At 43.6% G+C, this 115,343-nt stretch carries 109 protein-coding genes, 6 tRNA genes and 4 pseudogenes (2 of these 119 running past the window's edge); 55 read left to right on the forward strand and 64 right to left on the reverse strand.

Translation table 11 applies throughout. From position 1 onward, the window contains the following. Positions 1-661 carry the 3' end of an SMC family ATPase gene (locus tag R7M72_RS09160; RefSeq protein WP_315957186.1) on the forward strand. The gene continues 2,396 nt to the left of window position 1, outside the view, so 661 of the gene's 3,057 nt are visible here — the last part of the coding sequence; its start codon lies off the left edge, out of view; its stop codon occupies positions 659-661. A 59-nt stretch (positions 662-720) separates the two neighbouring features. On the opposite strand, the gene R7M72_RS09165 is transcribed toward R7M72_RS09160, so the two are convergent. Beyond that, positions 721-1,101, reverse strand: coding sequence for a cystatin domain-containing protein (locus tag R7M72_RS09165; RefSeq protein WP_005387498.1), 381 nt, complete (start codon positions 1,099-1,101; stop codon positions 721-723). A gap of 307 nt (positions 1,102-1,408) precedes the next feature. Between R7M72_RS09165 and R7M72_RS09170 the strand changes: the two genes are divergently transcribed. Next, positions 1,409-1,942: a lipocalin family protein gene (locus R7M72_RS09170; RefSeq protein ID WP_318056143.1), complete on the forward strand. Its 534-nt coding sequence runs from the start codon at positions 1,409-1,411 to the stop codon at positions 1,940-1,942. Between the two features lie 207 nt (positions 1,943-2,149). Here R7M72_RS09170 and R7M72_RS09175 read toward each other — a convergent pair whose 3' ends face one another. The 5 genes from R7M72_RS09175 to R7M72_RS09195 form a co-directional block, all read right to left on the reverse strand. Beyond that, positions 2,150-3,145 (reverse strand): succinylglutamate desuccinylase/aspartoacylase family protein, encoded by a 996-nt coding sequence (locus R7M72_RS09175; protein WP_042520988.1) that lies wholly within the window; start codon positions 3,143-3,145, stop codon positions 2,150-2,152. 110 nt (positions 3,146-3,255) lie between these two features. Then, the gene (yfcC, locus tag R7M72_RS09180) at positions 3,256-4,788 is read right to left on the reverse strand and encodes a putative basic amino acid antiporter YfcC (RefSeq protein WP_005387492.1); all 1,533 of its coding nucleotides are present in this window, start codon (positions 4,786-4,788) and stop codon (positions 3,256-3,258) included. A gap of 212 nt (positions 4,789-5,000) precedes the next feature. Continuing rightward, positions 5,001-5,321, reverse strand: coding sequence for a c-type cytochrome (locus tag R7M72_RS09185; protein ID WP_132936424.1), 321 nt, complete (start codon positions 5,319-5,321; stop codon positions 5,001-5,003). A 78-nt stretch (positions 5,322-5,399) separates the two neighbouring features. Beyond that, positions 5,400-6,404, reverse strand: a complete 1,005-nt coding sequence (ltaE, locus tag R7M72_RS09190) for a low-specificity L-threonine aldolase (protein WP_132936425.1) — start codon at positions 6,402-6,404, stop codon at positions 5,400-5,402. 22 nt (positions 6,405-6,426) lie between these two features. Next, complete coding sequence (locus R7M72_RS09195) at positions 6,427-6,942, reverse strand: NUDIX hydrolase (protein ID WP_017820203.1); 516 nt, start codon at positions 6,940-6,942, stop codon at positions 6,427-6,429. A gap of 269 nt (positions 6,943-7,211) precedes the next feature. Between R7M72_RS09195 and R7M72_RS09200 the strand changes: the two genes are divergently transcribed. The 6 genes from R7M72_RS09200 (at position 7,212) to dld (ending at position 13,959) form a co-directional block, all read left to right on the forward strand. Further along, positions 7,212-8,873 carry an ATPase RavA domain-containing protein gene (locus tag R7M72_RS09200; RefSeq protein ID WP_213886024.1) on the forward strand — a complete coding sequence of 554 codons (1,662 nt, stop codon included), beginning with the start codon at positions 7,212-7,214 and terminating at the stop codon, positions 8,871-8,873. A 9-nt stretch (positions 8,874-8,882) separates the two neighbouring features. After that, a complete protein-coding gene (gene viaA / locus R7M72_RS09205) occupies positions 8,883-10,337 on the forward strand; it encodes an ATPase RavA stimulator ViaA (protein ID WP_315957184.1) in 1,455 nt (484 codons plus the stop codon). Between the two features lie 204 nt (positions 10,338-10,541). After that, a tRNA-Cys gene (locus R7M72_RS09210) sits at positions 10,542-10,615 on the forward strand. A gap of 37 nt (positions 10,616-10,652) precedes the next feature. Beyond that, positions 10,653-10,728 (forward strand) — tRNA-Gly (locus tag R7M72_RS09215). 239 nt (positions 10,729-10,967) lie between these two features. Next, positions 10,968-11,870 (forward strand): LysR family transcriptional regulator, encoded by a 903-nt coding sequence (locus R7M72_RS09220; RefSeq protein WP_315957183.1) that lies wholly within the window; start codon positions 10,968-10,970, stop codon positions 11,868-11,870. Between the two features lie 382 nt (positions 11,871-12,252). Beyond that, positions 12,253-13,959 (forward strand): D-lactate dehydrogenase, encoded by a 1,707-nt coding sequence (gene dld, locus R7M72_RS09225; RefSeq protein WP_065275338.1) that lies wholly within the window; start codon positions 12,253-12,255, stop codon positions 13,957-13,959. Positions 13,960-14,099: 140 nt separating this feature from the next. On the opposite strand, the gene R7M72_RS09230 is transcribed toward dld, so the two are convergent. The 4 genes from R7M72_RS09230 to R7M72_RS09245 form a co-directional block, all read right to left on the reverse strand. Further along, complete coding sequence (locus R7M72_RS09230; RefSeq protein WP_017820198.1) at positions 14,100-14,408, reverse strand: AzlD family protein; 309 nt, start codon at positions 14,406-14,408, stop codon at positions 14,100-14,102. After that, positions 14,405-15,136, reverse strand: a complete 732-nt coding sequence (locus R7M72_RS09235; RefSeq protein ID WP_017820197.1) for an AzlC family ABC transporter permease — start codon at positions 15,134-15,136, stop codon at positions 14,405-14,407. Before R7M72_RS09235 ends, R7M72_RS09230 begins: the two co-directional genes overlap by 4 nt. 311 nt (positions 15,137-15,447) lie before the next feature. Continuing rightward, positions 15,448-16,677 (reverse strand): alanine racemase, encoded by a 1,230-nt coding sequence (gene alr / locus R7M72_RS09240; protein ID WP_025767730.1) that lies wholly within the window; start codon positions 16,675-16,677, stop codon positions 15,448-15,450. 201 nt (positions 16,678-16,878) lie between these two features. Then, on the reverse strand, positions 16,879-18,510 hold the full coding sequence (locus R7M72_RS09245) for a methyl-accepting chemotaxis protein (protein WP_053303666.1): 1,632 nt from the start codon (positions 18,508-18,510) through the stop codon (positions 16,879-16,881). 550 nt (positions 18,511-19,060) lie between these two features. Between R7M72_RS09245 and R7M72_RS09250 the strand changes: the two genes are divergently transcribed. The 4 genes from R7M72_RS09250 (at position 19,061) to R7M72_RS09265 (ending at position 21,473) form a co-directional block, all read left to right on the forward strand. Further along, positions 19,061-19,147 (forward strand) — tRNA-Leu (locus tag R7M72_RS09250). A 36-nt stretch (positions 19,148-19,183) separates the two neighbouring features. After that, positions 19,184-19,257: transfer RNA gene (locus tag R7M72_RS09255), tRNA-Cys, on the forward strand. 307 nt (positions 19,258-19,564) lie between these two features. After that, a complete protein-coding gene (gene amyS / locus R7M72_RS09260) occupies positions 19,565-21,088 on the forward strand; it encodes an alpha-amylase (RefSeq protein ID WP_315957182.1) in 1,524 nt (507 codons plus the stop codon). A gap of 130 nt (positions 21,089-21,218) precedes the next feature. Further along, complete coding sequence (locus tag R7M72_RS09265; protein WP_005375990.1) at positions 21,219-21,473, forward strand: hypothetical protein; 255 nt, start codon at positions 21,219-21,221, stop codon at positions 21,471-21,473. A gap of 74 nt (positions 21,474-21,547) precedes the next feature. On the opposite strand, the gene R7M72_RS09270 is transcribed toward R7M72_RS09265, so the two are convergent. Both R7M72_RS09270 and R7M72_RS09275 read right to left on the reverse strand, forming a co-directional pair. Then, positions 21,548-22,336, reverse strand: coding sequence for a lipase family protein (locus tag R7M72_RS09270; protein WP_005375991.1), 789 nt, complete (start codon positions 22,334-22,336; stop codon positions 21,548-21,550). Positions 22,337-22,405: 69 nt separating this feature from the next. Further along, positions 22,406-23,335: a CHAD domain-containing protein gene (locus R7M72_RS09275; protein WP_025767733.1), complete on the reverse strand. Its 930-nt coding sequence runs from the start codon at positions 23,333-23,335 to the stop codon at positions 22,406-22,408. A 302-nt stretch (positions 23,336-23,637) separates the two neighbouring features. Here R7M72_RS09275 and R7M72_RS09280 point away from each other — a divergent pair. Continuing rightward, positions 23,638-23,724: transfer RNA gene (locus R7M72_RS09280), tRNA-Leu, on the forward strand. 36 nt (positions 23,725-23,760) lie between these two features. Then, a tRNA-Cys gene (locus tag R7M72_RS09285) sits at positions 23,761-23,834 on the forward strand. Between the two features lie 5 nt (positions 23,835-23,839). Here R7M72_RS09285 and R7M72_RS09290 read toward each other — a convergent pair. The 5 genes from R7M72_RS09290 to rnk all read right to left on the reverse strand — a co-directional run bounded on the left by R7M72_RS09290 (position 23,840) and on the right by rnk (position 29,214). Next, positions 23,840-24,832, reverse strand: a complete 993-nt coding sequence (locus R7M72_RS09290; RefSeq protein WP_005376038.1) for an LLM class flavin-dependent oxidoreductase — start codon at positions 24,830-24,832, stop codon at positions 23,840-23,842. Between the two features lie 222 nt (positions 24,833-25,054). Further along, positions 25,055-26,095 carry a GGDEF domain-containing protein gene (locus tag R7M72_RS09295; protein ID WP_226083032.1) on the reverse strand — a complete coding sequence of 347 codons (1,041 nt, stop codon included), beginning with the start codon at positions 26,093-26,095 and terminating at the stop codon, positions 25,055-25,057. A gap of 298 nt (positions 26,096-26,393) precedes the next feature. Beyond that, a complete protein-coding gene (locus tag R7M72_RS09300; RefSeq protein ID WP_213885559.1) occupies positions 26,394-27,380 on the reverse strand; it encodes an ABC transporter substrate-binding protein in 987 nt (328 codons plus the stop codon). Positions 27,381-27,607: 227 nt separating this feature from the next. After that, positions 27,608-28,567 (reverse strand): diguanylate cyclase domain-containing protein, encoded by a 960-nt coding sequence (locus R7M72_RS09305; protein ID WP_318056151.1) that lies wholly within the window; start codon positions 28,565-28,567, stop codon positions 27,608-27,610. Between the two features lie 239 nt (positions 28,568-28,806). Continuing rightward, positions 28,807-29,214, reverse strand: a complete 408-nt coding sequence (gene rnk / locus R7M72_RS09310) for a nucleoside diphosphate kinase regulator (RefSeq protein ID WP_005376048.1) — start codon at positions 29,212-29,214, stop codon at positions 28,807-28,809. A gap of 527 nt (positions 29,215-29,741) precedes the next feature. Here rnk and nirB point away from each other — a divergent pair. The 4 genes from nirB to cobA all read left to right on the forward strand — a co-directional run bounded on the left by nirB (position 29,742) and on the right by cobA (position 34,622). Further along, complete coding sequence (gene nirB, locus R7M72_RS09315) at positions 29,742-32,306, forward strand: nitrite reductase large subunit NirB (RefSeq protein WP_182016101.1); 2,565 nt, start codon at positions 29,742-29,744, stop codon at positions 32,304-32,306. Positions 32,307-32,319: 13 nt separating this feature from the next. Beyond that, positions 32,320-32,643, forward strand: a complete 324-nt coding sequence (gene nirD / locus R7M72_RS09320; RefSeq protein ID WP_182016100.1) for a nitrite reductase small subunit NirD — start codon at positions 32,320-32,322, stop codon at positions 32,641-32,643. 195 nt (positions 32,644-32,838) lie between these two features. After that, entirely contained in the window at positions 32,839-33,690 is an 852-nt protein-coding gene (locus tag R7M72_RS09325) for a formate/nitrite transporter family protein (protein ID WP_033907034.1), read from the forward strand. 173 nt (positions 33,691-33,863) lie between these two features. Continuing rightward, positions 33,864-34,622: a uroporphyrinogen-III C-methyltransferase gene (gene cobA, locus R7M72_RS09330; protein WP_248525582.1), complete on the forward strand. Its 759-nt coding sequence runs from the start codon at positions 33,864-33,866 to the stop codon at positions 34,620-34,622. A 16-nt stretch (positions 34,623-34,638) separates the two neighbouring features. Here the strand turns inward: cobA and R7M72_RS09335 are convergent, their stop codons facing one another. Further along, positions 34,639-35,079, reverse strand: a complete 441-nt coding sequence (locus tag R7M72_RS09335; RefSeq protein ID WP_017820187.1) for a DUF4174 domain-containing protein — start codon at positions 35,077-35,079, stop codon at positions 34,639-34,641. Between the two features lie 119 nt (positions 35,080-35,198). Between R7M72_RS09335 and R7M72_RS09340 the strand changes: the two genes are divergently transcribed. Next, entirely contained in the window at positions 35,199-35,687 is a 489-nt protein-coding gene (locus tag R7M72_RS09340; protein ID WP_005387978.1) for an NYN domain-containing protein, read from the forward strand. Positions 35,688-35,774: 87 nt separating this feature from the next. Here R7M72_RS09340 and R7M72_RS09345 read toward each other — a convergent pair whose 3' ends face one another. Further along, on the reverse strand, positions 35,775-37,106 hold the full coding sequence (locus tag R7M72_RS09345) for an anaerobic C4-dicarboxylate transporter (RefSeq protein WP_104976072.1): 1,332 nt from the start codon (positions 37,104-37,106) through the stop codon (positions 35,775-35,777). Positions 37,107-37,525: 419 nt separating this feature from the next. Between R7M72_RS09345 and R7M72_RS09350 the strand changes: the two genes are divergently transcribed. Further along, a complete protein-coding gene (locus tag R7M72_RS09350; RefSeq protein WP_042520969.1) occupies positions 37,526-38,263 on the forward strand; it encodes a siderophore ferric iron reductase in 738 nt (245 codons plus the stop codon). An 89-nt stretch (positions 38,264-38,352) separates the two neighbouring features. Then, positions 38,353-40,524 carry a TonB-dependent receptor gene (locus R7M72_RS09355; RefSeq protein ID WP_005376064.1) on the forward strand — a complete coding sequence of 724 codons (2,172 nt, stop codon included), beginning with the start codon at positions 38,353-38,355 and terminating at the stop codon, positions 40,522-40,524. A gap of 49 nt (positions 40,525-40,573) precedes the next feature. Here the strand turns inward: R7M72_RS09355 and R7M72_RS09360 are convergent, their stop codons facing one another. Next, on the reverse strand, positions 40,574-40,765 hold the full coding sequence (locus tag R7M72_RS09360; RefSeq protein WP_005376066.1) for a DUF2986 domain-containing protein: 192 nt from the start codon (positions 40,763-40,765) through the stop codon (positions 40,574-40,576). 136 nt (positions 40,766-40,901) lie between these two features. On the opposite strand from R7M72_RS09360, the gene R7M72_RS09365 reads away from it, so the two are divergent. Continuing rightward, positions 40,902-41,411, forward strand: a complete 510-nt coding sequence (locus tag R7M72_RS09365) for a GNAT family N-acetyltransferase (protein WP_318056144.1) — start codon at positions 40,902-40,904, stop codon at positions 41,409-41,411. 14 nt (positions 41,412-41,425) lie between these two features. Further along, positions 41,426-41,815 carry a nitrous oxide-stimulated promoter family protein gene (locus R7M72_RS09370; RefSeq protein ID WP_005387988.1) on the forward strand — a complete coding sequence of 130 codons (390 nt, stop codon included), beginning with the start codon at positions 41,426-41,428 and terminating at the stop codon, positions 41,813-41,815. A gap of 50 nt (positions 41,816-41,865) precedes the next feature. Here the strand turns inward: R7M72_RS09370 and R7M72_RS09375 are convergent, their stop codons facing one another. Both R7M72_RS09375 and trxC read right to left on the reverse strand, forming a co-directional pair. Then, on the reverse strand, positions 41,866-43,026 hold the full coding sequence (locus tag R7M72_RS09375; protein ID WP_064376963.1) for an MFS transporter: 1,161 nt from the start codon (positions 43,024-43,026) through the stop codon (positions 41,866-41,868). A gap of 176 nt (positions 43,027-43,202) precedes the next feature. Then, entirely contained in the window at positions 43,203-43,637 is a 435-nt protein-coding gene (trxC, locus tag R7M72_RS09380; RefSeq protein ID WP_005376074.1) for a thioredoxin TrxC, read from the reverse strand. A 162-nt stretch (positions 43,638-43,799) separates the two neighbouring features. Here trxC and R7M72_RS09385 point away from each other — a divergent pair, with 162 nt between their 5' ends. Then, on the forward strand, positions 43,800-44,894 hold the full coding sequence (locus tag R7M72_RS09385) for a ketoacyl-ACP synthase III (protein WP_033907040.1): 1,095 nt from the start codon (positions 43,800-43,802) through the stop codon (positions 44,892-44,894). Positions 44,895-44,980: 86 nt separating this feature from the next. Here the strand turns inward: R7M72_RS09385 and R7M72_RS09390 are convergent, their stop codons facing one another. From R7M72_RS09390 to R7M72_RS09435, 10 genes are all read right to left on the reverse strand, one after another. After that, the gene (locus R7M72_RS09390; protein WP_033907041.1) at positions 44,981-46,306 is read right to left on the reverse strand and encodes a DUF1501 domain-containing protein; all 1,326 of its coding nucleotides are present in this window, start codon (positions 46,304-46,306) and stop codon (positions 44,981-44,983) included. A 9-nt stretch (positions 46,307-46,315) separates the two neighbouring features. Then, positions 46,316-47,884, reverse strand: a complete 1,569-nt coding sequence (locus tag R7M72_RS09395; RefSeq protein ID WP_033907043.1) for a DUF1800 family protein — start codon at positions 47,882-47,884, stop codon at positions 46,316-46,318. A gap of 407 nt (positions 47,885-48,291) precedes the next feature. Then, positions 48,292-49,554 carry a hydroxymethylglutaryl-CoA reductase gene (locus tag R7M72_RS09400; RefSeq protein WP_033907044.1) on the reverse strand — a complete coding sequence of 421 codons (1,263 nt, stop codon included), beginning with the start codon at positions 49,552-49,554 and terminating at the stop codon, positions 48,292-48,294. Positions 49,555-49,906: 352 nt separating this feature from the next. Continuing rightward, entirely contained in the window at positions 49,907-51,124 is a 1,218-nt protein-coding gene (gene manA, locus R7M72_RS09405) for a mannose-6-phosphate isomerase, class I (RefSeq protein WP_033907045.1), read from the reverse strand. Between the two features lie 123 nt (positions 51,125-51,247). Then, positions 51,248-52,588 (reverse strand): MFS transporter, encoded by a 1,341-nt coding sequence (locus R7M72_RS09410; protein WP_033907046.1) that lies wholly within the window; start codon positions 52,586-52,588, stop codon positions 51,248-51,250. Between the two features lie 6 nt (positions 52,589-52,594). Further along, entirely contained in the window at positions 52,595-54,097 is a 1,503-nt protein-coding gene (gene uhpB / locus R7M72_RS09415) for a signal transduction histidine-protein kinase/phosphatase UhpB (protein WP_064376966.1), read from the reverse strand. Further along, positions 54,097-54,705, reverse strand: a complete 609-nt coding sequence (uhpA, locus tag R7M72_RS09420; RefSeq protein ID WP_064376967.1) for a transcriptional regulator UhpA — start codon at positions 54,703-54,705, stop codon at positions 54,097-54,099. The genes uhpB and uhpA overlap by 1 nt, the downstream gene beginning before the upstream one ends. Before the next feature lie 138 nt (positions 54,706-54,843). Beyond that, positions 54,844-56,238, reverse strand: coding sequence for a hexose-6-phosphate:phosphate antiporter (uhpT, locus tag R7M72_RS09425; protein WP_021707729.1), 1,395 nt, complete (start codon positions 56,236-56,238; stop codon positions 54,844-54,846). A 405-nt stretch (positions 56,239-56,643) separates the two neighbouring features. Further along, entirely contained in the window at positions 56,644-57,474 is an 831-nt protein-coding gene (fdhD, locus tag R7M72_RS09430; protein WP_318056145.1) for a formate dehydrogenase accessory sulfurtransferase FdhD, read from the reverse strand. A 53-nt stretch (positions 57,475-57,527) separates the two neighbouring features. Next, positions 57,528-58,412 carry a LysR family transcriptional regulator gene (locus R7M72_RS09435; protein WP_005460961.1) on the reverse strand — a complete coding sequence of 295 codons (885 nt, stop codon included), beginning with the start codon at positions 58,410-58,412 and terminating at the stop codon, positions 57,528-57,530. A 666-nt stretch (positions 58,413-59,078) separates the two neighbouring features. Between R7M72_RS09435 and R7M72_RS09440 the strand changes: the two genes are divergently transcribed. Both R7M72_RS09440 and R7M72_RS09445 read left to right on the forward strand, forming a co-directional pair. Continuing rightward, positions 59,079-61,403 carry an FdhF/YdeP family oxidoreductase gene (locus R7M72_RS09440; RefSeq protein ID WP_315957175.1) on the forward strand — a complete coding sequence of 775 codons (2,325 nt, stop codon included), beginning with the start codon at positions 59,079-59,081 and terminating at the stop codon, positions 61,401-61,403. A 195-nt stretch (positions 61,404-61,598) separates the two neighbouring features. After that, on the forward strand, positions 61,599-62,075 hold the full coding sequence (locus R7M72_RS09445; RefSeq protein WP_005376099.1) for a DM13 domain-containing protein: 477 nt from the start codon (positions 61,599-61,601) through the stop codon (positions 62,073-62,075). A gap of 198 nt (positions 62,076-62,273) precedes the next feature. Here R7M72_RS09445 and R7M72_RS09450 read toward each other — a convergent pair whose 3' ends face one another. Further along, positions 62,274-62,723: a YkgB family protein gene (locus R7M72_RS09450; RefSeq protein WP_031781163.1), complete on the reverse strand. Its 450-nt coding sequence runs from the start codon at positions 62,721-62,723 to the stop codon at positions 62,274-62,276. Between the two features lie 148 nt (positions 62,724-62,871). On the opposite strand from R7M72_RS09450, the gene R7M72_RS09455 reads away from it, so the two are divergent. From R7M72_RS09455 to R7M72_RS26325, 4 genes are all read left to right on the forward strand, one after another. Continuing rightward, complete coding sequence (locus tag R7M72_RS09455) at positions 62,872-63,672, forward strand: PhzF family phenazine biosynthesis protein (protein ID WP_031781164.1); 801 nt, start codon at positions 62,872-62,874, stop codon at positions 63,670-63,672. A 231-nt stretch (positions 63,673-63,903) separates the two neighbouring features. Continuing rightward, the gene (locus R7M72_RS09460; RefSeq protein WP_225473094.1) at positions 63,904-64,197 is read left to right on the forward strand and encodes a transposase; all 294 of its coding nucleotides are present in this window, start codon (positions 63,904-63,906) and stop codon (positions 64,195-64,197) included. A gap of 121 nt (positions 64,198-64,318) precedes the next feature. Next, a complete protein-coding gene (locus R7M72_RS26320) occupies positions 64,319-64,471 on the forward strand; it encodes an IS3 family transposase (RefSeq protein WP_225473093.1) in 153 nt (50 codons plus the stop codon). Between the two features lie 58 nt (positions 64,472-64,529). Continuing rightward, positions 64,530-64,682 (forward strand): DDE-type integrase/transposase/recombinase, encoded by a 153-nt coding sequence (locus R7M72_RS26325; RefSeq protein WP_390902713.1) that lies wholly within the window; start codon positions 64,530-64,532, stop codon positions 64,680-64,682. Positions 64,683-64,773: 91 nt separating this feature from the next. On the opposite strand, the gene R7M72_RS09465 is transcribed toward R7M72_RS26325, so the two are convergent. From R7M72_RS09465 to R7M72_RS09550, 18 genes and pseudogenes are all read right to left on the reverse strand, one after another. Further along, entirely contained in the window at positions 64,774-65,058 is a 285-nt protein-coding gene (locus tag R7M72_RS09465; protein WP_213899875.1) for a hypothetical protein, read from the reverse strand. Next, on the reverse strand, positions 65,059-66,717 hold the full coding sequence (locus tag R7M72_RS09470; protein WP_262634093.1) for a hypothetical protein: 1,659 nt from the start codon (positions 66,715-66,717) through the stop codon (positions 65,059-65,061). Beyond that, entirely contained in the window at positions 66,717-67,817 is a 1,101-nt protein-coding gene (locus tag R7M72_RS09475) for a VWA domain-containing protein (protein ID WP_225473091.1), read from the reverse strand. Before R7M72_RS09475 ends, R7M72_RS09470 begins: the two co-directional genes overlap by 1 nt. Then, positions 67,810-70,203, reverse strand: a complete 2,394-nt coding sequence (locus R7M72_RS09480; protein ID WP_225473090.1) for a DUF5682 family protein — start codon at positions 70,201-70,203, stop codon at positions 67,810-67,812. Before R7M72_RS09480 ends, R7M72_RS09475 begins: the two co-directional genes overlap by 8 nt. Continuing rightward, on the reverse strand, positions 70,190-71,284 hold the full coding sequence (locus R7M72_RS09485) for an AAA family ATPase (RefSeq protein WP_315957174.1): 1,095 nt from the start codon (positions 71,282-71,284) through the stop codon (positions 70,190-70,192). Before R7M72_RS09485 ends, R7M72_RS09480 begins: the two co-directional genes overlap by 14 nt. Positions 71,285-71,357: 73 nt before the next feature. Continuing rightward, entirely contained in the window at positions 71,358-75,134 is a 3,777-nt protein-coding gene (locus R7M72_RS09490; RefSeq protein ID WP_315957173.1) for a DUF4132 domain-containing protein, read from the reverse strand. Positions 75,135-75,323: 189 nt separating this feature from the next. Beyond that, positions 75,324-76,655 (reverse strand): glutathionylspermidine synthase family protein, encoded by a 1,332-nt coding sequence (locus R7M72_RS09495; protein ID WP_225473087.1) that lies wholly within the window; start codon positions 76,653-76,655, stop codon positions 75,324-75,326. Between the two features lie 48 nt (positions 76,656-76,703). Further along, positions 76,704-77,411 carry a hypothetical protein gene (locus R7M72_RS09500; RefSeq protein ID WP_225473086.1) on the reverse strand — a complete coding sequence of 236 codons (708 nt, stop codon included), beginning with the start codon at positions 77,409-77,411 and terminating at the stop codon, positions 76,704-76,706. An 18-nt stretch (positions 77,412-77,429) separates the two neighbouring features. After that, complete coding sequence (locus R7M72_RS09505; RefSeq protein WP_225473085.1) at positions 77,430-77,855, reverse strand: DUF350 domain-containing protein; 426 nt, start codon at positions 77,853-77,855, stop codon at positions 77,430-77,432. A 6-nt stretch (positions 77,856-77,861) separates the two neighbouring features. Next, the gene (locus tag R7M72_RS09510; RefSeq protein WP_213899866.1) at positions 77,862-78,548 is read right to left on the reverse strand and encodes a DUF2491 family protein; all 687 of its coding nucleotides are present in this window, start codon (positions 78,546-78,548) and stop codon (positions 77,862-77,864) included. Continuing rightward, positions 78,542-79,129: a hypothetical protein gene (locus tag R7M72_RS09515; RefSeq protein ID WP_225473084.1), complete on the reverse strand. Its 588-nt coding sequence runs from the start codon at positions 79,127-79,129 to the stop codon at positions 78,542-78,544. The genes R7M72_RS09510 and R7M72_RS09515 overlap by 7 nt, the downstream gene beginning before the upstream one ends. Positions 79,130-79,140: 11 nt before the next feature. Beyond that, positions 79,141-79,611: a potassium channel family protein gene (locus R7M72_RS09520; RefSeq protein WP_225473083.1), complete on the reverse strand. Its 471-nt coding sequence runs from the start codon at positions 79,609-79,611 to the stop codon at positions 79,141-79,143. Between the two features lie 4 nt (positions 79,612-79,615). Beyond that, positions 79,616-80,308, reverse strand: a complete 693-nt coding sequence (locus R7M72_RS09525) for a hypothetical protein (protein WP_225473082.1) — start codon at positions 80,306-80,308, stop codon at positions 79,616-79,618. 18 nt (positions 80,309-80,326) lie between these two features. Next, positions 80,327-80,725, reverse strand: a complete 399-nt coding sequence (locus tag R7M72_RS09530) for a DUF2170 family protein (RefSeq protein WP_225473081.1) — start codon at positions 80,723-80,725, stop codon at positions 80,327-80,329. Positions 80,726-81,103: 378 nt separating this feature from the next. Then, positions 81,104-81,317, reverse strand: a pseudogene (locus R7M72_RS09535) (transposase); the annotation flags it as partial. 83 nt (positions 81,318-81,400) lie between these two features. After that, on the reverse strand, positions 81,401-81,709 hold the full coding sequence (locus R7M72_RS09540; protein ID WP_225473080.1) for a hypothetical protein: 309 nt from the start codon (positions 81,707-81,709) through the stop codon (positions 81,401-81,403). 44 nt (positions 81,710-81,753) lie between these two features. After that, positions 81,754-82,204 (reverse strand): annotated as a pseudogene (locus R7M72_RS09545) (DNA polymerase V subunit UmuC); the annotation flags it as partial. 12 nt (positions 82,205-82,216) lie between these two features. Further along, positions 82,217-82,592 (reverse strand): annotated as a pseudogene (locus R7M72_RS09550) (LexA family protein); the annotation flags it as partial. Positions 82,593-83,053: 461 nt separating this feature from the next. On the opposite strand from R7M72_RS09550, the gene R7M72_RS09555 reads away from it, so the two are divergent. Next, entirely contained in the window at positions 83,054-83,242 is a 189-nt protein-coding gene (locus R7M72_RS09555; protein ID WP_213899862.1) for a hypothetical protein, read from the forward strand. A gap of 247 nt (positions 83,243-83,489) precedes the next feature. After that, positions 83,490-84,296, forward strand: a complete 807-nt coding sequence (locus R7M72_RS09560; protein WP_005378537.1) for a hypothetical protein — start codon at positions 83,490-83,492, stop codon at positions 84,294-84,296. A 165-nt stretch (positions 84,297-84,461) separates the two neighbouring features. On the opposite strand, the gene R7M72_RS09565 is transcribed toward R7M72_RS09560, so the two are convergent. After that, positions 84,462-84,758, reverse strand: coding sequence for a hypothetical protein (locus R7M72_RS09565; RefSeq protein ID WP_225473078.1), 297 nt, complete (start codon positions 84,756-84,758; stop codon positions 84,462-84,464). A gap of 298 nt (positions 84,759-85,056) precedes the next feature. On the opposite strand from R7M72_RS09565, the gene R7M72_RS09570 reads away from it, so the two are divergent. The 5 genes and pseudogenes from R7M72_RS09570 to R7M72_RS09590 all read left to right on the forward strand — a co-directional run bounded on the left by R7M72_RS09570 (position 85,057) and on the right by R7M72_RS09590 (position 87,695). Further along, positions 85,057-85,563 carry a DUF6933 domain-containing protein gene (locus R7M72_RS09570; protein WP_318119321.1) on the forward strand — a complete coding sequence of 169 codons (507 nt, stop codon included), beginning with the start codon at positions 85,057-85,059 and terminating at the stop codon, positions 85,561-85,563. 144 nt (positions 85,564-85,707) lie between these two features. Further along, the gene (locus tag R7M72_RS09575) at positions 85,708-86,091 is read left to right on the forward strand and encodes a nuclear transport factor 2 family protein (RefSeq protein WP_225473075.1); all 384 of its coding nucleotides are present in this window, start codon (positions 85,708-85,710) and stop codon (positions 86,089-86,091) included. Between the two features lie 202 nt (positions 86,092-86,293). Then, the gene (locus tag R7M72_RS09580) at positions 86,294-86,587 is read left to right on the forward strand and encodes a hypothetical protein (protein WP_225473073.1); all 294 of its coding nucleotides are present in this window, start codon (positions 86,294-86,296) and stop codon (positions 86,585-86,587) included. A 162-nt stretch (positions 86,588-86,749) separates the two neighbouring features. After that, the gene (locus R7M72_RS09585; RefSeq protein ID WP_225473072.1) at positions 86,750-87,040 is read left to right on the forward strand and encodes a hypothetical protein; all 291 of its coding nucleotides are present in this window, start codon (positions 86,750-86,752) and stop codon (positions 87,038-87,040) included. A 183-nt stretch (positions 87,041-87,223) separates the two neighbouring features. Further along, positions 87,224-87,695 (forward strand): annotated as a pseudogene (locus R7M72_RS09590) (GNAT family N-acetyltransferase). A 228-nt stretch (positions 87,696-87,923) separates the two neighbouring features. Here R7M72_RS09590 and R7M72_RS09595 read toward each other — a convergent pair. The 5 genes from R7M72_RS09595 to R7M72_RS09615 form a co-directional block, all read right to left on the reverse strand. Then, positions 87,924-88,745, reverse strand: a complete 822-nt coding sequence (locus R7M72_RS09595) for a hypothetical protein (protein WP_225473071.1) — start codon at positions 88,743-88,745, stop codon at positions 87,924-87,926. Between the two features lie 452 nt (positions 88,746-89,197). Continuing rightward, the gene (locus tag R7M72_RS09600; RefSeq protein ID WP_225473070.1) at positions 89,198-89,653 is read right to left on the reverse strand and encodes a hypothetical protein; all 456 of its coding nucleotides are present in this window, start codon (positions 89,651-89,653) and stop codon (positions 89,198-89,200) included. Between the two features lie 17 nt (positions 89,654-89,670). Next, entirely contained in the window at positions 89,671-90,240 is a 570-nt protein-coding gene (locus R7M72_RS09605; protein WP_262634092.1) for a relaxase/mobilization nuclease domain-containing protein, read from the reverse strand. A gap of 194 nt (positions 90,241-90,434) precedes the next feature. Next, the gene (locus tag R7M72_RS09610) at positions 90,435-90,629 is read right to left on the reverse strand and encodes a hypothetical protein (protein WP_225473069.1); all 195 of its coding nucleotides are present in this window, start codon (positions 90,627-90,629) and stop codon (positions 90,435-90,437) included. 91 nt (positions 90,630-90,720) lie between these two features. Further along, complete coding sequence (locus R7M72_RS09615; RefSeq protein ID WP_315957170.1) at positions 90,721-91,368, reverse strand: hypothetical protein; 648 nt, start codon at positions 91,366-91,368, stop codon at positions 90,721-90,723. Positions 91,369-92,013: 645 nt separating this feature from the next. Here R7M72_RS09615 and R7M72_RS09620 point away from each other — a divergent pair. Next, positions 92,014-92,154, forward strand: coding sequence for a hypothetical protein (locus tag R7M72_RS09620; RefSeq protein ID WP_213899853.1), 141 nt, complete (start codon positions 92,014-92,016; stop codon positions 92,152-92,154). Positions 92,155-92,272: 118 nt separating this feature from the next. Here R7M72_RS09620 and R7M72_RS09625 read toward each other — a convergent pair whose 3' ends face one another. Next, complete coding sequence (locus tag R7M72_RS09625) at positions 92,273-93,976, reverse strand: FAD-dependent oxidoreductase (RefSeq protein WP_315957169.1); 1,704 nt, start codon at positions 93,974-93,976, stop codon at positions 92,273-92,275. A 151-nt stretch (positions 93,977-94,127) separates the two neighbouring features. On the opposite strand from R7M72_RS09625, the gene R7M72_RS09630 reads away from it, so the two are divergent. Genes R7M72_RS09630 through R7M72_RS09640 form a run of 3 tightly spaced genes read left to right on the forward strand, consistent with a single transcriptional unit; the run spans position 94,128 to position 95,292 of the window. Beyond that, positions 94,128-94,418, forward strand: a complete 291-nt coding sequence (locus R7M72_RS09630) for an ArsR/SmtB family transcription factor (RefSeq protein ID WP_005376206.1) — start codon at positions 94,128-94,130, stop codon at positions 94,416-94,418. A 5-nt stretch (positions 94,419-94,423) separates the two neighbouring features. Next, positions 94,424-94,837, forward strand: a complete 414-nt coding sequence (locus tag R7M72_RS09635) for a YeeE/YedE family protein (RefSeq protein WP_372058356.1) — start codon at positions 94,424-94,426, stop codon at positions 94,835-94,837. A 14-nt stretch (positions 94,838-94,851) separates the two neighbouring features. After that, on the forward strand, positions 94,852-95,292 hold the full coding sequence (locus R7M72_RS09640) for a YeeE/YedE family protein (protein ID WP_053307706.1): 441 nt from the start codon (positions 94,852-94,854) through the stop codon (positions 95,290-95,292). A 36-nt stretch (positions 95,293-95,328) separates the two neighbouring features. Here the strand turns inward: R7M72_RS09640 and R7M72_RS09645 are convergent, their stop codons facing one another. Beyond that, positions 95,329-96,192 carry an endonuclease/exonuclease/phosphatase family protein gene (locus R7M72_RS09645; RefSeq protein ID WP_064376969.1) on the reverse strand — a complete coding sequence of 288 codons (864 nt, stop codon included), beginning with the start codon at positions 96,190-96,192 and terminating at the stop codon, positions 95,329-95,331. Positions 96,193-96,501: 309 nt separating this feature from the next. On the opposite strand from R7M72_RS09645, the gene nrdD reads away from it, so the two are divergent. Together nrdD and nrdG are read left to right on the forward strand one after the other, a co-directional pair. Beyond that, positions 96,502-98,622: an anaerobic ribonucleoside-triphosphate reductase gene (gene nrdD, locus R7M72_RS09650; RefSeq protein WP_318056146.1), complete on the forward strand. Its 2,121-nt coding sequence runs from the start codon at positions 96,502-96,504 to the stop codon at positions 98,620-98,622. Positions 98,623-98,705: 83 nt separating this feature from the next. Next, positions 98,706-99,176, forward strand: a complete 471-nt coding sequence (nrdG, locus tag R7M72_RS09655) for an anaerobic ribonucleoside-triphosphate reductase-activating protein (RefSeq protein ID WP_005376213.1) — start codon at positions 98,706-98,708, stop codon at positions 99,174-99,176. Positions 99,177-99,260: 84 nt separating this feature from the next. Here the strand turns inward: nrdG and R7M72_RS09660 are convergent, their stop codons facing one another. Continuing rightward, positions 99,261-100,646 (reverse strand): MATE family efflux transporter, encoded by a 1,386-nt coding sequence (locus R7M72_RS09660; RefSeq protein WP_318056147.1) that lies wholly within the window; start codon positions 100,644-100,646, stop codon positions 99,261-99,263. 120 nt (positions 100,647-100,766) lie between these two features. On the opposite strand from R7M72_RS09660, the gene R7M72_RS09665 reads away from it, so the two are divergent. The 3 genes from R7M72_RS09665 (at position 100,767) to R7M72_RS09675 (ending at position 103,662) form a co-directional block, all read left to right on the forward strand. Then, complete coding sequence (locus R7M72_RS09665) at positions 100,767-101,624, forward strand: AraC family transcriptional regulator (protein WP_315957168.1); 858 nt, start codon at positions 100,767-100,769, stop codon at positions 101,622-101,624. A 155-nt stretch (positions 101,625-101,779) separates the two neighbouring features. Then, positions 101,780-102,967, forward strand: a complete 1,188-nt coding sequence (locus R7M72_RS09670) for an aromatic amino acid transaminase (RefSeq protein WP_053303643.1) — start codon at positions 101,780-101,782, stop codon at positions 102,965-102,967. 11 nt (positions 102,968-102,978) lie between these two features. After that, positions 102,979-103,662 (forward strand): ATP-dependent zinc protease, encoded by a 684-nt coding sequence (locus R7M72_RS09675; protein ID WP_047101086.1) that lies wholly within the window; start codon positions 102,979-102,981, stop codon positions 103,660-103,662. A 122-nt stretch (positions 103,663-103,784) separates the two neighbouring features. Here the strand turns inward: R7M72_RS09675 and R7M72_RS09680 are convergent, their stop codons facing one another. After that, complete coding sequence (locus R7M72_RS09680; RefSeq protein WP_017634623.1) at positions 103,785-104,321, reverse strand: hypothetical protein; 537 nt, start codon at positions 104,319-104,321, stop codon at positions 103,785-103,787. A 154-nt stretch (positions 104,322-104,475) separates the two neighbouring features. Then, positions 104,476-104,850: a NirD/YgiW/YdeI family stress tolerance protein gene (locus R7M72_RS09685; protein WP_315957167.1), complete on the reverse strand. Its 375-nt coding sequence runs from the start codon at positions 104,848-104,850 to the stop codon at positions 104,476-104,478. Between the two features lie 155 nt (positions 104,851-105,005). On the opposite strand from R7M72_RS09685, the gene R7M72_RS09690 reads away from it, so the two are divergent. The 4 genes from R7M72_RS09690 (at position 105,006) to modC (ending at position 109,102) form a co-directional block, all read left to right on the forward strand. Then, entirely contained in the window at positions 105,006-106,457 is a 1,452-nt protein-coding gene (locus R7M72_RS09690; protein WP_017820165.1) for a cobyric acid synthase, read from the forward strand. A 69-nt stretch (positions 106,458-106,526) separates the two neighbouring features. Further along, positions 106,527-107,282: a molybdate ABC transporter substrate-binding protein gene (modA, locus tag R7M72_RS09695; RefSeq protein ID WP_258475399.1), complete on the forward strand. Its 756-nt coding sequence runs from the start codon at positions 106,527-106,529 to the stop codon at positions 107,280-107,282. A 27-nt stretch (positions 107,283-107,309) separates the two neighbouring features. Further along, complete coding sequence (modB, locus tag R7M72_RS09700; RefSeq protein ID WP_064376841.1) at positions 107,310-107,999, forward strand: molybdate ABC transporter permease subunit; 690 nt, start codon at positions 107,310-107,312, stop codon at positions 107,997-107,999. Next, a complete protein-coding gene (gene modC / locus R7M72_RS09705) occupies positions 107,996-109,102 on the forward strand; it encodes a molybdenum ABC transporter ATP-binding protein ModC (protein WP_238854920.1) in 1,107 nt (368 codons plus the stop codon). The genes modB and modC overlap by 4 nt, the downstream gene beginning before the upstream one ends. Before the next feature lie 76 nt (positions 109,103-109,178). Here the strand turns inward: modC and R7M72_RS09710 are convergent, their stop codons facing one another. Further along, the gene (locus R7M72_RS09710) at positions 109,179-109,616 is read right to left on the reverse strand and encodes a DUF3069 domain-containing protein (RefSeq protein WP_005376232.1); all 438 of its coding nucleotides are present in this window, start codon (positions 109,614-109,616) and stop codon (positions 109,179-109,181) included. Between the two features lie 273 nt (positions 109,617-109,889). Between R7M72_RS09710 and R7M72_RS09715 the strand changes: the two genes are divergently transcribed. Continuing rightward, a complete protein-coding gene (locus tag R7M72_RS09715) occupies positions 109,890-110,849 on the forward strand; it encodes a diguanylate cyclase (RefSeq protein WP_213899942.1) in 960 nt (319 codons plus the stop codon). A gap of 251 nt (positions 110,850-111,100) precedes the next feature. Here the strand turns inward: R7M72_RS09715 and R7M72_RS09720 are convergent, their stop codons facing one another. Continuing rightward, entirely contained in the window at positions 111,101-112,339 is a 1,239-nt protein-coding gene (locus R7M72_RS09720; RefSeq protein WP_064376839.1) for a GGDEF domain-containing protein, read from the reverse strand. A 253-nt stretch (positions 112,340-112,592) separates the two neighbouring features. On the opposite strand from R7M72_RS09720, the gene R7M72_RS09725 reads away from it, so the two are divergent. The 4 genes from R7M72_RS09725 to pntB all read left to right on the forward strand — a co-directional run. Beyond that, complete coding sequence (locus R7M72_RS09725; RefSeq protein WP_005376241.1) at positions 112,593-112,961, forward strand: late competence development ComFB family protein; 369 nt, start codon at positions 112,593-112,595, stop codon at positions 112,959-112,961. Positions 112,962-113,002: 41 nt separating this feature from the next. Next, on the forward strand, positions 113,003-113,284 hold the full coding sequence (locus R7M72_RS09730; protein WP_005376244.1) for an HlyU family transcriptional regulator: 282 nt from the start codon (positions 113,003-113,005) through the stop codon (positions 113,282-113,284). Positions 113,285-113,718: 434 nt separating this feature from the next. Further along, on the forward strand, positions 113,719-115,275 hold the full coding sequence (locus R7M72_RS09735; RefSeq protein WP_053307698.1) for a Re/Si-specific NAD(P)(+) transhydrogenase subunit alpha: 1,557 nt from the start codon (positions 113,719-113,721) through the stop codon (positions 115,273-115,275). A gap of 8 nt (positions 115,276-115,283) precedes the next feature. Further along, positions 115,284-115,343, forward strand: partial view of a Re/Si-specific NAD(P)(+) transhydrogenase subunit beta gene (pntB, locus tag R7M72_RS09740; protein WP_005376248.1) — the start only. It continues 1,317 nt past the right edge of the window; the window shows 60 of its 1,377 coding nt (coding positions 1-60); its start codon is at positions 115,284-115,286; the stop codon falls past the right edge of the window.

Genomic DNA, 115,343 nt, shown 5'->3' on the forward strand with positions numbered 1-115,343 from the left:
AAGGAATCAACTTGATACCACACGCTCAATATTTGAACGTCTTGAAAAGGTTCGTAAAGATATTGCCGTGTTGCATGAGAAAAATAGTAAGTTAGAAGAAGAATACAAAGTCTTTGGTACGTTGTACGACGTTGCTAGCGGTAAAACAGGCAGCAGGGTTAGCCTACATCGCTTTGTTCTTGGTGTACTGTTGGATGATGTGCTGATTCAGGCCTCTCAACGCTTAAGCCTTATGAGTAAAGGGCGCTATATTCTTGCTCGAAAAACAGAGGGCTTCAAAGGCGCAGCGGGTCGCGGCTTAGATTTAATGGTTGAAGATGGCTACACAGGAAAAACGCGTGATGTTGCGACACTTTCCGGCGGTGAATCATTTATGGCAGCGCTTGCTCTGGCACTTGGTTTGTCGGATGTTGTGCAATCCTATAGTGGCGGTATCCGTTTAGACACTTTATTTATTGATGAGGGCTTCGGTAGTTTAGACCCAGAGTCTTTAGATCTTGCTATTCAAACGCTAGTGGACTTGCAACAGACTGGGCGCATGATCGGTGTTATTTCTCACGTTTCTGAGCTGAAAGAGCAAATGGCGCAGAGGATTGATGTTGAACCATCAAGACTTGGTTCAACGGTGTCGATTAAATCTCAATGTCGCTTCGCTGTCTAATTCAGTGATTACTGTTAGATCAAAAAGCCCCTATTGTTAGGGGCTTTCTGACTAAGTCGCTACTGTTCGCAAAAGTGGCCTTCTTTTGGCGATTGGGTAATCGCATATTCGCCATCGAGGTTGCGATAAACAATCGTGTTCCAAACAGAGCCATCATCCAATTCAAACTCAATAGCATAGTTGACGCCGCTAACGATTTGCGCGTGAACATTCAGTATTTGTTTAAACGACGCTATTGTGTCCATTTTCTTTAAAACAAAGGCCATTGCCTTTTGTGCATCAGGGGTCGCGTTAAACTCATTCCACCCACCTGGCATGTTTCCTTGTGCATTACATACATCTGCCGAGGTCGTTAATTGTGTCGTTTCGCTCGGCTTTTCCTGCTGACAACCTGCAAGTAACACCAAAAGTGCACAAACTGACACTGTTTTTAATTTCATAACAATAACCTCTGTCTATAACGCAACGTATTATAGGAGGGTGATATGCCTACGAATGTCTATGTTGTGCAAAGTTTCTATATGCATAGGGTTAAATGCTGACAAAATGTACAAGCATGGTCAGCTTGTAAGTCAAAAATAGAGCAATCTTGTTATCGATTTGCTGAGATGACGAGGTTTCGGTGTTCAGCGCGCTATTGATGATGAAGAATTGTGATGTGTACCTATGAGGGCGATGGTGCGGCTTAGTGATCGATTTGTTATCTTCTAGAGTAAAATCAATCACTAATTAAAATTTAGGTGTTGTATGAAATCGATAAAAATATTTTTACTTTTGTCACTTGCAACTTTATTTGGTTGTACTTCGAAGCCGGATGGGGTGGAACCCGTCAATAATTTCGATTTAGAGCCATATCTAGGTAAGTGGTACGAAATTGCACGCCTAGACCATTCATTTGAGCGAGGCTTATCCAACGTTACCGCTGAGTATCAGGTTCGCGAGGGTGGTGGGGTTAAGGTGATAAACCGTGGATATTTCGAAGAAGAGCGACAGTGGTCAGAAGCTGAAGGCAAAGCTTATTTTGTTGAAGATAAAACGGTTGGACACTTAAAGGTTTCCTTTTTTGGGCCAATATACTCTTCTTACATTGTTTTTGAGCTAGGTGAAAACTATGACTATGCGTTTGTTTCCGGTTACAACCACGACTATTTGTGGCTATTGTCTAGAACGCCTAACGTTGATGAGAAAGTAGTGGAGCGCTTTAAGTACGTAGCTAAAGAGAAAGGTTTCGCTATCGACGAGCTCATTTTTGTTGAACAAGAGAAACAAAGACAGCTTTAAGTTCATCAGCGTGGCTGAAAAAGCGGACAGAGGGGAAGCTTCCTAATTAAGAGCTCAGTTTGTCATTTCGCTTAACAGTAATTTGTTACGGCGTAACTTAATGTGGTCAAAATGGATATAGCCCCATCATTTGTGATTACTCGTGATGGGGCTTATATAAATTTGAGTGAGCGTCGAAAGGTTGCTCTATCAACAAACGGTTATGGTTTACTTAATCAAACGAACGATCAGGGAACCTGGTGCTCGAATAGATTCAACATTGTGGCTAAGTACTGTGCCGCTTGTTGGGGCGGTGTAGCGTTTAATCTCAGCGCCAAAGCTGTCGTATTGAATCGCAAGAAGTTGACCTTGCTCGACAAAATCCATCAAACTGACATGAGGCAGTACAAAGCCGCCGTGTGTCGCTTTCACACTGATGATTTCGTTTCCTTCCAAGCATGACGTAATAGGGTCCATATCACCTTCAACAATGTTATGCTTTTTCAGCACATTAAAAATGCCTGTTACAGTTCGACTGATAAGTTCTTGCTCGGTGTATCGCCCCATACCTACTTCAACAGTAATGCTTGGGACACCATGGTTATTCCAGACCGTTTCAAGGACGCCAGCATCTCCAGGATCATTTAAAATCGCATCAGGATTAATGAGGCGAGCCATTTCTAATGATTGCTCGATTCGGAAATCTGCAAACACGTAAAGTGGATAGGCAGCACCACTGGTTTGAGTGTGAACGTCAATGGCTAAATCAGCATTTGGCTTGAGCAAATCATTCCACAATGCATATAAGTAACGTTGGGCCTCATTGCCGTTTTGGTCACCAGGAAAAAAGCGGTTTAAGTTTGCAGGAGACGCATCAGGGTCTGCGGAATAGAAATCGCGGCTGTGGTTTAGCATACCAGGCATGTTAATGGTTGGAACAATAGTGACAGTACCAGCGACTTCAGTGCCGATGAGCTCTCGAGCAGTTTTCTGCGCTGCTAACACACCATTGTACTCATCACCATGAACCCCTGCGGTAATCATGATCTTCTTGCCAGGTTTTTCACCTTTGAACACTAGCACAGGTAGGTGTTGCCACTGAGAGAGAGCATTCGTTGCGATGCGAAACCAAAACTTATGCTCGCCCGAATTTAGGTCTGCTACATTGAGAGATTGAATCACTTGATGACCTTGAATCACGTCATCGAGAAATTGTGTTGCCATTAAAGTTACCACTCCAAAACCATAAGCTAATCTAAAACCTTAGCGTCGTCATACCATGAATATTAATAAGGCGAGAACATGTCTCGCCTTAATTACCAATTGGCTTCGTTTTACGCAAAACCCATAATATGAGCTGCGATAACGACGATACTTGATAGGGTAAAGAGTAATAGAATAAATCGCCAGCAGAATTTTGCCCAGTCACCCCAGTCGATACGGCAGACACCAAGCGTTGCCATGAGAGATGCCGAAGTAGGGACGATAACGTTAGTAAAGCCATCGCCAAGTTGGAATGACAAAACTGCCACTTGGCGCGTAACTCCTGCAATGTCTGCCAGAGGGGCCAGTAGAGGCATCGTTAGTGCCGCTTGTCCAGAGCCCGAAGTGACGAAGAAGTTGAAGATAGATTGGAATACATACATTAACCATGCCGCAGCCACGTCAGGAAGCCCGCTAATCACGCCGCCAGCACTGTTTAGAATTGAGTTCAGTACACTCGCTTCATCAGTTGTACCACCACCAAGGATCAACAATACACCTTTTGCACAACCCACTAACAGGGCAGGTGCAAGCATAATAGCTGCACCTTCTTTAAATGCATCAGCTGCGCAGTTTAGCGTCATACCGTTCAGGCGGAAAATCGTACCGATGATCGCGACAACAAAGCCCATAGTGAAAAATTGAGACGCGATTTCTGGGATGTACCATGCGTTAGCGACTACGCCCCAAACGACCCACACCGTGGTCGCAATAACCGTAAGGATAACGAGTGTGTCACCTAGGTTCCAACGAGAATCTTGATTGCCAAGCTCTTGCTGACGGAAATACTGGTCTGTGCGATGGCTGTAAGAAAGTTTAGGATTTGACTTCACACGAGCGGCGTAGATCATTGTGAAAGCGATACCGATTAACGTAAAGCCAGCCCATAACCCCATGCGTACTGTCATGCCGGATAAAACAGGTACACCCGCAATGCCTTGCGCAATAGCTACGGAAAAAGGGTTCATCCAAGAAGTAGCGAAGCCAATTTGAGTCGCAACATAGGTAACCATTACCGTAGTGATACCATCATAACCAAGGCGAACCATAAGCGGCGCGATAATAATCGCAAACGCTACGGCTTCTTCACCCATACCAAATACCGCACCGCCTAGCGAGAACAGCAAAAATAGCACTGGAATGAATAGCGCTTCGTTACCTTTGGTCTTATCGATAAGGCGCAGGATACCGTTATCGATTGTGCCTGTGCGCATTACAACGCCGAAAGCACCGCCGATAACCAACATGAACATAATCACGCCGATCGCGCTGCCCCATTTAGAGCCAGAAACTAGCCCTTCGAAAGGGAAGTTCATCAAACCAATGCCACCACCAGAAGCAAACAGGCCAACCTTGTTGTAAACCAATTCACCGTTTTCGTCGGTTGCATAAGAGAAAGAAGAAGGATCGATAACTGTGCGAGTTTTTTCTGCACCGTCGACCATGTAGGTCACCTGTTGGCTATCAAAATGACCAGCAGGAATTAAGTAGGTAAGAATCGCAGCAAGAATACCAACAATGAAGATCAAAATGAGGGTATCTGGCATCTGCCACGACTTAGGGGTAGCAACCGAGTCTGCTGGTTGCGCATGTGTGTGAGACATAACTTACTTCACGTCAAATTCAATAAAGCATGAAATATCGATAAAATAGAATAAAAAGTCAATATTAATGCTTATGTTGAACTATAAATTCATCAAATATTTGAAGTGAAGTTAATTTGATTGTTTTGTGGCCAAATGTTGGGTTAATGTTTCAATATGTGTTGAGTTTGGATGATTCACGAGCTTTCATAGTACATCTACAGGTGATCTAATCACTTGATTTCTGTCTGTTCTGCATAAAAAGCAGCGACATCACGAAGGTCTTCATCATTTAACATTTTTAACTGTGCTGCCATCATTTCTGCAAGTGGCCCTTTACGCTCACCGGCTTGATAAGATTTCATTGCATTGTAAAGGTACTGAGTATTTTGACCAGCAAGGCTTGGATAGGTGTTGTTCGTTGCGATGCCTGTAACACCGTGACAATAGACACAGCTAGGTGATTTGATTTTACCTTTATCAGCATCACCAAACGGCTCGGCATGGATAGCGGAAGAGAAAATAAAAGAGATTAGAAGTACAAATCTGAGCATGGAGGTTATCTATTCGCTAAAAATCATGCCGATACAATAAAGCTTCCCCTTAGGGGAAGCTCAATGATCAAAATCAAATTAAAGTAGAGATTTTATACTTGATAAGAAAGTGTCGATGTCTTTCGCTGAAATATCTTTATGAGTTACAAAACGAATTGGATTTCCAGGGGTTATCGTGATGTTTTGTTCCTTTAGTTTCGCAGCGATACTTACTATGTCCACTTGAGGATCAAGCTTCGCGAACACGATGTTCGTTTGAACAAATTCAGGGTTGACTGAAAAACCAGGCAGTTCTGCTAAACCTTCCGCTAAGGTTTTTGCGTTGATGTGATCTTGTTTTAGCTGTTCCACTTGTTCGGTAAGGGCAAGTTTGCCTGCTGCGGCAAGAATACCCGCTTGACGCATACCACCGCCGACCATCTTTCTTAAGCGACGTGCTTTTGCGATGTAGTCTTTGCTACCAAGCAGTAGCGAGCCAACAGGGGCAGCCAGACCTTTCGACAGACAGATCGTCATTGAATCAAAGTACTGACCGATCTCTTTTACCGGAACATCAAGTGCAACGGCTGCGTTAAAAACGCGAGCGCCATCTAGATGCATCTGCAAGTTATGTTTATTCACGAAGTCACGTGCTTCTGTTAAGTAAGACAGAGGTAGTACTTTACCATTAATTGTGTTTTCTAAGCTGAGAAGCTTAGTGCGAGCAAAGTGACAATCATCTGGTTTAATCGCAGCAGCCAGTTTATCAAATGGTAGCGTGCCATCTGGGTTATTTTCGACTGGTTGAGGTTGAATTGATCCCAAAACCGCCGCGCCACCAGCTTCGTATTTGTAGTTATGTGCTTGTTGCCCACATAGATATTCATCTCCCCGCTCGCAATGCGCCATTAAACCGAGCAGATTGGCTTGAGTGCCTGAAGTGGTAAACAAAGCTGCTTCGAAACCAGCAAGCTGCGCAGCAAATTTTTCAAGCTCATTGACCGTAGGGTCATCACCATAAACATCATCCCCAACGGGGGCCTTAAACATGGCTTCTCGCATGGCTTGGGTGGGCTGTGTAACGGTATCTGATCGAAAATCCATGAATGTCTCCTTGGTCAAAGTCCTAAATATATCCGCAAAGGCGCGCTTTGCTTAAGCAAGCGATCGTTTTGGCATCGGTGATCGTGCCATCGACAATCTTTTCTTCGAGTTGCTTGATTGACAAGGTGACGACCTCAATCACTTCGTCTTCATCGCACTCGTAACGGTTCGTTTTGTTAAGCTTTTCGGCAACAAATAGATACTGTATCTCATCACAAAATCCGGCAAGAGGGGTGACTTGGCCGAGAGACGTGAATTTCTCTGCACTAAACCCAGTTTCTTCCTCTAACTCTCTTTTGGCGCAGCAGAGTGGCTCTTCGTTGCCTTCTCTGGTACCAGCAGGAAGTTCCAATAGCCATTTATTAAGTGAAGGCCGAAATTGGTGGACAAGGACAATCTCACCCTCCGCTGTAATAGGGAGAATCACCGCAGCACCCGGATGATGGATTGTGGTGTGCGTAATTGCCTGTCCTGTAGGAAGCATAACGTCTTCTTCAATCAGAGAAATTTGCTTCCATTTATGAATTATCTTGCTCATGCAGTTATGAACCCTAGCTGTTACCGCATTTTTGACGTTTTTCGACATTAACCACAAATGGTGGGAAACAAAAGCAAAAAATACTGCAACACGACGAAAGCGTTTGCACTTTAAGTGAGCAATGTCTCATAAATGGAAACTTTGATTGCTTCGTCAAGATGGGGAAAAGCATCTGCTATAAGGGGAATTCGACAAAATACATTTGTAACAAAGTGATAACAAGTGTATAAAAATATTAACGCAATACCACTTCAGCAGCCGGAGAACGTATGACACAAACCTTATTTGCCTCAAATGCCGAAAAAGCGCTTCTCTCAGAACGCATCAATAAATTGGCGAAAGCGTTAACGGATGGCGTTTATGAGCGTGAACATACGATCAAGCTCTGCCTTCTTGCTGCACTTGCTGGTGAAAGTGTTTTTCTTTTAGGCCCCCCTGGTATTGCAAAAAGCTTAATTGCCAAACGACTCATCCAAGCGTTCGATAACAGCAGTTACTTCGAATACCTGATGACGCGCTTCTCAACCCCTGAAGAGGTGTTTGGGCCACTGAGTATCCAAGAGCTAAAAGACAACGGCCGTTATGTTCGCTTAACTAAAGGGTATTTGCCAACTGCACAAGTCGTATTTTTGGATGAAATCTGGAAGGCGGGCCCTGCAATTCTTAATACATTGCTGACAGTGGTTAATGAGAAAACATTCAAAAATGGCAGCGATATCGAGCGTGTGCCAATGCGCTTGTTGGTATCGGCTTCCAATGAATTACCCGATGAAGATAGTGGATTGGATGCGCTCTACGACCGCATGTTGGTGCGTGTGTTTGTGAATCGAATTCAGAATAAACAAAACTTTAAGTCGATGTTGACTGTGGGCACATCGCAAGAGGCACAAGTACCAGAAGGCCTAGCGATAACTGATGAAGAATATCATCAATGGCAACAACAGCTCGACAAATTGACGTTAACCGACAATGCATTCGAAAAGCTTTTCCAGCTTAAAACGATGTTAGAAGCCAAAGTTGAAGCTCAGTTTGGTGATGTGGCCAATACCGACATGTATGTCTCTGACCGCCGCTGGAAGAAAGCCGTGAAGTTGTTAAAAGCGAGCGCGTTTTTTAATGGTCGCGATGAAATCAATCCGCTTGACCTTCTACTGCTGCAAGATTGTTTATGGAACAGTCCTGAATCGCGAGATGTGGTACGTGAAGTGGTTCAAGAGTTCGCCTTAAAACATGCATTTGATCAACAAGACGCGGAGCAGGAAATTGAGTACTGCCGAGAGTCTTTGGTTGATGTTCAACATGAACTTGAAGATGCCTACCGCATGACGTTAACGTCTGAAGCGGCAACGGGCATTTTGCGTAAAGAAACCATGCGCTTCGATACCTCTAAAGCCAAGATGTACAAAGTTGGCGCAGCCGTTAACTTAGTTAAATTGGTTGTCTTGCAAAGCAACATGTCGGTTTCAGAATCAGAAAAAGGTGATAGCCGCTGGGTTTATGTACCCAAAGATGAGTTAGATCGAGTCATTAAAGAGGGAAGCGGTGATGTGTATGGCTACGTCAATCAAAACACCAACATGTGCCGTTTACGATTTGACGTTGACGCGGCGAATAACCTAGTTATCCGTGATATCGCGAACCGAGGCATTCTGGTTAGCCTAGTGACTCAAGAGGGCTTGGATGTAGAGCTTTACCAAAAGTGGTTAACGCAGAGCGAAAAAGCCGTAAATCAGCTTAGTGAGGCAGAACACCATATGCGCAAGGTGAAAGCGAACTTTCATGATGCGCTTCCGCATAGCTTTGTTGATCCTGAACTACCCCGCCTTATGGAGTCGAGTCTACAACAGGTCAGTCAGAGACTTGAATCAATCCAAGCAGAAAGTGAAAAAGTTATCCAACGCTTTAAAAACTTAAATCAGTTTTTCTCATAAGGAGACGACATGCTAGGTGCAGACGGACTTAACCTCGCGCTGATGGTGGCCGACTCCGGCATCATCGATAGCGCAGTTAATGATTTGATGGCTCGTTCACAAGTCATGATGATGGCAGAAAACCGAGGTGTTAGATCTTCGGTCAAAGGTCACTTGTTAAAGTGGCGAGGCAGCGTCAAAAAACGGATCACCAAGGTATGTGAGACAGAGCGTTTCCAACAAGAGCTGTCTTTATATCAAGAGGTTATTCATTGGGATGAAGAGGCGTTTTTTGAAAACATCGAAGATGTGATTAAAAAGCTGGAATGGCACTCTGCGTTTTACATGCAAGCTCGCCGAATGATGGAAAAGAACAAAGGGATGAATAACCCTATGTTCCCTCATTACTTTTGTGATCAATGGTACAAAAGCCTCACCGATGCTATAAAACAAGCGCAAGTAAGCGAGCTTGAAGCCAATAAAGAAAAGGTGCTGAATGACCTGTATCAACGTATGGAAACCATGCGTAATATGGATAAAGTCACGGAGTCGGGTGACGCTGAAAGTGTAGGGCGCCTGTGGGATATGGCATCTGCCAAGTTGAGTAAAACAGACTTAACGGTGATGAAACGCCATGCTGAGTTTCTGAAGAAGCACCAAGGCTTGCAAGAAATTGCGGAGCAACTCGGTCGTATGGCGGGGCAAGTAAATGATCCTGAACTAAATCGTGCGCCCACTGAAGAACTTCAATTGGTCGAAGAGAAAAGTGATGAGGCGACGGATGATATTGTCGGTATTCACGAAAGCGATGATCTAAATAAGCTACTTCCCAACGAAACGATGTTTTTGGCGTATCCTGAACTTGAAGTTGTGTTCTATAAACACTTAGTTGATAAACGGCTCATGAACTATCGTACACAAGGCAAATCGCGCACGTTACGTAAAGTTAAAGCTCACCGACCTGACCATAAAGCGGTAGATATCGAAAAAGGCCCCTTCATTGTTTGTGTGGACGCGTCCGGTTCCATGAGTGGCTTTCCTGAGCAATGCGCCAAAGCCATGGCTTATGCTCTGATGCAAATCGCACTAGCGGAGCAACGTGATTGCTATGTCATTATTTTTTCTACGGAACACATTACCTACGAACTAACCAAACAAGATGGTCTGCGCGAGGCGGCGGACTTTCTAACTTATAGCTTCCATGGTGGTACAGACTTAGAGCCAACTTTGATTAAATCTATCGACTTGATGAGCGGTGATAAATATAAAAACGCAGACATGGTAGTCATTTCCGACTTTATCGCGCCAAAACAACAAGACGAGTTACTGGCCAAAGTGGATGCGCTCAAAGCGAAGAAAAACCGTTTTCACGCGATTAGCTTATCGAAATACGGAAATCCTGCATTAATGTCGATGTTTGATCACACTTGGTCTTATCACCCTAATGTTGTGGGAAGATTGCTAAAAAGGGTCAGCAACTATTAAACGCCTTAATGTTTCATGGGACAAAACGAACTGAAAGCGAGATTTATATTGCTTCGTTTTAAGCCAATAAGATCGAACTTTGGTCGAATTGACTTAAAAGAAATCAAACGAACAGAAAATGAAATGTTTTTGTTTGACTATCTTCTCTCAATCCGTAAAGTAGCCACCAACGCAACGGGGTAGAGCCCTGAAGCGTAATAAAAAGGCGCCTTGGCAGAGTGGCTATGCAGCGGATTGCAAATCCGTGGACCTCGGTTCGACTCCGGGAGGCGCCTCCATTATTCTTTTGAGAGTGAATGGCTTTCGAGAATAAATGCGACACTAGCTCAGTTGGTAGAGCGCAACCTTGCCAAGGTTGAGGTCACGAGTTCGAACCTCGTGTGTCGCTCCAAATTATTCAGATATGGCCATGGCGGTATCTCGATGCCAAGTGCATCAACTTAAAACCAGCGAAAGCTGGTTTTTTTGTATCTGAAGACTGATAAATTCACACCATCTCTTTTTCATTACCTGTGAGCTTAGCAACCCCATCTCTGTCACGAGTTTCTGATATTAAGTGTGACCCGATGTTTCGCACCTCAGCCAATTTCAGTTTACAATACGGGCTTCCAAAGGATTTGACGAAGACGCATGAGAAATACCGACGATTACATCATTTTTTATCACTTGATCGAGCAAGGTTCATTCAGTGCTGCCGCGAGACATATGTCACTGACCAAATCGGTCGTCAGTAAACGGATTGCCAAGCTTGAACAAGAGCTTGGTGTACAGCTTCTCTACCGAACAACGCGAACGCTAACGTTGACTGAAGCAGGACGAGCGTTTTTTACTCATGCAAAAGCGGTTTATCAAGCGGTGGCAACGGCGGAAGAATCCATTGTGGGTTTAGGTAAAAACTTATCTGGAAACATTAAAATTTCGGTGCCTACTATCTCTGGTGAATTAATTCTTCCTCAAGTGATTAATGAATTTAATCAGAAATACCCAGACATCAATATCGATATGGATCTAGATAATCGTTTCGTCGATATCGTGAATGAACGTTTTGATTTGGCAATTAGAACGGGTGTGTTGCCAGATTCTAGTCTGATTGCAAGAAAGCTGGTGGATGCAAATTGGATCATTTGCGCGTCACCCCAATACCTAGCTAAACATGGCATACCTAAACAACCTCAAGCCTTGGCTAAACAAAATTGTTTAGTCTATTCCTACCAAGAAACCGGAGCGCATGAGTGGGCGTTTAAAGATGGAGACGAGGTATATCAAATCACCGTCGACGGTAACCTCTGTACTAACAATTCTTCTGTATTGAGAAATGTGGCGCTGTTAGGGCAGGGAATCATCTATGTGCCGCGTGTATTGGTTTATGAAGACTTAAAGCAAGGCAGTCTGATTCAGTTATTTAAAGACGAAACAGCCAAATGTTTGGGTATTTATGCGGTGTACCCTTACACTCGTCAGCAACCAGAAAAAATTAAGATCTTTATCGATCATCTATACACAAGCTTTCAAAGTCAAAACCATCGATTTTAAGCCAATAACTCAACACCGATCGTTATGTTGGTGTTGAGCTTATGTTTCCATCTTCATTTCTAAGAGTCCTCTTAAATTTAGGAGCTTACGCTTCTCCTCGTTTTCTTCACTAATATTGATAACAAGATACCCCGCACAACTGTTAACAAATGGTTTTGCTATTGTTTCTTTTAAGAAACGGTCTGTTTCTTACGTTAAATTTCTCAAATGTGAAAGATAAGTAACAGAAAAATAAAGAATTATTTTGTTTGTTGTTTATTGATTACGTATTGTTCGTCCGCCTGACATAGACGCAGAGAAATGGACTGCTTATAGTGGCTCAAACGCCATGCCTGCCGCTAAGCGGTGTTGTGAGCGAAGTACAATAACTAGAGATACGGATATGAAACAAAAGCAGCTGATTGAAGAATTTAAAACCATCGTGGGGGAAGAAAATGTTCTAACCGACGAGGTTAAAACGAAATATTACCGCTCGGGGTTTCGTTCGGGTAGTGGTAATGCGCTTGCTATCGTGTTTCCTAACACTCTTCTAGAACAATGGAAGATTATTAAACAGTGTGTTGAAGCAAACTGCATCATTATCATGCAGGCGGCTAAAACAGGTTTAACAGAGGGCTCAGCTCCGAGTGGTAATGATTATGATCGCGATGTGGTTGTGATCAATATTACCAAAATCAAGAAGATTCACTTATTAGATGGTGGTAAGCAGGCGGTTTGCTTGCCTGGTGCGAGCTTACACTCTTTGGAGAAAGAGTTGAAGGCAGTGAACCGAGCACCGCATTCTATCATCGGCTCTTCATCGCTAGGTGCCACTGTGGTCGGTGGTATCGCCAATAACTCAGGCGGTGCGCTAGTTAAGCGTGGTCCTGCTTATACGGAACTGGCGATCTACGCGCAGGTCGATAAGCAAGGCCAGTTACATTTGGTGAACCACCTTGGTATTGAAGGATTAGGTGAAACGCCAGAAGAAATTCTAACAAACCTGCAAGAAGGGAACTTTGACCCAGCGAAGATCATTCATGATGAGCGAATGGCATCAGACAGAGAATACGATGAACGTGTTCGAGACGTGACTTCTGACATTCCTTCTCGCTTTAATGCCGATGAACGCCGATTATTTGAAGCCAGTGGCTGTGCTGGCAAGTTGGGTGTTTTTGCCGTTCGGGTTGACAGCTACCCAGTACCCGAAAAAGAGCAGGTTTTTTACCTTGGCACCAATGACCCTGCGAAACTAACGAAGTTGCGAAAAGACTTCTTATCTACGTTTGATAACTTGCCTGAGATGGGAGAATACTTGCATCGAGATATCTTCAACATGGCAGAGAAGTACGGCAAGGATGTGTTCTTATCCATCGACTTGTTAGGCACAGATAAGCTGCCAAAAATGTTCGCACTTAAAGCTAAGGTAGAAAACTTCTTAGAGCGCATCCCGTTTGTCAGTAAATATCTGCCAGACACCATTCTGTACTACGCGAGCAAGTTGTTCCCACAACATTTACCAGAGCGAATGCTGGATTTCCGTGACAAGTATGAGCATCACCTGGTATTGAAAATGAGTGATGGTGGTATTGCTGAAGCACAAAAATACCTCAAAGAAGTTTGGGCTGTTGAAGACGACTGTGATTTCTTCGAGTGTACGCCGGAAGAGGGTAAAAAAGCTTATTTACATCGCTTTGCAGCAGCAGGTGCAGCAATTCGTTACGAGACGATTCACCGAAAAGACGTAGAAGACATCGTTGCACTTGATATCGCTTTGCGACGTAATGATGAAGAGTGGCTAGAAACTTTGCCTGAAGAGGTAAGTAAGAACCTTGTTCAAGCGCTCTATTATGGTCACTTTATGTGTTACGTCTTCCATCAAGATTACATTTTCAAAAAAGGGACTGACACGAAGTTGATGAAAAAGCTGATGCTTGAGCACCTCAATAGCCGTGGTGCCAAATACCCAGCAGAACATAACGTGGGTCACTTGTATGAAGCCGAAAACTCGTTGCAGAAGTTTTACCACGAATTAGACCCAACCAATACCTTTAACCCTGGTATTGGTAAAATGGACAAATATAAGCGCAATTGTAACTGCTGTGCGTAATGTGCTGTCTCACCATGATTAATAATCGTTGTTCATCGTTAAAATGATGAGCATAAGATAAGCCCTGATGACACTTGTGACATCAGGGCTTTGTGTTTTGGGTCTTTTATTGATGACTGGTATCGGCTTTGAAACAACGACTAAAGAGCACGTACTGCAGCGGCGGCGATGATGCCTGCTGCGATTGCGGGTAGAGGCTTTTTCACGATGAACATGACAACGGCAGTAGAAAACAGTGCTGCTCTAGCACCGTTATCACCCTCTACTGCTAGCGGAGCTAAAAGGGCAACCAATACGGAGCCTGACATCGCAGTAATGAAACGTTGAACCCGTTCGCTAATTGGAATGAATGACATAACATACACTCCGCCCCAGCGGGTTATGAGCGTGACTAACGCCATAGCGATAATGATAAGCAGTGTGCCACCTAAGGTTGTTTCGATGTTCATGCTTTCTTCTCCTTCCAACAAGCACCCAAGACTCCGCCAGTAATGGCGCCAACCACTACGTGGCTATTCTCTGGCAAATACCAATACGCCAACATAGAAGAGGCTGCTGCTATGGCCCAAATAGCAAAGATTCTTAAGTCTTTCGGCCCGGCCACCACCATAGACAGCAGGAAGCATCCCATAACCATATCGAGCCCTAGGCCCACCGGATCTTTGATTGCGCTACCAAAATAAATGCCGATCCAGGTGCCCACAATCCAAAAAGACCACATCGCTAAGCCGCCACCAACAAGCAAGCCAAAGCCTGGTTCTTTTCTACCAAATGCATTGAGTGCCATTGCCCAGTTAGCGTCTGATGCTACCAGCATTACACCGTAACGTTTTGTTGGTGGGAGTTGTCGTAACCATGGATAAAGTGTAGCTCCCATCAAGAGGTGACGAGCATTAATAGCAAATACAGTAATAAGAACTGGAATGAGAGGGACTTCTGCTCCCCACATTTCTAACGTGGCAAATTGTGAAGCACCGGCGAAGACCAGTGTGCTCATCAACATAGTGGGAAATACATCTAGTCCAGTCTGTACCGCAGCAACACCGAAAGCGAGGCCAAATATGACCACGAACATAGAGAGGGGTAAAAGTTGGGTGAAGCCGTTCCAGACGTCAAGCCGATTAAATTCGTGCAACTCAGTGGAGGAGCGTTGAAGATGTTGAGTATTTTCTGTCATAGAGATACCTAGCTAGCAGGCAAAGGGGCAGTGCCATACGAGTGTGTTTGTTATTCTTTTGTAAACTTCATGTTTAACATCAATTGGAGGGGCTTTCAAACTCTAAGTGCTATATAAAATTGAGCCATCCAAGCGGCTTTAAGAAACAGAGTGTAGAGAGTCGCGCTTGGTAGTGCTAAAGGAGAATAAAACAACAGAAATAGTAAGCTCTGTTTAATTGATAACATCACGAGCTAGTACAGATTAGTAAATAAGAAAGAAAGCGAGCACGAGGCTCGCTTTTTCGCTCTGTTACGAATAACTGAATAGGTTTATTTTACGTAGACACGAGGGTTCGCGCTTCCCCAAACAGTGTATAGTTCAGGGAAGATGACTTCTGCGTGTTTTTCCATCTCAGCAGCTGAAATCGTTTTGCCTTGTTGGGAGCCAAACAAAACAACTTCAGAACCAGGCTCAACATCTTTGATACCTGTAACATCTACCATAGTAGTGTTCATTGAAGCAACGCCCGCAACTTTTGCACGTTGGCCATTGATCAGAACTTCTGCCGTATTCCCCATTTTTCGTGGATAACCATCAGAGTAACCAACAGGAATGTTCGCCATTAAGCTTTCTTTGCTTGTTGTGTAGCTGCTGTCGTAACCGACTGTGCTATTTTTTGGCAGGTGGTGAACGGATGCCACGCGTGTTTTGAAAGACACGATAGAAGGGTACTCAGGGTTAGTTGGTAAGTCTCCGTATAAAACGCCACCAGGACGAACCATATCAAGCTGCGCCTCAGGAACATTAAGCGCGGTGTAAGAGTTTGCTACGTGCAGTAAAATGTTGTCGCGTTTTAGATTCGCTTCTTTAATCAGCCATGCAGAACTGTCTTTGAATGAAGCTAACTTTTGGCGCACGTCGTCTGCATTGTAGTTAGGGAAATGAGTCATGATACCAACAATATTTACGCCAGCTTGTTGAGCGATTTTTAGCGCTTCTTTCTTGCCTGCTTCTGTCGTCATATCAACACCATTACGTCCCATACCACCGTCGTTCAGAGCAAGGTGAACTTTGATTTCTTTACCAGCTTTCTCGGCTAGTTTAGACAGTGCTTTAGCTTGCTCTGCTGTGCCTATCAACTCTTCGACATTTAGGTTGATTGCGGCTTCAATCTCGCCAATATCCGCTGAGCGTACACGCATAAGTTGGCCTTTAAAGCCACTGTCGCGAACAGTTTGTGCTTCAGCGTTACTTGCAACGGCAACGCAAGGAATTTGTTGCTCGATAATAGTCGGCATCAGGCCTGCGATACCATTGCCGTATGCGTCGGCTTTCATCACGGCACAAATTTTCGTTTTGCCATCCATGTGCGATTTAAACTGCTCAATATTATCGCGGAACTGACCTAAGTTTATTTCTAGCCAAGCGTTAGCACCTTGAACTTGCTCTGCTTTTGCTGCTGTATTGCTAATTTGAAGAGGAGCAGCAGTAGCTTGCATTACAGGAACCGCGATTGCAGCAGCGATAGTCAGTGATAGTAAGGTTTTATTTAAGCGCATAAAGTCTCCGTACGCGTTTTTTGTATTGGTTATGTTATTGAGTACTTGGGGAAAGTACCTGACGAAGTAAAACGCTCCAAGTGGTGCTTTGGAGCGTTTATTAAGATAGTGATTTAATATATACCTAAATATACCTCAGTGATGACATTCAATTTAAGCAAATCGGGATTGATTTGATATCTACTAAGGTACCCACTGAGTTTAACTCAGTTTAAAGCGGCTCATTACATCTTTAAGAGAAATGGATAGCTGGCTTAGTTCGCGGCACGCCTGTGCGGTTTGCTCCGAGCCTTGCGAGACCTCTTGAGATGCTAAATGTATGTTTTCAATGCTGCGGTTAAGCTCTTCCGCAACAGAGTCTTGCTGGTTACAAGCCGTGGCGATTTGGGTACCCATGTCTGAGATGTCCGAAATCGAATGCTCAATGTCGCTCATCAGCTGTTTTGATTGAATGCCTTGTTCTGCACATTCTGAGATACTGGTTCTAGAAAGTTCAGTGGCTGATTTTGCGTCTTTTGCAAGTGATTGTAGCTGCTCAATGATCGAAGTGATTTCACTCGTTGAATCTTGCGTACGGCCAGCAAGAGTTCGAACTTCGTCTGCAACGACGGCAAAGCCACGACCAGACTCACCAGCACGCGCCGCTTCAATGGCTGCATTAAGTGCAAGTAGGTTGGTTTGATCGGCGATGTCGCGGATAACATCCACGATCACGTTAATTTTATTCGATTGCTGTTCAAGCTCTGCTACGGTATCGCCTGCAGCGCCAATTACGTTTGAAACTTCTTGAATCGCGTCAACCATACCTTGGGTTTCACGAACACCGTGTTGTGTGCGGCGGTTTGCTTCGTTAGCTTGGTTCGCTGAGTCTTCAGTGTTACGAGCAACATCGGCTACGGCCGCTTTCATTTCTGTCATTGCTGTTGCGATGTGCGTAATTTGCAGCTGTTGATCTTTCATACCAGACGCAGAAATATCGGAGATTTGGTTCATCTCTTCGACAGCGCTGCTTAACTGAGTAACTGCAGCAATCACATTATCGATAACTTGGCGTAAGTCATCTTGCATCTTAGTGGTCGCGTCTGCCAGTTCACCAAGCTCATCATTGCCGATTGCTTTACGGTCAATGTCACTTGATAGATCACCTGTCGCGATGGCATTTGCTTGCTCAACAACAAGTTTAAGTGGGCCACAAATTAGCCGAGTCAGCACGTATGTCATGCCTACCATGATCAGTAGAATAATCACGTTACTTGCAATTGAAGAATTACTCAATCCATTTACAGAGGACAGGATATGAGTTTTGTTGCTGTCCATAGCTTCTTTAAGGAGACGGATTAGTTCGCCTAACTCTGAGTCAACCGCTTCGAAAGCAGACAAAGAGTTCGCCAAAATAGGGTGGGCCTTGCTTTTGTCGTTAGCTAGCATCGCTTCATTGTACTGGTCCATAGTATCCAAGTACTTTTTCCACTGACGCATAAGACGCTGGTAAGTTTGCTGCTCTTCGCCAGGCCAGATAGTTTCACCGTAAGCGTTGAGCTCTCTAGTGATCTTTTCGCGTTCTCTAATATTGTTAGAAATTTTAGTTTTGACTTGGTCTGCGTCTTCATAAGTGTACGCAGCAAATTGAGCTCGGCGCCAGCGAGACAAGTGGTCTCGAATCGAATCGACCCTTTCCATTGCAGGAAGCGTATCATCGGTATAGTTTAAAAGTTCAGATTTGATGCTTTTGAGCTCTGTAGATAAAAACACGCCAAATGCAATGTTGACGATGGCAATGAGTAAAAACGATAGCGATATCTTTTTCGCTATAGAAAGATTCTTGATAGACATTAGTGATATACCTTGTTTTTCTTATGTTGTGTCGCCAAAGTAAACCACATCCTTATATGTGATATATGTCCATTAAATTACTGCAACTCGTGTAACGTACCATTATTTATTGATATTTTCGATAATGAATTGAGCTTTGTTTGAAAATAAAAAAAGTCAATGATTTTATAAAGGTACGACCACATTCGATATAAAGTTATCGGTAACAAAATATGATGTTCTGTACGCAGTCGTGCCAAGAGTAGGGAATCAAATTGTTACAGATGTTACAGCGGTGAAAAGATCAGCGTTCATAACGTGATAGTCGCGTGTTTACCTCGAAGCAGTTACGGGCACTAGTATGCGTATGACTTAATAGACAATGAAAGGGAACGGGTGCTTATTGGTCTAATTGAATGCCAAATATACTAGGCAGATCGCTTTTTAAGCACTTAAATCAAAAAGATAAAATTTATTGTTGACCAGATAAATTAATCCGTTAAAGTACGCCTCGTTCTGACGGCAAAGGTCGCTGAGACAGATGGTGTCTAACCCATCGCATGATTGCGTTGCCCTGGTGGTGGAATTGGTAGACACAAGGGATTTAAAATCCCTCGGCGTTCGCGCTGTGCCGGTTCAAGTCCGGCCCGGGGCACCATCAAAATCTTTAGTGACAGAGATATAAAATCAGAAAGGCGCCTTGGCAGAGTGGCTATGCAGCGGATTGCAAATCCGTGGACCTCGGTTCGACTCCGGGAGGCGCCTCCACTATTTCCAAAGCCAGTCTTAAATGACTGGCTTTTTTCGTTTTTAGTCCGCCTTTTCGTAACCCTTCGCGCTTTCCTAAAGTCTCCCATGTTTTGATCACCATTCAATATTTTTAACGTGCTAATCATTGATTTTATAAATGTTAGACAACTCAATAATTGTATAGTGTGATTGGTGATAGTTTCTCTTCGATTGTAATCCGAACTTTTTGTATTACAGGCAGCAACCTAGCTAGCGTCATAGTTAGTATCGCTTGGTGCGTATATGCAGAAAGGAGGATTCTAGTCCTTAACGTGAGAGAAAAATAATGAAAACATTCAACCTTAAACCTACACTTTTACCCTTAACTTTGCTGCTCAGTTCGCCTGTAATGGCGGCACAAAATGGCACCATGATGCAGTATTTCCATTGGTATGTGCCAAATGACGGTGCACTCTGGACACAAGTTGAAAACAACGCTTCGGCACTATCTGACAACGGCTTTACTGCGTTATGGTTACCGCCCGCCTATAAAGGTGCTGGTGGTAGCAACGACGTCGGTTATGGCGTTTATGATATGTACGATTTGGGAGAGTTTGATCAAAAAGGTTCGGTGCGCACCAAGTATGGCACCAAAGATCAGTACCTAAGCGCCATCAATACTGCCCATAAAAACAATATCCAGATTTATGGCGATGTGGTGTTCAACCATCGCGGCGGTGCGGATGGTAAATCCTGGGTCGACACCAAGCGAGTCGATTGGAACAACCGAAATATTGAACTTGGTGATAAATGGATTGAAGCGTGGGTAGAGTTTGATTTCCCTGGGCGCAACGATAAGTACTCAAACTTTCATTGGACGTGGTACCACTTTGATGGCGTGGACTGGGACGATGCTGGCGAAGAAAAAGCTATCTTCAAATTCAAAGGTGAGGGTAAGGCATGGGATTGGGAAGTGAGCTCAGAAAAAGGCAACTACGATTACCTTATGTACGCTGATCTAGACATGGATCACCCTGAAGTTAAGAAAGAACTTAAAGACTGGGGTGAGTGGTATATCAACATGACTGGTGTTGATGGGTTTAGAATGGACGCGGTGAAGCACATCAAATATCAATACCTGCAAGAATGGATTGATCACCTACGTTGGAAAACAGGGAAAGAACTATTCACGGTCGGAGAGTACTGGAACTACGATGTGAATCAGCTGCATAACTTTATCACCAAAACCTCTGGCAGCATGTCTTTGTTTGATGCACCGTTACATATGAACTTTTATAATGCGTCTAAATCGGGTGGTAGCTACGATATGCGTCAAATCATGGATGGTACGCTGATGAAGGACAATCCAGTCAAAGCGGTTACCTTAGTAGAAAACCATGACACTCAGCCTTTGCAGGCGTTGGAATCAACCGTTGATTGGTGGTTCAAGCCGCTCGCTTACGCATTTATCTTATTGCGTGAAGAAGGTTATCCATCCGTGTTTTATGCAGATTACTACGGCGCGCAGTACAGTGATAAATGGCATGACATCAATATGGTCAAAGTGCCTTACATTAAAGAGCTAGTAACACTGCGTAAAGATTATGCCTATGGCAAACAACATTCTTATCTCGACCACTGGGACGTAATTGGTTGGACTCGAGAAGGTGATGCAAAGCATCCACATTCAATGGCCGTGATCATGAGTGATGGACCTGGCGGCTCGAAGTGGATGTATACGGGTAAACCAAGTGCTCGCTACGTAGACAAGTTGGGTATCCGAACTGAAGAAGTTTGGACTGATGCGAATGGTTGGGCTGAGTTCCCAGTAAACGGCGGATCTGTCTCGGTTTGGGTTGGCGTTGAATAATCCATTCCTGTGATTTTGATACAGAGTAGGCAATTCTTGATAAAACTCTTCAATGAATCAATGTGTTATTTGATATTCATTCGACAAATGAGTAACTTATAGTTGAGCATAATCTAGAGGAAGATAAAGAATGGAATCTATTGCTGATGTATTGGTTGTGGCTATTGTGTTCGGTGCCATATTTGGGGGCGGGATAATAAAGTTAATCTTGAACCATCGTAAAGAAGTAAGAGCGTTGGAGATATCTGAACGTAATACGATGAGCCGAGAAGAACAAGATAACCTTAACAAGCAAATTGGTGACTTGAAGCGACGTGTTGAAGTGTTAGAGCGAATTGTCACAGATAACAAATATCAACTTGAAAAAGAAATCGCCTCTCTGTAGATCACCACTTAATCGTAAAGCCGGCGAAGTCCGGCTTTTTGGTGTCTGTACGTCATACCTTTCGGATGTTTAACTCAGCGTTCATCAAAAAAGTCTTTGTCGCGAATGTATTTACTCATAAAGTGATAAGAGAACGGTCGCATTAACCAACTAAATAAGGAGCGCCCAAGCCGTATGAGCGTTGGGGTGTTCTCGTATATTCTCCCGTTATATAACCATAGCATTTTGCCTACATGCCAATACAAAAAAGGTACGGGCGGCATAAAGGTCACGATGTCGATGTCGCAACAAATCCTGTATGTTTTGTGCCCCAAACGGTAGCGTTTCTTAAACGTCCAATCTCCGACAGCGGGCTGTCCGAAAGTGACCACGCGTTTAATGCTTTTGGGGTATTTTTTCTCAATATAGTCAGCAAAAACACTGCCAATCGCGCCACCTGAAGAGTGGCCAGTAATAGTGATTCTTTTTCCCCTGAGAATAAGTGGTACAACGATACCTTCGAGGCGTTCGATCACGGTCAACCCTAACCGATCTTCATTCCGGCTCGGTAAACTTTCTTGGAACAACAGATGATAGAAACCCGCGTGAATGCGATAGTTTAGTCCCAACCTTCGACAACTTCTCGTCCACATCGCGAAGTTCAACAACCAATCACTGATACTGTGTGAGCCTTTAATCACTACGACCACTTCACTCTGTTTTTTACTCCAGAGCACGCGAATCATAATCTTACCGTGTTCATTTCTAATGACTCGTTGCCCATTAGGATCGAATCCATATTGAGTTTGTCTGAAGACGCGAGGGTAGGCGAGATTACAAAGCACCGCATAGCGCTCGTATTGGTATCGTTTTAATGGTTTCACGTTATCTTTCTTAGTGGAGCCCAACGATTGACTGTAATTAATGAATATTAAGAATACGTGAACCTTGATTTAGGGTCGGTAGAGATTTTGTGTATTGGAATCGCGAATGAAAGACTCAAACTGGCTTAAATGCGTCAAGATGGTTTGGCGAGAGAGTTCATGATGTTCGCTAAGCACGTTAATTAGCTTTTTCAAAGCCTTACGATCTTGTTTATTGAGATTTGCTGTTTCTTTGAGTTGTGCGAAAAATTCAATTTGACTTGAAGTGTCGTTAAAGTCACCGAGCTTGTCTTGCAATAGTTTGAGTTGTTTCACGTTGTTTTTGTGCTGTTGGGAAGGATAGAGCGTGGAAAATCCTTCTAACAAATAACGAAGCGCTTTGCACTTTATCCGCATCGAATGAATCACGCTGTCACGACTTTTGTCCGAGATTTTGCGTCGTGCTTTATCAACTTTTTTAAATTGAACGGAGATTTTTTGGCTTGCGAAAAGTAACGCAGGTACGTTGCTATCCACTGGTTCGTGTTGCGTACTTCGCAACATACTATTCCTGATCAAAGTGCAGTGCGTTGTGTATTCTTGTGTAGCTAGCCAACGCGTAACTTTTGCTTGTTCGTAAGCACGTTCAGATTCTATAAAGCAAAAAAGTTGCTCAAGAGACGATTTGTGATTTGGGAGCATTTCAATGTATTGGTTTTTGTCCAAGATAAATACGTCCAAATCACGCAGCTTATTTGTTTTCTTCATCATTATTCTTAAATGAGGTTTCAAAATACGCTGTTCAAAAGGAGGGATCAGTTCGCGAAGTAGTGAGCATAGTGAGCGTATGCGCCTCAGTGTGACGCGATATTGGTGTGTATATTCAGGATCCAAGTCGTCGATGACTCCCTGCTCCAGAGAGCGTGCATAATCAAATTCAGTAAGGAAGAAGTGGGGCACTACGAAGTCGAGTTCGGAGTCGGCATGTAAGGGTAAGTGAAATGATGGTTTTCGAAACATGATGAGCGCTATTTTGTTCTCTGAAATACACGTTAAGTTTATACCCATACTGTTAACTTGCGCGATTTGTTGGCTCTTCATTGATATAAAATGAGAAGGTTAAAAGGCACGAAAGCAAAGCGTATTGATGATCAAATAAGCAAAATGATCGCCCTTTGTTCGTTTGAGTTGGCTTTTTAACCATTTGAATAAAAAAGACTAATTTTTTGTTGACCAGATAAATTAATCCGTTAAAGTACGCCTCGTTCTCACGGCAAAGGCCGCTGAGACAGATGGTGTCTAAGCCATCGCATGATTGCGTTGCCCTGGTGGTGGAATTGGTAGACACAAGGGATTTAAAATCCCTCGGCGTTCGCGCTGTGCCGGTTCAAGTCCGGCCCGGGGCACCATCAAAATCTTTAGTGACAGAGATATAAAATCAGAAAGGCGCCTTGGCAGAGTGGCTATGCAGCGGATTGCAAATCCGTGGACCTCGGTTCGACTCCGGGAGGCGCCTCCATTCTTTTACTTGTCCATGAGTTCCGATAGTAACCTGTAGGATCTCAACTTCTCAGATTGTTCAAACACCATCGTGTTTACCATAATTTCATCCGCCCCAGTGCGTTCCAAAAGTTTCTCAATTTTCTGTCTTACATATGTTTGATCACCATGGATAGATTCACGTAATTGAGTTTCAACGTGAAGCTTTTCCTGTGCTGACCATAGTGGTGCCATACTTTTCACTGGTGCGCGAAGTTTTTCGCGATTGCCGCGAATCATTTTTAAGAATTTTTGCTTCTCTGTTGTCGCGAGAAAATCTGCATGTGACTGAGTATCCGCTACGATAACGTTGGCACAAATCATCACATAGGGTTGAGCTAAATGCTCGGATGGGACAAACTCATCTCGATAAAAGTTTAGAGCACGAGACATTGCATCTGGAGCAAAGTGTGCAGCGAATGCGAAAGGTAAGCCTCTCTTAGCTGCTAAACGTGCACTGTATGTACTCGACCCCAGAAGCCAAATCGGCAGAGATGTGTTGTTACCTGGATAAGCCGCGACTGGTTGATTTCGAGATACGGGACCAAGAAAGAAATTAAGTTCCTCCAACAGCTCTTCAAAGTCAGGATCCATATGCTCTGGTTCCCGCCTTAATGCATGCATTGTTTGGTAGTCGGTGCCTGGTGCGCGTCCTAACCCGAGGTCAATGCGACCAGGGTATAATGCCTCTAACGTTCCGAATTGCTCTGCAATTACTAGTGGTGCATGGTTAGGTAACATGATTCCACCTGAACCTAAACGGATCGAGTTCGTGTGCGCTCCAATATGACTGAGTAATACACTGGTTGCGGCACTGGCGATATCGGGCATGTTATGGTGTTCAGCCATCCAAAACCGATGATAGCCCCAGGACTCGATTGATTGAGCTAATTCAACGGAGCGTTCGAACGTTTCGGTGAAGTTTGTTCCGTCGGACACGGGTGCCAAATCCAGAACAGATAAACGAGGAAAAGACATAGGATAGTTATAGCCTGTTAATGAATCTTAACTATCATATGGTGGTGAAAGTTGACGTTTAAAAGGGGAGGATTAACCATTCACAATGGATTATTTTTCTTCAATGCCTGGAGAGCGTTTAGCTTTTGCTATGTGATAAAAGCGGCTTTATTACTGTAAGTGGCCACAGTGGTCGATGTCGTTGAATATTCGCATGTAGAACGTTTCCACAGCTACTTTAGATTAAAACATAGGCCTCTTTAACAGCGAACTGCTGTTGTCGACAATAGTGAACGAGCTAGCTTTAGAACGTTTTGACTGATACATAGACTTGTCTGCCGCTGTTAATAATTCATGTACATTCGACCCATGCTCAGGATAGAGTGCAATACCAATGCTAGCTCCGACGCATAACTCTTTACCTTTAAAATGAATTACTTTTTCTATTTCTTGGATATAACGTAGTGCACATGCAGACAGAGACGTACCTGTTGTGTGTGAACGATGAATAATAATAAATTCATCTCCACCAAAGCGGCCTACCATGTCTGATTCGTCGATAATACTTGATAATCTACTAGCTACAGATTTTAACACTGCATCACCTGCCTCATGGCCATGGCTATCGTTAATATCCTTAAATAAATTTAAATCTATAAAAAACAAACTAAAACTATTCTCACTGCCTCTGAAATTACGCGTAAGCTGGATCAAATGTTTTTCTATTGCTCGACGATTGTAGATATTAGTTAAGGAGTCGTGCTCAGACAAAAATACCAAACTTTCTTTTTGACGATTTAGAACTGAAGTTTGATTCTCTACTTCTTCTTTAAGTTTTGATTTTGATATTGTTGTGTGGTTTAACAATGCCGCCATTTTATTGAAGTAACAAGACAGATTTTCAAATTCCGTGAATTGATTTTCTGAAGGGATTTTATAGTCAAAATTTGACCTGCTTAATTGTTTTATTCCATTTATAAACCTTTGAAAGCTTCTCTTGAACTTTATTTTTATATAAAAACACAATAGCATAACAACCAGAGAGATAAAAATAATACCTGCTTGAGTGTAATAATTTAAATTTTGTAGTTTTGTAGACTTATTATTAAGTATTTTTTTATAAATATATATTATTTCATTATTCATATCCTGGGATACAATATTTATTCTGGATTGTATGGCAGGATTTGATTTATTATCATTTACAACTGAATCATTATGGCGATCTTTTTCTAGTAAATGATTATTTTCATATTGAACTAAAAAATACAGTTCGAGATTCATTTTTTTTAGGTCTTTAGTAAGGTATAAAACATCTTCATTTTGAGATAATAATTCGTTTAATTTGTTATGAGAAATCATGAATTGTGTGAAATTGTTTTTTCCCCTATTTTGAGTGTAAGCCCAAAGATAACTACTTAATGACTCTAATGATATTTGTATGTCCATTATTTGGTTTAATTGTTTCTTGGCTTTATAATCTTCTATTTTTATGAAGCTTATGTATACTATAACGCTGATACATAGTATTACGCTTAGACTGAATAGTGATGCTAAATAGTGGTTTAACGAACGATGCATTTTAATCTAGACCATCAAAATATGAATTGATATAGTTTTCTTTAAATATTTTTCTGTAATTTGGAATCTGTCCTTCTACATAGTTTTGTTTTAATGCCCAATTAGCTTCTGATTGTAATGTAAATAATAAAGAATTCGTTAAATTTAATCGAAAGTTATAATCATCCCAGCTCCAAGATATTTCTTCAACTGTTGTGTTAAGTTTTTGTGATAGTATTTTCATTGTTAAATGAGGGTTTTTATCCATCCAGTTAATTGAGTGATGAAGTGACTTTATTATTTTCATTACTTCTTGATCTGATTTTTCAATGTGTATTTCTTTTGATACAAGCAAAAAGTAAAGTTTATACACGCCAATAATTCCTATGTTCTTTACTTCTTCATTTATTCTATTCTTGGCCATAAATCCGTATGGCTCCCAAGTAGATATTGCATCGACGTTTCCTTGTATTAAATGATTTATAATAACCTGCGTTGTTGATGATATTTTTTCTACTTTTTCTAAATCAATGTCATTTACCTGTAGCAACAAGTCTAAGTAATATTCGCTAGCGCTCTTTTTTATTACACCAACCTTTTTTCCTGGTAATTTATCTATACTTTCTATACCAGACCGATTTTTAGTTAGCAGCTTAATATCATTCGTAGAAGATGCAAAAGAAGTGATTAATGCTAAATCTTTGTATTCAAAGCTTTTAAACATCAGTACGCTTTCAGAAAAAGTGGCGTAATTAACATGGTTTTCTAGAAGTAGGTTTGAACATTCGACCCCTCCAAAGCACATGATAAGTTCGACGTTTAAATCGTTTTCTTCAAACGCGCCTATGTGCTCTGCAATGATAAAAGGGGCTGACAGAGGCGTCTTAGATATACCGATTGTTGTAGGTTTGTGGATAGCATTTGATACCGTTGTTAACTTTAAATAAGCAACTACTAATGCAGAAAGAACTAAAATTATGATAACTGTAGAAATCTGTTTTGTATCCATCAAAAACAACTCCCTTCATAATAGTAGTAATTAATCTATCAGTTAAATGAGTGTAGTTGCTTATTGGGTTGATGCTAGGAGAGGAGGGGATTTATTTGTATCGTGCCAAATTTATGAGTACCTAGGGGTAATTTCGGTAACTGGCTTAGATATAAAGAATTTATCTTTAGTTAGTTCAAGTTGTAGCAAATGACTGATTTCATAACATGATGATTTATGGAGAGATATCAACTTTTTAAGTTGAAAAATTGTACTCCATTTTTGCCATTTTTCTTTATCTCATACATTGCGTGATCGGCTTTTTGATACACTTCATTAAACGGTTGCTTTCCTTTGTTAAAGAGACAAACACCGATACTCATTCCTATCGTTACTTTATGTAAGTCTTGATTTATCGCTGGAATGATTGAATCTAAGAGTTGATTGCAAAGTTGGGATATTTCCTCTCGACTTGAATGCCAGTTTAAGATAACAAATTCATCGCCTCCTATGCGTCCAACTTGAGACTTGCTTGACGCAAGCTCTGTTAAGCTATTGGCGATATTGATGAGGAGGGTGTCGCCAGTATGATGGCCTAGCAGGTCGTTAACTGCTTTAAAATTATCTATATCAACAAACACTAAAGCAGACTGCTGAGACGGTTCGGTTTGAGGTTGATGATTAAAGTTTTCCTCAATTGCTTTTCTATTTAACAATCCGGTCAATGGATCACTCGAAGCTAACTTAGCCAGTTGCTGCTCATATCGCTTTTCTTTTGTAATATCGATATGAGTGCCCATCATACGTAGTGGTTCGCCATCAGAACCATACTCGACGATGCGCCCTCGATCGTAGACCCAACTATCACTGCCGTCTTTATGAATCATGCGATGAACTACCTCATAAAGGTCGGTTTTGCCAGCTAGGTGATCTTCAAATGCACCCACCGCAAGATCATAATCTTCAGGGTGGAGATTGTTTTTCCACGTTTCAACCGTCGCGGTTAACTCATGGGGCTGATAACCTAGCATTTTGCCCCATTGCATATTGAATATCGTCAAAGTACCTGAAGGAATATGCTGCTCCCACAAACACAGTCCATTACTGTCGAGTGCAGCATTCAACTTTTCTTGTAGTCGCGCATTTTTCCGCTTCAGCTCTTCATTTTCTTTTTCTAAGACGGCAATTCGAGTTAGATATTCTTCCATTTTGCGCATAATTTACGTCGTTTTCGGAGCGACAATATACGAAAAATACTTTGCAATTTCTATGATTGAGCTTGGAGATATAAGTATTGAATATGCGGTAAATAATAAAGAATCGGTGATGTTACTTAAGAGCAGCAAAGTAAATGCTTGGAAAAACAAAGAGGGAAATAGGGGATAAGCGAGGGGCTCTCCTGGTGCAAAGTCTTAAATGGAGGCCTTTGCACCGGGACTACTGAGGGTTAGCGGTTTAGTGCACCACAACGCTCAGGCTGGTAGGTGATATCGACAATTTCAATTGTCTTCACTTGATTATTTGGCATTGGCCATTCAAGTTTTTGACCAACAGACAAACCGATCAGTGCGCTGCCTACGGGCGCAAAAATAGAGATATCATCACTGCTTTTCAGTTCAGAAGGGTAAACCAGTGTCTTTGTCATGGTTCTATCTTCACCTGAAAATTTAAACTCTACAGTCGAGTTCATCGTGACCACGTTATCTGGCATTTGTTCTGGCTCAAGAACTGTTGCTCGGTCGAGCTCTGCTTCTAATTCCACAAGCTCCGCTGCGATGTTTGGCATTTTATCCAACAAGGCCGTGATTCGGTTCATATCTAAGCTTGAGATGTAGATAGAATTGTTTTCTGACATTTTATGACTCCCAAATAAAAGGCCGCCTCACAAAAATGGGACGGCACTCTATATGTCAATTACGGTATCAATCATATGGACGCTATTCCATATGAACTAAACCTGATTTTAGTCTTTATAGTGCGACTTAGCTAGTAAAAAATTTTTGTTGTGAAGCTTGATTTTTCTAAATCTTTCAATCACTTCAGATATTGTTCTCTGATCACCTTGAAACGGTGAAGTCAAGTGAGTGCGTCGTTTAGAAGCAAAGCAGGATTTATCGTAGGTGTGCTCGGTTTCGATGGTCAGCCTAACTTCATAAAAGCAAAACGGTATAGTCCGTTGCTAGCATGGCTTCGGTTATCTCAGTTTGTTAAAACTACCAATATCCGTTAATAAATTACTTTTTATTTCGCAATAGTCAGATAAATACGTTCATCTACCCCTTTAGGGTAGTTTGAAATTGTAATTGATTTACATCATGTATTAATTTTCTTTCACAATTAACAATGAGCTCAGTGATAAGAACCTAACCCTTAGGAATTATAATGAGCAAGTTGAAGCTAGTAGTCATCGGTAACGGTATGGTAGGGCACCGTTATATTGAAGACTTAGTCGAGAAAGCTGATATGTCTAATATGGACATTACGGTTTTCTGTGAAGAACCTCGTGTCGCATACGACCGTGTGCACCTTTCCTCTTACTTTTCTCACCATACTGCAGATGAACTTTCTTTAGTAAAAGAAGGCTTCTACGAGAAACACGGTATTAACATGCTGATCGGCGAACGCGCGATCAACATCAACCGTGAAAACCGCATTGTTTACTCAAGCACTGGTCGCGAAGTTCAATACGACAAGCTGATTCTTGCTACTGGCTCATTCCCATTTGTTCCACCTATCAAAGGTCACGAAAGCAAAGACTGTTTTGTTTACCGTACTATCGAAGATCTTAAAGCGATCGAAGCGTGTGCGAAGAAGAGCAAATCAGGCGTTGTTGTCGGTGGTGGTCTGCTAGGTCTTGAAGCAGCAGGTGCATTGAAAGCACTGGGTGTAGAAACGCATGTTGTTGAGTTTGCACCGAAGCTAATGGCTGAGCAACTTGACCTTGCTGGTGGTAACCAACTTCGACAAAAGATCGAGCGTATGGGCGTGAACGTTCACACTAGCAAAAACACGCTTGAGATTGCGCCAGAAGGCACAAACGCACGCAACGTTATGCGTTTTGCTGACGGCTCAGAGCTAGAAACAGACTTCATCGTATTCTCTGCAGGTATTCGTCCACAAGACAAACTAGCACGCCAAATGGAGCTAGAAGTGGCACCTCGTGGCGGTGTTGCTATCAACGATCATTGTCAGACTTCTGATGAGAACATCTACGCGATTGGTGAGTGTGCGTCTTGGAACGAAATGTTCTACGGCCTTGTTGCTCCTGGCTACAAGATGGCGACAGTTGCCGTTGATCACCTACTAGGTAACACAGAAAGCAAATTCGAAGGCGCTGACATGTCTGCGAAGCTGAAACTTCTAGGTGTAAAAGTAGGTTCAATCGGTGACGCGAACGGTCGTACTGAAGGTTGTAAGAGTTACGTTTACCAGAACGAAGAACAAGAAGTCTACAAACGTCTTATCGTTTCTAAAGACAACAAGAAACTGCTTGGCGCGGTTATGGTTGGCGATACGTCTGACTACGGCGACCTGCTTCAACTTATGTTGAACGAAATCGACCTACCAGAACACCCAGATGCGTTGATCCTTCCTGCACACGCAGGCGCTGAGAAACCAGCACTAGGTGCAGATGCTCTACCAGAAAGTGCAGTGATCTGCTCTTGTTTCGACGTAACCAAAGGCAAGATCGCACAAGCGGTTGCTGATGGTCACCACACATTGGGCGACATCAAAGCCGTGACGGGCGCGGGTACAGGCTGTGGTGGTTGTATTCCCCTAGTGACGTCTGTTCTAAATGCTGAGCTTGCTAAATCTGGTATCGAAGTGAAGAACGACGTGTGTGAGCACTTTGCATACTCACGCCAAGAGCTGTTCCACCTAATCCGTATTGAAGAGATCAAAACGTTTGATGAGCTTCTAGAGAAATACGGTAAAGGTTACGGCTGTGAAGTTTGTAAACCACTGGCTGGTTCTATCTTGGCTTCTTGCTGGGGTGAGCACATCCTTAAGCCACAACTGGTTAAGCTGCACGACACGAACGATAACTTCCTAGGTAACATCCAAAAAGACGGTACTTACTCTGTTATCCCACGTATGGCGGGTGGTGAAGTAACACCTCAAGCACTGAGTGCACTAGCGAACGTTGCAGCAGAATACAACCTATACACCAAAGTAACCGGTGCTCAACGTATTGGTCTGTTTGGTGCTCAAAAAGACGATCTTCCAGAGATCTGGCGCAAGCTTATCGACGCTGGTTTCGAAACAGGTCAAGCGTACGCAAAAGCACTTCGTATGGCGAAGACATGTGTGGGCTCAACTTGGTGTCGTTACGGCGTTCAAGACTCTGTTGGTCTGGGTTCTTACATCGAGAACCGTTACAAAGGCATTCGTACACCTCATAAGATGAAGTTCGGTGTTTCTGGTTGTACTCGTGAGTGTGCGGAAGCACAAGGTAAAGACCTTGGCATCATCGCGACTGACGCAGGTTGGAACATGTACGTATGTGGTAACGGCGGCATGAAACCTCGTCACGCAGACCTACTTGCAAGTGACCTAGATAAAGAAACACTAATCAAGTACATCGACCGCTTCATGATGTTCTACATCCGTACTGCTGCGCCACTACAACGCACATCAGTTTGGATGGAAAACATGGAAGGTGGCGTTGACTACCTACGCGAAGTGATTGTTAACGACAAGCTTGGTATCAACTCTCAACTAGAGGCAGACGTAGCGAAGCTTGTAGACGAGTACGAGTGTGAGTGGACTGCGACCATCAACGACGAATCACAACTGACTCGTTTCGCGCACTTCATCAACTCTGACAAGCGCGATGACAACGTTGTGTTTGTACAAGAGCGTGAACAGCACCGCCCAGCAACCTTCACGGAAAAGCACCCTGAAGCGAAAGGCGACATCCTACACGTAGCGATCACTGAAGCATAAGGGAAGGTTGATTATGTCATTTGAAAAGATTTGCCAAATCAGCGACATCGTACCGGGCACAGGTGTTTGTGCACTGGTTGATGCTCAGCAAGTTGCGGTATTCCGCCCAACACAAGCAGAAGAAGTGCTGGCGATCAGCAACACAGACCCGTTCTTCCAATCAAACGTGCTTTCTCGCGGTTTGATCTGTGAGCACCAAGGCGAGCTTTGGGTGGCTAGCCCACTTAAGAAGCAACGCTTTAACCTGACAACAGGTGCGTGCATGGAAGACGAGCGTTTTAGCGTGAAAGCGTACAAAACCCGCGTAACCAACGGCGAAGTAGAAATCTCTGCGTAAGCTTGGTTTTCATTCCCTCCTCTTAGGGGGAGGGAATGAACTGAAACCTAGATTTAATAGACAAAGGCTTTCCAAGCATCAACTCAGGGGAACAGGGAAGCGAGGTGTTGTAGACAGCGTTCAGGTGTCAACGGGAAGCCTTTCTCTATTCAATCTTTAACTTTTTAACTTTCAATTTTGGATAAGGACACATTCATGTCTACTGATTTTAAGCCTGCAGAATTCGTGCAAACCATGATCAATGTTGGTGAAGCGAAAACCAATACAAGCACGCGAGATCTTCTGCTTCGCGGTACGATGGCTGGCGTTATTCTTTCGCTTGCGGTGGTGGTTGCTATTACCGCGATTGTACAAACGGGTATCGGCCTTGTAGGAGCACTTGTTTTCCCCGTTGGTTTCGTAATTCTAAGTGTGATGGGGTATGACCTAGTAACCGGTGTTTTTGGTCTAGCGCCTCTGGCTAAGTTTGCGAACCGTCCGGGCATCACTTGGGGTCGTATCTTCCGTTGTTGGGGTCTTGTAGGCTTGGGTAACCTTATCGGTTCTCTGATCGTTGCTTACCTAGTGGCTATCTCTCTAACAGGTAACTTTTCTCTAGAACTGAACGCAGTAGCGAAGAAATTTGTCGCTGTTTCTACCGCGCGTAGCCTTGGTTTTGAAAACATGGGTATGGACGGATGGATCACGTGTTTCGTACGCGGCATCTTCTGTAACCTAATGGTGTGTCTAGGCGTTATCGGCAACATGACGGCACGTTCGGTGTCTGGTCGCGTAGCAATGATGTGGTTCCCAATCTTCATCTTCTTTGCGCTAGTATTTGAACACACCGTAGTAAACATGTTCCTATTCCCACTAGGTATGATTCTAGGTGCGGATTTTGGTATCGCGACTTGGTTGAACTTCAACCTTATTCCAACCATTCTAGGTAATATTGTCGGTGGTCTCGTAATGACTTGTATTCCACTGTACCTAACTCACGCAAAAACAGCGCCTTCTATCAACGTAGTTGAAGAAGAAGTAAAAACAGAGCCTGCAATCGCAAAATAAACCGCTTTTATCTGGCCCTACCTATGGTAGGTAGGGCTGTTCAACTCATTTAACTTTCGATAAGTATTGTATTGATTTAGCTATAAAAAGTAATAACTCCTTGGGGTGATTTTAACCTTGAGTTAATGACTTGAGTGTTACTTTTTATGTCCAAATTTTCGATAGGCGTTGATATGACAACTGTTAACTCATCTTTAAACAGCGGCTTTGTTTCTCTTGTTGGTGCAGGTCCTGGTGACCCTGATTTACTCACAGTAAAAGGCTTAAAAGCCATTCAAGCGGCTGAAGTTGTTGTGTACGACCGATTGGTATCAAAAGAGATTCTTGAGTTGGCGCATGCATCAGCAGAGATGATTTATGTTGGGAAAAAGCTCGATTTTCACTGCGTGCCTCAAGATCAAATCAACCAAATCTTGGTGCAAAAAGCGCAAGAAGGTAAACGCGTTGTACGTCTAAAAGGCGGCGATTCATTTATCTTTGGTCGTGGCGGTGAAGAGCTAGAAGAGCTAGCAGAATTCGGCATCAAATACGAAGTGGTTCCGGGTATCACAGCTGCTGCGGGTGCAACGGCTTACGCAGGTATTCCATTAACACACCGCGACCATGCACAAAGCGTTCAATTTATCACTGGTCATGTACAAAAAGATGGTCGTGAGATTGAATGGCATTCACTAGCGCAATCCAACAACACACTTGTGTTCTATATGGGTTTGAAGCAAAGCGGCCATATTATGGGTAAGCTGATCACTCATGGGTTAGATCCTGAGATGTCATGCGCCATTATTGAAAACGGTACGCGCCCAGAGCAGCGCGTGTTCCAAGGAAAGTTGAACGAGCTATCGATCATGGCAGAGCAAGCCGTGAGCCCAGCATTGATTGTGGTTGGCAGCGTGACTCAACTTCACAACAAGTTGGATTGGTTCGCAAAGTAATACTGCTCAGAAGTGACTATATTTTACAGGGGCTTTGTTGCCTCTGCATTTCTTGCTTACGCATAGGCATTTGATCAATGAGGTTGTTGATAAACGGCCAGTCTGTTTCTGCGCCCCAGCGGTGCTTTTCTAGACCATCTTTACCAAGCAAAATAGCGGTATGAGAACCTTTTTCGACCGCATAAAGACGAGCTAGCATTTTTAGGTCGAACTCTTCTTTAAGCCAAGCAGGAAAAGTATAACCTTGTTCTGTAATGACCAGCGTGACGACATCTCTGTCTTCCAACTCACACTCATTCATAAGTGTTTCTAGCAAGAATTGTTTGACGTATTCATCATTTTCTGGCGCAAAGTAGAGCACGCTTCTATGTGGCCAGTATTTGGAGTGCGCTGGATAACCAAATGCTGTCGATGACAAGATACAAGAAAGCAGTATCACTAGTAACTTTCCGCCCATGACAGTTCCCCTAGAAACCCAAATAACTTTTTATACGTTAAGTTTAGTGGAATTGGCTCATTGTGCTTTTTCCAAAACTGGCATAGGGTAGGCAGCAAATAAATTGAGCGTAGAAATAGATGAGTTCGGAAAGCAAACAAAAAATCGCCATTTTGGTTGATGTACAGAATGTGTATTACACCTGTCGCGAAGCGTATCGAAGCAATTTTGATTACAACCAGTTTTGGTATGTCGCCACACAAGGGAAAGAGGTGGTAAGTGCTCGTGCTTATGCCATCGCGAGTAACGATCCAAAACAACGTCAGTTTCATCACATTTTACGCGGTGTTGGATTTGAGGTGATGCTTAAACCCTACATCCAGCGTCGTGATGGCAGCTCGAAAGGCGATTGGGATGTGGGTATTACTCTCGATGCAATTGAAATTGCTCCCGAAGTTGAGGAAGTGATTCTAGTTTCGGGAGATGGAGACTTCAGTCTGCTAGTAGAGAGAATTCAGCAGCGCTTCAATAAAACGGTGACCGTTTATGGTGTACCTAAACTTACATCTCAAACTCTGATTGATTGTGCCGACAATTTTGTCGCGATTGATGACGATTTCTTGCTGTAGTTAATAGTGCAATAAAGAAAGGCGAGTCACTCAGGCTATACGAAAACGTACAATGACTCGCCTCTAATTTATCGTTGATTTGGCTAGTTACGAAGGAATGATCATTTGCCCTAGCAAGTAACCCAAGCAACACGCACCAATCACGCCGATTAAGCCCACAGACATGAATGAGTGGTTGAAGTACCACTTACCAATCTTAGTTGTGCCCGAGGTATCGAAGTTCACAGTCGCGATATCTGAAGGGTAGTTTGGAATAAAGAAGTAGCCGTATACCGCTGGCATCAAGCCGATAAGCAGCGCAGGTTCCAAACCTAAGCCGAGACCAACAGGCAGCATCATGCGAGCCGTTGCAGCTTGAGAGTTCACCACAACCGACACAATGAATAACGCAAGCGCGAATGTCCAAGGATAGTTGGTTACCATCTCTACGATGCCAGATTTAAATTGAGGCATAGCGTACTGAAAGTAGGTATCTGACATCCATGCAATACCGAAGATAGCAATCGCCGCCACCATACCAGATTTAAATACCACCCCATTTGGTACGTCACGCGGGTCAGTTTTGGTCGCAAGCAAAATGATACCGCCGAAGCAGAGCATCATCATTTGAATCACAACTGCCATGCTGATTGGCTTCGAGCCATCTACGATGGTACGAATGTCTGGCCACATCGCGATAATGACGATAACCAAGATCGATGCAATGAACAGCAATACAGAGTTACGAGCACTTGTTGGTAGTACTTCATCAAGAGACGTTGCAGTTGTGTTGAGGATTTTTTCTCTCCACACTGGATCTTTCAAACGCTCTTGGTATTCTTCATCGTCGTCTAGCTCTTTACCACGCTTTAGGCTGTAAAGTGACATCAACAACGTACCGAATAGCGTTGCAGGTACAGTAACGAGCAGAATTGAGAGCAGAGTGATCTCGTGTTGAATGTCGGAGAGTTGCGCCAAGTAGTAAACCACTGCTGCTGAAATTGGCGAGGCTGTGATTGCGATTTGAGACGCGACAGAAGCGGCAGCCATAGGACGCTCTGGACGAATGCCATTTTTAAGTGCAACGTCGCCAATGATTGGCATGATAGAGTAAACCGCGTGACCTGTACCAAGTAGGAAGGTCATAAAGTAAGTCACGAACGGAGCAATAAGGGTGACGCGTTTTGGGTTCTTACGAAGCACACGCTCGGCAACTTGCAGCATGTATTTCAAACCGCCAGCGGCTTCAAGAATGGAAGCACATGTTACCACCGCTAAAATGATCAACATAACGGTGACAGGAGGAGAGGTTGGCGGCATCTTAAAGATGAAGACTTCAATCACCAAGCCAATTCCGGATACGACCCCAAGGCCTATACCACCATAACGTGAGCCGATATACAGCATCACGAGCAAAAATAGAAACTCAAGATACAACATGTGGATTTCCTTATTCAAAACAGAGGGCTACATAGCCAAATTACCTCTTTGTATTGTCTCGATATTCAGAAAGAAAATACTTCATGTTGTTCACAATCCGCTGGATAAGAAACAGCAATATTCAATTATTGGCAATAACTCACGCTACACAGGGAAACTGTTAACACAGTTTTATCAGGGTGTTTTTATGCTGTGTATTTTTGCGATCATCTGAGCGTTAAATGCGAAGAGGTTTAAGAGTTTGTTGCTATTCATCGCATACGTAACCAGACCTTACAGCTTCACAGAACTCGGAAATACATTCATAACTAACCCTAAGAGTGCTTCTTTGTTATGAAAACGCAAAGGATAATAGTTTGCATTGCGATTGGTGCTTGGGTATAAAGGTGTCAGAATGACTACACCAACAATAAGCCATCATGTCTGAGCAATTTTTCCCGCAACTGTTTCAAACTTCGAGTGAGATTACACCTTACCTACACGGTGATATCGGCGAGATAGGGCAAGAAGCTATCCATATCGAGAATGATATCAACCCGATCATCCAAGGCCTTTACCAGCAAATCTCGGAGGCTCATCCGGAAGCGGGAAAAGCATATTGGTTGACAAGAACGTGGGATTTACTTTGTTGGCAGCCAGTTTATGTCGCATTCATCTCTATTTACGGTTACCACACGTTGCCAAACATTCGCGAGATAGCGCAGCACCTCAAACCTTGTTTTGTTTCTGGGTACCGATTCGCCGACGAAGCGCATATACATGGCGAGCCAGAAGCGTTGATAAAAGAGGCGGGGCGTCAAATCCGAGAACTGTTCGACTTCTATCAACAAGAGATGAGTCAATGGACACGCATTCGTCCTGGCTTCACCCATCAATTGATGTCGGACGGAATCATGGCTTGTTTAATTCGTCTCCAACAGCGCTTTCCGCAAATGACTAACTCGACACTTCAGGAGCATGCGGTCTTGTGGCTAAGCGCAATGGGTTTGGATGTTGATAATAGCCGCTCACTTCATGAGACGGAATCTGATCAGCCGCTAAAGTTAGTAAGAAAAAGTTGTTGTTTAGTCTATAAGTGTGAAGGCAGAAAGCTTTGTGCAGATTGTCCTCGTTTAGAGGAAAATCGACAGCTTATGAGCAAGAAGGTTCTTAATTAACATTTATTTAACTTGTGTAACAGTGCTCGATTTGAGAGTGAGAATAAGTATCATTGCATGCTCTTGTTGACAACAAAAAGATAAATACAATGATGAAAAGGACGTTTTCTTTCAATCTCATCGTACTTGCGATGAGCAGTGGATACGCAGTTAGCTCAATAGCAGCAGAAGATCTTCAACAAACATCGACTCCGAGCGATGAGCAATTGGTTGTTGTAGGCAGTGTGATGCCGAAATCGATCTCCGATATTCCAGGAACGGTTTGGTTTGTTGGCCAAGAAGAGATTGCTCAGCAATATCGTGCGGGCAAGACACTGGGTGATATTCTTTCTGCAACCATCCCTTCTTTAGACGTCGGCACCGGTGGTCGAACTAATTATGGTCAGAACCTTCGCGGTAGAGCAATGTTGGTAATGATTGATGGTGTCTCTTTACAGTCTTCTCGCCCGATTAGTCGTCAGTTAGACGCAATAGACCCATTCAACATCGAGCGAATTGAAGTACTATCTGGTGCAACCTCCATTTATGGTGCAGGCGCTACTGGTGGTGTTATTAACATTATCACCAAGAAAGCGTACTCGGATGACTTGTCGTTTGAATCCTACGTGAGTGGCACTACAGGCTTTAATAGCAGCGATGACTTTGATTACAAACTCGCTCAGTCTATCTCGGGTGGTAATGAGCGAATTACCGCTAGAGGTTCGGTTGTGTACACCGAGACACAAGGTGCATTTGACGCAAATGGCGACATTGTCACCCCAGACATTTCACAGGGCTCCTTGCAGTATAATTCAACGCTCGATGTTATGGGATCGACCGAGATTCAAATCTCCGATGCCAGCAAGTTAAACCTTGTCGCACAATACTATGACAGCCAGCAAGATTCGCCATACGGTTTGTACATTGTTAACAATAAATTTGTTGATGTACGAGAGGGGTTCGATTCCGACCGTGAACATGGTACAGAGCGAGTTCTCTTAAGTGCGAACTACGCTCACGACAGCGTATTCGGTCATCAACTGATAGGCGAGTTATCTTACCGTAGTGAAGACCAAACCTTTACTCCTTATTACCAAAGTGCCTCTCAACAAAAAACAGAAGTTTTTGCTGGGCGCTTAGCGTTAGCTAAAAGCTGGGAGTCATTCAAACTTGTTTATGGTGTCGATGCGTACTTAGACCGTTTTGAAAGTAACCAGGCTCTGTTCGATCCAACCATTGCGAACAGCTCTGGGAACTTAATTAATCGAACCTATGCCGAAGTGGGGCGTTACCCAGATGTTGATGTGGCGTCTTACGCAATGTTTGTCCAAGGGGATTACCAAATCAATCAAGATTGGTCAGTACAAGCAGGCTACCGCTACCAATACATGGACAATAAGATTGATGATTTTGTTGCCTATAGTATACAAAAGAAGATCGCATCGGGTAATGGTGTATCAGCGGATGCGGTACCAGGTGGCAGCACTGACTACTCAGTGAGCTTATTTAATTTGGGCACCATTTATCAGCTTAACGATGAATCTCAGCTTTGGGCGAACTTCTCTCAAGGTTTCGAACTCGCTGATCCTGCAAAGTACTACGGCCAAGGTAGCTACGATGCCGCGGATGCAAATGGTCACTACGCGTTGAACAATAGCATTAACGTATCTGACTCAAAAATGTCGGGCATCAAAACGGACAGCTATGAAATTGGTTACCGATTAGATACCGATACTGTCGCACTGCAAGCGGCGGGTTACTACTCGGTGTCGGATAACTCAATCAAGTATGACAAGAAGACGCTCCTAATCACCAATGTTGATGACGAGCAACGTGTATACGGTGCCGAAGCAAACATTAACTACTGGGTAAACCGTGATATTTTGTTAGGTGCATCAGGTCACTATGTGGTTTCTGAGCTGAAAACCAACGGTAAGTGGGAAGATCTAAGCGCGGGTAAAGCAAGTACATCAAAAGCGAACGCGTGGGCGGCTTACTATCAGGATGGCTATTCAGTACGTTTACAAAGCCAGACGATGTTTGATTACGAAGATGACGCAAACAATAAACTAGATGGATACACTACGTTTGATCTTCTTGGTAACGTAACACTACCTATCGGGCAGTTAGGTTTTGGTATTCAAAACCTATTTGACGAAGACTACACAACCGCTTGGGGACAACGTGCGCAGATTCTTTATGCAGCACACTACGATGCAGCAGCGTACGACTACAAAGGAAGAGGTCGCACATTCACACTGAACTACAGTGTCGAATACTAAAGCTAACTATCTCCGAATATCAAAAAAGCCGCTTGAAGCGGCTTTTCTTTTAGGCTTGATCTGTCTGCGCTGTGTCTACAACGTTTTCCGTGTGTTCTGAAGCTTGGTTTTGTTCTTCAGCTTCCATTTTCGCGCGTTCAGCTTTGGAGATATAACGCGGCTTATTGCTCTTATGTAGCTTAGCGTTATGCTTCTTCTGCTTCGCTTTCAAGATCTGATTGATTTTCTTCTTGCGGTTCATGGTGGTGGTCCTTTAATTTAGCGAGGCAGGATAGTTACTTTTTTATCAAGTTACAACTAAATAAGCGCCGGTATCGGTCGCAAAATTCAAGTACGTTCCTATGTCCAATCATCTATCGCGTTTTAATGGAGCCCAAATGAAAACACTGTACACCGAACGTTTGATACTGCGTCTTGTGAGTGTAGATGATGCACCATTTATACTAGAACCTTATAACCACCCAGACTTCTACCGTTTTGTCGGAGATAAACAAATTCGTACCGAATATGAAGCGGCGAGTTACATAAAAGAAAACATGCTACGCATGCAAAAAATTAGAGGCGTGAGTTTACTCGTTGTAGAGAAGAAAGAAGATGGGCAACCCATCGGGATTTGTGGGTTGGTTAAACGTGACACATTACAACACTATGATCTCGGATATGGATTTTTACCTTCCGCTTATGGCTTCGGCTACGGAACGGAGTCTGCAACCGCAGTGCTGGAATACGCTAGAGAGGAAATGAAACTCGATAATTTGGTTGCCATCACCAACAATGACAATATTCGTAGTATAAGTTTGCTCAAAAAACTGGGCTTTGAGTTTGAACGAGTTGAGCAGCAATATGATAATGGCCGCACGTTAGAACTTTACACAATGATGTTGTGATTTTTGGATAGTGCATGAGCGATATTTTACTTGGCAAACTCGCCACTGAATTTAAGACAGTAAAAGCCATGGTAGAGGTTTACTGTCATGACCATCATGGAACAAAACGTGACTTATGCTCAGAATGTCGTGAGCTGCTTGAATACGCAGAAGTGCGCCTCGACCGCTGTCCTTATGGAGAGAATAAACCGACGTGTAATAAATGTCCGATTCACTGCTACAAACCAGAGCCGAAAGAACAAATGCGTTTGGTCATGCGTTACTCTGGCCCCAGAATGTTACTGAAACATCCCATCTTGGCGGTTCGTCATTTGCTTCATGAAAAGCGCATGGTACCGGAAAAGCCTGCAGCGAACGCGTCAAACCGTCACAAGCGTTTATCTAAACAAAAATGCGAAGAATAAAAAAAACGAGGGCGACATGCCCTCGTTTTCGTTGAGTAGAAGCGGCGTGATTAGAGGCCAGCGGCCATACGCTGCTTGGTTTTGCTCGCAGCAAGTAGCATGTATACGCCAGTCGCAACCAAAGCGGCAAACAAGTAGCCTAGTAAGCCGTGTTCTTGGCCCATAAATTTATCAGCGACAACTGGGCCAGCAACAGAGCCGATGCTGTAGCTAAACAGCATGACTTGTGTCGCAGAGACAATAAAGCGTTCATCAAGTCCTTCGCAACCTAAGTTGATTGCTATCGGGTACAAGGCAAAAGTAGCTGCACCTAAAAAGAATAATGCAGCAGCCAATACCACGGCTGACGAGGAAATAAAGGTCATACCGATCGAAAAAATACCCAAAATACAGAAAAACGCCATTAGCACTGTGCGGCTCATGTATTTGTTTAACGCGGTCACCATTGGTTGAACTAGCATGCCACCTAGAATAACTAGCGCCATCAATGTACCAATGTCTTGATGGCTAATTTTACGGTTAGTTAACTCAACTGGCATTAATCCGTAGATTGCACCTAAGGTCAAACCTGAAACAACACAACCAATAATTGCTGCATGGTTTAGTTTGGCAATTTGCTTAAATGATAAAGCGGTTGATTCATGGCTGTTTGGCTGCTCACACTCAATGAACATTAGCACCAGCATCGCCATTAGTATCAACGTCGTGATCGCAATAAACGGAACGCCGCCACTTACGCCAAGCACGCCAATACCAAACTGGCCTAATGCTGAACCACCATAAAGCGATAGCATGTACAAGCTCAAACGTTTCGCACGCGATGCTTCGTCTCCAGACATTAGCCAAGACTCAACAATGACAAAAACACCAGCAACCGCGATACCCGCAATAAAGCGAGCGGCAAGCCACATCAATCCGTTAGCAAACACGGGTAGTGTGACGATAGTTAGCGAAAATACGGCCAAGCAACCAATAAACGCGTTACGGTGACCAACTTGACGTACGATACGTTCAATAAAAATAGCACCGGTTAATAAGCCGCCATAAAACACACTCGCCAACCAACTCGCGTAACCTGCTGAGATGTTGTATTCACCGAGCATGAGAGGGATCAAGCTCATTAAATAGCCCGAAGCCACCGCATAAAGAGACAGTGCGACGACTGGAACTGTAACTCGTGGTGATGCTGCAGGAACGACTGTGTTTTCCACTGTTTTGCGCCTATAAGTTAAATGAAATCTAAGGGTTATTCGGCGCGAATATGAGGCTAATAGTTAGGCAAGTAAAATGATAAATTTAAGTCGTTTCGACAAATAATATTTATTAACTAGATAGGTTGATAAGTTGCATAAAAACGCCAACCTACAAACAAGGTTGGCGTGGAAGATTATTTAGTAAGTGCTTGATTTAACCATTGATCAAATTGAGTTTTAGGTAACGCACCATTGATCATATCAACGCGTTGACCATTTTTGAAAACCATAATGGTAGGAATGCTGCGAATACCAAATTGCGCCGCAAGTTGTTGTTGAGCTTCGGTATCAATCTTAACAAAACGAGCCGTTCCGGCTTGCTCATGAGCAACATCAGAGAAAACAGGAGCAAAACCAACGCACGGGTTGCACCATGGGGCCCAAAAATCTACTACAACAGGCATATCACTTTGTAATAGAGCAGAAAAGTTATCTTGTGTACCTTCGATAGGCGAGCCGTCTAAAAGTGCACTTTTACATTTACCGCAAGTTGCAGATTCGGCAACGCGCTCATTAGGGACACGATTTAGACCGCCGCACGAAGGGCAGCGAGTTTTAAACGATGACATGACTTCTTCCTTTATTACGTATTGATGAAAACATGACTTACCAGTCAGCCTCATTATTTGTATACTTATTTTTTAACCTGCCGAAATAACGCAGCGCAGGTTTGTATTTGAGCCTAAGGTTCTAAGAAATTTTATTAAAATACAACAATAAATAGGTCTGCGATGACAAATTACTACGCTGAAATTACAGGTTGGGGGAAATGTGTTCCGCCAGCCGTGCTCTCTAACGATGATCTTAGCACTTTCCTCGATACTTCCGATGAGTGGATTCGTACCCGCACTGGTATCGAAAACCGCCGTATTAGTCATGTAAACACGTCAGACATGGCGACCGTTGCTGCTAAACATGCATTAGCTCGAGCAGGCGTCGATGCAACAGACGTGGATTTAATCATTGTGGCGACTTGTTCACCAGATTCATTGATTCCAAATATCGCGTCTAAGGTACAGCAGAACCTAGGTATTCGTGCAGCCGCTGCCTTTGACTTAAATGCCGCATGTACGGGATTTGTCTATGGCCTAGAAACGGGCACACGTTTGATTCAATCAGGTAACTATCGTAACGCGATCATTATTGGTGCGGAAAGATTGTCTTTCTACATCGATTGGGCAATGCGAGATACCGCTGTTCTATTTGGTGATGGTGCGGGCGCCGTTGTGTTATCAAGAACGGAAAAAGAAACGGGTTTACTACAGTCTCAAATCGGTTGTGACGCAAAAGGCCGCGATATTCTGTCCGTACCAAAGTTTGGTACTTGTATGGATCGCTTTGCGGAAGACAACGGTTACTGGGATTTCAACTTTGTAGGACAAGAAATTTTCAAACGTGCAGTAAAAGGCATGGGGCTAGCTGCGAAAACCGTACTGAAAGCATCACAGTTAACGACGGACCAAATCGATGTTGTGATTCCGCATCAAGCGAATATTCGTATTATTCAAACCTTGTGTGACCTGTCTGGAATTCCGCACGACAAAGCGTTTGTTAACATTCAAAACTATGGCAATACTTCAGCTGCGACGGTGCCAATTGCATTGTGTGAAGCGGTAGAGCAAGGTCGAGTTAACCCAGGTGATAATATGCTTCTTGCTGCGTTTGGTGCAGGTTTGACATGGGGTGCGGCAGTATTGAAATGGGGTGACCGCGTAACGCCAGTTTCTGAAAGTGATGCGGTTCTGCCTGAATGTGAGCAATCCGCGTTAGAATTACTTGAGCGTGCCATTAAGCTGTGTAACGAACGCCGTCGCGACGAGGTGTAACGGACACTCTGCAAACATAAGATGGGTAAGGGAGCGCGAGGCTCCCTTATTTGATGATGCGTTCTACAGCTAACCTGAAAAATATCTTAAGCCATAAAACCCAGGTTTGAATGAGTAAAATTACGGATGTTCGGGAAGACGTATTCCAGTGCAGCGTTATCACTCACGCCCATCCACTGTGCTAGTGTTGAACCAACTTGATCAGCGGCAATTTTGGGTATGAGTCGGCCTTGAGAGTAATCATCGTTTCCGCCCAGTATTAGTTCCGGCCATGTACCGATAGGTTGTTTCCCATTTACCGCGCCTCCAATTAATAGTTGATGGCCACCCCAGCCATGATCAGTACCATTTCCGTTGCTCATCATCCGTCGACCGAAGTCAGACATAGTGAAAGAGGTGACTTGCTTGTTTAGCCCTAACCGTTCGACCGCACGATACATTGCCAAAAGGTTTGTCGCGAGATCCTCAAGTAACACTGGATGACGTGCCAGTTGCGAATCGTGTAGGTCATACCCAGAGTGTTTAACGAAAAAGACTTGTCGTTGCTGCTTCAGGACATCTTGGCTTGCTATCAATTTGTACACGGTTTGCATCTGCTTGCCGAGCGTCGATGACGTAAACAGCGGCTCGTCAGCAATGTGGTTGAGTTGCTCGCTCAGTACACTGCTCATTACCATCGACTCATCAACCATCAAATTAAAATGACCATTAAATGGATTGTCAGTTTGATGAGAGAGAAGGCGATCATAGATCCCCTTGTATAGCGGGTTCTCAATCGCGGTAAGCTGAACCGCGCGATCTTTTTTCAGGACAGTTTGGCGGTGTTCCATTGCCCGTAACCAAAGCGAGTTGCCATGCACACTGTATAGCGGTGTTATTTCTGATTCAGAGTTTAATACATCCAACATTCTGCCAGCCCAACCAAGATTTTTAGACTCGCTCATTCCACCAAGTAACCAAGCGTCTGTTTGAGAATTATGAGAAAACAGTTGCTCGGGAAGTGATGCTTCACCTTGCTCAATAGCTTGTTTGGTGACGGGATGGTTGAGAATGCCACTATTGAGCACGATGCTGGCATCGCCTTGTTCGAAAACGGAAGTTAACGCATTTAACTTTGGGTGTAAGCCGAGCTTCACTGGGTGATTTGAGCTATCGACAGCACTCAAATTGATAGGGAGTATGTCTTCTTTGGCGACAGAGAGTGGCCCTCTGACTTTGGAATATTGACGATAGTGCGCCTCCGATAATGGCAGTACGGTGTTGAACGCATCGTTTCCGCCAGCTAAATACACACATATTAATGCTCGAAAGTCATTAGATGGCGCTGCGAGAGAGTAACCTGGCAGACTAAGAGAGGCTAGTGCGCCCATCGATAGCGTGCTTTGTATAAAATGTCGTCGTGAAATATCCATAATTCACTCCTAATCCTGAATATAAAATTCGTCGCCAGAAATGGCGGTAAATATCACTAGAGCGAGTTTTGTTGTTGGCACATAGTCCTCACGATAATCATTCAGCGCGGTGAGCATGAGCTCTTTCAATTCAGCAGAAGCCGTTCCAGCAAAGAAACGCTCGTTAACCAATTCGACTAAGGCATGGTGATCGTCTAGAAGAAGATAAAGCTCGTTAAGATCGAAGTGGTAGGAATCACCACCTCCTCTACGAGTGCTGGTTAACATATAGTTGACCAAATCGGTATAAACAGACCAATTGAGAAGTTCATACTCTGGAGAGTTAATACCAGACTCCGTAAACTCGTTAGACGGCTGATAGTCTGGAGAGTAAAAATTAAACACGGAAGGAGAACGAAGCGGCCCTTGATTAGCGATGTTCATCATCGTTGTTGCGTCTTCGTAACGTGATCCTTTAACCGTAAAACCTGATGCTCGATGAAAATTAGTCAGGACCAGTATCGGTTCTTTCACTTTTATAGGCGGGGTATCCGTCATCCCTAATGCTTCAGGGTCGAGCAATATGGCTCGAACAACGGCGGTTAGATCGCCTTTTTCTCCTTCCCCATTGTTGTTAAATATCGTAGCAACACGCGCGACGTACTCTGGGCTTGGATTTGAACTGACCAAACGTTGGATAAGTAACTTTGAAACAAATGGAGCAACATTTGGGTGAGACATCAACATATCAATCACTTTTGAAAGCTCTTCTTGTGCGGTTAGACCCGATGGGATCACGTTCCCTAGAAATCGCTTCTCGCCGGTGTCGTGTCTTTGACTGATAACTCGCATCGGTTTCACGAATGCGATGTCGGAATTTTTCCATCCAGTTAATGCTCGCGCGAGCTCTTGAATATCAGTTTGATTGTACGTGGGGATAGGTTTGCCTGTTGCGTGGTTTAGCTTTTTACTGCCATCTAAATTGAGTTCATACAAACCGATAGTGAATAACTGCATTAACTCTCGAGCAAAGTTCTCATCGGGAAGCGTTCCTGTCGCACTATTTTCTTTTGCACTACCGAGCATAGACAAATAGCTCCCCATGACTGGATGGATGGAAACGTCATACAACAGGTCTCGGTAGTTGCCAAACGCATGCTCAACCAACAGATCGTAGTAATTCACTAACCCTGTAGGTTTGCTGGAAAGAACGCCGCCATAACGAGAAACGACTACGATCTGACTCAATGCATAAGCCGTTCGCTGTCTGAGCTGATCTTCAGCAGTAACAACAATTTGATACCAAGCATTTTCTCGGTTTGACTGTAGGCCTTTAGAAAAAGGCGTTTGATAAAGTGGTTGATGGTAGGTTGCTGGCAGGTTGATTTGTTTCTGTATCCAATCCTCTAACCCGTTTTCCCTAACCTCATTAATTAACGCAGGTGTTGGTCCAAAAGAGGTTTGATAGAGAAAACGCGCAACGGTTTGATCGGATGGGGATTGCTGTATTTGTGCTGATACATTAGACACATGGCTCAGCAATAAGATAGCCAATCCTAGTACCCAAGCAGAGATTTTATTTAGCTTCTGACGTCTCATAGTTAACTCGCTTACCCGAAGTAACGATTTAAGTCCATTTAACGGGAGTTATTAAGCTCTTTTGAGCTGTTTAGTAAATTTATGAAAATCAAGCAGCTGCATAGGCGAGTATAGTAGCTATAAGTGGTGAACAAAAAACTCAAACGATGAATTTGGTACTATAGTGCTAGAAGTTTTTGATGCTACTTTTTCTAAGATACTGATATTAAATATGGCCAATGAAGAGTAACAAGCAGAGATATCGCAATGGATGTATAAGGGGGACAGCTAAAGTACTGTTAACAAGAGATTGGTATGTTTGTTAAGGCTTAAGTTAGTTTCAAGAAATTATTGAGCCAATAAATAAAGTCCATTGGTTTGCACAAGAGAAAACCACACGGATGTTCTCTTGTACAAAGCAACAAAGGTTATTTTCGGGCAAGCTTATGGTGAGCACGAGAAAAGTGATCGGCACAAAATGCGCCCACAATCGAGAGTTCGCCAGCCAGACAAAGCGAAGCTGCGACTTCGGCTAACGCTTTCGCATTGCCGTTGCCGAGCAAACCCAAAATATCCAAACATGCTTTTTGCGTTGGAAGGCCAGTACCACCGCCAACCGTTCCCACCATGATGTTTGGCAAGGTCACGCACGCGTACAAGTTGCCTTGAGCGTCCACATCCATACGAGTGATTCCAATGGCAGACTCTGCAACGCAAGCGGCATCTTGACCACAAGCAATGTACAGCGCGGCAAGGGCGTTTGCGTAATGCGCGTTGACGCCAATTGTCCCGCTGAGTAAACCGCCCACTGTGGTCATTTTGCCAAATTGAACCATAGACTCCGGCGTCGTATGCAGATATTTTTCCACTAACTCAGCAGGAATGGTCACTTCGGCGGATACTTTCTTACCGCGTACTGAGCGCAGTGTGTGCGCGTTTGGTTTTTTGTCGCCTGATAAGTTGCCATCCAAGAATGCTTGAGTTGGTTTGATTGGGCTGGTCGCCAAAATATGATGGAACACTTCGTTTGTTGCGATGGTCACCATGTTTTGTCCGGAAGCGTCACCAGTCACGTATTCAAAGACCAAATAAACATGGTTTCCTTCGATATTTACATTGATGTCTTTGAGTTTGCCATGTGAGGTGGTGGATTCCGAAATTTGACGAAATACGTCAAACTGGGTCACAACCCAACTGACGAACTGGCCAGCGTCGGCAAGGTTATTAAAGGCGAACACTGGTGTTCGGCTCACCCCTTCACTTAGTAACAATGCGCTCGCGCCACCAGCGGCGGTGATAAGATTTGCGCCACGGTTGTAGGAAGCGACTAACGCGGCTTCTGTCGTTGCAAGCGGAACCAAAAAGTCATCGTTCGCATACAAGCCGTTGACGCGCAAAGGGCCTGCAATGCCGACCGGCACATTAACAGTACCAATGAAGTGCTCGATGTTGTTGGAGTAAGCATCGCAATGTGACTGCGTGAAAGGATCAAGGAGATGATCTTTATTGGTCATGTGTTCCAATACTTGCCAACGGCGCGCCAAATGCTTATCCGATAGGCCAGGGCTTAAGCAGAGACGTTTCTCTGGCTTGTGAAACTTCGGTTCTAATGCCGATTGAATCTTACTGCTGGTTTCGATATCGGAAAGGGCGGAGCTTTGAACAGGGTTATCTTGGTTTAACTTCGGCATACAAACGTTAACTGAAAAATCGAACCAGAGATTGTAGTGATTAGGGCTTTGATTACAACGTTGATTATACGTTTTGCAACAAATACCACTGTGTGAGTGCCTTTGTTATCCAAGTAATTTGATATTGGAGCGGAGGAGTTACCAGAAATAAATGGGTTTTGACAATGAATGTTGCAGTAAATGGCAGAGCCGGGAGGTTATGGCTCTTAGAGAAATTGGACTGTGAGTGTCTGGAGTCGACAAGGGATAAGCATGATTGCCTTAAAAGCGGAATGGTTCAATCTATGAAAGGAATAAATTGTCTAACCCAATCCCTTGGGTCAGACGCTAGCTTGAATCTGTTATTCAGAAGTTAGTTAAATGCGCGAGCCACACGTCCCGCACTTTGAATACGGTAATGGCCAACGTAAGCAGGAACAAATACAGATTGTCCTTTCGCGGCGGTTAACGTCTCACCGTTATCACTGATGAGTGTCAGGTCGGCATCAATCGCCATCAAAATCTCTGCGCTATTGGCATCAACCACTTCATTGTTCGGTTGGTTTAGAATGCTGAAGCTAAAGTCTGCCACTGGGACCGGATAAAGGCTTTGGCAACCATTGGCATTAGGATCTAGAACAAGGCTGTTAAACGGCTTAGGCGCAAAATCTGTGCATTTAACCAGTTCTTCAACATCCATGTGTTTCGGCGTGAGTCCTGCACGCAAAACGTTATCTGAGTTCGCCATGATCTCTAATCCAGTACCTTTAATGTAAGCGTGTGGCGTTCTTGCGCTCAGGAACATCGCTTCGCCAGGTTGCAGCGTGATGACATTCAACAGCAATGGTGCAAACAAGCCGACGTCGCCGGGGTATTGAGTGGATAGATCCAAGATGAGTTGGAAAACGTCGCTGTCAGTGCCTTGCTCCGATTGACGTGAAGCGTGGGCAAGAAGCTGTTTCAGTGCACGCTCTTTTGTTTCTCCTTCCATGGTCAGAATGTGCACAAAGAAATCGCGTAAACCTTGTGAGTTGATTTCGCGTTTGAATGCATCTAGCGGTGTGCGTAGCTCATCGATATCGCAAAGGCCAAATGCCTCAATAATCTCGTCATACGAACGAAAACCGTTCATGGCTTGGTAACTTGTCAGCGCGTACACCAACTCAGGTTTATGGTTTGGATCCTTGTAGTTACGATGGCTTGCGTTTAGTGGGATCCCGGCACTTTGTTCTTTTTCGAAGCCTATTTCGGCATCTTGTTTGCTTGGGTGAACTTGAATCGACAGTGCATGTTCGGCCGCTAAGATTTTAAACAGAAAGGGCAGGTCGCCAAATTTTGCTGCGGTTTCTGATGATAAATAAGCGGGTTGGTTTTGTTTGATCAGTTCAGACAAAGGCAGCGTGTTTTGCTCAACCTGAACTTCAGAGCAGCCGTTTGGGTGAGTACCCATCCATACTTCTGCTTGAGGCTCATTCGTTTCGTTAGAAAAGCCAAACAAATCGTGAATAGAAGAGGTGCTTCCCCAAGCGTAGTTTTGGATTTTGTTGTTCATTTGAAAGAAGCTATGCGATGAAATAGTGTTCAAATTCATGAATTTTTCCCATAGTTAACCCTCCGAACTGAATCGGAAGAAAAATTGAGCAGAGATACGTTAAATAAGGAGGGCGAGCGCGGTTAGGTCACTCGCCAATTTGCCCGAGGGCGATAAGTCGATTTACAACCGAGGTTTTGGTTCGAGTGGTTTTCGTGAAGGTTGCGCTTGCAAAAATGGCAGCAACAAAAGGCCAATGACGGCTGCACAAACTGAAATGGTGATGAAGAAACCTGTCCAATGATATTCTTCAAGAATTAATGCCAGTGGATAGCCAGACAATGCAGCGCCCATGTAGGCGAACAAGCCAACGAATCCTGTTGCCGCGCCGGCAGAATCTTTGTGAGAGCACTCCGCCGCCGCCATACCGATCAGCATTTGTGGCCCAAAGACAAAGAAGCCGATGGAGAACAATCCCGCGGCTTGGAACGCAAAGTTGGTCAGGGGCATCAGCCAAAGCGCAGAGACAGATAAAAAAATCCCAATCGCGAACAGCAAGTTCATTGGCCCACGGTTACCGCCAAAGAGTTTGTCTGAGCCCCAACCCGCAACCAATGAACCAACAAAACCTCCGATTTCAAACATCGACAGAGCAGCGTTGGCGTTAATCAGGCTATAGTGATGCTGCTCGGTCAAGTACAGGTTTCCCCAGTCATTGATTGCGGTTCGGACGATGTAAACCAACACATAACTGAACGCGAGCAGCCAGATGTATTTGTTGTTAAATACGTACGATTTTAGAATTTCTCGGTAGGTGAGGCCACGTCCGTAATTTTCCTGCGCAAGTTCTAGTGCGTCGTTGCGCCATCGGCCGACACTTGGTAAACCCATTGTTGTGGGTTTGTCGCGCAATCGCCAACAAACGAATAGACCGAGTAATACCCCGATGATGCCGGGTAGAATAAAACCTTCACGCCAGCTGTAGTGCAACGTTAAATAGCCCACCAAAATAGGGATCAGCGCGCCACCAACGTTGTGTGCGGTGTTCCAAATCGCCCATAAGAAGCCACGCTCGGAACGTGAATACCAAGTCGTTAACAGCTTGGAGCATGAAGGCCAGCCCCAGCCTTGGAACCAGGCGTTTAAGATCCACAGAGTAATGAAAGCCGCGAGTGAGCTAGAAAAACCGAACGCGATATTGACCAGACCTGTCGCAATCAATCCTAATCCCATGAAATAACGAGGGTTAGAGCGATCTGAAATCGTACCGGAAATAAACTTCGAGCAGCCGTAAGTAATGTAGAAAAGCGTACCGATAAGGCCCAAATCGCCTTTATCTAAGCCAAGATCGGTAATCATCGCTGGTGCGGCGTAGTTAAAGGTCTTACGAGTAAAGTAGAAACCTGCGTAGCCGATGTACATCCCCAACATAATGTGCAAACGCCAATGGCGGTAACGCTGGTCGATTTGCTCGTTGCTCAGACTCGGTTGAGTAAATTTAGGTGAACGTAAAAATCCAAACATCTTGAGTTACACCTTAGGTAAAGTAATGCTGATTTGTGTGCCAGTCACTTGATCGCTGGTGGAGTAGATAACCATTTTTCCACCTAACGCGTGCACACGCTCTTGCATGCCGCGAACGCCCATGCCTTTCATGCTGTCCTGAACTTTGAAGCCGACACCATCATCGTGAATCATTAGTGACACCGCCGTTTCTCCAATTGTCAGCTCAATATTGATCAACTGCGCTCCTGCGTACTTGGCGGCGTTATTCAATGACTCTTGGCATAAACGGAATAGGGTGACTTTGAGTGTGTCACTCACGCTGGTGTAATTGCCTTGCCAGTTCAGTTGAACAGTTGTTCCATGATTGGCGAATTCCATCTCTCGCGTCAGTTGCTCGACGGATTCTTTCAAGTCCAAATCATCCAGCATTTTGGGTCTTAGCTTGCTCAACAGTCGCTTAGTGGTGTCGTACACGTTGAGGGAAAGCCCTTCGATCATGTCGGCGCAACCTACGCGTGTTTCTGTGTTATTTACCCGCTTAATGATGTTGGCTTGTGTGCGGATTGCCGTGATGTTCTGGCCGATTTCGTCATGTAGCTCGCGCGCAATATCGCGTCTTACCGATTCTTCCGCTTTGATAAGCTGGCGAGACAAATTCTGATTGCGTGCAAGTTCGCCGCGCAGTTTGTGATTGAGGTCTTTTTGTTTCTGAACCCCTAAGCCGAGCATAATGCCGGTGATGGTTTGCGCCGAGAGAGATAATAACAAATCGGTGATTTCTAGATTTGATACGCCGCTGCGAGCCGCAATCAGCGCAATGCTGTTGAGCATGGTGGCGAGCAGGGCTCCTTGCCAGCCGTAACGAAGTGCCAACACGATGATTGGGATAGCCATACAAAATGGCGCAAATCGTTTTAGCTCTTCAGGCAAGCTGGTTTGCACCAAAATACTGCCGATCAAAAGCAGCGCATAAAGCACGATATGACGTACCTGAAATACAACGGCATTACTAAGTAGGAGAGAGCTAAGCGGAGACCAACGACTTTGGAACAAATAGCTCCACAACAGGTAGCACATAGGCACCACGAGCAAGCCTCCAGAAATGCTAGCCAGCCATACCATGTAAACAGAAGGCACGTGAAATCCGACCGCCATTACGTTGATGAAGGCGGTAATGATGATCACAATGCCCATGACGGCTAAGTGGCGGTTTTGGTCACCGTAGTAGTATTTTTTCGCAATCAGAGTGACCGGGATACTGGCAATGCTCGCAATCAGCACGGTAAGCCACTGCGGTTGACCCAGTAAGATCGCAAGTGCGATGGAAAGCCACCACTCTGAAAGATAAATCGTTGGCCAATAAGCGGTGCGAGTGTGTAGGGCGACACCTAATCGTAAAGCGAAAGGAAACAATAAGATCGCCAGCTCGGGATCATTGACAAAGTAATAGGCAATCACCCATAAGCAGAACCAGGCGCAAGCCATAACAAAAAGTCCGCAAATGGTGGTAACAGCATAAGCTCGCATTAAAAGGACTCTTGAGAAAATAGTTTGGCGAGCTCAACGTTGTTTTTCACGCCGAGTTTGTCGATGGCATTCGCACGATGAACATGCACAGTCTTGTGGCTCAAGCCAAGCTTTGCCGCGACAGACTTTACATCCAACCCAGTGGCAAGTAGCTGACATACCTCGTTTTCACGTTTTGTCAGTTGGCATAGAGAGGTGGTGTTGTCGCTAGGCGTTGCAAGTTTAAGTGCAATATCTGATGTGAGGTAACAGCCGCCAGAAGCACTGGTTCTCACGGCTTGAATAAGTTCATCTGGGCTACAGCGTTTACTAAGATAGCCTTTTGCACCTAGCTTTAGTGATTTTTCCACCATCGCAGGGGAGTCATGCACGCTAAGCATCACGCAGGCAATGCCAGTTGGTATTTCGCTGAGAAAGTTTAAGCCGCTTTCATCTGGCATGGAAATATCTAGGATGACGACGTGTGGGTGTACCGCAGGCAACCCTTTTCGCGCTTCGGCGACAGAGCCGAATTCACCAACAACGGTAATATCACTTTCTAAATTTAATAATTGTGCGAAACCTGAACGCACGATGACGTGATCATCAACTAGAGCAACATGAATCATTATTACAACCAAATAGAGCAGACGACTAACAACAATAAGCTCCAACAGGAGCTAATAGAAAAATCTTTAATGATACTGAATTGAGCCATGCTTTTTAATGATCTTGCGCGCTTTACCGAAGTAAAGCGCGCAGAGAAGCTAGGCTTGGTTTTGTGCAAGTTGAAGCTTCTTCGCGTGTCGAATCTTCTTCTCTTCCGCGATAGCGACGAAAGCAAGCAAAACAATACAAATCATGGCGGAGGTATCTAGGGCTGCGAAGGTACCTTTCCAACCTGTTAAGCCGAAGATAGGTGTACCGTCTGCAATCATACCGAGACCAAGTTTCGCGAAGCTGTCACCGATTAGGTAAGCGAATGTACCTTTTACGCCGTCAGCCACACTGATTGCTTTTTTAGGGACGAAACCAACCGCGGCAACACCGATAAGAAGTTGCGGACCAAACACCAAGAAGCCCAATACAAATAGTGAGGCCAAGTACATGAACTCGCTAGTGGCGTGCTGGTAGAACTCAAGCGATACGATGATCAAGCCAAGAGACACACAAGCAACCAATGCGCGGCGACCGTTTGCTAGGTCAGACAGGTAACCCCACATCAAAGTACCCACAAGCGCACCGACTTCGAACAGAGTAAAGCCAGAGATTGCCGTTTCTTTTGACAGACCAAGCTCTTGGTACGCGTATACCGTTGACCATTGGTCGATGCCGATACGAACGATGTAAAGGAAGATGTTGGCAAAGCAAAGTAGCCAGATAACTTTGTTTTTAAGAACGTATTCAACAAAGATTTCTTTTTTGGTCATCTGGTTTTCTTCTGCGGCGGTGTCTTCTTCACTCACTGCTTCATCGAAAAGTTCTTCTACTTTACCTAGACCGTAAGCTTCTGGAGAGTCGCTACCAAAGCGCATACCGATAAAGCCAACGATGATCGCGATGATAGAAGGGAACACGAACATGCCGATTACGTGGCCGTCGAATAGGTAGTTAGCACCGAAAAGAGCAACACCCGCTGCGCCCGCACCACCAACGTTGTGTGACATGTTCCACAAGCCTAGGTAAGAGCCGCGCTTGTTACGAGGTGTCCATTTTGTAATGGTTGAGTAACTAGAAGGGCCACCAGTACTTTGGAAGAAACCACTTAGAGCGTAGAAAGCCACCATCAAGAACAGGCTTGCACTACCGCCGCCCATGCTGAAGCTGAAACCGAGCATTGCAAGACCAGAAAGGATCAGCATAAAAGGGAGGAATTGCTTGGTGTTCTTACCGTCAGCGTAGTAAGACACAACGGTTTTACCGATGCCGTATGTGATGGAGAAGCCAAGGCCAATAAGACCTAGGTCTGTCATGCTCAAACCGTAAGTTGAGATCATGTCGTTTTGCGCGACATTGAAGTTCTTACGAATCAAGTACATGGTTAGGTAGCCGATAAATACGACCAAGTAAGATTGGATGAACGGTTTAAACCACATCTTTCTTCTAACTTCGACAGGAAGATCGAGGGTCGGCTTCCGCACCTGTTCGAGGAATTTTAACATGATGAACTCTCTTGTAATTGTTTTAGAAACACAACGGAGACCGTTATGCGCTCTTGTTACCTTTGACTGAGCGGAATTCTAGAGAGTGGTTTTGTGAGGCACATGAGATGGTTGCCTAGATCGGCTAGGAAAAATTCCTAGAAATGCCTAGGAAGGTAGAAAAGCGTGAAAAGAGTCACACAAAATCCTTACTAATTTATGGGTTTTTTACTGGTTTCTTATCGGATTAGAAAGTGTTCAAATGCAAGCGGATTAATATGCTTAAGCGTAGTGCTGACAAGGGGTGAGTACGTTTGGTTGGAAGAGTAGTGTCTCGTTGCTAGCTATCAATCGCGAACGAGAAGCAAACAACAGAGACCCAGAGGTCTCTGTTAGAAATATTAGGAATTCGGCTAGGTTGACGTGTTAAGGGGCAGGGCTGTATAGACGCGGCGAGCCGTGTTTTGGTAAGTGAATTAGGTTCAAATGGTTTCTTCTTGCCCATTCGACAGTTAACGCTGTCGGCGCAGATAAGCAAACCAGAGTGGGGATACGCGCGCGAACGGCTTTGTGGATCAACTCTAAGCTGCAACGGCTTGTCATGATTGCGAAGCCACTTTTAGGTTCGATGTGATTGTTGGCCAATGCGCCAATCAACTTATCTAGCGCGTTGTGACGGCCGATGTCCTCTCGGCACAACTTGATGTTGCCTTGTAAATCTGAAAATAAAGCGGCGTGTAGCGCGCCAGATTCACGTGCGGCTTCTTGATGCAGTGCGACTTTGTCTCGCAGCCCTTCGAATACATCGGAGCGCGGAGGAAGAGACGGTGTTAGCGGTGCTAAATCAGGCAAAGCTTGTTCCAGAGCCTCGACACCACAAATGCCGCATCCAGTTGTGCCGGCAAGATTCCGGCGTTGTGTTTTTAACGCCCAGAAAGCGCGGTTGCTGATTTCCACTTCCGCATAGTGAGATTCGTGATCGCCACCAACTTCAATGTCTTTGATCTCTTTGAAGTCGTGGACGATGCCTATGCTTAGGCTAAACCCTTTCACAAAGTCTTCCAGATGGCCTGGCGTCACCATCATGACCGCTTGGCTAATGCCGTTATAGCTGATAGCTAAAGCTGACTCACTCGCCAGCGACATTTGTTGCACTGGGCGGCCATCAATCAATTCTCGGTAATTGAACGCACTTGGTTGAGGTGGTGCTTGATTGAAATCGGACAGTTCAAAATAAGATTGAGTAGTACATCTCATGAAATCACCTCATAAGCCGTTATGTATGCCAAACATTGACGTGTGGGTTGTTGTTATCGATTGAATATGTTTTTTGCTTCTGCGAAGCACTGATCGGTTAGCGCGGAGAAGGGTTCTTGTTTTCGCTTTAACAAACCTAGCGGGGCGTGAACGGCGGCTTCTTCGATAGGGATAATGCGAAGCGTATCGTTCAACTCTTCTAATCCACAGTTCAGCGGCATAATGGCGCAACAAAGGCCACTGGTTACTGCTTGGATCAAGTGAAAGGTGGAGTTACTTTCAATGACGGTTTGCGGAACTAGCCCTTTACTCACAAAGCTAAGATCAATTGAGTGGCGATAGTGCATACCCTTCGAAAGCAGCCCTAGCGGAATGTTATTGAGTGACTCCCACAACACTTCAGATTCGGCAAAATCAAAATGACGCTCATCGAATAAAACGCCAAGTTTGGTCGAGTCGAGCTCGATAACATCGAAGTAAGCGGTGTTAACTTGATCGACATAACACATCCCCAAATCTAGTTGATTGCGATTGAGTTGGTCTATGATCTGTTCGGTCGTCATGGAGAGTATTTGAAAGCGTAACTCAGGGAACTGTTGAGCTAATGGTTTGAGCAATTGCATAGGGTTTTGGCTGGCGAGTGGCACCATTCCAAGCCGAAGAGAGCCGACCAATTGACCACGGCAGTTGGCGGCTTCGGCTTGCAATCCATCATGAGCTGCTAAGACGGTTTTTGCCCAAGCCAAAATGCGTTCTCCGGCTTCTGTAAATCCTTCAAATCGTTGACTTCTTTGGATTAATTCGAGATCGAGTTCTTCCTCTAAGCTTCGGATCCTCATGGACAAGGTAGGCTGCGTAATGTGGCACAATGCGGCGGCTTGACCAAAGTGTTTGGTCTGTTCAAGTGCGATGAGATATTTAAGTTGTTTGATATCCATAATGGCTTGTTAACCTTGCGTTGTGAGTCACATGTACGGGGGAACTCCCTAAAAAGGGCACAGCACTACCGTACTTTTTAAGCGCTGGAGCGTTTTAACTAGGGAATGGAAAACCAAAACCAAGTCAAGAATAAAACCACACTCAAAATTGATCTGAATCAAGGCTATTCCTGATATTAATTAGGGTCAAATTTAAAGTATCTATAGTGTGATAGATATTATCTATTATCAAGAGTGCCGATTTTATTGAGTTCGTTAATCGAACTAGGTGGAATCGAATGGGAAAACGATTAACCTCATAAATTGTATTGATTAAAAATGTGATAACCGTCAGTGGAAAAATTCGTCATAGATTTTGTTTATCACTCGGTCAGGATTATCAATTGGACGCATATTGAATATCGACTTAATCTTTGATTTAGATCAAGACGCAACAATGCGAATTGAATCTACCAGTCATAGAAACAGTAGGCGGGTATCCGATATCAAGAATCTAGATAAGTAAACGCTCGGACAAGCGAGAGCATGTTGAGTGGTTACTTATTTGGATTAAAAAATACATGGATTAGAAACTAAGCCCTTCAATACTTCCGCATTATCTCAATAAATAACGCGCTTGTTTTCACGGGCACCCTGCTTGCTGGTATATCTGCGAGGAGTAAAGTCGTGAGCCAAAAAGAACAAATAAAAGCATACAAAGGTCCAGCTGGTGGTTGGGGTGCACTGAAAGCCGTAACCAGAAGTTGGTGGGGCAGTGAAAATGCAGTTAAAAACATTCGCACTATGCTCAAAACCAACCAAAATGGCGGTTTCGACTGCCCGGGATGTGCATGGGGTGAGTCGCCAGATAGTGGTAAAGTCAATTTCTGTGAGAATGGCGCGAAAGCGGTAAACTGGGAGGCGACCAATCGTCTGGTTGATCCTGAGTTTTTTGCCAATCACAGCGCTTCTTCTCTCTCAACTCAAACCGATTACTGGTTGGAATACCAAGGCCGTATCACGCACCCAATGCGATACGATGCTGAATCCGATCACTACGTGCCAGTCTCTTGGGATGAGGCTTTTGCACTTGTCGCGAAACATCTCAATCAATTGGATTCGCCACACCAAGCTGAGTTTTATACCTCTGGTCGTGCAAGCAACGAAGCGGCGTTTTTGTATCAGCTATTTGTGCGCGCATTCGGTACCAACAACTTCCCAGATTGTTCCAACATGTGTCACGAAGCCAGTGCAATAGGGATGAAAGACACCATTGGCGTTGGTAAAGGCACAGTGATCTTTGATGATTTTGAAGAAGCCGACGCGATTTTTGTGATTGGTCAAAACCCGGGCACGAATCACCCACGAATGCTTGAACCTCTGCGCGAAGCGGTAAAACGTGGTGCACAGGTTATCTGTCTAAACCCGCTGAAAGAGCGCGGATTAGAGCGTTTCCAAAACCCACAAATGCCGATTGAGATGTTGAGTAACGGCTCAGAGCCTACCAACACGGCGTACCTGCGTCCTGCTTTAGGTGGAGACATGGCAGTGTTTCGTGGCATCGCGAAATTCTTGTTGCAATGGGAACGCGAGGCATTGCAAAACGGTGGCAAAGCGGTATTTGACCGTGAGTTCATCAAGCAACACACGATAGGTATTGATGAGTATTTGGCTGAAGTGGACGCAACCTCTTGGGAACACATCGCGGAACAATCGGGTCTTGATTTAAGTGAAATCGAGATGGTGGCGAGCATGTATCGACGTGCAGAACGTGTGATCATGTGTTGGGCGATGGGGTTGACTCAGCATCGTCACTCTGTACCAACCATTAAAGAAGTCGCAAACGTGCAAATGTTACGAGGTAACGTTGGTAAGCCGGGCGCGGGTCTTTCACCAGTGCGTGGTCACAGTAACGTTCAGGGCGACCGTACGATGGGCATTGATGAAAAACCTTCAGAGCTGTTGTTGGATCGCATTGAAAGTCGATTTAACTTTGCCGTCCCGCGCGGTGAAGGCCACAACACTGTGCAAGCCATTAAAGCGATGGAAGAAGGGCAAGCGAAAGTATTTATCGGTTTGGGCGGCAACTTTGCACAAGCAACGCCAGACACAGAACGTACGCACAACGCGATGCGAAACTGTAATTTAACCGTACACATTTCGACGAAGTTAAATCGTTCTCACCTTGTCACAGGTAAAGATGCGCTTATTCTTCCGTGCTTAGGCCGTACTGAGATTGATCAGCAAGCGACTGGCCCACAAGGCGTGACGGTTGAAGATACCTTCAGCATGGTACATATCTCATTTGGTCAGCTAAAACCGCGTTCGGAGCATTTGCGTTCAGAACCAGCGATTATTGCCGGTATTGCCAATGCTACACTCGGGGCAAAACCAATTGATTGGTTGTGGGCGATTGAAGATTACGACCGTATTCGCGATTTGATTGCCGACACGATTTCGGGTTTTACCGACTTTAACCATAAGCTTAAACAACCGGGTGGATTCCACTTGGTAAACCCAGCTGCCGAGCGTCGATGGAATACACCAAGCGGCAAAGCACAGTTCAGCTCTAGCGAGTTGCCGAAGCAGTTGATCAGCGAAGCGATACTCGAAAAAGGCCAAAAGCCAGATTTGATCTTGCAAACCATGCGCTCACACGACCAATACAATACGACACTTTACGGCTTGAATGACCGTTATCGTGGAGTATTTGGTATGCGCGAAGTGCTGTTTATCAATGAAGCGGATATTCGTAAACTCGGTTTTGAACCGGGAGACAAAGTGGACATGGTGTCATTGTGGGAAGATGGCGTTGAGCGCCGTGTGAGCGGATTTACGCTTGTTGCCTATGATGTACCAGCAGGTCAGGCGGCGGCTTACTATCCAGAAACAAACCCATTAGTTCCTTTGGACAGTTATGGGGATAGAACGTTTACGCCAACCTCTAAGTTTATTGCGATAAAATTGGAAAAATCGATATCCGATAAAATCGCTTTGGTGGAAGCGGAATAGTGACTAAACCGGCACAACGACATTTCCGATAAGCAAACGGCTGATATTAATTATCAGCCGTTTTTAATTGCGTTCAGTCTGCATTTAGTGCGCATAGCTTGTGTATAATGTTGATGACATTATGCTGCTCGATAATAGACAGATAAGGCCGATTTGAATCTAATTTCAAGTAGTAAAACTAATAAGAAGATGCTTATGACCTTGAAAAATATAATTAAATTAACAATCAGTCACTTAGTGGCAGTTTCTATTGGCATTGCGATAGGTATCTATACTTTACCGATCCTTATTGCACCACCTGCGCCGACCGATGAACAAGTTGCTAAGAGCAAGCAAGGCGCAGAATACAGCGCAGTGTTTAAGAGGGAACTCAAAGGTAGCGACGCTTTTCATTGGGGAGAGGGAGAAATTCACTTGAGTTCTGAAGTCATTACGTTGGTAGGAAAACTCGCTCCCGGACCAGACTATAAACTCTATCTATCTCCTAAGTTTGTCGAAACGGAACAAGAGTTTAATGACCTTAAATCTGAAATGAGCTTAATTGGTGATGTAAAAACGTTCGATAACTTCGTTGTTGAGGTTCCTCAAAGCACTTCAATTTCTGAATACAATACGGTTGTTGTATGGTGCGAGACATTCGGTGAGTTCATTACTTCGGCAAAGTATCAATAAACCTTAGCAGTAGAGTAAAAGGCTTTTCTTTTCACTTTACGCTAGGATGTTGTTTCGCATCATTAGAAGGCAAAGACGCTTAAACATTCTAAATTTAAGAGTCTTTGTTTAGAGTTATTGACAGAACCATTCGACTTGTAAGTCGTTTGCACCTTTCAGGCTACGTTCTGGAAAAACAAGATTTCGAACTATTTAGAGTTATTCTCTGTTTGGCTTGTTTCGTTCGATGACGCTAATCGCAATGGCTAAAAATAGAATATCTTTTACTAAAAAGAAGTTTGTCACCAAAACCCCATCAGATACTTTCCATGTATTCGGTGTCGTAATTAGAAAGCTGAGTGTCGCAAGAAAAATAATTGCGGCGGCTATGCCAGAAAAATAAGCGACTCGTGTATTTTTAAGGCCAACGATTAATCCAATAGCGACAATGATTTCTGTTGCGCCAATGATGTTTGATACGGCTTGAACTGACATCACATCATACAACCAACTCATCAGAAAATGATTTTCAACGAGCGGTTGTATAAGCTTGGCCTCTGTAGGTGTGAATTTATAAATACCAATCCATATTAGAACTAAAGAAACGCCGAAAACTCCGATAAAATATCCAATTGAGTCACATTGATGATGGCTTTTTACGTTTTGCATAATTAACTACATTCTCCTGTTTGTTAGCGCTTCCAACAAGACCTATAAGGTTGGTAGAAAATTTCATAGGTTTTTTTTCGCTCAAACAACAGATATTAAAAATCACGTGATACAGAATTACGTGTTTGATAGAACTTAAGGATATTTCGTGGAAGTTAAAATTTTTCAGGTTGACTCGTTTACATCAGAGGTTTTCAAAGGTAATCCCGCGGGTGTTTGTATCACAGAGTCAAGCCTTGATGAGGAAACGATGTTGGCCATCGCGGCCGAGATGTCGTTATCTGAAACGGCATTTCTGTCACTCAGTACAATGCAACTTCGTTGGTTTACACCGAGGACGGAAGTTGCTTTGTGTGGACACGGCACACTTGCAACGGCGCACGTTCTGAAAGAGCAGGGGTTATATAATACTGGAGATACGATTGAGTTCGTTACGCTATCTGGGGTTTTAACTGCACAACTCGATCATGAAGAAATTCATTTGGTGTTTCCTGCTCCAACTTTAGATATGCGAGCTAGTATTAACAAAGACTTACTTCATGGTTTGGGGCTAGATGCCGCCAATGTAGTCGCCTACGGTCAGTTTGATAATAAGCAGTTGGTCGTCATTAATGATGAATTTGTGCTTGAACAGCTCGACCCTGATTTTGGTGCGCTGCTTAAACAAAAAGGCCGTGGCGTCGTCATCACTGCTCAATCAAGCACTGACGCCGATTTTGTCTCTCGATACTTCGCGCCTTGGGTAGGTGTTAATGAGGACCCAGTTACAGGCTCTGCACATTGCGCTTTATGTGTTTACTGGGCTAAAGAGCTCAACAAAAAGCAACTGAAAGGCTTCCAAGCCTCCAAGAGAAGTGGGGTCGTCCATACAGAGTTGTTAAGCACTGAGCACGTTAAGCTTTCTGGAAATGCAGTAACGATATTGCGAGGATATATGAGAATCGCGTAGCGGTCCTTGTGGGAATGATTTTATTTTCGTGTTACCCAATACTCAATAGTGAAGACGCTTGAATGCTGCTTATTTAAGTGGCTGATTTTTTTTTAAAAACACCCCTGGCACGGTGGTGTATAACGATTGGAGAGTTATATGAAAACTATCGGCCTTCTAGGTGGTATGTGAATAGCCACCGACTTGATAGACACCTTTTAGTTAGGCAAAATGACTAAAAGAGAGGTGCTTATGAGCAGCAAAAGATATCCAGAAGAATTTAAAATTGAAGCGGTCAACCAAGTGATTCAGCATGGCTATGCCGTTAACGACGTTGCTGCTCGCTTGGTGATATCCAGTAAGACGCTTTATAACTGGGTATCAAAGTTCTCTAAGCCACCGACTCAGTGTAAACAAGATGGCGATCTTCTCACTGAAATTGCGCGCTTGAAGAAGCAACTCAAGCGAGCCGAGCAAGAAAGGTATATTTTAAAGGAAGCCGCAAGGTTGTTTGCCAACGAGTCAAAGAACGATACGCGTTCATAAAATCTCGCAGTCATCACTACCCCATCCGAGCGATGTGTCGCTGCTTAGGGCTACACCCTAGTGGTTATTACACATGGCTGAAAGAGCCACAAAGTAAGCAGTATATTGAAGAAAAAAGCTGTTGCTCAAAATCAAACAGCTTTGGCTTGAGGGTGGTGGTTTACATGGATACCGCAATCTTCACTTGGATTTAAAGGATGAGAAAATAGCCTGTGGGAGAAATCGAGTTCTGAGATTAAAGCAGAACGCTAACCTCAAAGTTTTACGAGGTTAGAAGCGTCCAAAAGTGGATTACTCCGGTCTTTAATAATGGCCTCAATAGAGAGTTTTAAGTGTTAGCGCCAAATCAGTGGTGGGTGAGCGATATCATTTATATCCACACGCACGAAGGATTTTTGTTCTTGGTGGTTGTAATGGATTTTTACGCTCGGCAAGTTGTCGGTTGGTCTATGTCACCAAGAATACGGAGGATCTTGTTTTATTAGCGATCACGATGGCATATTGGAACTGAAAGCATGAGTCGCCAACCCAAAACTGCGACATAGATATATAAAGATAAGATAATTGTGCTCATGCTCAATTATTAGGCATGTATAAACTAATCGCCGTACGATTTATCCCTTCCATGTAATGCAGAAGGTGGCGGAAGGCGTTTGCTGGTGCTCTCTCAGCCTGTGTAGGATGTAATAATTCATAGCAATAATCATTAAGTGGATGAAAACCAAGTAATGCCGCTTGCTGTCGCCACGCTTCAAGTTGCTGTTTGGTTTTTGGGCGTAAGTTATGAGCCCCTTGCTGTAGAATCGCGTGAGATAACTGTTGCCATTTCAGTAAAAAATCAGAGAGTTGATTTCGTTCCATTTAGTTTTTGTCCTTTGTTTTTATTTGCACTAAGCCGAATTTTTCATCAGAGAGTGGGGTTTTGGTAAACATCGCCAATACCTCAAAATAACTCTGTTTTGCATTGCAGTTCCAGCGACCAAAGAGCAGTTGCTGATGCTCATTACTCATAGATAAGTCTATATTTTTTGGGATACGAACATTCACCCTTGTATCGCATGTGGTAACGATCTCCGCTTCTTGATAGTGACAATATGGCATGTGTTGCGTCTGGTATGCTTGTTCGCAGCATAGCCAACCTAATTGATCCGTATTGGATGCAAAACGGTTTGATAAACGACGGGTTTGCATACGCTGCCATTGGGCACGAACCTGAAGTTCTGGGTGATCAAACAAGGTTTCCCATTCAATATCGGTAGGAGACGATGTGATTTTAGTATCTTTTATGGATAACTCATTGTGATGCGTTATTTTTGATTGCGCCGAAAACGACATCAGTGCCAATGAAGGCAGAGCTTTGAGATCGCACTGAGTATGCGCAAACGCCAATTGACTATTCCAGCCTTGATTTCGCTGTGCTTTTCGACCATCGGTGATGGTAGTCCATTGGTGCTGAACATGATCATAAAGATAAAAACGATACCCTTGAGCGCCTTTATCGGTACGCCAAAACTCCACACTTATCCCCATTAGGTTGTGATAACTCACTGGATGATAACGGCGCTTGTGTTCACCCGCTAAGAGATACAGTGGACAAGGCAGTGGCGTTTGTTGTAAAGCATGAAGTTGCAAGCTTAATGCCGTGATCTGCGGTATGACGGTGGCGTAGTCAACATCAATATAGTTAGCGACTAAATACTCAATCGTATTCAATACACTATTGAGTTGGGCTGACAGAGAGGGTAAATCCACTTGGTTTAACTCAAGTACCAAAGTATGCGCTTGTGCCAGTTGTGCAGGAACGATGTTTTGCACGCCCACTGAGAGCGTCTCTTCTAACCATTGTTCTAATTGCTGTAATTGAGCGCGTTGCTTATCGCTGATTTGTTCAATGAAGATCGCCTCATCCATGGCTAAGGTATTGCCTTGTATGGAAAGTGCAATCAGTGCCGCCGCTTGGTGTACGCAAGGGTGTTGTTTGCATGAGCAGGTGGCAAGTTCCCATTGCGACGCTCGTGGGAAATAGAGACGAAAGGATTTGCTGCTTGCGAAATGACATTGAACGATGGCGTGTTCATCATGGATTTCTACATCAAGGGTAATCCCTTTTCGCCAGTGCTGAATGGCCTTGGTGACGGTGCTCTTTCCCATAATAGGGGCGAGGTCATCACAGTGCTGTATAAACCAATCGTTAAGGGAAAAAGGCGCCAAAGAGGAGGCGACCTCTGTGGTGGTTTCAGGAGTAGTTTGACTTTCACATTGACGTAATGCAATAAAAAACGCCACTTTATGAAAGCAGGTATTGATGGCACCACACGAGCAAGTTAAGGCATCAATGCTCTTTTCACTGAGCGTTAATTGGTGTTGATCAATGACGCCATTTAGGTGAGAGGGGGTGATGTCCCACTCACTGATATCCATATCTTGGCTTTGTTTGGTGGCGCGACGTAATAAACCGCGATTTGTCCAGTTAACTAAGAAATCATCGCTTAATTGTTGCGACCAGTGTAGCAATGTCATTATTTGATTACCTCAGCAACCCATTGACTTAAATGTTCGGGCGTCATTGATGCTATCTCCATCCCCTTATGTAACAGTTGGTTGGTGATTTGATTGTCGTACTGTGGAATGCCCGCCGTATCTAATGCCGTTAATCCAAGCAGGGTTACGCCATCGCGGTGCATTTTTTCAGTATAGTGATACAGCGAAGCGGGTGAGCCACCTTCATAGAAATCACTGATCAATACCACCATGCTACGAGCCGGATCCGTGATGCGTTCATGCGTGTATTGCATGGCTAAACCGATGTTTGTCCCACCACCTAATTGAGAATTCAACAAGATGGCCAGAGGATCCCCTGCATGATCGGTGACATCGACAACCCGTGTATCAAATAAATAAAGTTTGACATTGAGCATAGGCAATCGACAAAAAATGGTGGCTACCACAGCGGCATGGATCAAGGAATTTAACATCGAACCACTTTGGTCAACCACCAAATGAATGTCCCACGGCACTTTATTTTGTTGGGTTTGATAAAAGAAAGGGCGTTCTAAAATAAACGTCTCTGTGTCAATTTGGTAGTGCTTTAAATTTCGTTTAATGGTGTGATGCCAATGCGTATAGGATAACGGCATCGGTTGTGCGTGGCTCATCGGTATTCTGTGATGAGAAAAAACACTGCGAATTTGTTGTACGAGTACCTCTTCTAACTCTTTGCATACGGTTTGAATAATGCGTTCTAGCTCAGAATGAAGAGAGGCTGGGATTTGTTCGCGAAACGATAACAGCAGTTGCAATAAATCCAAATCGGCCGTTTGTTGCTTGAGGGTATCTTCATCGAGTAGCAGCGATGTTAAGCCATAGCGCGCTAAACCGTGTTGTTGTAAAATCTCTACGGTGGATTTAGGAAAGGCTTTTTTTACGCTTGAGAGCCATGTTATTGGGCTAGGTAAACCGCTGTTGATGCCACCTTTAGACGACACGGTAAATCGGTCTTTATATTCCTGTGAATACAGTTGATCCAGACACTGATCTTTTAATGCGTCTTCTTGATTAAGGGTGTGTGAATAGCGTTGGCCTAAGATTAACCGCCAACGTCGATTTTGCTCATTAGTCATGAGAGATCCCCCATAATGATAGCCACTCTTCAGCTAGGTGTTGAAGTTGATTCGCTTGAAGTAAAGTATCATGACTTGGTATCGTTAAATTGAGCCATAAAGTATCGCTCTCTTGGTGACATAAGTGCCCAAACTCTTCGATTTGATTAGGGGTCATGAGCATAAAGGCGCGACGCAAAGCGGGAAGCGTGTGCAGAAAATCGTGTTCATCAAACTCAGAAATGATCTGATCTAACGCCGGTTGGATCGCATCATAATATTGGTATATTTGCGTGTCGACTAAGCCCAACCCATAACAGAAATCCCCCAGAGAATCCGGAGTGAGATGGCATTGGCTGGCGGCACTTCTCATCATTAATATCACGTTTTGTTGTTCATCTTCTTCGTTTGAAGAGGGAGCAATCGATAAGGCCAATCCTGCAAATACCCCTTGTATCTCAAAAGGGACGGCAATGTCAGACAGCGAATGAATCGCATCCAATAAAAAATAGGCCGGACATAATTGTGGCATTCGATTAATCAGCTTTCCAAGATCAGAAAGCAAGGTTGCCTCAGCGGTGCTGGAATGCCCATTAATGGCACGAGGCAGCCGAGTGCAAAGACGAACATAACAACGGTAAATCAAGCGTTCTATCTCGTTTTTCGTGTCTTGCACAAACAGCGAACTGTTCCATTGAGAGCGAAATAACAGCGTCAGTGTTTGATTAAGAATATGCAGATCACTTTCTTTATCCACCTGCTCAGAGAGGCGATGTAAGAATGGGGTAAGCCATTTTTCCAGCCCCATCTGCAAAGAACGCAATAGCAACGCCACAAGATTTTCGCTGTTTAGGTATTCATCAGCGAGGTGTTGTTGTATTTTATAGTTGATCGCTTCTACAATGGTGCTGCCTTGGTAGCCAAGCTCAATTAATGTGGTTTCTGTAGTAAGTTCGTATTGAATCAGCCACTTTTCTCGTACGCGATAAAGATCCGTTTGAGTGACAAAATTCGGGCCTGCGATCTGAGTGGCGTAAGGAATCGATAAAAAAGCCAAACGATGTAAACACTGAGAAAGCGCAAGGTGTTTGGGACTTCGATAAATAGCCAGCTCTTTAGTAATAGTGAGATCACTGAGTGTTTTTGGTAATGCAAAAGCATCACATTGACGGTGAAAGTCAATGATGATCGGCGAAGAAGGCAGCGTATTCGGCACCTTTCCGTATTGTGAATCAACAAAAAAAGCATCAAGCCATAATGAAAAACGCGATATGTGATCGCTTAAGCTCGGATCTTTTTCTAAGATTAAGCACGCGGCCTCACAAAACTCACTGCGTCCGACTGGCACTTGGCGCAGTTGAGCTAAATGCTCGGCGGCCACCACCAAATCGACCAATTGCGGCATGGCAACAGGGTGCTCTTTTTGCTGTAAGAATGACATGAGCTCTGTCGCCAGTTCCGTGTGCAGGCGGGTGGCTAGTGTTGCTCGTTCTTTCTTCGTGCTTGATTTTAGTTTTTTCCACCAATGCGCATAATAGCCACTTTGCGATAAATGCGCGCCGTACTGGGGATGACTTAATCGTGATAAAGGATAAGGGATCAGGTATTGATAAGACGTTTCCACTTTTATTTGAGGTAAAAAATCGGAGGTGCCTTGTTGTAAATAGTGCGAGATCCCCATGCAGTGAAACGCACCACAGACCACCAATACGCGTTTTCCCTCTTGGATATGAGGCGCAATGTGGCTTGCCATGTACTGTTCACGGTATTGAGTGTGACGATCCGTCTCGACACGCCCCTCCCGCATTTGCAGTCCAAATAGGTGCATGCGTGTAAAAAACTCAGAAGGTGACAAGGTCACATTGGCTTCAAAATGGCGATCCCACCACTGATCAAAATGTTCGCACCCAGAGCGTTGAAGTAACGCGTCAAGGTAACGGTGTTGAAAATGCTTTTTTTCACTGGAAGCGTAAATTAACGGGTTATTTCCTTCTTCGTTTTCCTCTTCCTCGTTACTCTCATTCCAATAACCGTAAGGCAAATCAATAAATTGGCAAGGAATGTTCTTTTTCTTTGCGACTTTTAGAGCGTTCCATTCAGGTGACATCTCTGCAAATGGGATAAACCCGCGTTGAGCATAAGGGTCACTCTGGGTCTCATTCGTTAAGCGTGCTTGTTTGTGTAGATAAATCGCCACTGGCGCTTGGCATTCATCGGCTTGCATGTAGGGCAGCAAGGATTGTGCATCATGTGGTGTTTCAATGAGAATCACATCAGGTTTGGCTTGTTTGATCAATTGCAACAAGTACCAACTGCATGTTGGACTGTGATGACGAATGGGAGCCCAAATGAGGTTATTATCGTGATGGAATTGAGCCGCAAGAGAAAGAAGATCAGATCCCTGCATGTTTGCATCCATCTAAGAATAGGGCCCATTGTGGGTCATTCGCACGCTGACGAGTGATCACCCGGATGTAATCGCTTAATGATTCATGATCTTTTTGATTGTCTTTAATGACGGTGCCCATTAAAAATTGAGCCAAATGCACAGGAGTAACGTGATTATCCCCAAAGTAGTGGCACTGCATGGCGGCATGAAAGGCTAAGTTGATGCTTTCAGGTATGGAGAGTAACGTCGAAGGCGTTGGGATGCTCACTCCTGCCACTTGGCCTGATTTCAATTCATCAAATGCCGTGACTAATACATCAATGGTGTCATTCTCTAAACGTAAATCGACTTTTTCATGTTTGAGTCGATCATTCACTTGCGTCATGACTAATTCAATGCGTTGCTGGCGTTGAGCTAAGGGTTTCAATACTTCAAAATTAAAACGACGCTTGAGAGCAGAAGACATTTGATTAACGCCTCGGTCGTTTAAATTTGTAGATGCAATGATGGTGAATCCAGGCTGAGATAATAGGTAGTTGGTCTCAGATTGAATCTCTGGAATGTGCAAAATGCGATCCGATAAGATAGGGATCAGGTTATCTTGCACTTCTGTTGGGCAGCGCGTTAACTCTTCAAAACGCATGATGGCCCCTTGTTTCATGGCATTAAAGAGTGGGCCGGGTACCATGGCATCCATGGTTGGGCCTGATTTTAGCAGGGTAGCGTAGTTCCAACTGTAGCGAATGTTTTCTTCAAATAACCCAGCACTGCCTTGAACGGTATAGGTACTGTTACCACAGATAGCGGCGCTCAGCAGTTCAGACAGTAACGATTTTGCGGTGCCAGGCTCACCAACAAGCATTAAGCCTTGTTGACCAAGCAGCGTGACGATGGCGCGCTCTACCACCGCATCGTTACCGTAAATTTTACGTGTGATGATTTGCCCTGAAATTGGCGTGTCGCTACCAAGAATGAAGGTGCGTACCGCTTTAGGACTGAGTTGCCAATGAGCGGGCTTTGATGATGTATCCGCATCTTGTAGTGCTGTTAATTGTTCTTTGTACAGTTGCTCTGCGGGTAATCGTTGTACTGCAAACATGGTTAATCCATTTCATGTGAGTCATGCCACCAATAGGGAGTTGATGGCATGTATTAACGTGTTTAATGTAGGGTTATTTTATTGATTCAATATCATTAATTACTTCACTGTAGACCATTGGGGAGACGTTACCCAGCTCCAGTAAGTGATTGTTGCGATCCGAATAATAATGATAATCACCCGTGAAAAACTTAACGTGTGGGATGGTTTGATTCTCGTCATAATCGTACGATCCCATACAAAAGCCTTCTTCCATATAAATCAGGGCGCTGATGTTGGCTTGAACAAAGTATTTTTCGAACCATTGCACCGAGCCGCCATCCAAAGGCTCACCGGTTCGCCATCCACGTTTTTCCAACGAGCTGCGCATACGTGATGTGCCGAATTTTTCTTTTTTATAGCGAGTGATCGTTTTATACGCGTGATCGTCTTCGGCTAACGTAAAGGTTGGGCGTGACAATTGAGCAAAAGGCGGCACAATCTCATAATCATCCAATAGATTATTCCACTCGATGCACGTTGCTTCTTCCAGCGTTAATGGGTGGACGACAGAGAACAGGCTCTCGTTGTCTATCGTAATGTTTTCATCATCAATATCCACAAACTGGTTGCTTTCGTCTAGACGAGCAAGCGTGATCTTATCTTGGTGCTGAATTGACCAAACCACACGACGTGCAATGTAACTGAGTAGTGGGTTGTGACCCCATGTTTGATTAAATAAGCTTGGTGAGAAAAGACGACCGGTGATCATCGCTTGCTCTAAACGATCAACCGCATTACGGTACACTTGTTTGATGTGTTTACGGAATTGAGTCAGCTCTGCGCGGCGTACTTTTAACAGCTCAGCATCATCGTCTTTACGTGTCGCTGGTGCCGATTTTAGCACTTTGCCATCTAAGCTGGTGATCAGTGAACCTTCATCGCAGAGTGTTAACGTTAGCGTACGCTCCCCAAATGGGAAAGCCGCGTTTCCTTGTTGGTCAAAGCCGAGATCCGCAGACACAAGATCTGAAATCTCATCGCGAGAAATGCCTCTTTCTTTTGCCAGTTGATTCAGGGCTTTAATGCAGCGCTCTTTCAATCCTTGGCTACGGGCTTTGCGTGACCAGTGATCCAGCCAAGTGAGTGCCACGGTAGAGCTTTGGTAAGCTAAGACTTCAACTTTATAGAAGGCACTGGCAGACGCCCCGTTGCGTGATTCATCATCGAGATCTTTGCCGTAGGCTTGCATCAAGGTGTCATCACCCAGTAAAGCCGCAGAGAACAATACCCATCCTAAGCGACGCGATTTATCATCCGCTTGTTGATAGAGGGCGTCCCATAACGGTTTGAAGCCTGCGTTATCACAGTGTGCGATCACCTTAACCAATAAACTTGAGTGCTGTTTCGCGCTCTCTTCTGATAATTTAGAGATCACCCATTGCATGACTTTTGGTGGTAACGGGTTACCTGTTGTCCAATGAAGTGATGGTAAATTCTCAAGCTCGATGCCTTTTGGTAGTGCGCCAGCAAATTCACTTAATAGTGCTTCAAGCTGGGTAAGGGTATCCGTTGAAAGTGGTGCATCGGCATCTAATTGCGTTTCAAGCTCGCTCTGAGCTAGCGTGATCGTAATGGCGATGTTGTTCATCAATAGGCTTAATGTATGGTTTTTCTCTTTTACTCGGGCTTTATTTAATGCCGGAAGCGCCTCTGGAATAGGGGCTTGAGATAAGGCTTCAGCCACTTGCTTTCGAGTCGCGAGTTTTTTATGCGCCAATAGGTCAATAATGATAGGGTACGTCTCATTTGGCGACCATTGAAGCGCTAATGCCATTGATCGTGCTGAGGCATTGGGACTGAACGCTTTAAATACGGTTAACGTATTGGCGGATTGCAGTGGTAAATAGAGTGACCATAGCAGATCCATCGCCAGAGAATCCATTGTGGATAAGATAATCTCCGCGGCCTTAATGGCATTCTCTTGGTAATACTCTAGGAAAAACTGAAATGCGTGTTTATTGGTTTCTGTATAACCGCCATCAGCCTCGATATCTTGAACCCAAAAAGTCAGGCAAAGCAGTGCATTTTGCTCATTATTATCATGGTGTTCCATGAGTTTTTTAAATAATGCTAGCTGATAATAGTGTGGACAAACGTGATGAATTATGGCACTCAGTGTCACCACTAAAGCACGCTCACCATGTTGGCTCAGCAAGTTATTGGCGATTTGTTCGACATAAGAATCGAAGTTTTTCACCCAATTTTCAGAGGTGTCACAGCCACACTCAGGATCACGACAGTTTGCATTGGCTTTGATGGATTTAATGGCTTGCTTAACGGTTTTATGATCATCATTAGACACGGCTTGTAATAATTGTTTCACCGTATTCGCTGGATTTGTATCAACACTCACCTCATTTTCTTGTCCGGATAGAGTGGCAAGCAATGATTTTATCTCAGCGACTTTTTCTTTTTTGAACAATGGCGTCGTTGTGCTCACGATGATGTCGGTCAGGCTTGGATCTGACACCAATGAAAGCAATGCTTCACACGCGTGAAAGCGCACATTTTTTTTACGAGAAGATAAGGCATTCAATAATGCATCACTTGCTGTGGAACCTTGTTTAAGCAATCCTTTTGTTGCCGCTTGTCGTACGCTCTCAATGGTATCATCAAGATAGTCAATTAAGGTAGGGATCGCAGCAGGATCCGTCGAGACACTCAAGGCGTTGACAAGGAAAAAGCGCTGCGGGATTTTTTTGGTTTGGAGTGCAGAAATCAACACATGTGGAAAACCTGTACCAATAACAGCCAGCCCTTTTTCCTCTTTCTTATCAATGCGAAGCTCTGAGCGTCCCCAATCGACAATACGTTGAACCATGCGAGTGGCCACATTCTCATTACAGAAAAGGTTAAGAAGCTCTACTTTATGCAGATGCTTAAGTATGAATTTTTCCATGTGTTGGTCTGATAATGCCGACAACACAGCACTGTTTGTTCTTAGGTCGTAAGCACTTAAATGCTCAACAAGGTAATCCGCACGAGCGTCGTCAATCTGTTGATTTTGCTTTTTTAAATGTAATGCAAGCCAAGGAAATAACGCCATTGCTCGTGAATGGCCATCATAATTTTGTGGCACAGGGTAAGCTAAGGCTATTTGACAAATTGCGTCACTGTGTTGGTCGAAGTAAGGTGCAATGTCATCATAATCGACACGATGATTCTCAGCAATTATGCACAGTTGTTCTGGAGTGATGCTGTGACACGTGAATGCTAAGAAATCCAGAGAATATATATATCTTGCTTGCGTTGCAGCGATGTTGATGGCGTCACACACGTCTTGGTGTGGCCAGCATGCAAACATCTCCTCTAGTGTGCTTTGCTCTCTATCATCAACAACGTCCTCGGCAATTTTTGTTAGTAAGCAAGCAGGGGTTTGATCGACATTGATCTGTTTATTTTTTAAAAATTCAAAGTAGAGAGATAAAGAAATGGATTCTAAGAATGAAGGCAGCGCATCAATTAATGGTTGAACATCACCTTGAGCCTTCTTTATCAAAGACACCGAGTAGTCGGTCATTTTACCATATTGATTCCAACGATTGATGTTTTCAGGTTCTTTACTGGCTTGAGTAAATAAATCAATACAATCAGCAATGGTATAGCCATTAGAAGCCCCACTGAGTGTATACCATGAGTTTATCTCAGTCGCGAGATTGAGGATCTGCTTTTTGTGCAGTTCCCACAGTATATTCTTATATTGGTCGCCATCTTCAAAGTGCTCACGCAATTCATCTTTTATTTCATAAAAAGAGTCGTTGTCTTCAACAATTTTTTTAGCAATATTTAGTTCTGATTCAGTTATCATACTACGCTCACTATTTAGTGATTTATTTTTATTAAAAAGGTAAGTCTGCCTTGTCTTGGCGTCGTCGATCTTCTATCTGATTTGATCAACAATGCCATCTCGAATTAATGACCGTTTTCAGGAACCAAGCCCGCACCTTCAGTTGACTCGGTACACAGTGAGCGGCATTAGCTACAATGCCGCTTTTTCTTATTCAACGATATGTGGCATGAAACGTTCTTTATGAAGCTGGAGTACTTCACCTGTGAACTCTCTCACAGCGATACCGGAAGATTCCATATCTAGTGCTTCGCCATCTACCCACGGAGCGAGCCAAGAGCAAACGATGGCTTTTGTTTCGCCCTGATCTGCAGATGTAGTTGGGCAAAGTTCTTGATAAATGAAATCATCTTCAGCGTAAAATCCAGAGGTTTCGTGAACGAGCTTGTCATCATGATAGAACTCAATGTTGTTGCTCATTCGGCCTTGGAGCGGCTTTTTTACGTAATGTGAGAGGTGGGGGGGCTTTTCCATGAATGATGGAATAACGTATTGCCATGCTTCAGCGTTTGCAGTAACAAAAGCCTCTATTACACGATCTTCCTTAGCAAGCACGTCTTTTAAATACGTTAACCATGCCCAGACTCCCTTATTTGAGACGAACCATCGCCAAGCGGGCTCCATGAAACGTGTTTTATTAGACCACTTGTGCCACTCTAAAAGGGGATTAGACGTTTCAGCATATAGGTCCCGAACCATGTCTTCCCAAGGGTAGAGTGCGAAAATGTAATCTAACTCTAAATCGTCAAGTAACCACGTACTTCGATTTAGGGAGAAATCATAAACCAGCCTATTGATGTCGGAGAACTGGACCAAATGTTCGGTTTGCTCGTTAAATGCATGGAAAAGCAGTTCTGTAGTGATACAGTCTTCAGTCAACTTTGTATCACATAAGAAAGCCACACGCTTGGGCGATTTACCTATCACTCGGTCTAAAGTCTTAGTCAAGTTTTCATAATGTAGATTGTATTGGTCGTTTGCCTGATCGAGCTTAGTAACCAAATGATCCTGCATAATCACAGAATCATAATACATCGTTGGAGTGTCTAAGTTACCTTCGTAGAACTTTAAAACCTTACCATTCTCAAAATCATAGGCGATATCAAATCTGCCGTAGATTGCCTCATGATTTTGCTCATAGGTATGGATGGCATACTCAACAAACTCGGGAAACTGTTCGATGAATTCCCTTCCATAAAAGGTTGGAATTAGGGATTTGTAGGCTTCAGAAAAAAGAAAGTCTAGAGAATTGACGAGTAGATTGTAAACCTGCTCGGAAGCAATGTTGATGGCTTTAACCTCCTCTCGTGTAAAGCGATAGAAAGGGGTTTGGGCATCCTTATTCTCAGGAAAAACAAACTCGTCTTCCAATGGCGTTAAAGAAGTATTGCCACCATGAATCAATGCGATCGCAGATGTGCGGGGGCACTCTGCTTCCAGAGCGAAGTAATCTGGTGTCACGGGTAATAGTATTTTACGCATATTTGTGTGCATGAAGGGGGAGCCCCCCCCTTATTTCCTGAGATGAAACTATCCACCCCACGAGCGAGATGAACTGAAACCCATCGAGCTACTGCGGCTGGAAGAACGTTTTGTTGAGAACGCTTGACGTTGTTGAGATAGTGTCTTGTCGGATGATGCTTTTGCTTTGATTGCAGCGGCACGCTCGGCAGATGTTTTTTTAACAGTTTGCGCACTGTAGATCCGTTTCTCTTTGGACGTTGTCGTGCTGTAGCTATCCATCGTTGAGTAAGACGTACGCGAGTAGCTATTCCAACTCGAATAATTCGAGACGTGGCGATAACACTCGTTGTCGTCGTCATCAAAAAGATAGCCGGGTTCGCAATTTGACTGACTGCTCAACTCTCGAGCGAGTTGTGAGTTGGCTTTTCCGGAATGGGTCTTATCCAGTTGAATAATATATTCAGTCACGCCACTCTTCGTGTCACCTTTGACGTTCAGTACCGCGACGTACAGATACTTCACGTTATTGAGGTAACCGTATCGTGCACCTACAACTTCGGGATGAATCTTTTGAATTTCAGCCAGAAACTCTTTGAGTTCGATATCTTCGTTATTCAGTGTTAAAAGAACGTCATCAACAGCATTTTGAATTTGATCAGGCGAGGGCGTTATGGTGTTGTCGTATTGGTGAGAGGAGCTATGTACTGTGGCCATTACAGTCATGCCGGTAATGAAACCAGCGCCACCCACCAACGCAATCTGAGACTTTTTCATTGTTTGCACCTATGCTGGTTAGTTGCTCATTGAAGCTGCGTTGATGAGACCAGCACTAATTGAAATGCTAGCAAGCAAAATAGCTTTAGCTTTTTCACCTGCGTTGATACGCTCAACAATAGTGGGAAGAGTGAGACGAACCAAAGCAAATACGGAAATTTGAACAACCATTGCAACCACACCCCAGATCGCAAAGTCTATCAAGTTTACTGATACTTTTGAGGCAGCAGTCAACGCTAAAATGAAACCTAAAAGGGCACCGCCAAACGAAATCGCTGCTGCTTCATTGTTTTGTTTTATCAATGCAAACTCGTCGTGAGGTGTAAATTTGGTATATACAAAAGCGAAAACAATAACCATCAGTAACGAAAGGCCAAAATATGCAATGAAAGGAATTAGCCCAGAAAGGGATTGCATTACATTAAATTCATAGGAGTTGAACATCTAGAGTTATCCTTGTTGGTGATTAATAGTTAACTGTGTGAGAGGTATGGAAACGCCAAGTGCGATGGAGCAGATGTAATTTCCTCGGTGAACAATATCGTGGTTGTCGTTAACCACGACTTCTTGCTCGACATTGACAATGACGATCTCTTGCATTTGCGCGGTTATATCTCGAAAGAATACAGCGAAGTTATTGTCAATAGTGTTTAAGTCATCGCCGATGACTTCCACGACTTCTAGGCCACCAAGCACACCCGTTAATCGGTGATATTCAGCGCCTTCAAAAGAAAATATTTCACTTTCTTCAATTATGTTTCGCCAGTAGTTTTCTGTTGCTTTATCACTCTTCGAACAAAACTCGTCTCCGGCATCTAATTGATATTTGAACAGCATAATGTCGATAAGGTTGTCAATTTTGTTTTCGCCAAAAAAGTTAAACTGAAAGAAGTAATCGTCTTCGGTATAGAAACGATGCGTATGCTCACCTCTTTCATTGTGGCTAGATTTACCGGTCACTTTTTTCGTCTCAGAACCAATCTGAAACTTTAGTTCAGGCGTGAAACGAAGCATCGGATAATCAACAGTGATAAGTTTTTGGAGGTCTATACCTAAAGTCGCTGTTTCACATTTCGTGTTTTCAACGAGATCAGGATTAGTTTTTAATTCAAAAAGTGTTTTGAGTTTTCTTAACATAAATAATTCTTCAAATGAGTTTCAATTTTCTGGATCTCTTGGTTTGCGATGTAATGAATAAAATCACCACCGCTGACCATGGCATCATCATCGGGGTTGAGCTGCAAATTTCGCCCTAGCTTGTCACTCTTTTTGGAAAAGCCTATCGAGATGACTTTTAGCTCTCGCTTAAGGATTGCCGACAATTCAGAGAAAGCCATTTCTCGCATTTGAATGGGGAGTTTAAGTGTGAAATGTGTTGCTAAAAAAGCAGGGTTAAGCAGCGCCTCTGTGCAAGAGCTGCTACCAGGGAACATTGCTGAGCGTGAAAGTAGGTGTTCGTCATGAATATTGATAATCTCAGTGCGGCCACTCGCGCCTTCTAACAGAGCTTGAATGTCCTCACACTCTGAATAGACTACGATATGGGCGTTGGATCCAATACGCTCTAGGTAGTGATCGACGGCAACTGCAGTTAAATAGTTAACTGCATCTATACCCGTGTTTACGATAATGCTATCGCACTTTTCCAAACCCAGTCGTTTTAGCTCTTTAACAGAAACATAGTTCTCAACATTTACATAGAGAATATCGGTGTTCATCAGAGGATGCTCTAAACCTTTTTCATCAGAAACGATGACGATTTTTTCTTATTTGCTTGGAGAAGCTTTGTCAGCTTAGCCGTGCGTTGTGGTATCCAACCAAAGACAATGATATGTCTACTGAGATCGCTCACGTCAATTGTTCCTGCTACAAATCTTTTTTTCAGTGTTAAGTACAATTCGCCTAACTTCGCCAGCGCTGAGCCAAATAGCAAAATACCAGTAGGGGCGATAATCAATGCATAGAACAACCGGCCTCCAGGCGTTACTGGTGAGATATCCCCGAAGCCAACTGTGCTCATTGAGACACTGTACCAATAGGTATAATCAATAAAGTTTTGGGTCAGCGGTTCACTGAATGCGGCGAGCATTGCCCATGTAAAAAGGTAGTGAATGAAATAGGTGGCGAGGAGTACTCGCCACGTTGTATTTCCCACCATCCTTTGCAAGAAACTCACTAGCAATGGACGATGTAAAAACATTGAATCACCAACCTAAACCGTCATCATCGGTTGTCGCTGCGTCGATTTTATCTTGTAGGCTATTTGATGAAGCGTTCTTACGTTCACGTTGCAGTCGAATGAGTTCTCTTTCTTCTTCTTGACGTCGGGCGAGTTTTGACACGGCACCGCCGCCAGCTACAGATACGCCTTTAATCTCTGCTGCAAGCTCTGTTTGTGCTTTGTGAACTTTAATTAGCTCAGCATTCGCACGATAGTTTGCAATCAGTTGCTCTTCTGCTTGGATTTCATTTTCCATCTCTACAATCAAAGTGCGATTTTCTTTAATTGTATCTAGCGTGAACTCATATGCTTCAATCTGTGGCGTATACTTCGCTTTTAGTGACTTGATCTCGTTATGAATTTCTAGGCCTAAAGCTCGGAATTCTGTTGCTTTTTGCTCATCACCAGCTGCTTTAGCGTTGTCATGGCGTTGTTTGATGTCTGCCAAACTCGCTTCATAACCTTCTACTTGAGACTCGTAAGCTTCAAGGTCTCGTTTTTGGACACGGTTTTTTGCCTCGCACTCATCGACTTTCTGTTTTGCGCCAGTTAGACGTTTACGAGCACGAGCAATATTCGACTCATGAATTTCTACGCCATAGCGGTCATCGATAGCCTCTTCTGCTTTCTTGGCTACGGCTTCGCCAAGTCCAAATAATTTTTTAAACAAACTCACGGTGTATTTCTCCTGAAATTAGTTTTGCTGATTATGCTCAGTAATCAGCTGCGCGACTTCAAACGCGTTGATAGCCAGTTTATTAAGCTCTTTCTCTACGCCTTCGATAGGCGTGTTAGACAATGTCTCACCTAAAATCACATAGCATTCTTCGCCATCGATCTCTTCCAAGGCGAAACTAGATAAAGGCAACAGCTTTGCTGCTTTCAATAAGCAATAATTCAGTTTTGCTGGATCCTTAACCTGATCGACCGAGGCCAGCACTGCCTCAGCGGTCATGTATTCTCCGTTTATGACAACAGCAATTGCTAAGTCTTGATGCTCTTTTAAAACAACAGAAAGAGAAGATTCACCGATCACTGTAGGGATGAACTTAGTTTCATTTAAAGATGATGCCAATTCGTTAGCAGTCCACATATTCACTTCCATCTGTATTTGTTTGCTATAAGTTGTGCTCACTCATGAGGAAAAACGTTCCCACTGAGTTTACTTCAAACCGCACAGGTGGCGGTCAAACGATATCGTCTTGTTCAGGGGAGGAGAGTACGCCTTTAACCATTCGGTTAGCTTAGAAATATCAATGGGCGTATCGGACCTGCTTGAAAAACAAAGCAATTATATCGTGATGGTTAGGGTTATTCACTTGGCAAAATGTCTGTTCGTATAAGCAATCTCACGGTTCTTGCCGACATAAAGAAAGCATGTTCTATTTTGATGTGTCTTTGGTGCTTTTTGATAACTTGGATGTGCAATTCAATTAACGGGTTTGCATGCGACAAAAAGGTATACGTGAGCAGGATCTGCTTGATTCGTACTCTTCTTTCCTAAGGCTAAATACACCAGAGGAAGTTTTTCTATTGGACAGAAAACTGTAGTAACGCACCATTTTAAAATGGTGCCGAGGGATACGACTCACGAACCGTAATATCATATCTTCCTTCGTCAACGTCTTCGTTTTGTTCTGACCATCTCGATGGTCTAGGTACTTAAACATGCCCGTTCCTCCGTTGTTGGCTCATCGCTCGCAGCTTCAATTTGATGGCTGTCCGCCGTGTGTTCAGACATCCACTCCGTTACACGTTGCTGCCCTAATTATGGTGTTGTGTAGCGACTAAGATAGTCGTAGCACCGCAAATCAAAGTTTGGGCCTTCATCAGCGTTTGTTTCTTGCGGAATTTTTTGCGTGAGAGAGTTGTAATCGTCGTAGCTCACTAAACCAGTACGAGTTCGATGGATTTGCTCAAGGTCGAAAATATGTTCTCTGTCTGGCGTACCACCGCCTTGGGAATGATAAATCATTGGTCCTAGGTATTTGTCTTGACAATTTATCGATACCACTTCATTCATTACACGAACATCAACGCTGAAACGAGCTAAAAAGCTTTCTGGTGTTTGTAGCAATCATTTACTGCTATCTTTGATGTCGCCACCGATGTGCCAGGGATGGACACAGTTAGCAAGGCAAGAGTTGGGCAAAAGCCAACACAAACGGGTAAGCGACATTCTCTCCACATCGATCGCCTCAGGTTCATTCCATGCGTTTTCAAGGATGGAATGGCAGGGTAACAACGTTCTAATGATAGGAAAGATTCATCGATACTTTACATGTGTTGTTCTGGAGCGAGTCGACTAATAACTTGCATCATTTGGGACGACAGGTCTGCGTACAATTCGTAATTGGATGATAAGGTAATGATTCCTTTCTGCTCACAAAGTGCTTTAACTTGAAAGAATGATTTGAACTTCTCAATGCCTGCTTCTTTGGCTTGTCGATTTGCAGCCACCACGCCCCCCGTCGCTATTGGAAAGAACAACGACGGGCTTACCTCGCCAGTCGGGACGGAAAACTTGCTCAGCACTACAATAAAATGAGTTCGAATCGACTAAGGCATACATTATTTTTGCTCTCAGCAGGTTACTTGGTCGATGACAACGTATGGATCTGATGACTACACCTTCTAACGAAAATGAGTCACATTCGGTAATCAGGGTTGGTTGATACTTACTGTGTGCCGATAATAGCCGCTTGCGATGAATATGAATTCACCATTGAGGTTTGTGACAATAACGTCGTTCTGTTTAACATCTATATGTCGAAAACGATCAGCAAATCCTGATCAAATATACCTAGCCCTTGCATGGAATCACCACATGCTCGCCCGATGAAGGTTGCATTGGGATGCTCTACTAGCAGTTCGTCTAGATCTAGAGAGTTGAATGTATTCAGTAGCTGGAGACTAAATCCAGTGATGCCAGCATGTGCGCTAATTGGAATAACTCTCATAAATAATACTGTGTAAGTGAACAGTATTATTTGGTGTGAAAAGTCATTTTGGCAAGTGGGTGTAAACTGTCGGCCTAATATCTCAGCAAATTTAATTATGTGATTTGAAGGTTTGTTCCTATGTTTCTGATAATCAAGAATATATGAGGACAAACGTAGTGATGGAATTAGATCAAAGGCGACTTACCGCGGTTAAGAACCTGCTTATTGAGATCGAGTTTTGCACTGATGAGGTGGTCGAAGAGGGGAGTCGAAAAGGGCTGTATATAGATATAAACGATTGGCATCTTTACCCAGTGTTTCAGTTTGATGAAGAGATGGAAATATATGGTTAACTAAAGAGACGTCTTGATGACTTAAGAGCAGGCCGAGATGAAGTTGATGTCCTTCACGGGAGCTTTTCTGAGAAAAGCGTGCTGATGTGCAAGGCGGTTACGTCTTACTAGTTGGTCGAGAAAGCTTTGAGTTTCGGTGACTTAAAAGCTCATTATGAACTGGTGTCGGCAGAAGCTAGACAGAGTGAGTATCTGACCGCTCGTCCTATTGAGTACCTAGGAAAAGACGAATTCGACGTATTTGTCGACGATTGGAAGCTTGGAGACTATCGAATGATCCCGAGGAAAGAGGTTAAGGGCATTTCGGGGTGGTGAAGCTGAAGTAGGAAACATCAAAGCGTGACTTTGAGCCTAGTAATTTCCCCTATCAAAAGTTATCCGAAGGAGTTAGGGTAACACTATTATTCTGAAACTATGAGGCATCATACAATCTAATTTCTTTTAACTTTCATTAACCTATTGATTAGATTGTTGGTATGGTATTAAAAAGGTTACATAATAGGAATATGAAATGGGCTAAAAGCCGCATAGAAAGCGTTAGGCTATTTGGGGAGTTTGGCTTATGAATTATCGACAGTTAGCAAAAGATCACCTGAAATTCGCACACAATGAACTGAGTTCCTCTAGTGACCCTCGTTTAAAATATGCTGCTCTTGAGCTTCGTATGGCAATGGAAGCTATTACATACGACAGGGCGCTAGCTTATAAGGATGAATTTCCACCAAGCGAATATGAGACTTGGCAACCCAAGAAAGTTTTGATGGTACTTTTGGAAATTGATAGTGATGCTGATACTAGTAGCACCATTTCAATAGGTGTACAGCCTGATAGTCACACTCTACCTGACACGATGCAGTTATTAGGTACTGAAAAGACATTTACGTTGAGAATGTTAAAAAAGCATTATGATGCTTTGGGTAGCTATCTTCATGTTATCTCGATGAAGCAAAGTCGTACAGGCAACCTTCAAAATATGAACAAATTGAGGCGACGATGCGAGGAAATATATCAGTTTTTAGATGAAGCTTTGCGATCTCCCGTCTTCAATATGACATTAGGTAATTTTTCTTCCCTAGTTTGCCAAGAGTGCGGCAAAACGATTAGGAAACGTATTCCCCATTCATTTAAAGAGCCAATTTTAGCAGATTGCTTTAATTGTAAGGCGAAGTATACGCTCACCGATGGCGGTAGTGGGAATGTATGTTGGACTTTAAATCAGCATGAACTTCAATGTAGCAATCCTAAATGCCAGAAAAGCATAACTGTTCTAGATCATGAGTTAACCGTTGGTCGCCATTGGATATGCCCAGCGTGTAATGGTAAAAACACTATAGTGCTGGGTATACAACACCAAAATCAAGAAGAATAGCCTAACAAACTGTTTAAGAGTGATTCGCAACGCGTGGCATTTTTACTATGCGTTGCGTTTAGTGGTTAAGGTGGTATGCGGAAGCTTCGGTATTGCGTTGCTCACACCTTAACAGGGCGTTATGCTCTTTGGAGGGGATAATGACATCCTTATCCGATATTAGCTCTAGGCTTCAATAATCTTTACTTTGTTGTATTCGCGTAGAGCTCGCCCACCGATAGGATTAGTACAGGTTAAGTTGATTAAGTATTCACCTGTTGAAAGTAGGTTGGCGGCCTCAGTGAGTGTTGGAACACAAACCTTATTTTTTGCCTTGTTTGTCCTGTTTGAGTCAGTTGGCGTATGAATCTTTTTATTTAGCACATAATGACCATCAAGGTTCTGCTTTGCGACAAACTCTAAGCCTTTAACTTTACCACGTGTACCAGTAGCTGAGATTTTGATTACGTTTTTATATTTCATTTTAAGTCACCCTGAATTGCGTGCGTAGATCATAAATTGGTAAGCCTGCGTAATCAAAAATAAATTAATCTCTAAAAATCAAAGCAATAAAATGCATTGGAACGAGCATAACAAAGCATTTAAGAGGGATTCTCAACGCTTGGCATTTTCAGTTTGAGTCGGCAGTAGTGTTTACGGCACAATGCTTTAGGTAGGGTGGTTTGCGTTGTTCACCCCTTAACGCGGCGTTATGCTGCAATGAGCTTTCGATATGATCTAATGTTACATAAATCGTTATTATCCCGAGAGAAATCGAATCATGTATCAATTGCGCTGCACTAAGAAATCACAAGACTTGCTGGGTCTTAGACCCCAAGACATGTCAGATATTGAAAGCGAACATCATATTCTCGGTAATTGGTATATGCATACATTTACTCAAGAGCGTCGAAAATGTCTCTTTTTCATGGAAGAGAAAACTCTGATGTCTTTTGTGCTTATCGGTTTCAAAAAGTCAGAATTCAAGCATTTTAATGAAGCTTTCAAAAGTGGGTTGTTGACCTTACTAGAGCTTGAAAATGCTCCAAATGAGATTCTTTCTTCGTTTGGAAATGCAGAGCCGAATATTAGCTTTACCAAAACTGACAGTCGAAAGTTACTTGGTCACGTTAACGATAAAATGTCGTTGTACCAAGATTTCATATATTCAGATGGCGGTTTTGAGCATTGTGATGTAGCGCAGATCACCGCAAAAATTAATAGAATGCCTCAAAAAGAGCTGGGTTGGGCATTATCAATAGATGTCTTCAATGAGCTCTTCAACTAGCAACATAACAAACTGTTCAAGAGGGATTCGCAACGCGTGGCATTTTTACTATGCGTTACGTTTGGTGTTTAGGTTGTATGTGGGGGCATCGGTATTGCGTTGCTCACACCTTAACAGGGCGTTGTGAAAATGAGGGGAATTAACATGTTAGATAGTGAAAAAATCGAATTAATAGAATCTTATGTCAGTAGCTACAATGCTTTTGATGTGGTTGGATTACTCGATCTTCTTGACGATGGTGTAGTGTTCGAGAATGAGTCAAATGGAGAAATTACCGCTCGTTCAAACGGCAAAGTTGAGTTTGAAAGCTTGGCTTCTGAGTCGGCAAAGATTTTTAGTGCTCATCAGCAAGTTGTGCTAGCTACGGAGATGTTGGAAATGGCAGCGACGGTCAACATTGAGTATATGGGGACTTTGGCAATAGACCTACCTAACGGTCTCAAAGCGGGGCAGGTTTTGGAGTTAAAAGGTCGAACATACTTTGAGTTTCAAAATGGTAAAATTAGTTACATAAAAGATGTCAGCTAAATTTGTATAACAAACAATTTAAATAGATTCGCAACGCTCGACATTTTTGGTTTAAATCAGTTTTAGTGTTTAAGGCGGTGTGCCGCGGCTTTTGTATTACATTGCTCACACCTTAACAGGAAGTTTTGCCTTTTCACGTTGAACAATTCGTGCTAATAAGTGCTTTAATTTGATTGGTCTTGTGAATGTATTGGTTGTTGTCATGAAATCTGAGTTTATAGTTATCGGTTTAATTAGCAGTTTTTCTATAGGTAGCTTAGCTAACGATATTCGGATTACCACGCCTGTTGACGAAAAAGAAGTAGGCTGTTCCAGTGTTGTTTGTAAAAATATTATTGCAGAAAAAAGTGTTAGTAAAGCAGGGGACTTTCCAGAAAGAACGGGTAATGAAACCTTCTCGGCTATAGGGAATGTATTATTCGTAGTTGGTGAAATGGGTTTAGCTGAAAACTTGCAAGAAGATAATGTTGACCACAGGGTTATGAAGCACCCTTGAACATAGGTATAACAAAGCATTTAAGAGTGATTCCCAGCGTGTGGTATTTTTACTGTGCCTCGATTTTAGTGTTTAAAGTGGTTACGTGAGCTTCGGTATTGCGTTGCTCACCACTTAAGCGGCGTTAGTGCTCTCGCTAAAAATCAAGAATAAGGATTTTTAATGTCAAAATTTCAGTTTTATAGTAAGCCCGATACCAATGATAAAGCGTTTACATTTCTAGATATGGGCACAAACAGTTTTCTCGATGAAAAAGAAATATTATTTAAGCAGGGGTTTGAGGTCTCAGGAGATGTCATTTTTGCCGCTACTCCAAAAGAGGCTGTAGAGAAATATAGATCAAATTTTTTATATGTATCAGAAGAATACACGTATTCAAACTTGATTACAGCGATACCTTTGCTATTGATTGATTGTTTTAGGTGGGCATTTGGTCGCCGTTCAAAGCACTAAAAAAGTATTTAAGGCAGATTCGCAATGCATGGCATTTAGGTTTCTTTTAAATTTAGCGTTTACGTCCATAGTGGTTTAGGCTCAGTGGCAGTGTTGCTCATTACTTAACGCGGCGTTAGCCCTCAAAAGTAAAATATGGATACTTCCCCAGAAATAGAGTTATCTAAAGAGTAGCATAACTCAATTGAAGTCCTCAGAAACAAGTCGTTTCCTGAACATCAAGTAACTCGTTCTTACTATAAGCAACTCCCGTATATGAGGGCTTTAAAGTACAGAGATGATCAACTGGTTGGTGACATGGGGCTGGACTATAGAGTTGTTAGCGTCGGCGATGAAATTTACAAATATTGGGCGTTAGTGACTTTTATGTTGAACAATCACCTCAAAGAAATGGTATTGGAACTGCCATGTTGTCTCAACTCAGCGAGTATGCCTCAAGCAAACAGATCGACTTTATTAATTTAATCTCCGATTTAGATACTTTTGTTATGGTAATGGTTATCTTCGTCTTAGTTCTTTAAGCTCTTGGTTGCGAATACATGATCATAAGAATGATGGCGTTGCAGTTGATCAAGTCGATGATTTGTATGTTAAACCGATTAGCGGTAAAACTTGGGCTGTTGGTCATATAAACTGGTTAGGGTATATGTATTAGTCGGGTATCGGGCTAGCAAATTGTTCAAGAGGGATTTCAGCACGCGCGGCATTTTTTACTATGCGCTGGTTTTAGTGGTTAAGGCGGCATCGGTGTTGCGTTTCTCACACCTTGACAGGGCGTAATATTCAAATTAAGCCAATAAGGTTCTGTCCAAAATAAGCTACGCGCGGTGTGAAATAGGGGCTCGAAAGAGCCCCAAGCATTGTCATGACTTAGACTTTGTCCCTACTTTACGGCTCTTCCTCTTAACGCTTCAAAGGTTGCTCTAACGCGAGATGTGGTGTTGGAAGTGGCGTTTTCTGAAAGCGGCGTCAATAAACTTTCGTCGCAGATAGTGAAACGGGCCATGCAGTCTTGCTCGAACTTAGATTGCTTCTCCTTCTTGCCCAGACCTCCAATCGTTCGACCCATGTCATACTTTTTGTCCATGAATTTGGCGAGCTCATCATTTTGGTACTTCTCTACATTAAAGCTTCTATAGCCGTAGCCCATGTTAGACAGTATCGACTCTAGAAGGGCCAAGGCCTGCTGAATGTCCTCGGCTTCATACTCTTTTAGCTCTAATCCTCTTGAATCAGTTGTGCGACTGCCGTCGGCACGTTCAATTTGACCAATAGTTTCACACAAATGGTGGATCGGGGCAGCGAACTGATGAATGGTATCGCCGTTTTCGAGAGTAACAGTCCCTCGTTCAATGTTTGCCACGCGTTCGAGGTTTTCTTTGACTGCAAGTTTGAGATACACCTGAATTTTCTCGAAGTAGCTGTCTTTTAGAGACATGATGTGTGGTTGAAAGTGCTCTGTGGCGTATCTACGCTCTATGTCGTACTTTGAGTTTGGTATCTTAGTAGCGGTATCCAATGGGATCTGGAAGATAACGTCAAATGAGACGACAGAGTCTCTATCAATAACAGTTCCTCTTACTGATATAGACTTACCGTTATCACGTGGTAGACGCAATTGATACCATACCTTAATGTTTGCAGTATTTGCGTTTTCTTCTCTCATGTCGGAAATGATTTTATTTGCTTCAATTACACTGATCATAAGTTGTCCTTTTTATTATATTTATTAGTAAGGTCATTTAAATAGTAAGCTCTTGTTTTTCCAAGCAATATAAAGTTATTTTACATATTTTTACTATTAAATATTAATTCGTGGTTTTTTTCATACTTGGATTGCTAAGTTAGTGATTTATTTGCATTAGTTTGTTTGGTAATTAATTTACTTATATTTAAAAAATATTTTTAGTCAACTTATTATTCTGATTAAGAACCATAATAAGTTGACTAAAATTAGTAAGCTAGAGTTTACTCTTTAAGGTTAGAGCTAGCCCTTGCTCCTCGCACATCTCTAAGTAGCGTTCGATATGTCCGCTTGCGTTTGCATCTTGTATAGCATTCAGAATCTGGGGGATGGTGTGGACGGTGTGTAGTCCGTCGTCGCGCCTTAACTGGAAGTCTTGTTGCTCTTTGTAGTCTCCCAGATGGCTTTCTGCCTCAATAGTAAGGGGAACAAAAGCCCAACATATGCAGCAATGATTCAATGAACTCAATCAATAGCTCTGCCAGATGTTGATTGACTAATGCAAAGAATTCATCACGAGTCATTTTGGGAGAATTGAACCAAGATTTGCTGTAGCGTTCCTTATGCCATTTTTGATTGATTTTCACCCTGAAAACAAAGGCATGAAGCTTGGAGTCGTATTCCCTGGAACCGCCCTCGTTGTAAAGTTGAAGGTAAGTGCGGAGGCGTGAGTACTTGAGAGCTTTATTGTTTTTTGTGAAATCTCTCGCTCTGAAGCGAAGCACCACATTGCAGTGGCGGTCATCATGACTCAGAAGATGACCGTGCTCATTCTCTATGGTCTGGGTTGGGCCTTTAACAATGGCATAAGCACGCTTAGATTCAAGAATATTTAACTGTTTAAGGCTTTGACTGTCACTTTCGGTCATTGTAAATCGACCGTTATTCAGCAGTTTTTTAGGGAGTATGCGTTGCTGTGTCCCATCTTTGAAGAAGGAAAGTACAAGGCTGGCCTGTTAGTCTTGTTTCGTGATTTATTGGGCTTACTTAAACGATAGGACATACCGTTGGGGAGCTTGTCTGTTTGAGATTTGTAACTAAGCCTAGCTTGCACACCAACGGCTTCTAACTGCTCTAGAAAAACTGGGAGGGTTGGCTTTGCATTAAGAAGCCTGTTTTGTTCAAGAACAAAGTCTAGCTTGCGTCGTGTTTGGGCTTTATCGCCCCCTTTAACTTTTTGGTTTGGTGTGATGCGAATGGGCTTTAGTTTATAGTTCTCATCCCTTTCGTTAATCTTATCGCCTGGATTGGCGACGCTACCGAGTCCAAATTCCTTTTCAATTTCACGCATGACCATCGTGGCTTTAGGGTGGTTCTGCCATTCGTTAACGACTTTCTTTGTTTTGACATCTATGGCTCCGCAGTTGATGTGGATATGGCTATGGTCAGTGTCATGGTGAATAAACACAACATATTTTGTGTGTTGAAGTCCCATTCTACGCATATACTTCTTCACGAGCTTGCGCTATTGTTTATGGCTAAGCTGCTCACCTTTCTGAAGAGATATCATTCGGTGGCTGGTGGGTTTCTGCAGGCCAGTCTTGCTTTTATAATTTGCTATCTCACGACCGATGTCAGACCAATTCATCTCGTGAACCTTGAAGTTGGGCGTTTTTAAGATAGGGAGTGGTGATGAGATGTTGTAAGCCATTAGGAATTCGGTTTTTTCACTAATGATGTTTTCTTCTTCATGAGGCTTGAACTTGCCAGAAGCGTATTCGACAAGGATACATTGCTGTAGATCTTTGGTTGTGCCTGCCGCGTAGCTAGTGGTGCAGCAGACTGCTCTTCGATGGATTGTTTTTTGTTTGGCGTTTTCGTCTTGAAAATCTTGTGAATAGCCATCGTTACACCTTTTTATAATTGTAATGTGGTGAGTAGAATCGGTAGGTTCGACCCGACGGGGTCGGAAGGGAGCGACATAGTCGCCCCTTGGTTACATGTAAGTTGCTTCTTCGCGCAGTTCTTTGAAGTCAGCGAGTTTTTGAAGCTGCTCTTGGGTCAAATGCCTATTAGCAAGCATCAAAGCGAAATCTGAGTTGTATTCACCCAGCTCTTGTTGCTCTCGCTCAGCAAGTTTTTGTTGAATCAGTGATAGGTATTCGATGATAAGGTTTACTGTTTCTTTATCTAAAACATTCTCTTGCAGGGCATGCATCAGTTGAACGCTTGAGAACTGGATATCTTCATTGATAGATTCAAGAACACATTCATCAACGCTGGGCCTCTCAATCTGGCTGACTTGCAGAGCTGGTGTAAGGTTCAGAGTGATATCACGCATGTAAGTGGATAGGTGTTTGTAGCCTAGCTTTGTTCTACGGTACTCAAGGTCAGCTCTTTCTTGCGGGGTTATATTTATTTTAACTTGTTCACTGCATTTGGCTTCTGCTGGTTTTCGTGGTCTACCACGGCTAGGTTTATTGAGGTATTGTTCAATAAGCTCTAAGGCTTGAAGCTTTTCTTCAGAATCACGTAGATGGCGATACAAGCCTCGTTCTTCGAACACAAGCTGACGTTGTTCAATAAGTTCAGCTTTGCTCATTTTTTCTAGTCTTTTTCTGATACTTAGATCGAAAATATTCATACTTGTTACCTTTATTATTTTTATTAGTGGTACTAGGAGCGGAGCGACGAGCGCAGAACCGCAAGGTTCGAGCACCGCAGCACTAGCAAGGAAGCTCCGCAGGACAAGCTGCTAATTAATTTCGAGGAACGAGAAATAAATAGTACTGGCTTGTTTCCGTGTTTTGTAATTTAGTGGAACCACTGTGGTTATTCTTATGCCCGCACTCATGGAGTGCGTTCCCATTATTCATGGGCGTAAATTAAAATAGTGTTCCTATGTTTTATTTTAATCCAATGTGTGCGATTTATTCAACTGACATGAAATTTAATATTGAGTATAGTTTGAGTTATTTGGGAAAAAATTTGTTTTTGTCATATGAAGTAAGTTATGTATTGATAAGTTAATAAATGATAAATCACTTACAGTGGGGGTATATTAGAGTGGACTAACTCCCGCATAATATAAATTTATAGTTAGTCAACTTATTACTTTTTAAAAGGTATCGTGTGGTGATTTTGGGTATTGGATTGATTAGGTTAATAATTAACGATTCGAACCAAATTAAATGAGTAGGAGAATAAATACCAGTATGCTTAAGGCTGATTATGTTGGCCGACTTCGTCGAACTTGTCGAGTTGAGGTCGCGTGCTAAGTGGAGGGGTTATGGATGGTAAGGTAAAACAGCGCAGAGCTAGGAAAGCTTATACTTCTGAGTTAGCTGAATCCTTTGCAAAAGCTGTTAATTTGGCAGCAAAGCAGGTTAGTAAAAAGAAACCTGTTTCCTCTTCAGCAACGCTGAATTAAAAAAGAATGTTGTAAAGCTTGTTCAGCGAAAAAAGTAGCATTACCTATTTCTTTGCTTCATAAACAAAAAAGGAGCACACAGAGTGCTCCAAAGGATAAGGGCAGTGTTTGGTTTACCTTAAGCAGTGGCGAACTTGTAAGTGCGATAGCCGCCAAGCAGGTTACGTGCTTTAAACCCTGAGTTGACCAGCTGACGATAGGCGACGTTACCGCGCAAACCGACCTGACAATAAATCACGATCTCTTTGTCTTTAGGAAGTTCGTGCATGCGACGACGTAGTTGATCGACAGGAATATTAATTGCACCTTCAAGATAACCAACGGACTCCAATTCACCAGGATTACGAACATCAAGTAACAGTTGGTCTTCTGTCAGTGAATCCATTTCATCATAATGAATCGCGGTCGCATCGCCTTTGATGATGTTATTTGCCACAAACGCCGCTTGGTTAATTACATCTTTAGCAGAGCCATAAGGTGGCGCGTAAGTTAGCTCGAGGTGTTGCAGTTGCTCTACAGTCATACCAGCACGCTGAGCAACTGCCATTACGTCGATACGTTTATCAACACCGTCTTTACCTACTGCTTGCGCACCTAATATTTTACCTGTTACTGGATCAAACAGCATTTTGAATGACACGGTTTCTGCACCTGGGTAGTAACTCGCGTGACTTGCTGTATGCACATACACTTTTTCATAAGCGATGTTTTCACGTTTCAGCTGTTTCTCGTTTTTACCAGTAGAAGCGACGGCTAAATCAAAAATCTTACAGATCGCCGTGCCTTGCGTACCTTGGTAAGTTTCTTGGCGGCCAAGCATGTTGTCTGCTGCCATTCGGCCTTGACGGTTTGCCGGGCCCGCAAGTGGCACTAGAGTTTGCTCGCCAGTCACGAAGTCTTTCTCTTCTACCGCGTCGCCGACAGCGTAGATCGAAGGATCGCTGGTTTGCATGTATTCATTGGTATAAATACCACCAAGAGCGCCGATTTCTAAGCCAGCTTCTTTTGCTAATTTGGTCTCGGGGCGAACACCAATTGCCATAATCAGAATATCGGTGGTGAGTCTTTCACCATTGTTTAGTGTTAATTCCAATTCACCTTCTAGATGTTGGTGTTTTTCGCTTTCACCAGAGTCGAAACTTGCCACGTGCTCGTTAGGTACGAATTTCACCGACTCAAGTGCGACGCCAAGTTTAAGGTCGATGCCTTTCTCACGAATTTCAGCATGTGCGAAGCCAGCCATTTCACGGTCAACGGGCGTCATCACTTGATCCGCCATTTCAACTAATGTGGTTTTTATGCCTAGCTGGTGGAAGGCTTCCATCATTTCCAAACCGATAAAACCACCACCAACGACCGTAGCGTGTTCAACTTTGTTGGTTTCGATCGTTTTAATGATGCGATCCATATCTGGAATATTGCGCAGCGAGTGCGTTAACGGGTTATCAATACCCGGAATAGGCGGCACAACTGGACCTGCGCCAGGGCTGAGTAGAAGAAAGTCGTAGCTCTCTTGGTATTCCGAGCCATCAAGCAAATTCTTAACCGTAACCGTTTTGTCTTGACGGTTAATAGAAACCACTTCGTTCATCACACGGACATCAACATTGAAACGCGCTAAAAAGCTCTCAGGCGTTTGAAGAAGCAGTTTGCTGCGCTCTTGGATATCGCCACCAATGTGATAGGGTAAGCCACAGTTTGCAAATGACACAAATGGACCGCGTTCAAACATAATGATTTCTGCATCTTCACTTAAACGACGAGCGCGAGCTGCTGCAGATGCACCTCCAGCAACCCCACCAATAATCACGATTTTGCTCATGGATTTCTCCTGCTGAATGATCGAAAACGCCTACACCTTACTTAAATAAATTAGCTAAGTCTAATGTTATTTAATCTACATTAGCGTTGACTTAATAATGTTAATTAGTAATATCTAATAAAATGTAATGTAGTAATGAAGAGGCATAAGAATGGGCGACAGTATGCTACAAAGTGCGACCGAAGCGAGTGAGCTGCTTAAAATTATGGCTCATCCAGAGCGCCTAATCGTGATGTGTAAGCTGATTGAAGGCGAGAAAGGGGTCGGTGAACTGTTTGAAGGTTCATCATTAAGCCAATCTGCTTTTTCACAACATCTCACCGTATTGAGAAAGCACGACATTATTAAAGCTAGAAAAGTTTCTCAGCAGGTATTTTATTCAATTTCTGATGAAAGAGTTGGTCCGCTGGTTGAGGCCTTTAAGCAAGTTTTCTGTAAGTAATTAGTTTGGCGGTTGCTATGTTTGAAGTTCCTTGGATGTCGCTGTTGGGCGGCATAATAGTTGGCGTATCAGCGATAACACTGATGCTATTTACTGGCAAGACTGCTGGGATCAGTGGGATCTTAAACGGTGCCGTTGAGAACGCAGATCGCGTTTGGCGCATTGTTTTTTTAATTGCGATGGTATTAGGTGGCGTGTTTGCTGTTTATGTTCTTGGCGGGCATGTACCAGAACAGTACAGCGGTTCTGTTGTTTTAGTTATCGTTGCTGGCTTGTTAGTCGGTGTCGGTACGCGTATCGGCAATGGTTGTACTAGTGGTCATGGCATTTGTGGGATAGGGCGTTTCTCAATCCGTTCTGTGGTCGCGACGTGTACTTTTATGGCCACAGCCATGTTAACCGTCTTGCTAGTATCGTGAGGAATAGTGCCGTTATGAAAACTCATGTAATGAAAAGTATTAAGCAAATGTCCGTTGTTGCATTTTCTGGTGTGCTCTTTGGTATTGGTATGGTGGTCTCTGGTATGGCTGAACCGGCAAAAGTGATTGGCTTTCTCGATATTACTGGAGCATGGGATCCAAGCTTAGCCTTTGTAATGGGCGGAGCACTTGCGGTGTTCGTTCCAGCTTATCTTTTATTAATAAAGCCAAGAAGCGAATCTGTGTTTGGTGATGAGATTGTATGCCCAACTTCTAAAGCGATAGACAAAAAGTTAGTCGGTGGTGCTGTACTGTTTGGTATTGGTTGGGGGTTACTGGGTGTGTGTCCTGGTCCTGCGGTTGCCAGCCTTTTCACTGGCAACACACAAGTTCTGCTCTTTATAGTGGCAATGGCGGCTGGGTCATTCACCGCTAAAAGAGTGGTTCGTCAATAAAGAAAGTACTTCAACGTTAAAAATAGTACTTAAACGCTAAAAAGTGAGTGTCGTAGAAACCGGGCAATGGTCACTCAGTTTATAGTCGAGTACATCTTGTGTTTTGAAAACGGTTTGAACACCAGACGACGCCTTTAAATCACCACTCGCAATGATGTGGTCTATCACCGAGCGGAATTGGTGGGTTTTATTCGGATTACGATTAGAGCGCACTTTACATTCCGCTTTAGTGTCTTTAGTCACTAGCTTTGCACTAGTATTGTCCGATATCACGTCCCACAACCAATCTCCTTGATAACCCAAGTTGTGGTTAAAGTCGCCAAGCACGACATAATGTTGTTTGTTGTCCTCGCGCGCCTTTATCCACTTAGCTAGTGCCTGTCCTTGTTGTTTCACTATCTTACAATCGCGGTTATTACGATACGCGCCACTGCAACCCGCTTTCAGATGTACAGAGAGTAAGTGAGTCTCGTTTTCTTGGTTTGGATTTAAAACAAGGTAGCTCGCGAAGCGCAGCTTGCTGTTGCCTCGTGTGATAGAGAAGTCTGGCTTGTCTAATACGCTTACGCCATTGCGCACGGCAAAGCCTGTGTATTGGTTGGTGTCGTTAAACTGAAGGTGTCGGTTGGAGGCGTTTGAACGATCGGAAAGATAAATAGTGAAGTTATTGCCAACGGATTTTTGGATGGCAGCAGCACTTTCGACTTCTTGAAAAGCAAAAATGTCGGCTTGTGTTTTATCCACATAGTGGGTCAGTTTTTCAAAATCTTGTGGTGTTCTCGACACTTTTCCACCATCTATAGATAACCATTCTATGTTCCAACTGGTTAGATTGATGGAGTTTTGAGCAAATGAAAGAGAACTAAAAAGTAATATTAACGTAACAAAAAGTGATCGCATTTTGGCCTGTTGCACTCCTATCTTTTAGCATATTCCTTTCCATCCTTTATCCTACAAGACCTCCAAAAATAGCAAGTAGATTTAGTACCAATTTTGCAATTTTCATGGTTTTCTTCGCAACTGAGATCAACGCCAATAAGATCGATTTCTTCTTGTTCGCTAGCCAATCTTTATTGATCAAAATCAATGTTTTCGAGTGGTGCTTCTCGTTAAATACGCCACAATATATTGTGTTGCTAAAATAAAAAATAACCCCATATAGTGTGTTTGTGGATAACTCTGTGAGTATGCTCGGGTAAGGAGAACAAGGTGAAACCAATCGTAATCAAACGCGACGGATCAAGAGCTCCGTTCAACAGGGATCGTATCCAAGCAGCAGTTGAAGCAGCAGCGGAAAACAAAGATAAAGATGTCGCTATTTATGCTCTTAATGTGGCTCTTGCTGTCGAGTTACAGTTAAGAGAACACGATGAAGTTCACATCCATGAGATTCAAGACTTAGTCGAAAATGAACTCATGCAAGGTCCTTACAAAGCCCTAGCGCGTTCTTACATTGAATACCGCCACGATCGCGACATCGCTCGTGAGAAGCAAAGTGCACTAACTCGCGAAATCGAAGGTTTGATTGAAGAAAGTAATCTGGATCTAATCAACGAGAACGCGAACAAAGACGGTAAAGTAATTCCGACTCAACGTGACTTGTTGGCTGGTATCGTCGCGAAACACTATGCGAAGACGCACATTCTTCCTCGCGATGTGGTCCAAGCGCACGAAGTGGGTGACATTCACTACCACGATTTAGATTACGCACCGTTCTTCCCAATGTTTAACTGTATGCTTATCGATCTTAAAGGCATGCTGACGCATGGTTTTAAAATGGGTAACGCTGAGATTGATACGCCAAAATCAATTTCGACTGCAACAGCGGTAACAGCGCAAATCATTGCTCAAGTCGCGAGCCACATTTACGGCGGTACAACCATCAACCGTATTGATGAGGTTCTAGAACCGTACGTAATCACAAGCTACGAGAAACACCTAGAGATCGCAAAAGAGTGGAACATTGCTGAGCCAGAAGAGTTCGCAAAAGCGCGCACTGAGAAAGAGTGTTACGACGCATTCCAATCTCTAGAATACGAAGTAAACACGCTGCATACAGCGAACGGTCAAACCCCATTCGTTACGTTCGGTTTTGGTCTTGGTACAAGCTGGGCATCCCGCCTGATCCAGAAATCGATTCTGAAGAATCGTATTGCAGGTCTAGGCAAGAACCGTAAAACAGCGGTATTCCCTAAACTTGTATTCGGCATCAAAGATGGTTTGAACCACAAATCAGAAGATCCAAACTACGACATCAAGCAACTTGCGCTTGAGTGTGCGTCTAAGCGTATGTACCCAGACATTCTTAACTACGACAAAGTAGTGGAAGTAACCGGTTCATTCAAAACGCCAATGGGTTGCCGTAGCTTCCTTGGTACTTACGAAGAAAACGGTGAGCTGATTCACGAAGGTCGTAACAACCTTGGCGTCGTGAGCTTGAACCTTCCTCGTATCGCTATCCGTGCAAACGGAAGCGAAGAGAAATTCTACGAGCTTCTAAATCACCGCCTACGTCTTGCTCGTAAAGCACTAGAGACACGTATCTCTCGCCTTGAAAACGTGAAAGCACGCGTGGCCCCAATCCTATACATGGAAGGCGCATGTGGTGTTCGCTTGAAAGCAGACAACTCAATCGCAGATATCTTCAAGAACGGTCGTGCGTCTATTTCTCTTGGTTACATCGGTGTACACGAGACAATTAACGCGCTATTCGGTACAGAAGCGCACGTTTATGATGACGCTGTTTTGCGTGAAAAAGCGGTCGCTATCATCAAGCATCTAAAAGATGCTGTGAATCAATGGGCTGACGAAACAGGTTATGGCTTCAGCTTATATGCAACGCCAAGTGAAAACCTATGTAGCCGTTTCTGCCGCATCGATGCGAAAGAGTTCGGCGTAATTGAAGGCGTAACAGACAAAGGTTACTACACCAACAGCTTCCACCTAGATGTTGAGAAGAAGGTGAACCCATACGACAAGATCGACTTTGAGATGCCTTACCCAGAAATCTCAAGCGGCGGCTTTATCTGCTACGGCGAGTTCCCGAACATGCAACGTAACGTTGAAGCACTAGAAAACGTATGGGACTACAGTTACACCCGAGTGCCTTACTACGGTACAAACACGCCAATTGATGAGTGCTACGAGTGTGGCTACAACGGCGAGTTTGACTGTACAAGTAAAGGCTTCACTTGCCCAAGCTGTGGTAACCATGACTCAACTAAAGTATCAGTAACACGTCGAGTTTGTGGCTATCTAGGCAGCCCAGATGCACGCCCGTTTAACTTCGGTAAGCAAGAAGAAGTGAAGCGCCGAGTTAAACACCTGTAAGGTTAACTACCACTCGTTTTACACTTTGAAAATCAACTTTAAACAGGTTGATTTTCTCTTTCTCGATAACACAGAGACGCATTATGAATTACCACCAATACTATCCAATTGACGTTGTTAACGGACCGGGTACGCGCTGCACGCTGTTTGTGTCGGGTTGTGTGCATCAGTGCCGTGGCTGTTATAACCAGTCGACGCAACGTTTGGATTCTGGTGTACTTTTCACGCAAGAAGCGGAAGACAAAATCATCGCTGACTTAAACGACACGCGTATCAAACGCCGTGGCTTGTCGTTGTCGGGTGGAGATCCGCTTCACCCTGCTAATGTGCCTCATATTTTGAAGATAGTGAAAAGGGTGAGAGAGGAGTGCCCAGGTAAAGACATTTGGGTTTGGACTGGCTACACGCTGACGGAACTGAATGACGCGCAAAGGGAAGTGGTGCAATACATCGATGTTTTGATTGATGGTAAGTTTGAACAAGACAAGAAAGACCTCAATCTCGAATGGCGTGGCAGTTCAAACCAAATCATTCATCGCTTTACGGACATCTAATCAAGCACTCTCCGCACATAAAAAGGGCTCACGCGTGCATAACGGGTGAGCCCTTTTGGTGTGAGTTCGTTAATGTCTTTTTGGTTACGCTGTCACCGATTGGTCATATTCAACCATATTATTTATCCAACGTTTAGATTGAATACGGTAAGTCGTCAGTACGCCTTTCACTAACTCTTCCGCGAGCAGAGACATCAAGACAAAATGCAAAGGCAGCCCTAACACCATGCCTGCGTAATAAGTAAGGGGGATGCCAATAGCCCACTGACCGAACGTGTCGATGAAAATGCTATAGCGAATATCAGCGCCACTCTTTAGTACGCCGCCAATCCCAACCATGTTAAACACCCTCAAAATCATACCTAGCGCCATGACTAAACATACGTTAAGTGCCATGTCTGCATCGGTTAACGGGCTCAGTACCAATAGGTGATGAATCATGGGCGAGCTCAACCACACTAGGAAAAACAGCAAGGTGGCTAAGATTGCGCTGGTTAACACATACCACCACGCCGTTTTCTCGACTCGGTCATAATGTTTTGCACCAATATCATTCCCAAGAAGAACGGATGCAGCGACCGCAAATCCCATAAAGGTTGAAATCAGTACCCCTTCAATCGGTGATAAGAATGAGATGATCGCCAGTTCTGAAACGCCCAATTGACCATAGATGATGCTGTAAACGATCAATCCACCAGTCCAAAGTGCATCGTGGACCAACATGGGTAAAGAAACCTTAAAGTACTTTTTTCGATACTGTTTTAAGCGGCCTTGTACCCAATCGAACTTAGTCGGAATTAGGTAAGCATATCGTTTGTAGAAAAAATAAATCAAGACGGCGGTTTGGAAAAATCGAGAAACAAAACTACCTACGGCTGCACCAAATACGCCCCATTGAGGGAAACCAAATAAACCAAAAATCAAAACATAATTAAGCGCGACGTTAACGACAATGGCGGAGATACTAACGTTGGTTGCCAGTTTGGTTTGGCCCACGGAGCGCAATACCGCTTCAATCGGTACTACTATCGCCGTAGCAATGAGGCTAAAGCCCGTAACCACAAGATAATCACGTGCATAAGTGACGTATTCAGGATCGTCTGACATAAAAGAGACGATCTCTTCATCAAAAATCGCATAAAGAACGATAAACGGCAGCGTCACCAAAATGGAAATAAACCAAGATTGCGCCAACGTTCTGCGAATTCCGGCTAGGTTTCCTGAGCCGTAGTATTGAGAAGCAAGTACGGTAACTGCACCGCACAGGCCAAAGACAACCGCTAGGTTGAAGAAAAAGATACGATTTCCAACTCCAACTGCTGCCGTTGCAGATTCTCCGAGTAGGCTTACCATGAAAATATCCACGACGCCGAGCAAAGCAAAAAGCATGGACTGAAGTGAAACAGGTAGGCCAATCGTAATCAGCTTTTGCCAAAATGCTTTATCGATGTATTCGCGTGTTAAGAGCATCGCATTTCTCCTTAAAGATTAATGCGAGTAGTTTATCCTCATGATTTGGCGCTGTATTTTTCAAAGGAATCCAAAACCTTTGTAAAACTCTCTACTAACGCACATGTGAGCCAATAAATCATGGAAGATAAACAAGAACGCTACGCGATTTCAGAAAAAACTTATCAAGAGTTTATTGATCACAGTCGAGTATTAGCACTTGAGGAGAGAGGCATTGTGCAGTGCGGCATTGCCACTTGTCGTGACTTCTTCACTGTTTATCGTAAAAACCAAAAGAAACACATGCTGCTCTATACGGTGCGTGGTAAAGGGTGGCTAGAGAGTGGGACTTATCGATACGATTTGGAACCGGGCTCGTTGATTACAGTACCCGCAGGTGTTGAAAACGGTTTTGGTATAGAAGAAGAACCTTGGCAGATCGCGTGGCTTTTTCTTGCTCCTGATAGAGAGTGGCCGATATTAGAATGCGATGTTCGCTACCAGCTTTCATCTACACCTGAAGTGATGTATGCATGTATCCAAACGTTACTACGCAGCATTAACCTTCCAATCGATTATGGTGGTGCGGTAGGTGAGCATAGTGTGGCTCAGTTAGAGCTGATGTTAAACATGCCGCCCTCAGAGTCGATATCACGCAGCCAATTGAGGCTTCGGCGTGTATTTGACCTTGTCCAACGTCAGCTCCATAAGGATTGGAGCGTTGAGCAGGTGGCGGCTCTATATCCATGTTCGGAGCCTCATTTGCATCGACTGACTCAAAAGCAGTTTGGTCGAAGCCCAATGGCACATTTAACGCGTATGCGCATGGAATATGCTGCTAGGTTACTTCGTTCAACAGAATGGCCAATTCAGCATATTGGAGAAATAGTCGGATATCCGACCAGCGCAAACTTTAGTACACGTTTTAAAGCGTGGTCGACCATGACACCAAGAGAGTTTAGAAAAAACGGTAGAGTGGATTGGTACGACGAGGAGTGAATCGTTCTTTTTCTGAACGATAGAGCGCACAAAACTCACCGCAATCCAGAATTTTGTTCTCTAATTGATGAAATAAGTGAAAAATCATTTCGTCATTTTTTGCGATGGTGTTAACGTGAGGTTCGGTACTTGAATTTCAAAGGGTTATGACTTTCATGTTTTCTAATCTCCCAACTCCCGTATTAGATCCTATTTTATCTCTATCCGTTGCATACCGTAACGATGAACGTCCAAACAAGGTTGACCTTGGCATTGGCGTATACAAAAACAGCGCAGGCGAAACGCCGATTATGAAAGCCATTCAAATGGCGCAGGATGTCGTTGTTGAAACTCAAAAAACCAAGTCTTATGTTGGTCTTGCGGGTTGCGAAGAATTTAATAAAAGCATGATCGATTTGCTGCTGACGGGAACGTCTGCAATGGATCGTGTTGCAGCTATTCAAACGCCAGGTGCAAGTGGTGCGCTGCGTATGCTCGGTGATCTAATGAAGATCGCACAGCCAGATACGACGGTTTGGATTTCCAACCCAAGCTACGTAAACCACAAGCCAGTGATGGAAGCAGCAGGCCTTAAAGTTAAGTTCTACCACTATTTCTCTTCGGAAACGAAACAAGTAGACACCGCAAAAATGATGGATGATCTTGCGAAAGCTGGGCCTTCAGATGTGGTACTTCTTCATGGTTGTTGCCACAATCCAACTGGTGCGGATATTGACTTCTCTGCTTGGCAAGCCATTACAGAATTGTCGCAGAAGAACGGTTTCATCCCATTTGTGGACATTGCTTACCAAGGCTTCGGTGATGGCCTAGAAGAAGACGCAAAAGGTCTTCGTTTTATGGCAGATAACGTTGAAGAGATGTTGATTACTACTTCATGTTCGAAGAACTTTGGTCTGTACCGTGAACGAACTGGTGCAGCGATTGTGGTTGGTAAGAACATGCATGATGTAACCAATGCAAAAGGTAAACTCCTCACTCTAGCTCGCTCTACTTACACGATGCCACCCGACCATGGTGCAGCTTTAGTTAAGACCATTCTGCAAGATGACAAGCTCACTTCCGTTTGGAAGCAAGAATTGAGTGAAATGCAACATCGTTTGGTTAGCCTTCGTCAAAGTTTGTGTAACGAGTTGAGAAACAACCATAATACAGATCAATTTGATTTCATTGAGGGTCACAAAGGCATGTTTACTGTGCTAGGCTTTAGTGGAAACCAAATGGCGCAACTGCGTGAAGATTATGGCATTTATGGTGTTGGCGATGGTCGAATTAACATTGCCGGACTTACCGAAACTCATATTCCATACGTAGCGGACGCAATTAAGAAAGTATCTCAAGCTTAATTGGAGTGTGGATGAAAAACTGGAAACTGATTCTGCCGCTTATGATGAGCGGCAGTTTAATTGCTTGTACGTCAACTCAAACGACGCAGGAACCTGTTGAGCCAGAGTCGCCAAAGGTCGAAGAGCCCGTTAAAGTCGAGCCAGAAGTGAAACCTGAGGTAGATCCAAAGCCTGAGGTGGAGCCCAAACCAGAAGCGAAACCTGAGAAAAAGCCGGAACCAAAACCTAAGAAGCCAGTCAAGGTCACAAAAACACCCGATGGCATGTTAATTCTTGGTTCTGAAGAATGGGTTTATGTTCCTGAAATTGACCAGACTTTCAAGGCTAGAGTCGATACAGGTGCGACAACATCATCAATTAGTGCGACTGACATTGTTCCGTTTGAGCGTGATGGTAAAGACTGGGTTAAATTTAAGATAGATTTAGGTGACAAAGACACCAAAGAGTTTAAAGTACCCGTTGAGCGCTGGGCTAAAGTTAAGCAGTCTTCGTCAGAAGAGGTGGATAAACGAGCGGTGGTAAAAGCCTACATTACCGTTGGGGATCACAAAGAAAAGACAGAGTTTACGTTAGCGGATCGCGGACATATGACGTTTCCAATTTTGCTTGGTCGAAGCTTTTTTAGAGATATCGCCGTTGTAGATGTATCGAAAAAATATGTGCAAGATAAACCTAAAAAAACCGCTAAAAACTGATGTATTAAAGCTAGTTTCTGCTACAAGCTAATAATTCTTGATTAGCAAAAAATGGCCTCCAAAATCGGAGGCTATTTTTATTGAATCATATGCTTGCTTGTGATGCCTGGTAGTCATATCCACTAAAATGCAAAACGAGCAGACATTACAATTTGCTGGCCATAGACACCATTATTTTTGAAATCTGCACCAAGCGATAGTTGTTGAGTTGAGTGGAATCGTGCGCCCAGATTGTAAATGGTGTTCGAATCGTCATTATCTATGATTTGGCCGATACGGCCATGTAGCTCAACATTTTGCATAAACCAAATACGAGTGCCAATATTCACTTCCGTGCGCCACTCGTCACCCACTTTATCACTGCCGTTCTCTTTAATGTTGTGTACCAACATTTGGCCATAAATATCTGCAAATTGGCCTGCTGGCCCATTAAAGCCTATACCACCAGCAATGTCCCAGTCTCCGCTGAATTCACTGTCTGCGCGAGCAATGAAATGGGTATTCTCTGTAAAGTAGGTATTGAACTCGCCACCAAATGTACCAGGGCTAGTGCCCATGCGAAATTCCATCGTGTTGTAGTTGAAATTATTTGCATGTGCGGAAAGTGGCAAAATAGCACACAAACCAAAGGCTGCAACCTTTAGAGCTTTACCTAGCATGGTGTCTCCGGGCAAGATGAATAAAATGAACAAAAAATTGGTCTGCAAAAAGCAGACCAAGATTGATAAAGCTATCATTTTAAGTGCTTGCCGTCACTATTTAGCTGTAATCGTCACTACATCATGTTGATATGTACAGCAATCGGGGTTTGTTTTACATGACCACGAGTTGTTCGACTTCAATCTCTGGTTTGTTCCCGCCTTCAAATTCGCCAAACAGACGGACTTTAGTCGTGTGATCAATCGGAGTATTTAGCTGAATATCGTCATCGAGTTCGACCATCACTTCACCGGAACCATCGCTAAAGACAAACTTATCCGCGCAAACTTGACGCAATAAGTTACCTTCAACGACCACATCTTTTTCAGTAAACATATTGGAGTCGTTTAGCAAGGCATCCAATTTTTCCACAGTGATAGGACCGTTAAACTGCAAGTTTGATTGGTTTTGAGCGTTATCTTTCGCGAACGCGATAGAAGGAGCAATAACTAAGGCGGCGATTGTTGCGATAATTGTATTCTTTTTCATGTTACATCCTCATCGGTTTGTTTTGATGGGTTCATTAAAACAGGGCTTGTTTGAACCAATGATGATTTCGACATTCATATTCTATTCATTTGCTTGAGTAAGTGGGGACGATGACGTTATGATTGTTCATCTTCCTCTATTCCTTACAAATGTTCATGAAATCAGCGATCCCATCTTTAATGGTTCAAGGCACCACTTCGGATGCCGGAAAAAGTGTCCTTGTGGCAGGTTTATGCCGTGTATTAGCAAGAAAAGGGATAAATGTTGCCCCATTTAAGCCACAAAACATGGCACTAAATAGTGCGGTAACCAAAGATGGCGGTGAAATAGGTCGAGCACAGGCCGTTCAGGCACAGGCGTGTAATATTGAGCCAACTGTACATATGAATCCGGTTTTAATTAAACCTAACAGTGATACAGGTGCTCAGATCATTTTGCAGGGTAAGGCGATTTCCAATATGGATGCGGCTGGCTTTCATGATTACAAGAAAGTGGCGATGGATACGGTGTTAGATTCCTTCTCTCGTCTGACTCAAGAATTTGATTCGATCATTATCGAGGGCGCGGGGAGTCCTGCTGAAATCAATTTACGAGAAGGCGATATTGCAAACATGGGTTTTGCTGAGGCCGCTGATGTACCAGTGATCATTGTTGCTGATATTGATCGTGGTGGAGTGTTTGCACATTTGTACGGAACACTTGCGCTACTTTCTGAATCTGAACAAGCGCGAGTAAAAGGATTTGTTATCAACCGTTTTCGAGGTGATATTCGTTTATTGCAATCGGGCCTCGATTGGCTAGAAGAAAAAACAGGTAAACCTGTACTTGGTGTACTTCCTTTTCTCCATGGTTTGAATTTAGAAGCAGAAGACGCGATCACTGCGCAGCAAGAGTTGCACTCTGAGGTAAAACTGAATGTTGTTGTGCCTGTTTTAACCCGGATTAGTAATCATACTGATTTTGATGTGCTGCGATTGAATCCAGACATCAATCTACGTTATGTAGGTAAAGGCGAAAAAATAGATAAAGCCGACCTGGTTATTTTGCCTGGGACCAAATCAGTGAGAGACGATCTGGATTATCTAAGAAGCCAGGGGTGGGATAAAGATATCTTGCGTCATATTCGTCTTGGTGGAAAAGTGATTGGTATCTGTGGCGGCTACCAGATGCTTGGAAACTTGATTGATGATCCAAACGGCGTCGAAGGCCAACCAGGTCAAAGAGAAGGACTTGGCTTGCTTGATATCACTACGACACTAACTAACAGCAAACAGCTTACAAACACACAAGCACAGCTTTCTCTTAACGGCAAAACAGCCAATGTAAAGGGTTATGAAATCCACGTAGGGCGAAGTGAAGTACGGGGCCTGCAACCTCTTACATTCAGTTCCGGTGAAGCGGAGGGGGCGATCAGCGAGTGTGGCCAAATCATGGGAACCTACCTTCACGGGTTCTTTGACGAGGCAGATGTCTTAAGCCTGGTATCAGAATGGGTAAACGGCACCCAAATCAAACAACAAGACTTTGAAGAGTTAAAGGAGCAAGGCATTAATCGCATCGCAGATGCGATAGAACAACATGTGCGCCTTGATTTTTTGTTTAAATAGCCCATTAACTGATTGAACTTTATATTTAAATAACCTGTTCTTTCGCTTGCCTTGTATTGGAGTATCTCTATGAAAGCATGGAAACAGTATGCTTGCCTTACGGTAGTATTAAGCATTTCATTTTCAGCAAACGCAGCAACGAACCTAAAAGTGTATGCAGCCTCTTCTATGACGAATGCGATTAACGAGATCGCGCAAAACTTTGAAGAAAAGTATGACGTTTCTATCACTCCCGTTTATGGTGGTTCTTCTTCTATCGCTCGACAAATTATCAATGGCGCACCAGCGGATGTACTCATTTCTGCGAACACGAAATGGATGGATTATTTGGTCGATAAAGACGTCATTTATCGTGACAACGTCACAAATCTAGTGCGCAATAGCTTAGTGTTAATTGCTCCTCAGTCTTCAGAATTAACCTCATTTAACTTTTCTGATGCAAAGGCATGGGAGAAGGCATTGCATGGAAATCGTCTTGCGTTAGGCAATCCGACGTCAGTACCTGCTGGTATGTACGCTAAAGAGTCATTGACTACACTGGGTGTATGGAAAGCGGTTCAAACTCACGTCGCACCAGCAAAGAATGTGCGCTTAGCTTTGGCGTTGGTTGAACGTGGAGAAGCGCCTTTAGGTGTGGTCTACAAAACCGATGCTCAGTTAACTGATAAAGTCAAAATTGTCGGCGAATTTGCGAGTGATACGCATGCGGCTATTGTTTACCCGGCTGCAATTGTGAATGATTCTACTGAGTCGGAGCAGTTCTTCCAGTACCTAAAATCGGACGAAGCCGCACGCGTTTTTGCTCAATATGGCTTTCAGCAATAAACCGGCCTTCAATTATAGGAACGAAGCGTGACAGAACTGGAATACCAAGCCTTAATGTTAAGCCTCAAAGTAGGCGCGTACGCAGTACTTTGGCTGATTCCTCTCGGCGTTTTTCTTGCTTGGCTACTTTCTCGAAAAACGTTCTTTGGTAAATCGATTCTCGATAGCTTAATTCATTTACCACTGGTATTGCCGCCAGTGGTAATCGGCTATTTATTGTTGATTTCTTTAGGACGACAAGGGTTCCTTGGAAAGTGGCTCTATGAAAACTTAGGGGTAGTATTTAGCTTTAATTGGAAAGGGGCAGTAGTCGCTTGTATTGTCGTGGCTTTGCCTTTGATGGTTCGTTCAGTACGCTTAAGCTTAGATAGCGTCGACCCTAAATTGGAGCACGCAGCCTCTACGTTAGGCGCTTCTCCTTTAAAAGTGTTTCTCACCGTCACGTTACCACTGACCATTCCCGGAATTATTACGGGCACGATGCTGTCATTTGCTCGTAGTCTTGGCGAATTCGGGGCGACGATCAGTTTCGTCTCTAACATTCCGGGTGAGACCCAAACGATTCCGCTGGCAATGTACAACTTTATTGAAACGCCAGGTGCAGAAATGCAGGCGGCTCGTCTGTGTATCATTTCTATCGCGTTAGCCTTGTCTACATTAATGATCTCGGAATGGCTAAATCGTAAAGCGGCAAGTAGATTGGGTGCGAAGCAATGACGATTAAAGTCCAATTTAAACAAATGCTTGGTGAGACTGACTTCGACATCAAACTTAAGTTACCCTGTAATGGAATTAGTGCCTTGTTTGGACGATCTGGTGCAGGTAAAACGACGTTGATTAACATCATCAGCGGATTGGTCACTCCAAGGCAAGGGTATGTTGCGGTTGGTGAGCATGTTTTGTTTAACAGTGAACAGGGAATCAACCTACCAACGCACAAGCGTGGTATTGGTTATGTGTTTCAGGATTCACGTTTGTTTCCTCACTATTCGGTTCAAGGCAATTTGTTTTATGGCGTTAAAGAAAAAGATGACGAGTATTTTGATGCAGTCACCGAACTCTTGTCTATCAAACCGTTACTAAAGCGCTTTCCGGTATCACTTTCTGGTGGTGAAAAGCAACGTGTTGCGATTGCGCGCGCATTGCTATCTAAGCCCAATTTGCTTTTGATGGATGAGCCACTTGCCTCACTCGATATGCCAAGAAAGCGTGAGGTAATGCCTTTTCTCGAGGAGTTGTCGGAGAAGGTAAATATCCCTATTATCTATGTCACACACAGTCTCCAGGAAATTTTAAGGCTTGCTCAGCACCTTGCAATTATTGACCAAGGTAAAATTTCGAGTTCAGGTAAGCTTGAGGAAGTGTGGGCTTCTCATGCTATGCGTCCATGGCAATCTTTCTCAGATCAAAGCAGCTTATTTGAAGGCCGGATTGCTGAACATCATGAACGTTATGCACTGACTTGTATCAGCCTTGCACCTAATGTATTCCTGTGGGTGCAAAAGATTGACGGAACACCAGACACGCCAATACGCTTGCAAGTGCGTGCCAACGACGTTTCTATCACGCTCGAGCAACCCAAGGCGACGTCGATTCGAAATATTTTGCCTGCTATTGTCGATTCCATCGAGGCGTTTAACGCAGCCGATGACAAGCAGAGTATTAATGTATCACTCAAGCTAGACGAGAAATGTTATTTGTGGGCAACGATCACACCGTGGGCCCTTGATGATCTCAACCTAAAAGTTGGTAGCCGTGTTTTTGCACAAATTAAAGGTGTCAGTGTGACACAAAAAGATATGGCACTAGCGCCTCATTAACCGTTTAGACTGATTTACGCTTCATGATCAAAAAAGGCCGCAAAGTGCGGCCTTTGTTACTAGAAGAATGTCGGAATTACTTCGCGAATACTTCTTTGAATTCACGCTTAAGAAGTGGGTCACGACGTGCTTTCTTCAGTTGCTTAACCATGTCTTTCACGCAGTTGTGAAGCACATTATCAAGTAGTTGAGCACGGTATTCTTCTTTATCTTCATCTGTCATGTTTTCTGGCAGATTAAGAGTAGGGAACTCTTCCATCACATTAATACCAGCGAATGCTTGGCCTACAGAAACTAGAGCATGAAACTGTTCAAAGTTGTCTAGAATGTTCTGTGCACTTGCTGGCATTTCGTCCCATGATTCACGTACCGCTTCTTCAGACACTTCATGGATAGAGGTAACCATTTCGAACATTTGCTCTGGAACTTCGTCAAATTCGATAACTTTACGTAGCTCTGGAGAAATGCTGGCTAGATCGATTTTTTTGCTTTCGCTGTTAGTTGCTTCTGACATGGTGTGTCTCTCATTACAAAAAGGCGGGAATATTAATACCAAATGCATCAAATAGCTATACCCATTAGTCCGCAAGATGACCAAAGTGAATGAGTTTGTTGAACTTCTGCTCACAGGCCATGATTAGATAGGGTAACGTTCAGTCTAATTGCTTTATGCAATGGATTCCGTGATATTCAAACAAAAATATAGCACTTAATTATGAGTCGAATGCAACAACTCTATGAGTATGGTATATGTTTAATAAAGACATAATTAAAAATGGAACGCGTTATGCAACCGATAGGGACATCGATGCGAATCCTTCTGGTTGACGATGTTCAGCTAGACAGGATGCAGCTGGCTATTCGTCTAAAGCAACTTGGACATATTGTAAAAGCCGTAGGTAGTGGACTAGAGGCGTTAAATACCTATGAGAGTTTTGATCCGGAACTGGTGTTACTCGATATATCAATGCCAGATATGAACGGTTTTGAAGTCTCTCTTCATATAAGAGAAACGTTTCCGGATTGGATCCCAATTATTTTCTTGAGTAGTCACGAAGAGCCAGAAATGATTGCTAAAGCCATAGATGCGGGCGGTGATGACTATTTAATTAAGCCGGTAGATAAACTGGTACTGAACTCTAAACTTATCGCAATGCAGCGTATTGCTCATATGAGACGAGAGCTTAAGCAAGCGACAGCTCAATTGGAGCAGGTTAATCAACTTTTGACTCAGCAAGCGAATGAAGATGGCCTAACCAAACTCTATAACCGCCGTTATATCGACCATAAGTTGGAATCGATGGTTGCATGGCATGGCCGTCACAACATGCCAATGGCTTTGATTCTATTGGACGTCGATTTTTTTAAACCGTTTAATGATAATTACGGTCATATTGAAGGCGATCGTTGCTTGCAAGCGATTGCGAATCAACTCAAGGCTACTTTTTGTCGCTCTGGGGAATATGTAGGTCGATATGGTGGAGAAGAGTTTGTTGTGTTGCTAGGGTGTACCGACACTCAAACAGCAGAAAGAGAAGCCGAGCGTATACAAGAGGCTATGTATTTTCTCGATTACCCACATGATTATTCTAGTGTGTCAAATAGAGTGACAGTGTCACAGGGTGTTTTTGTTTTTCAACCGACAGGGAAAGAAGTGCAATCAGACTTGTATGCAACCGTTGATAAAGCACTATATACCTCGAAGTCTTTGGGAAGAAACACACATACTGTAGTTAATTCTTTTTAAAAACAAAATCTTATGAATGCTACTCTTTTTGTTGCGTTGTCACTTTTTGGTGGTTATTTTAAAGCTAACTCAAAGTAAGATAGGCAAACAGTGCGAACGGAATGTCGCAATCGGGCGTATACCTTATACCTTTGATTAGATAGATGACATCGGGATAGTGGCAACGATGAGTGCAGTTATTATGCTGATGGGGAAGTTCGGTTTTGTTTTAAACCCAGACAAGCTTGTTAACTTTCACGATTGGTTAGGGCCTAACGAAGCTTTATGCAGTTACGTCCCGCCTTTTTCGCTTTGTAAAGTGCTTCGTCCGCTGATTTAACAACGTCCAGAGGAGCTTGCCCATTCCGGCTATCAGCAACTCCGAAACTTGCGGTAACAAAAACCGACTTTCTTTTCGAACTGTTGCTACCACGACGTTTTTGTCCTTGTTTATGGTTCTCAGGGCGAGATTCTTCATCGCGTAATATCATCTCGTATTCTGCAATCGATTTGCGAGCTTCTTCCAAAAAGTTCTTACATTCGTCAGCGTATTTGCCTTTAAAAACGATGGTAAATTCTTCTCCGCCAAATCGATAAACTTTTGCGCCGCCTGGGGTTTTAGTGAGGCGCGAAGCGACCATTTTTAGAACGTCATCACCAGTATCGTGACCGTAGGTGTCGTTAAACTTTTTAAAATGGTCAACATCAAGCATTGCGATCGTGAACTTCTTACCCATGTGTTTTAGATCGAGATCAAGTGCACGTCTGCTCGGAATCAGCGTTAGGCTATCGGTGAAAGCCAGTTGATGGCTAGCGGAAGCGGCATAAATAATGATAAGCAGCCCTGTTAGCGTAAACATGGTGCTTGATATGTACTGCACATCAAAGAAAATGAACGTCGCAGACGCCAATACCATGGCAGAGTAGGTCATCGCATGGATAATTTCATTCTTCTTTAAAACAAGGATTCCAAGAAAACAGACAATACCCACGCAATATAAAACAAGAATTAAAGGCAGTTTAGAGACGGTCGGTACAATAAATAAAATACCGCTTGTCCATTGTTCAAACCCTCCTTCAACGTAATATGCTAGCGTTAGATAAGACCAAAGAACGAACATTGCTAACATCAAGATATAAGTCAACATGGCTCTGGAGTCAAAACCTTCTTTACTAAACAAAAATACCGTAAGAAACGAGACAGGAAGTAACGTGGCTAAAATGGTTAGCTCAAGTAAAGCGGTACCACTTTGAAGCGGGACTTGTAGGCGGTGCTGTATCACGAAATAGGCTAGCAACATTGCCAAGCACACCATGGACTCTCTGCCTTGCTTAAATGAATAACAAAGGAGTAGCGCACAACATAATAGTATGTACGGCAAGTTTGCGGCAATGCCCCAGTTTGCCTGAGTCATCTGAATAATGCTGTCCATGCCCGAACTCACTATGCCCAGTAGCAAAAAAGGGAATAAGAATCTGAAGCCTGATGAAGTCATTGACGATGAGGACATCTATTACAAACTGCCTGAAAATAGTTGACTATATAATTGGTTAGGTAAATCGTTTTATCAATATGGATATTTATCCGTTATTGAATTTCGAACTTTGAGAACTAGCAAGAATACGTCTATTTGTTCCTTTTCCCAAGTATTTTGGAAGACATTACCGCAAAAAGAGAGAGATTGATTAAATTAAGAGCAATCAATAAGTTGTTATAAACAAGTCGTTGCTATACTCATTTCATAGGAAAAAGGAGATTTACAGATGCAGATAAGCTCAGATGTGCACAACTACATGGAAACATTAGTAGGCCAGGTTCTCAGTTTGCCTGAATTTTTAGAACAGTATGACAACGAACAGTTAGCCGATATTGCTTGCCTTGCGCTTATCCAGCTCAAGCCTGTCTATATCCGTCATGATATTGATTTTTTGTCTTCACTTCCTGAACAAAAATTAAGCCAGTTTAAGCAAAGCGCGGATATAGCGGTGAAAAACGCCGCAGAAATGGTGAAAGAAGACAGGCGTAAGAACCGAGAGTATGATGTGCCTGTAATTTTTTCCCATACTAGTTATGATGATGACAAAGAGTTGGATTGGTATGAAAAACCGATCCTTAACGTTAATATTAAGTAAGAGTCGCTCAGTTGACTAGTGAGCTGACCCAAGGAGGAATCGTGGGATTTTTTTCGCGTTTGTTTGGTGGTAGTGAGAAAACGGTTGAAGCCAAAAATATCGAACCAGTTGAGTATAAAGGTTTCCTTATTTACCCAGAGAGCCTTTCAGAGGGCGGACAATATCGCATCGCTGGTCGAATAGAAAAGCATGACAATGATGAAGTGAAAACACATCGGTTTATTCGCTCCGATTTGCTTGGCTCAGAGCAAGATGCCAATGACCTTATGTTGAAGAAATCTCAAATGTTTATTGATCAAATGGGCGATAAAATCTTCGACTAGCAATTTACTGCAATTTGATTCCAGTCATCTTAAAAAGAGCCATTAGTGTATATGCTAGTGGCTCTTTCTTTTTAACGCTTAAATCTCTGTTAAGTCAGTATTTAATCGTCACCTGGTTAGACCTCAGTCTAGTACGGTGTTGCGTTGTTATTTTTCGTGCACAGAGCGACAATCATTCATTACTTAGCGTTATATGTAATGAAATTTAGTATTTAAATTACAAAACACTTGAAGTAATGAGACGCGTTCGATACAAACAGAATAATAACAGGGCTGTTAGTCAAGGTGTTATTGTGCAAATGGGTGTCCCCAAACATCATCTTTCGTTTGCAATTGTCTTGCGTGGTAAACAGATAGAAATAAAAAAGAATTAGAGTAGAGCGACGCTCTGTTTTGGGACTAATTTATTGATATGTATACAAGGAGTATGCGTTTTGCAAATCGGTGTACCTAAAGAGATACTCGCGGGTGAATCGCGAGTGGCTGCATCGCCGAAGTCGGTTGAGCAGTTAATAAAATTGGGATTCGATGTCGCGATTGAATCCCAAGCGGGGGTGCTAGCGAGTTTCGATGATGCCGCTTATGAAGCAGCTGGTGCGAAAATCGTTTCTAGTGAAGAAGTTTGGGCATCTGGCCTTATTTTAAAAGTTAATGCGCCAATTGTGGATGATGAGCAAGGCATTGACGAAATTGCGTTACTGCAAGATGGAACAACACTGGTTAGCTTTATTTGGCCGGCTCAAAATGCTGAGTTGATGGAACAACTTTCAAGTAAGAACATTAACGTTCTTGCCATGGATTCCGTTCCTCGTATCTCACGTGCACAAGCCTTAGACGCGCTATCTTCGATGGCTAATATCGCTGGTTATCGTGCAGTGGTTGAGGCAGCTCATGAGTTTGGTCGTTTCTTTACAGGTCAAATTACGGCTGCCGGTAAAGTACCTCCAGCGAAAGTATTGGTTGCGGGTGCTGGCGTCGCTGGCTTGGCGGCTATCGGTGCTGCAGGTAGCTTAGGTGCTATTGTCCGTGCGTTTGACGTTCGCCCAGAAGTAAAAGAGCAAGTTGAATCGATGGGCGCTGAGTTCCTGACCGTTGACTTTCAAGAAGAGTCAGGCTCTGGGGATGGCTACGCAAAAGAAATGTCTGATGACTTCAACAAAAAAGCGGCAGAGTTATACGCAGAGCAAGCTAAAGATGTTGATATCATTATTACGACCGCGCTCATCCCTGGTAAACCTGCGCCGAAGTTGATCACCAAAGAAATGGTCGACAGCATGAAAGCGGGCAGTGTAATTGTCGACTTGGCAGCTGCTAATGGCGGTAACTGTGAATATACAGTGAAAGACCAAGTTATCATGACGGATAACGGCGTAAAAATTGTTGGTTACACTGACATGGTTGGTCGTTTGCCAACACAATCTTCTCAGCTTTACGCGACAAACCTTGTTAACCTTCTAAAACTGCTGTGTAAAGAGAAAGATGGCAACATCAATATTGATTTTGAAGATGTTGTTATCCGTGGCGTTACCGTGGTGAAAGAAGGTGAAGTTACTTGGCCAGCGCCACCAATTCAGGTTTCAGCTCAGCCGCAAGTGAAACAAGAACAGCCTGTGAAGCCAGAGCCTAAAGTAGAAGAACCTACGTCTCCAACGAAGAAAATTATTGGTGTGGCAGCGGCTGTTGGAGCCTTTGCATGGGTTGCATCGGTTGCTCCGGCAGCGTTTCTTTCTCACTTTACTGTATTTGTTCTAGCGTGTGTTGTCGGATACTACGTAGTATGGAATGTTACCCATGCACTTCATACTCCACTAATGTCAGTAACGAATGCTATCTCTGGCATTATTGTCGTTGGTGCATTACTGCAAATTGGACAAGGTAATGGCGTCGTTTCATTCCTATCTTTTATTGCCGTATTGATCGCGAGTATCAATATCTTCGGTGGTTTCACCGTCACCAAGCGTATGCTTGAAATGTTCCGCAAAGATAAATAGGAGTCACAATGTCTGCAGGATTAGTACAAGCAGCTTACATTGTTGCTGCATTATTTTTCATCATGAGT

It is taken from the genome of Vibrio sp. YT-18, from assembly GCF_033337345.1.
Lineage (GTDB): Bacteria > Pseudomonadota > Gammaproteobacteria > Enterobacterales > Vibrionaceae > Vibrio > Vibrio alginolyticus.

Coding starts and splice junctions, on each gene's coding strand:
- alr (WP_025767730.1), bottom strand. CDS start 16,677: ATGCGCTTAAATAAAACCTTACTATCACTGACTATCGCTGCTGCAATC.
- R7M72_RS09710 (WP_005376232.1), bottom strand. CDS start 109,616: ATGTCAGAAGCAACTAACAGCGAAAGCAAAAAAATCGATCTAGCCAGC.
- R7M72_RS09290 (WP_005376038.1), bottom strand. CDS start 24,832: ATGTCTTTTCCTCGTTTATCTGTTCTGGATTTGGCACCCGTGTCCGAC.
- R7M72_RS09645 (WP_064376969.1), bottom strand. CDS start 96,192: ATGCGATCACTTTTTGTTACGTTAATATTACTTTTTAGTTCTCTTTCA.
- R7M72_RS09515 (WP_225473084.1), bottom strand. CDS start 79,129: ATGAACACCGATATTCTCTATGTAAATGTTGAGAACTATGTTTCTGTT.
- R7M72_RS09620 (WP_213899853.1), top strand. CDS start 92,014: ATGGATGGTAAGGTAAAACAGCGCAGAGCTAGGAAAGCTTATACTTCT.
- R7M72_RS09400 (WP_033907044.1), bottom strand. CDS start 49,554: ATGCCGAAGTTAAACCAAGATAACCCTGTTCAAAGCTCCGCCCTTTCC.
- R7M72_RS09340 (WP_005387978.1), top strand. CDS start 35,199: ATGAGTTCGGAAAGCAAACAAAAAATCGCCATTTTGGTTGATGTACAG.
- R7M72_RS09435 (WP_005460961.1), bottom strand. CDS start 58,412: ATGGATATCAAACAACTTAAATATCTCATCGCACTTGAACAGACCAAA.
- dld (WP_065275338.1), top strand. CDS start 12,253: ATGAAACAAAAGCAGCTGATTGAAGAATTTAAAACCATCGTGGGGGAA.
- R7M72_RS09500 (WP_225473086.1), bottom strand. CDS start 77,411: ATGAAAAAGTCTCAGATTGCGTTGGTGGGTGGCGCTGGTTTCATTACC.
- R7M72_RS09570 (WP_318119321.1), top strand. CDS start 85,057: ATGTATCAATTGCGCTGCACTAAGAAATCACAAGACTTGCTGGGTCTT.
- fdhD (WP_318056145.1), bottom strand. CDS start 57,474: ATGAGATGTACTACTCAATCTTATTTTGAACTGTCCGATTTCAATCAA.
- R7M72_RS09185 (WP_132936424.1), bottom strand. CDS start 5,321: ATGCTCAGATTTGTACTTCTAATCTCTTTTATTTTCTCTTCCGCTATC.
- R7M72_RS09510 (WP_213899866.1), bottom strand. CDS start 78,548: ATGTTAAGAAAACTCAAAACACTTTTTGAATTAAAAACTAATCCTGAT.
- R7M72_RS09480 (WP_225473090.1), bottom strand. CDS start 70,203: ATGCAGGGATCTGATCTTCTTTCTCTTGCGGCTCAATTCCATCACGAT.
- R7M72_RS09230 (WP_017820198.1), bottom strand. CDS start 14,408: ATGAACATCGAAACAACCTTAGGTGGCACACTGCTTATCATTATCGCT.
- nirB (WP_182016101.1), top strand. CDS start 29,742: ATGAGCAAGTTGAAGCTAGTAGTCATCGGTAACGGTATGGTAGGGCAC.
- R7M72_RS09505 (WP_225473085.1), bottom strand. CDS start 77,855: ATGTTCAACTCCTATGAATTTAATGTAATGCAATCCCTTTCTGGGCTA.
- R7M72_RS09295 (WP_226083032.1), bottom strand. CDS start 26,095: ATGAATCTCGAACTGTATTTTTTAGTTCAATATGAAAATAATCATTTA.
- R7M72_RS09640 (WP_053307706.1), top strand. CDS start 94,852: ATGAAAACTCATGTAATGAAAAGTATTAAGCAAATGTCCGTTGTTGCA.
- R7M72_RS09520 (WP_225473083.1), bottom strand. CDS start 79,611: ATGTTTTTACATCGTCCATTGCTAGTGAGTTTCTTGCAAAGGATGGTG.
- R7M72_RS09275 (WP_025767733.1), bottom strand. CDS start 23,335: ATGTTTCGAAAACCATCATTTCACTTACCCTTACATGCCGACTCCGAA.
- R7M72_RS09595 (WP_225473071.1), bottom strand. CDS start 88,745: ATGATCAGTGTAATTGAAGCAAATAAAATCATTTCCGACATGAGAGAA.
- R7M72_RS09385 (WP_033907040.1), top strand. CDS start 43,800: ATGACAAATTACTACGCTGAAATTACAGGTTGGGGGAAATGTGTTCCG.
- R7M72_RS09670 (WP_053303643.1), top strand. CDS start 101,780: ATGTTTTCTAATCTCCCAACTCCCGTATTAGATCCTATTTTATCTCTA.
- R7M72_RS09720 (WP_064376839.1), bottom strand. CDS start 112,339: ATGTCCTCATCGTCAATGACTTCATCAGGCTTCAGATTCTTATTCCCT.
- R7M72_RS09625 (WP_315957169.1), bottom strand. CDS start 93,976: ATGAGCAAAATCGTGATTATTGGTGGGGTTGCTGGAGGTGCATCTGCA.
- rnk (WP_005376048.1), bottom strand. CDS start 29,214: ATGTCAGAAAACAATTCTATCTACATCTCAAGCTTAGATATGAACCGA.
- R7M72_RS09690 (WP_017820165.1), top strand. CDS start 105,006: ATGAAATCAGCGATCCCATCTTTAATGGTTCAAGGCACCACTTCGGAT.
- R7M72_RS09475 (WP_225473091.1), bottom strand. CDS start 67,817: ATGACTAATGAGCAAAATCGACGTTGGCGGTTAATCTTAGGCCAACGC.
- R7M72_RS09615 (WP_315957170.1), bottom strand. CDS start 91,368: ATGAATATTTTCGATCTAAGTATCAGAAAAAGACTAGAAAAAATGAGC.
- R7M72_RS09265 (WP_005375990.1), top strand. CDS start 21,219: ATGGAATCTATTGCTGATGTATTGGTTGTGGCTATTGTGTTCGGTGCC.
- nirD (WP_182016100.1), top strand. CDS start 32,320: ATGTCATTTGAAAAGATTTGCCAAATCAGCGACATCGTACCGGGCACA.
- R7M72_RS09220 (WP_315957183.1), top strand. CDS start 10,968: ATGAGAAATACCGACGATTACATCATTTTTTATCACTTGATCGAGCAA.
- uhpB (WP_064376966.1), bottom strand. CDS start 54,097: ATGCGAGCTTATGCTGTTACCACCATTTGCGGACTTTTTGTTATGGCT.
- R7M72_RS09685 (WP_315957167.1), bottom strand. CDS start 104,850: ATGAAAAAGAATACAATTATCGCAACAATCGCCGCCTTAGTTATTGCT.
- R7M72_RS09325 (WP_033907034.1), top strand. CDS start 32,839: ATGTCTACTGATTTTAAGCCTGCAGAATTCGTGCAAACCATGATCAAT.
- R7M72_RS09390 (WP_033907041.1), bottom strand. CDS start 46,306: ATGGATATTTCACGACGACATTTTATACAAAGCACGCTATCGATGGGC.
- R7M72_RS09370 (WP_005387988.1), top strand. CDS start 41,426: ATGAGCGATATTTTACTTGGCAAACTCGCCACTGAATTTAAGACAGTA.
- R7M72_RS09450 (WP_031781163.1), bottom strand. CDS start 62,723: ATGCAAAACGTAAAAAGCCATCATCAATGTGACTCAATTGGATATTTT.
- R7M72_RS09300 (WP_213885559.1), bottom strand. CDS start 27,380: ATGGATACAAAACAGATTTCTACAGTTATCATAATTTTAGTTCTTTCT.
- R7M72_RS09200 (WP_213886024.1), top strand. CDS start 7,212: ATGACACAAACCTTATTTGCCTCAAATGCCGAAAAAGCGCTTCTCTCA.
- R7M72_RS09410 (WP_033907046.1), bottom strand. CDS start 52,588: ATGTTTGGATTTTTACGTTCACCTAAATTTACTCAACCGAGTCTGAGC.
- R7M72_RS09630 (WP_005376206.1), top strand. CDS start 94,128: ATGGGCGACAGTATGCTACAAAGTGCGACCGAAGCGAGTGAGCTGCTT.
- uhpA (WP_064376967.1), bottom strand. CDS start 54,705: ATGATTCATGTTGCTCTAGTTGATGATCACGTCATCGTGCGTTCAGGT.
- R7M72_RS09175 (WP_042520988.1), bottom strand. CDS start 3,145: ATGGCAACACAATTTCTCGATGACGTGATTCAAGGTCATCAAGTGATT.
- R7M72_RS09600 (WP_225473070.1), bottom strand. CDS start 89,653: ATGACCGAAAGTGACAGTCAAAGCCTTAAACAGTTAAATATTCTTGAA.
- R7M72_RS09530 (WP_225473081.1), bottom strand. CDS start 80,725: ATGTGGACTGCTAACGAATTGGCATCATCTTTAAATGAAACTAAGTTC.
- R7M72_RS09565 (WP_225473078.1), bottom strand. CDS start 84,758: ATGAAATATAAAAACGTAATCAAAATCTCAGCTACTGGTACACGTGGT.
- R7M72_RS09345 (WP_104976072.1), bottom strand. CDS start 37,106: ATGTTGTATCTTGAGTTTCTATTTTTGCTCGTGATGCTGTATATCGGC.
- R7M72_RS09395 (WP_033907043.1), bottom strand. CDS start 47,884: ATGAGACGTCAGAAGCTAAATAAAATCTCTGCTTGGGTACTAGGATTG.
- R7M72_RS09305 (WP_318056151.1), bottom strand. CDS start 28,567: ATGGAAGAATATCTAACTCGAATTGCCGTCTTAGAAAAAGAAAATGAA.
- R7M72_RS09350 (WP_042520969.1), top strand. CDS start 37,526: ATGTCTGAGCAATTTTTCCCGCAACTGTTTCAAACTTCGAGTGAGATT.
- R7M72_RS09355 (WP_005376064.1), top strand. CDS start 38,353: ATGATGAAAAGGACGTTTTCTTTCAATCTCATCGTACTTGCGATGAGC.
- R7M72_RS09445 (WP_005376099.1), top strand. CDS start 61,599: ATGACCTTGAAAAATATAATTAAATTAACAATCAGTCACTTAGTGGCA.
- modC (WP_238854920.1), top strand. CDS start 107,996: ATGACGATTAAAGTCCAATTTAAACAAATGCTTGGTGAGACTGACTTC.
- R7M72_RS09665 (WP_315957168.1), top strand. CDS start 100,767: ATGGAAGATAAACAAGAACGCTACGCGATTTCAGAAAAAACTTATCAA.
- R7M72_RS09715 (WP_213899942.1), top strand. CDS start 109,890: ATGCAACCGATAGGGACATCGATGCGAATCCTTCTGGTTGACGATGTT.
- ltaE (WP_132936425.1), bottom strand. CDS start 6,404: ATGGATTTTCGATCAGATACCGTTACACAGCCCACCCAAGCCATGCGA.
- R7M72_RS09245 (WP_053303666.1), bottom strand. CDS start 18,510: ATGTCTATCAAGAATCTTTCTATAGCGAAAAAGATATCGCTATCGTTT.
- R7M72_RS09360 (WP_005376066.1), bottom strand. CDS start 40,765: ATGAACCGCAAGAAGAAAATCAATCAGATCTTGAAAGCGAAGCAGAAG.
- R7M72_RS09610 (WP_225473069.1), bottom strand. CDS start 90,629: ATGGCTATTCACAAGATTTTCAAGACGAAAACGCCAAACAAAAAACAA.
- trxC (WP_005376074.1), bottom strand. CDS start 43,637: ATGTCATCGTTTAAAACTCGCTGCCCTTCGTGCGGCGGTCTAAATCGT.
- amyS (WP_315957182.1), top strand. CDS start 19,565: ATGAAAACATTCAACCTTAAACCTACACTTTTACCCTTAACTTTGCTG.
- R7M72_RS09195 (WP_017820203.1), bottom strand. CDS start 6,942: ATGAGCAAGATAATTCATAAATGGAAGCAAATTTCTCTGATTGAAGAA.
- R7M72_RS09585 (WP_225473072.1), top strand. CDS start 86,750: ATGTCAAAATTTCAGTTTTATAGTAAGCCCGATACCAATGATAAAGCG.
- R7M72_RS09465 (WP_213899875.1), bottom strand. CDS start 65,058: ATGGAACGAAATCAACTCTCTGATTTTTTACTGAAATGGCAACAGTTA.
- R7M72_RS09675 (WP_047101086.1), top strand. CDS start 102,979: ATGAAAAACTGGAAACTGATTCTGCCGCTTATGATGAGCGGCAGTTTA.
- R7M72_RS09580 (WP_225473073.1), top strand. CDS start 86,294: ATGAAATCTGAGTTTATAGTTATCGGTTTAATTAGCAGTTTTTCTATA.
- R7M72_RS09335 (WP_017820187.1), bottom strand. CDS start 35,079: ATGGGCGGAAAGTTACTAGTGATACTGCTTTCTTGTATCTTGTCATCG.
- R7M72_RS09660 (WP_318056147.1), bottom strand. CDS start 100,646: ATGCTCTTAACACGCGAATACATCGATAAAGCATTTTGGCAAAAGCTG.
- R7M72_RS09680 (WP_017634623.1), bottom strand. CDS start 104,321: ATGCTAGGTAAAGCTCTAAAGGTTGCAGCCTTTGGTTTGTGTGCTATT.
- R7M72_RS09495 (WP_225473087.1), bottom strand. CDS start 76,655: ATGCGTAAAATACTATTACCCGTGACACCAGATTACTTCGCTCTGGAA.
- modA (WP_258475399.1), top strand. CDS start 106,527: ATGAAAGCATGGAAACAGTATGCTTGCCTTACGGTAGTATTAAGCATT.
- cobA (WP_248525582.1), top strand. CDS start 33,864: ATGACAACTGTTAACTCATCTTTAAACAGCGGCTTTGTTTCTCTTGTT.
- R7M72_RS09490 (WP_315957173.1), bottom strand. CDS start 75,134: ATGATAACTGAATCAGAACTAAATATTGCTAAAAAAATTGTTGAAGAC.
- R7M72_RS09365 (WP_318056144.1), top strand. CDS start 40,902: ATGAAAACACTGTACACCGAACGTTTGATACTGCGTCTTGTGAGTGTA.
- R7M72_RS09485 (WP_315957174.1), bottom strand. CDS start 71,284: ATGTTTGCAGTACAACGATTACCCGCAGAGCAACTGTACAAAGAACAA.
- viaA (WP_315957184.1), top strand. CDS start 8,883: ATGCTAGGTGCAGACGGACTTAACCTCGCGCTGATGGTGGCCGACTCC.
- R7M72_RS09235 (WP_017820197.1), bottom strand. CDS start 15,136: ATGACAGAAAATACTCAACATCTTCAACGCTCCTCCACTGAGTTGCAC.
- R7M72_RS09575 (WP_225473075.1), top strand. CDS start 85,708: ATGTTAGATAGTGAAAAAATCGAATTAATAGAATCTTATGTCAGTAGC.
- R7M72_RS09170 (WP_318056143.1), top strand. CDS start 1,409: ATGAAATCGATAAAAATATTTTTACTTTTGTCACTTGCAACTTTATTT.
- R7M72_RS09460 (WP_225473094.1), top strand. CDS start 63,904: ATGAGCAGCAAAAGATATCCAGAAGAATTTAAAATTGAAGCGGTCAAC.
- R7M72_RS09725 (WP_005376241.1), top strand. CDS start 112,593: ATGCAGATAAGCTCAGATGTGCACAACTACATGGAAACATTAGTAGGC.
- R7M72_RS09560 (WP_005378537.1), top strand. CDS start 83,490: ATGAATTATCGACAGTTAGCAAAAGATCACCTGAAATTCGCACACAAT.
- yfcC (WP_005387492.1), bottom strand. CDS start 4,788: ATGTCTCACACACATGCGCAACCAGCAGACTCGGTTGCTACCCCTAAG.
- R7M72_RS09165 (WP_005387498.1), bottom strand. CDS start 1,101: ATGAAATTAAAAACAGTGTCAGTTTGTGCACTTTTGGTGTTACTTGCA.
- uhpT (WP_021707729.1), bottom strand. CDS start 56,238: ATGTTAAAATTCCTCGAACAGGTGCGGAAGCCGACCCTCGATCTTCCT.
- manA (WP_033907045.1), bottom strand. CDS start 51,124: ATGAATTTGAACACTATTTCATCGCATAGCTTCTTTCAAATGAACAAC.
- nrdG (WP_005376213.1), top strand. CDS start 98,706: ATGAATTACCACCAATACTATCCAATTGACGTTGTTAACGGACCGGGT.
- R7M72_RS09470 (WP_262634093.1), bottom strand. CDS start 66,717: ATGACATTGCTACACTGGTCGCAACAATTAAGCGATGATTTCTTAGTT.